106 protein-coding genes and 3 tRNA genes (2 of these 109 cut by a window edge) are annotated in these 110,266 nt (G+C 69.4%); 35 read left to right on the top strand and 74 right to left on the bottom strand.

Annotation, left to right across the window (positions count from 1 at the left end):
• Nucleotides 1-495: the 3' portion of an acetoacetate--CoA ligase gene (locus OMP39_RS05380; protein ID WP_425340670.1), read on the top strand. It extends 1,476 nt beyond the left edge of the window; the window shows 495 of its 1,971 coding nt (coding positions 1,477-1,971); its start codon lies off the left edge, out of view; it ends in the stop codon at nucleotides 493-495.
• Nucleotides 496-572: 77 nt separating this feature from the next.
• Here OMP39_RS05380 and OMP39_RS05375 read toward each other — a convergent pair whose 3' ends face one another.
• Together OMP39_RS05375 and OMP39_RS05370 are read right to left on the bottom strand one after the other, a co-directional pair.
• Nucleotides 573-2,909 (bottom strand): cytochrome P450/oxidoreductase, encoded by a 2,337-nt coding sequence (locus OMP39_RS05375; protein WP_264893777.1) that lies wholly within the window; start codon nucleotides 2,907-2,909, stop codon nucleotides 573-575.
• Between the two features lie 132 nt (nucleotides 2,910-3,041).
• Nucleotides 3,042-4,010, bottom strand: coding sequence for a Bug family tripartite tricarboxylate transporter substrate binding protein (locus OMP39_RS05370; RefSeq protein WP_264893776.1), 969 nt, complete (start codon nucleotides 4,008-4,010; stop codon nucleotides 3,042-3,044).
• Between the two features lie 153 nt (nucleotides 4,011-4,163).
• Between OMP39_RS05370 and OMP39_RS05365 the strand changes: the two genes are divergently transcribed.
• Nucleotides 4,164-4,985, top strand: coding sequence for an IclR family transcriptional regulator (locus OMP39_RS05365; RefSeq protein WP_264893775.1), 822 nt, complete (start codon nucleotides 4,164-4,166; stop codon nucleotides 4,983-4,985).
• Nucleotides 4,986-5,115: 130 nt separating this feature from the next.
• Here the strand turns inward: OMP39_RS05365 and OMP39_RS05360 are convergent, their stop codons facing one another.
• From OMP39_RS05360 to OMP39_RS05245, 24 genes are all read right to left on the bottom strand, one after another.
• A complete protein-coding gene (locus tag OMP39_RS05360; protein WP_264893774.1) occupies nucleotides 5,116-6,540 on the bottom strand; it encodes a NarK family nitrate/nitrite MFS transporter in 1,425 nt (474 codons plus the stop codon).
• Between the two features lie 11 nt (nucleotides 6,541-6,551).
• Entirely contained in the window at nucleotides 6,552-6,770 is a 219-nt protein-coding gene (locus OMP39_RS05355; protein WP_264893773.1) for a hypothetical protein, read from the bottom strand.
• Nucleotides 6,751-7,029, bottom strand: a complete 279-nt coding sequence (locus OMP39_RS05350; protein WP_264893771.1) for a hypothetical protein — start codon at nucleotides 7,027-7,029, stop codon at nucleotides 6,751-6,753. Before OMP39_RS05350 ends, OMP39_RS05355 begins: the two co-directional genes overlap by 20 nt.
• Nucleotides 7,029-7,967, bottom strand: coding sequence for a peptidylprolyl isomerase (locus OMP39_RS05345; protein ID WP_264893769.1), 939 nt, complete (start codon nucleotides 7,965-7,967; stop codon nucleotides 7,029-7,031). Before OMP39_RS05345 ends, OMP39_RS05350 begins: the two co-directional genes overlap by 1 nt.
• The gene (gene narI, locus OMP39_RS05340) at nucleotides 7,964-8,758 is read right to left on the bottom strand and encodes a respiratory nitrate reductase subunit gamma (protein ID WP_264893767.1); all 795 of its coding nucleotides are present in this window, start codon (nucleotides 8,756-8,758) and stop codon (nucleotides 7,964-7,966) included. Before narI ends, OMP39_RS05345 begins: the two co-directional genes overlap by 4 nt.
• 13 nt (nucleotides 8,759-8,771) lie before the next feature.
• Nucleotides 8,772-9,431: a nitrate reductase molybdenum cofactor assembly chaperone gene (gene narJ, locus OMP39_RS05335; RefSeq protein WP_264893765.1), complete on the bottom strand. Its 660-nt coding sequence runs from the start codon at nucleotides 9,429-9,431 to the stop codon at nucleotides 8,772-8,774.
• Nucleotides 9,428-10,957, bottom strand: coding sequence for a nitrate reductase subunit beta (gene narH / locus OMP39_RS05330; protein WP_264893763.1), 1,530 nt, complete (start codon nucleotides 10,955-10,957; stop codon nucleotides 9,428-9,430). The genes narJ and narH overlap by 4 nt, the downstream gene beginning before the upstream one ends.
• Entirely contained in the window at nucleotides 10,954-14,751 is a 3,798-nt protein-coding gene (locus tag OMP39_RS05325) for a nitrate reductase subunit alpha (RefSeq protein ID WP_264893761.1), read from the bottom strand. The genes narH and OMP39_RS05325 overlap by 4 nt, the downstream gene beginning before the upstream one ends.
• 114 nt (nucleotides 14,752-14,865) lie before the next feature.
• Nucleotides 14,866-15,180, bottom strand: coding sequence for a hypothetical protein (locus OMP39_RS05320; protein WP_264893760.1), 315 nt, complete (start codon nucleotides 15,178-15,180; stop codon nucleotides 14,866-14,868).
• Between the two features lie 139 nt (nucleotides 15,181-15,319).
• A tRNA-Lys gene (locus OMP39_RS05315) sits at nucleotides 15,320-15,395 on the bottom strand.
• Between the two features lie 57 nt (nucleotides 15,396-15,452).
• A tRNA-Lys gene (locus tag OMP39_RS05310) sits at nucleotides 15,453-15,528 on the bottom strand.
• Between the two features lie 39 nt (nucleotides 15,529-15,567).
• Nucleotides 15,568-16,359 (bottom strand): tRNA threonylcarbamoyladenosine dehydratase, encoded by a 792-nt coding sequence (locus OMP39_RS05305; RefSeq protein WP_264893757.1) that lies wholly within the window; start codon nucleotides 16,357-16,359, stop codon nucleotides 15,568-15,570.
• The gene (locus OMP39_RS05300) at nucleotides 16,356-17,471 is read right to left on the bottom strand and encodes a YeeE/YedE family protein (protein ID WP_264893756.1); all 1,116 of its coding nucleotides are present in this window, start codon (nucleotides 17,469-17,471) and stop codon (nucleotides 16,356-16,358) included. The genes OMP39_RS05305 and OMP39_RS05300 overlap by 4 nt, the downstream gene beginning before the upstream one ends.
• Nucleotides 17,472-17,605: 134 nt before the next feature.
• Complete coding sequence (gene ybgF, locus OMP39_RS05295) at nucleotides 17,606-18,400, bottom strand: tol-pal system protein YbgF (protein WP_264893753.1); 795 nt, start codon at nucleotides 18,398-18,400, stop codon at nucleotides 17,606-17,608.
• A 16-nt stretch (nucleotides 18,401-18,416) separates the two neighbouring features.
• The gene (gene pal / locus OMP39_RS05290; RefSeq protein ID WP_264893751.1) at nucleotides 18,417-18,962 is read right to left on the bottom strand and encodes a peptidoglycan-associated lipoprotein Pal; all 546 of its coding nucleotides are present in this window, start codon (nucleotides 18,960-18,962) and stop codon (nucleotides 18,417-18,419) included.
• 125 nt (nucleotides 18,963-19,087) lie between these two features.
• On the bottom strand, nucleotides 19,088-20,362 hold the full coding sequence (gene tolB, locus OMP39_RS05285; protein ID WP_264893749.1) for a Tol-Pal system beta propeller repeat protein TolB: 1,275 nt from the start codon (nucleotides 20,360-20,362) through the stop codon (nucleotides 19,088-19,090).
• A 226-nt stretch (nucleotides 20,363-20,588) separates the two neighbouring features.
• Nucleotides 20,589-22,046 carry a ribonuclease G gene (gene rng, locus OMP39_RS05280; protein WP_264893748.1) on the bottom strand — a complete coding sequence of 486 codons (1,458 nt, stop codon included), beginning with the start codon at nucleotides 22,044-22,046 and terminating at the stop codon, nucleotides 20,589-20,591.
• 8 nt (nucleotides 22,047-22,054) lie between these two features.
• Nucleotides 22,055-22,669 carry a Maf family protein gene (locus tag OMP39_RS05275; RefSeq protein WP_264893747.1) on the bottom strand — a complete coding sequence of 205 codons (615 nt, stop codon included), beginning with the start codon at nucleotides 22,667-22,669 and terminating at the stop codon, nucleotides 22,055-22,057.
• Entirely contained in the window at nucleotides 22,666-23,133 is a 468-nt protein-coding gene (gene rlmH, locus OMP39_RS05270) for a 23S rRNA (pseudouridine(1915)-N(3))-methyltransferase RlmH (protein ID WP_264893746.1), read from the bottom strand. Before rlmH ends, OMP39_RS05275 begins: the two co-directional genes overlap by 4 nt.
• Nucleotides 23,130-23,954, bottom strand: a complete 825-nt coding sequence (gene rsfS, locus OMP39_RS05265; RefSeq protein ID WP_264893745.1) for a ribosome silencing factor — start codon at nucleotides 23,952-23,954, stop codon at nucleotides 23,130-23,132. The genes rlmH and rsfS overlap by 4 nt, the downstream gene beginning before the upstream one ends.
• Nucleotides 23,941-24,588 (bottom strand): nicotinate (nicotinamide) nucleotide adenylyltransferase, encoded by a 648-nt coding sequence (gene nadD, locus OMP39_RS05260; RefSeq protein ID WP_264893744.1) that lies wholly within the window; start codon nucleotides 24,586-24,588, stop codon nucleotides 23,941-23,943. The genes rsfS and nadD overlap by 14 nt, the downstream gene beginning before the upstream one ends.
• Nucleotides 24,585-25,526, bottom strand: coding sequence for an oxygen-dependent coproporphyrinogen oxidase (hemF, locus tag OMP39_RS05255; RefSeq protein ID WP_264893743.1), 942 nt, complete (start codon nucleotides 25,524-25,526; stop codon nucleotides 24,585-24,587). The genes nadD and hemF overlap by 4 nt, the downstream gene beginning before the upstream one ends.
• 13 nt (nucleotides 25,527-25,539) lie before the next feature.
• A complete protein-coding gene (gene purD, locus OMP39_RS05250; protein WP_264893742.1) occupies nucleotides 25,540-26,820 on the bottom strand; it encodes a phosphoribosylamine--glycine ligase in 1,281 nt (426 codons plus the stop codon).
• A 63-nt stretch (nucleotides 26,821-26,883) separates the two neighbouring features.
• The gene (locus OMP39_RS05245) at nucleotides 26,884-27,609 is read right to left on the bottom strand and encodes a YebC/PmpR family DNA-binding transcriptional regulator (RefSeq protein WP_264893741.1); all 726 of its coding nucleotides are present in this window, start codon (nucleotides 27,607-27,609) and stop codon (nucleotides 26,884-26,886) included.
• A gap of 112 nt (nucleotides 27,610-27,721) precedes the next feature.
• Here OMP39_RS05245 and OMP39_RS05240 point away from each other — a divergent pair, with 112 nt between their 5' ends.
• The 3 genes from OMP39_RS05240 (at nucleotide 27,722) to OMP39_RS05230 (ending at nucleotide 31,078) form a co-directional block, all read left to right on the top strand.
• Nucleotides 27,722-29,266 (top strand): helicase HerA-like C-terminal domain-containing protein, encoded by a 1,545-nt coding sequence (locus OMP39_RS05240; RefSeq protein ID WP_264893740.1) that lies wholly within the window; start codon nucleotides 27,722-27,724, stop codon nucleotides 29,264-29,266.
• A 100-nt stretch (nucleotides 29,267-29,366) separates the two neighbouring features.
• Nucleotides 29,367-29,708, top strand: coding sequence for a DMT family transporter (locus tag OMP39_RS05235; RefSeq protein ID WP_264893739.1), 342 nt, complete (start codon nucleotides 29,367-29,369; stop codon nucleotides 29,706-29,708).
• A 230-nt stretch (nucleotides 29,709-29,938) separates the two neighbouring features.
• The gene (locus tag OMP39_RS05230) at nucleotides 29,939-31,078 is read left to right on the top strand and encodes a branched-chain amino acid ABC transporter substrate-binding protein (protein ID WP_264893738.1); all 1,140 of its coding nucleotides are present in this window, start codon (nucleotides 29,939-29,941) and stop codon (nucleotides 31,076-31,078) included.
• A 137-nt stretch (nucleotides 31,079-31,215) separates the two neighbouring features.
• Here the strand turns inward: OMP39_RS05230 and OMP39_RS05225 are convergent, their stop codons facing one another.
• On the bottom strand, nucleotides 31,216-31,584 hold the full coding sequence (locus OMP39_RS05225) for a hypothetical protein (RefSeq protein WP_264893737.1): 369 nt from the start codon (nucleotides 31,582-31,584) through the stop codon (nucleotides 31,216-31,218).
• A gap of 304 nt (nucleotides 31,585-31,888) precedes the next feature.
• Here OMP39_RS05225 and OMP39_RS05220 point away from each other — a divergent pair, with 304 nt between their 5' ends.
• Nucleotides 31,889-33,946 (top strand): glutamine--tRNA ligase, encoded by a 2,058-nt coding sequence (locus OMP39_RS05220; protein WP_264893736.1) that lies wholly within the window; start codon nucleotides 31,889-31,891, stop codon nucleotides 33,944-33,946.
• A gap of 16 nt (nucleotides 33,947-33,962) precedes the next feature.
• Here the strand turns inward: OMP39_RS05220 and OMP39_RS05215 are convergent, their stop codons facing one another.
• Nucleotides 33,963-34,631 carry a FadR/GntR family transcriptional regulator gene (locus OMP39_RS05215; protein ID WP_264893735.1) on the bottom strand — a complete coding sequence of 223 codons (669 nt, stop codon included), beginning with the start codon at nucleotides 34,629-34,631 and terminating at the stop codon, nucleotides 33,963-33,965.
• A 177-nt stretch (nucleotides 34,632-34,808) separates the two neighbouring features.
• On the opposite strand from OMP39_RS05215, the gene OMP39_RS05210 reads away from it, so the two are divergent.
• From OMP39_RS05210 to OMP39_RS05195, 4 genes are all read left to right on the top strand, one after another.
• Entirely contained in the window at nucleotides 34,809-35,681 is an 873-nt protein-coding gene (locus OMP39_RS05210) for a fumarylacetoacetate hydrolase family protein (protein ID WP_264893734.1), read from the top strand.
• 42 nt (nucleotides 35,682-35,723) lie between these two features.
• Entirely contained in the window at nucleotides 35,724-36,710 is a 987-nt protein-coding gene (locus OMP39_RS05205; protein ID WP_264893733.1) for a Bug family tripartite tricarboxylate transporter substrate binding protein, read from the top strand.
• 123 nt (nucleotides 36,711-36,833) lie between these two features.
• Nucleotides 36,834-38,549, top strand: a complete 1,716-nt coding sequence (locus OMP39_RS05200) for a carbamoyltransferase family protein (protein WP_264893732.1) — start codon at nucleotides 36,834-36,836, stop codon at nucleotides 38,547-38,549.
• Nucleotides 38,546-39,913 carry a N,N-dimethylformamidase beta subunit family domain-containing protein gene (locus OMP39_RS05195; protein ID WP_264893731.1) on the top strand — a complete coding sequence of 456 codons (1,368 nt, stop codon included), beginning with the start codon at nucleotides 38,546-38,548 and terminating at the stop codon, nucleotides 39,911-39,913. Before OMP39_RS05200 ends, OMP39_RS05195 begins: the two co-directional genes overlap by 4 nt.
• Nucleotides 39,914-39,954: 41 nt before the next feature.
• Here OMP39_RS05195 and OMP39_RS05190 read toward each other — a convergent pair whose 3' ends face one another.
• Both OMP39_RS05190 and OMP39_RS05185 read right to left on the bottom strand, forming a co-directional pair.
• Nucleotides 39,955-41,451 (bottom strand): MFS transporter, encoded by a 1,497-nt coding sequence (locus OMP39_RS05190; protein ID WP_264893730.1) that lies wholly within the window; start codon nucleotides 41,449-41,451, stop codon nucleotides 39,955-39,957.
• Nucleotides 41,452-41,576: 125 nt separating this feature from the next.
• A complete protein-coding gene (locus OMP39_RS05185) occupies nucleotides 41,577-41,927 on the bottom strand; it encodes a hypothetical protein (protein ID WP_264893729.1) in 351 nt (116 codons plus the stop codon).
• Nucleotides 41,928-42,137: 210 nt separating this feature from the next.
• Here OMP39_RS05185 and OMP39_RS05180 point away from each other — a divergent pair, with 210 nt between their 5' ends.
• From OMP39_RS05180 to OMP39_RS05165, 4 genes are all read left to right on the top strand, one after another.
• On the top strand, nucleotides 42,138-42,725 hold the full coding sequence (locus OMP39_RS05180; RefSeq protein WP_264894444.1) for an NAD(P)H-dependent oxidoreductase: 588 nt from the start codon (nucleotides 42,138-42,140) through the stop codon (nucleotides 42,723-42,725).
• A 191-nt stretch (nucleotides 42,726-42,916) separates the two neighbouring features.
• Entirely contained in the window at nucleotides 42,917-43,141 is a 225-nt protein-coding gene (locus OMP39_RS05175) for a glycine zipper 2TM domain-containing protein (protein ID WP_264893728.1), read from the top strand.
• Nucleotides 43,142-43,292: 151 nt separating this feature from the next.
• Nucleotides 43,293-45,713 carry a putative bifunctional diguanylate cyclase/phosphodiesterase gene (locus tag OMP39_RS05170; protein WP_264893727.1) on the top strand — a complete coding sequence of 807 codons (2,421 nt, stop codon included), beginning with the start codon at nucleotides 43,293-43,295 and terminating at the stop codon, nucleotides 45,711-45,713.
• Between the two features lie 95 nt (nucleotides 45,714-45,808).
• Complete coding sequence (locus OMP39_RS05165) at nucleotides 45,809-46,087, top strand: hypothetical protein (RefSeq protein WP_264893726.1); 279 nt, start codon at nucleotides 45,809-45,811, stop codon at nucleotides 46,085-46,087.
• 22 nt (nucleotides 46,088-46,109) lie between these two features.
• On the opposite strand, the gene OMP39_RS05160 is transcribed toward OMP39_RS05165, so the two are convergent.
• The gene (locus OMP39_RS05160) at nucleotides 46,110-46,475 is read right to left on the bottom strand and encodes a DUF1801 domain-containing protein (protein WP_264893725.1); all 366 of its coding nucleotides are present in this window, start codon (nucleotides 46,473-46,475) and stop codon (nucleotides 46,110-46,112) included.
• A 99-nt stretch (nucleotides 46,476-46,574) separates the two neighbouring features.
• On the bottom strand, nucleotides 46,575-47,450 hold the full coding sequence (ypfJ, locus tag OMP39_RS05155) for a KPN_02809 family neutral zinc metallopeptidase (RefSeq protein WP_264893724.1): 876 nt from the start codon (nucleotides 47,448-47,450) through the stop codon (nucleotides 46,575-46,577).
• Nucleotides 47,451-47,677: 227 nt separating this feature from the next.
• Between ypfJ and OMP39_RS05150 the strand changes: the two genes are divergently transcribed.
• A complete protein-coding gene (locus tag OMP39_RS05150) occupies nucleotides 47,678-48,847 on the top strand; it encodes a hypothetical protein (RefSeq protein ID WP_264893723.1) in 1,170 nt (389 codons plus the stop codon).
• Nucleotides 48,848-48,863: 16 nt separating this feature from the next.
• Nucleotides 48,864-49,586, top strand: a complete 723-nt coding sequence (locus OMP39_RS05145; protein WP_264893722.1) for a ferritin-like domain-containing protein — start codon at nucleotides 48,864-48,866, stop codon at nucleotides 49,584-49,586.
• A 382-nt stretch (nucleotides 49,587-49,968) separates the two neighbouring features.
• On the opposite strand, the gene dcd is transcribed toward OMP39_RS05145, so the two are convergent.
• The gene (gene dcd / locus OMP39_RS05140; RefSeq protein WP_264893721.1) at nucleotides 49,969-50,538 is read right to left on the bottom strand and encodes a dCTP deaminase; all 570 of its coding nucleotides are present in this window, start codon (nucleotides 50,536-50,538) and stop codon (nucleotides 49,969-49,971) included.
• 224 nt (nucleotides 50,539-50,762) lie between these two features.
• Between dcd and OMP39_RS05135 the strand changes: the two genes are divergently transcribed.
• Nucleotides 50,763-51,290 carry an Mpo1 family 2-hydroxy fatty acid dioxygenase gene (locus OMP39_RS05135; protein ID WP_264893720.1) on the top strand — a complete coding sequence of 176 codons (528 nt, stop codon included), beginning with the start codon at nucleotides 50,763-50,765 and terminating at the stop codon, nucleotides 51,288-51,290.
• 42 nt (nucleotides 51,291-51,332) lie between these two features.
• Here OMP39_RS05135 and OMP39_RS05130 read toward each other — a convergent pair whose 3' ends face one another.
• From OMP39_RS05130 to OMP39_RS05100, 7 genes are all read right to left on the bottom strand, one after another.
• Complete coding sequence (locus OMP39_RS05130; RefSeq protein ID WP_264893719.1) at nucleotides 51,333-52,190, bottom strand: formate dehydrogenase accessory sulfurtransferase FdhD; 858 nt, start codon at nucleotides 52,188-52,190, stop codon at nucleotides 51,333-51,335.
• 124 nt (nucleotides 52,191-52,314) lie between these two features.
• Nucleotides 52,315-52,680 carry a hypothetical protein gene (locus OMP39_RS05125; RefSeq protein ID WP_264893718.1) on the bottom strand — a complete coding sequence of 122 codons (366 nt, stop codon included), beginning with the start codon at nucleotides 52,678-52,680 and terminating at the stop codon, nucleotides 52,315-52,317.
• A 23-nt stretch (nucleotides 52,681-52,703) separates the two neighbouring features.
• Nucleotides 52,704-53,846: a formate dehydrogenase subunit gamma gene (locus tag OMP39_RS05120; protein ID WP_264893717.1), complete on the bottom strand. Its 1,143-nt coding sequence runs from the start codon at nucleotides 53,844-53,846 to the stop codon at nucleotides 52,704-52,706.
• Nucleotides 53,847-53,929: 83 nt separating this feature from the next.
• Entirely contained in the window at nucleotides 53,930-54,166 is a 237-nt protein-coding gene (locus OMP39_RS05115; protein WP_264893716.1) for a hypothetical protein, read from the bottom strand.
• Nucleotides 54,163-54,807, bottom strand: coding sequence for a formate dehydrogenase FDH3 subunit beta (gene fdh3B, locus OMP39_RS05110; RefSeq protein WP_264893715.1), 645 nt, complete (start codon nucleotides 54,805-54,807; stop codon nucleotides 54,163-54,165). The genes OMP39_RS05115 and fdh3B overlap by 4 nt, the downstream gene beginning before the upstream one ends.
• A 23-nt stretch (nucleotides 54,808-54,830) precedes the next feature.
• Nucleotides 54,831-57,800: a formate dehydrogenase subunit alpha gene (locus tag OMP39_RS05105; protein ID WP_264893714.1), complete on the bottom strand. Its 2,970-nt coding sequence runs from the start codon at nucleotides 57,798-57,800 to the stop codon at nucleotides 54,831-54,833.
• Between the two features lie 165 nt (nucleotides 57,801-57,965).
• Complete coding sequence (locus OMP39_RS05100; RefSeq protein WP_264893713.1) at nucleotides 57,966-58,172, bottom strand: formate dehydrogenase; 207 nt, start codon at nucleotides 58,170-58,172, stop codon at nucleotides 57,966-57,968.
• Nucleotides 58,173-58,610: 438 nt separating this feature from the next.
• On the opposite strand from OMP39_RS05100, the gene OMP39_RS05095 reads away from it, so the two are divergent.
• Nucleotides 58,611-60,005: a sigma-54-dependent transcriptional regulator gene (locus tag OMP39_RS05095; RefSeq protein WP_264893712.1), complete on the top strand. Its 1,395-nt coding sequence runs from the start codon at nucleotides 58,611-58,613 to the stop codon at nucleotides 60,003-60,005.
• Between the two features lie 44 nt (nucleotides 60,006-60,049).
• Nucleotides 60,050-62,032, top strand: coding sequence for a sensor histidine kinase (locus OMP39_RS05090; RefSeq protein ID WP_342454877.1), 1,983 nt, complete (start codon nucleotides 60,050-60,052; stop codon nucleotides 62,030-62,032).
• 32 nt (nucleotides 62,033-62,064) lie between these two features.
• On the opposite strand, the gene OMP39_RS05085 is transcribed toward OMP39_RS05090, so the two are convergent.
• Genes OMP39_RS05085 through apbC form a run of 5 tightly spaced genes read right to left on the bottom strand, consistent with a single transcriptional unit; the run spans nucleotide 62,065 to nucleotide 67,018 of the window.
• Nucleotides 62,065-62,697: a TorD/DmsD family molecular chaperone gene (locus OMP39_RS05085; RefSeq protein WP_264893710.1), complete on the bottom strand. Its 633-nt coding sequence runs from the start codon at nucleotides 62,695-62,697 to the stop codon at nucleotides 62,065-62,067.
• Complete coding sequence (locus OMP39_RS05080) at nucleotides 62,694-64,820, bottom strand: 4Fe-4S binding protein (protein ID WP_264893709.1); 2,127 nt, start codon at nucleotides 64,818-64,820, stop codon at nucleotides 62,694-62,696. The genes OMP39_RS05085 and OMP39_RS05080 overlap by 4 nt, the downstream gene beginning before the upstream one ends.
• Nucleotides 64,741-65,433, bottom strand: coding sequence for a DUF3306 domain-containing protein (locus OMP39_RS05075; RefSeq protein WP_264893708.1), 693 nt, complete (start codon nucleotides 65,431-65,433; stop codon nucleotides 64,741-64,743). The genes OMP39_RS05080 and OMP39_RS05075 overlap by 80 nt, the downstream gene beginning before the upstream one ends.
• Nucleotides 65,430-65,915, bottom strand: coding sequence for a DUF3305 domain-containing protein (locus OMP39_RS05070; RefSeq protein ID WP_264893707.1), 486 nt, complete (start codon nucleotides 65,913-65,915; stop codon nucleotides 65,430-65,432). The genes OMP39_RS05075 and OMP39_RS05070 overlap by 4 nt, the downstream gene beginning before the upstream one ends.
• A gap of 11 nt (nucleotides 65,916-65,926) precedes the next feature.
• A complete protein-coding gene (apbC, locus tag OMP39_RS05065) occupies nucleotides 65,927-67,018 on the bottom strand; it encodes an iron-sulfur cluster carrier protein ApbC (protein ID WP_264893706.1) in 1,092 nt (363 codons plus the stop codon).
• 276 nt (nucleotides 67,019-67,294) lie between these two features.
• Here apbC and metG point away from each other — a divergent pair, with 276 nt between their 5' ends.
• Nucleotides 67,295-69,358, top strand: a complete 2,064-nt coding sequence (gene metG / locus OMP39_RS05060) for a methionine--tRNA ligase (protein ID WP_264893705.1) — start codon at nucleotides 67,295-67,297, stop codon at nucleotides 69,356-69,358.
• A 33-nt stretch (nucleotides 69,359-69,391) separates the two neighbouring features.
• Here metG and lolA read toward each other — a convergent pair whose 3' ends face one another.
• The 3 genes from lolA to OMP39_RS05045 all read right to left on the bottom strand — a co-directional run bounded on the left by lolA (nucleotide 69,392) and on the right by OMP39_RS05045 (nucleotide 73,431).
• A complete protein-coding gene (lolA, locus tag OMP39_RS05055; RefSeq protein ID WP_425340662.1) occupies nucleotides 69,392-69,997 on the bottom strand; it encodes an outer membrane lipoprotein periplasmic chaperone LolA in 606 nt (201 codons plus the stop codon).
• Nucleotides 69,997-72,402 carry a DNA translocase FtsK gene (locus tag OMP39_RS05050; protein ID WP_425340661.1) on the bottom strand — a complete coding sequence of 802 codons (2,406 nt, stop codon included), beginning with the start codon at nucleotides 72,400-72,402 and terminating at the stop codon, nucleotides 69,997-69,999. Before OMP39_RS05050 ends, lolA begins: the two co-directional genes overlap by 1 nt.
• 336 nt (nucleotides 72,403-72,738) lie before the next feature.
• Nucleotides 72,739-73,431, bottom strand: coding sequence for a Crp/Fnr family transcriptional regulator (locus tag OMP39_RS05045; RefSeq protein ID WP_264893702.1), 693 nt, complete (start codon nucleotides 73,429-73,431; stop codon nucleotides 72,739-72,741).
• Nucleotides 73,432-73,652: 221 nt separating this feature from the next.
• Here OMP39_RS05045 and trxB point away from each other — a divergent pair, with 221 nt between their 5' ends.
• The 3 genes from trxB to rpmG all read left to right on the top strand — a co-directional run bounded on the left by trxB (nucleotide 73,653) and on the right by rpmG (nucleotide 75,333).
• Nucleotides 73,653-74,612: a thioredoxin-disulfide reductase gene (gene trxB / locus OMP39_RS05040; protein WP_264893701.1), complete on the top strand. Its 960-nt coding sequence runs from the start codon at nucleotides 73,653-73,655 to the stop codon at nucleotides 74,610-74,612.
• Nucleotides 74,613-74,908: 296 nt separating this feature from the next.
• Nucleotides 74,909-75,142: a 50S ribosomal protein L28 gene (rpmB, locus tag OMP39_RS05035; protein ID WP_264893700.1), complete on the top strand. Its 234-nt coding sequence runs from the start codon at nucleotides 74,909-74,911 to the stop codon at nucleotides 75,140-75,142.
• Between the two features lie 23 nt (nucleotides 75,143-75,165).
• Complete coding sequence (gene rpmG / locus OMP39_RS05030; RefSeq protein WP_264893699.1) at nucleotides 75,166-75,333, top strand: 50S ribosomal protein L33; 168 nt, start codon at nucleotides 75,166-75,168, stop codon at nucleotides 75,331-75,333.
• Nucleotides 75,334-75,779: 446 nt separating this feature from the next.
• Here the strand turns inward: rpmG and OMP39_RS05025 are convergent, their stop codons facing one another.
• The 3 genes from OMP39_RS05025 to purN form a co-directional block, all read right to left on the bottom strand.
• Complete coding sequence (locus OMP39_RS05025) at nucleotides 75,780-77,012, bottom strand: DesA family fatty acid desaturase (RefSeq protein ID WP_264893698.1); 1,233 nt, start codon at nucleotides 77,010-77,012, stop codon at nucleotides 75,780-75,782.
• Nucleotides 77,013-77,208: 196 nt separating this feature from the next.
• Entirely contained in the window at nucleotides 77,209-78,465 is a 1,257-nt protein-coding gene (locus tag OMP39_RS05020; RefSeq protein WP_264893697.1) for an RsmB/NOP family class I SAM-dependent RNA methyltransferase, read from the bottom strand.
• Between the two features lie 22 nt (nucleotides 78,466-78,487).
• On the bottom strand, nucleotides 78,488-79,114 hold the full coding sequence (gene purN / locus OMP39_RS05015; protein WP_264893696.1) for a phosphoribosylglycinamide formyltransferase: 627 nt from the start codon (nucleotides 79,112-79,114) through the stop codon (nucleotides 78,488-78,490).
• A 161-nt stretch (nucleotides 79,115-79,275) separates the two neighbouring features.
• Here purN and OMP39_RS05010 point away from each other — a divergent pair, with 161 nt between their 5' ends.
• Both OMP39_RS05010 and OMP39_RS05005 read left to right on the top strand, forming a co-directional pair.
• Nucleotides 79,276-80,595 carry a tryptophan--tRNA ligase gene (locus OMP39_RS05010; protein ID WP_264893695.1) on the top strand — a complete coding sequence of 440 codons (1,320 nt, stop codon included), beginning with the start codon at nucleotides 79,276-79,278 and terminating at the stop codon, nucleotides 80,593-80,595.
• An 18-nt stretch (nucleotides 80,596-80,613) separates the two neighbouring features.
• Nucleotides 80,614-81,087 carry a DUF3717 domain-containing protein gene (locus tag OMP39_RS05005; RefSeq protein ID WP_264893694.1) on the top strand — a complete coding sequence of 158 codons (474 nt, stop codon included), beginning with the start codon at nucleotides 80,614-80,616 and terminating at the stop codon, nucleotides 81,085-81,087.
• A 16-nt stretch (nucleotides 81,088-81,103) separates the two neighbouring features.
• On the opposite strand, the gene OMP39_RS05000 is transcribed toward OMP39_RS05005, so the two are convergent.
• The 3 genes from OMP39_RS05000 to OMP39_RS04990 form a co-directional block, all read right to left on the bottom strand.
• Nucleotides 81,104-82,432 (bottom strand): sensor histidine kinase, encoded by a 1,329-nt coding sequence (locus tag OMP39_RS05000; RefSeq protein WP_264893693.1) that lies wholly within the window; start codon nucleotides 82,430-82,432, stop codon nucleotides 81,104-81,106.
• Nucleotides 82,433-82,446: 14 nt separating this feature from the next.
• The gene (locus OMP39_RS04995; protein WP_264893692.1) at nucleotides 82,447-83,169 is read right to left on the bottom strand and encodes a winged helix-turn-helix domain-containing protein; all 723 of its coding nucleotides are present in this window, start codon (nucleotides 83,167-83,169) and stop codon (nucleotides 82,447-82,449) included.
• Nucleotides 83,170-83,290: 121 nt separating this feature from the next.
• Entirely contained in the window at nucleotides 83,291-83,833 is a 543-nt protein-coding gene (locus OMP39_RS04990) for a Spy/CpxP family protein refolding chaperone (RefSeq protein ID WP_264893691.1), read from the bottom strand.
• A gap of 200 nt (nucleotides 83,834-84,033) precedes the next feature.
• Between OMP39_RS04990 and OMP39_RS04985 the strand changes: the two genes are divergently transcribed.
• Nucleotides 84,034-84,255 carry a hypothetical protein gene (locus OMP39_RS04985; RefSeq protein ID WP_264893690.1) on the top strand — a complete coding sequence of 74 codons (222 nt, stop codon included), beginning with the start codon at nucleotides 84,034-84,036 and terminating at the stop codon, nucleotides 84,253-84,255.
• Here OMP39_RS04985 and OMP39_RS04980 read toward each other — a convergent pair.
• The 13 genes from OMP39_RS04980 to OMP39_RS04920 all read right to left on the bottom strand — a co-directional run bounded on the left by OMP39_RS04980 (nucleotide 84,210) and on the right by OMP39_RS04920 (nucleotide 96,826).
• On the bottom strand, nucleotides 84,210-86,054 hold the full coding sequence (locus tag OMP39_RS04980) for an AMP-dependent synthetase/ligase (protein ID WP_264893689.1): 1,845 nt from the start codon (nucleotides 86,052-86,054) through the stop codon (nucleotides 84,210-84,212). The genes OMP39_RS04985 and OMP39_RS04980 overlap by 46 nt on opposite strands.
• Nucleotides 86,055-86,068: 14 nt before the next feature.
• Nucleotides 86,069-86,878 (bottom strand): ABC transporter ATP-binding protein, encoded by an 810-nt coding sequence (locus OMP39_RS04975; protein WP_264893688.1) that lies wholly within the window; start codon nucleotides 86,876-86,878, stop codon nucleotides 86,069-86,071.
• Between the two features lie 70 nt (nucleotides 86,879-86,948).
• The gene (locus OMP39_RS04970; protein ID WP_264893687.1) at nucleotides 86,949-88,118 is read right to left on the bottom strand and encodes an ABC transporter substrate-binding protein; all 1,170 of its coding nucleotides are present in this window, start codon (nucleotides 88,116-88,118) and stop codon (nucleotides 86,949-86,951) included.
• Nucleotides 88,119-88,159: 41 nt separating this feature from the next.
• The gene (locus OMP39_RS04965) at nucleotides 88,160-89,194 is read right to left on the bottom strand and encodes a branched-chain amino acid ABC transporter permease (RefSeq protein WP_264893686.1); all 1,035 of its coding nucleotides are present in this window, start codon (nucleotides 89,192-89,194) and stop codon (nucleotides 88,160-88,162) included.
• Nucleotide 89,195: 1 nt separating this feature from the next.
• Entirely contained in the window at nucleotides 89,196-90,083 is an 888-nt protein-coding gene (locus tag OMP39_RS04960; RefSeq protein WP_264893685.1) for a branched-chain amino acid ABC transporter permease, read from the bottom strand.
• Nucleotides 90,080-90,913 carry an ABC transporter ATP-binding protein gene (locus OMP39_RS04955; protein WP_264893684.1) on the bottom strand — a complete coding sequence of 278 codons (834 nt, stop codon included), beginning with the start codon at nucleotides 90,911-90,913 and terminating at the stop codon, nucleotides 90,080-90,082. Before OMP39_RS04955 ends, OMP39_RS04960 begins: the two co-directional genes overlap by 4 nt.
• 20 nt (nucleotides 90,914-90,933) lie before the next feature.
• The gene (locus OMP39_RS04950; RefSeq protein WP_264893683.1) at nucleotides 90,934-92,109 is read right to left on the bottom strand and encodes a thiolase family protein; all 1,176 of its coding nucleotides are present in this window, start codon (nucleotides 92,107-92,109) and stop codon (nucleotides 90,934-90,936) included.
• Nucleotides 92,110-92,125: 16 nt separating this feature from the next.
• Complete coding sequence (locus OMP39_RS04945; protein WP_264893682.1) at nucleotides 92,126-92,950, bottom strand: enoyl-CoA hydratase/isomerase family protein; 825 nt, start codon at nucleotides 92,948-92,950, stop codon at nucleotides 92,126-92,128.
• On the bottom strand, nucleotides 92,947-93,633 hold the full coding sequence (locus tag OMP39_RS04940) for a TetR/AcrR family transcriptional regulator (RefSeq protein ID WP_264893681.1): 687 nt from the start codon (nucleotides 93,631-93,633) through the stop codon (nucleotides 92,947-92,949). The genes OMP39_RS04945 and OMP39_RS04940 overlap by 4 nt, the downstream gene beginning before the upstream one ends.
• A 263-nt stretch (nucleotides 93,634-93,896) precedes the next feature.
• Nucleotides 93,897-93,987 (bottom strand) — tRNA-Ser (locus OMP39_RS04935).
• Between the two features lie 57 nt (nucleotides 93,988-94,044).
• Nucleotides 94,045-95,370 carry a serine--tRNA ligase gene (gene serS, locus OMP39_RS04930; RefSeq protein ID WP_264893680.1) on the bottom strand — a complete coding sequence of 442 codons (1,326 nt, stop codon included), beginning with the start codon at nucleotides 95,368-95,370 and terminating at the stop codon, nucleotides 94,045-94,047.
• Nucleotides 95,371-95,408: 38 nt separating this feature from the next.
• Complete coding sequence (gene ispH / locus OMP39_RS04925) at nucleotides 95,409-96,383, bottom strand: 4-hydroxy-3-methylbut-2-enyl diphosphate reductase (RefSeq protein WP_264893679.1); 975 nt, start codon at nucleotides 96,381-96,383, stop codon at nucleotides 95,409-95,411.
• Nucleotides 96,383-96,826 carry an FKBP-type peptidyl-prolyl cis-trans isomerase gene (locus OMP39_RS04920; protein ID WP_264893678.1) on the bottom strand — a complete coding sequence of 148 codons (444 nt, stop codon included), beginning with the start codon at nucleotides 96,824-96,826 and terminating at the stop codon, nucleotides 96,383-96,385. Before OMP39_RS04920 ends, ispH begins: the two co-directional genes overlap by 1 nt.
• A 64-nt stretch (nucleotides 96,827-96,890) precedes the next feature.
• Here OMP39_RS04920 and radC point away from each other — a divergent pair, with 64 nt between their 5' ends.
• Both radC and OMP39_RS04910 read left to right on the top strand, forming a co-directional pair.
• Nucleotides 96,891-97,565, top strand: a complete 675-nt coding sequence (gene radC / locus OMP39_RS04915; RefSeq protein ID WP_264893677.1) for a RadC family protein — start codon at nucleotides 96,891-96,893, stop codon at nucleotides 97,563-97,565.
• Nucleotides 97,562-98,248: a Smr/MutS family protein gene (locus OMP39_RS04910; protein ID WP_264893676.1), complete on the top strand. Its 687-nt coding sequence runs from the start codon at nucleotides 97,562-97,564 to the stop codon at nucleotides 98,246-98,248. Before radC ends, OMP39_RS04910 begins: the two co-directional genes overlap by 4 nt.
• A 12-nt stretch (nucleotides 98,249-98,260) precedes the next feature.
• On the opposite strand, the gene OMP39_RS04905 is transcribed toward OMP39_RS04910, so the two are convergent.
• From OMP39_RS04905 to OMP39_RS04895, 3 genes are all read right to left on the bottom strand, one after another.
• Nucleotides 98,261-98,680: a group II truncated hemoglobin gene (locus tag OMP39_RS04905; protein ID WP_264893675.1), complete on the bottom strand. Its 420-nt coding sequence runs from the start codon at nucleotides 98,678-98,680 to the stop codon at nucleotides 98,261-98,263.
• Between the two features lie 432 nt (nucleotides 98,681-99,112).
• Complete coding sequence (locus OMP39_RS04900) at nucleotides 99,113-99,922, bottom strand: MinD/ParA family protein (protein ID WP_264893674.1); 810 nt, start codon at nucleotides 99,920-99,922, stop codon at nucleotides 99,113-99,115.
• Nucleotides 99,915-100,652 (bottom strand): GGDEF domain-containing protein, encoded by a 738-nt coding sequence (locus tag OMP39_RS04895; RefSeq protein ID WP_264893673.1) that lies wholly within the window; start codon nucleotides 100,650-100,652, stop codon nucleotides 99,915-99,917. The genes OMP39_RS04900 and OMP39_RS04895 overlap by 8 nt, the downstream gene beginning before the upstream one ends.
• Before the next feature lie 166 nt (nucleotides 100,653-100,818).
• On the opposite strand from OMP39_RS04895, the gene OMP39_RS04890 reads away from it, so the two are divergent.
• Together OMP39_RS04890 and OMP39_RS04885 are read left to right on the top strand one after the other, a co-directional pair.
• Complete coding sequence (locus tag OMP39_RS04890) at nucleotides 100,819-101,625, top strand: hypothetical protein (protein ID WP_264893672.1); 807 nt, start codon at nucleotides 100,819-100,821, stop codon at nucleotides 101,623-101,625.
• Between the two features lie 42 nt (nucleotides 101,626-101,667).
• Entirely contained in the window at nucleotides 101,668-102,129 is a 462-nt protein-coding gene (locus tag OMP39_RS04885; protein WP_264893671.1) for a hypothetical protein, read from the top strand.
• A 148-nt stretch (nucleotides 102,130-102,277) separates the two neighbouring features.
• On the opposite strand, the gene OMP39_RS04880 is transcribed toward OMP39_RS04885, so the two are convergent.
• The gene (locus OMP39_RS04880; RefSeq protein WP_264893670.1) at nucleotides 102,278-104,887 is read right to left on the bottom strand and encodes an ABC transporter permease; all 2,610 of its coding nucleotides are present in this window, start codon (nucleotides 104,885-104,887) and stop codon (nucleotides 102,278-102,280) included.
• 272 nt (nucleotides 104,888-105,159) lie between these two features.
• Here OMP39_RS04880 and OMP39_RS04875 point away from each other — a divergent pair, with 272 nt between their 5' ends.
• The 4 genes from OMP39_RS04875 to OMP39_RS04860 all read left to right on the top strand — a co-directional run bounded on the left by OMP39_RS04875 (nucleotide 105,160) and on the right by OMP39_RS04860 (nucleotide 108,642).
• Entirely contained in the window at nucleotides 105,160-105,990 is an 831-nt protein-coding gene (locus OMP39_RS04875; RefSeq protein ID WP_264893669.1) for a dioxygenase family protein, read from the top strand.
• A 76-nt stretch (nucleotides 105,991-106,066) separates the two neighbouring features.
• Complete coding sequence (locus tag OMP39_RS04870; RefSeq protein WP_264893668.1) at nucleotides 106,067-106,924, top strand: 3',5'-nucleoside bisphosphate phosphatase; 858 nt, start codon at nucleotides 106,067-106,069, stop codon at nucleotides 106,922-106,924.
• Nucleotides 106,925-106,997: 73 nt separating this feature from the next.
• Entirely contained in the window at nucleotides 106,998-107,999 is a 1,002-nt protein-coding gene (locus OMP39_RS04865; protein WP_264893667.1) for a DMT family transporter, read from the top strand.
• A gap of 13 nt (nucleotides 108,000-108,012) precedes the next feature.
• Nucleotides 108,013-108,642 (top strand): L-threonylcarbamoyladenylate synthase, encoded by a 630-nt coding sequence (locus OMP39_RS04860; protein ID WP_264893666.1) that lies wholly within the window; start codon nucleotides 108,013-108,015, stop codon nucleotides 108,640-108,642.
• Between the two features lie 24 nt (nucleotides 108,643-108,666).
• On the opposite strand, the gene OMP39_RS04855 is transcribed toward OMP39_RS04860, so the two are convergent.
• From OMP39_RS04855 to plsY, 3 genes are read right to left on the bottom strand one after another with little or no spacing between them, the layout of a single operon-like run.
• A complete protein-coding gene (locus tag OMP39_RS04855; RefSeq protein WP_264893665.1) occupies nucleotides 108,667-109,017 on the bottom strand; it encodes a glutaredoxin family protein in 351 nt (116 codons plus the stop codon).
• 17 nt (nucleotides 109,018-109,034) lie between these two features.
• Nucleotides 109,035-109,385, bottom strand: a complete 351-nt coding sequence (locus tag OMP39_RS04850; RefSeq protein WP_264893664.1) for a RidA family protein — start codon at nucleotides 109,383-109,385, stop codon at nucleotides 109,035-109,037.
• Between the two features lie 2 nt (nucleotides 109,386-109,387).
• Complete coding sequence (gene plsY, locus OMP39_RS04845) at nucleotides 109,388-110,029, bottom strand: glycerol-3-phosphate 1-O-acyltransferase PlsY (RefSeq protein ID WP_264893663.1); 642 nt, start codon at nucleotides 110,027-110,029, stop codon at nucleotides 109,388-109,390.
• Nucleotides 110,030-110,223: 194 nt separating this feature from the next.
• On the opposite strand from plsY, the gene OMP39_RS04840 reads away from it, so the two are divergent.
• A protein-coding gene (locus OMP39_RS04840; protein ID WP_264893662.1) for a hypothetical protein crosses the window boundary here: on the top strand, nucleotides 110,224-110,266 show its beginning. It continues 1,241 nt past the right edge of the window; only the first 43 of its 1,284 coding nucleotides appear in the window; its start codon is at nucleotides 110,224-110,226; its stop codon lies off the right edge, out of view.

Below are 110,266 nucleotides of genomic sequence, written 5' to 3'. Positions count from 1 at the left end.
TTCGACGTCTTTCCCGGCGTGTGGCGGCACGGCGATTGGCTGCGCATCTTCCCGGACGGCAGCTGCGTCATCTACGGCAGGAGCGACGCCACCATCAACCGGCACGGCCTGCGGCTGGGCACGAGCGAGATCTACGCGGCGGTCGAGGCGCTGCCCGAGGTGCTGGACTCGATGGTGATCGACCTCGAGTACCTGGGCCGGCCGAGCTGGATGGCGCTGTTCGTCGTGCTGCGGCCCGGGCACACGCTCGACGCGTCGCTCGAGGCGCGCATCGCCGACGCGATCAAGACGGCCGTGTCGCCGCGCTTCGTGCCGGACCAGATCTTCCAGGCCCCGGAGATTCCGCGCACGCTGTCGGGCAAGAAGCAGGAAGTGCCGATCAAGAAGCTCTTCCTCGGGCACCCGGTGGAGAAGGTGGTCAACCGGGACGCGATGGCCAACCCGCAGTGCCTGGCGTGGTACCAGGCGCTGGCGCGCAAGCGCCAGGCCGCCTGAGCCCCGGCTCGGCGGCCGACACCGGCCTGACCGGGCGTCGGCACGCGCGACAACGGGCGGCCGCGACCGCCGACGCGTCAGAGGTCGAGCACCAGCCGCGTGCAACGGGCGCGCGAGCAGCACGCCATCATGCGCTGGTGCGCTTCGCGCTCGGCTCGGCCGAGCACGCTGTCGCGGTGATCCACCTCGCCTTCGAGCACGCCGACCTCGCAGCTGCCGCACAGGCCTTCCTCGCAATCGCTCTGGACGTCGACGTTCGAGGCGCGCAGCACCTCCAGCAGCGTCTTGTCGGCCGGCACCTGCAGGCGCAGGCCCGAGTTGCGCAGCTCCACCTCGAACGGCCGCTCCTGCGAAGGGTCGAGCCGTCGCGCACCGCCCGAGAAGTGCTCGACGTGCAGGGCCTCTTCCGGCCATCGAGCGGCCAGCCGCTCGAGCTCGCCCAGCATGCGCTCGGGGCCGCAGGCGTAGATGCGGGTGCGCTCGTCGGGCACGGCCAGCAATCGCGACAGGTCGTTGCGCCGCCCCTCTTGGCTCACGTAGAGATGCAGGCGCCCGCCGTGCGCCTCGCGCAGCTCCTGCTCGAAGGCGGCCGCCGCACGGGAGCGGACGCTGTAGTGGATCTCGTAGTCGATGCCCAGCGCCTTGGCGCGGTCGGCCATCGCCATGATGGGTGTGATGCCGATGCCGCCGGCGATGAAGAGCAGTCGAGCGGCCGATTCGTCCAGACGGAAATGGTTGCGCGGCCCGCGCACGCGCAACACGCGGCCGGGTCGGACGTGCTCATGAATCCACGCCGAGCCGCCGCGGCTGGCCGCCTCGCGCTGTACCGCGACGACCCATTCGTCTGCGCGGGCCGCATCGCCGCACAGCGAGTACTGCCGCGACAGCCCCGTCTCGCCGCACTCGATGTCGATGTGCGCGCCGGGGCTCCAGCGCGGCAGGCTGCGCCCATCGGGCGAGGCAAGCCGCAGGCGCACGATGCCCTCGGCCACCGCCTCGACGGCGCGCACGACCAACGGCCGCACCATGTCGCGGGCCACCGGCGCCCCGATGCGCACCGGATGCCTGCTGCCCAGCACCGACGGGTCGCGCCGCTCGGGATTGCGTGCCGGGTCCCATTCCACCCACAGGTGCTGCGGCCCGCGGAACGACACGTTGTGCACGTACTCGAAGCGCTGCGGCGCGAGCCGCATGTGGGGCAGCCTTCGGCTCAGCTCCTCGATCATGATCTGCATCTCCATGCGGCCGATGTTCTTGCCGAGGCACTGGTGGGCACCGAAGCCGAACGTGAGGTGCTCCGCCGAGTTCTCGCGGCGGATGTCGAAGAGGTCCGGGTCGACGAAATGGTCGCCGTCGTGGTTGGCCGAGGCCACCACGAGCAGCAACTTCGACTCGGCGGGGATGGACACGCCGTCGAGCACCACGTCGCGCGTGGCGCGGCGGCGCCAGGAGGCGACCGAGCCGCTGTAGCGCAGGCACTCCTCGACGGCGGGCGAGATCAACGTCGGGTCCTCGCACAGGTCGCGCCAGGCGGTCGGGTGCTGCAGCAGCAGCTTGATCGCGTTGGCCGAGGCGAAGGCGGTCGTCTCGTGCGCGGCCACGATGATGGCCATCATCATCGAGTGCAGGTACGAGTCGGTGATGACGTCGGGATAGAGCTTCTGCTGGCGGATGGAGTAGCGCATCCAGCCGGGCCCGTCGGGCGTGCGGCGCATCTTTTCGAGCACCTCGCCGGCGAACTGCCAGAACTGCCCCACCGTGTGCGCCACCGACACCTGCTCCTCAGGTGAAGGCCGGCCGAAGGCGTTGACCGTGTGCGCGATGGAGAAGCGGCGCATCTTCTCGCGATCTTCCGCATCGACGCCGAGGAAGTGCAGCGCCACTGTGAAGGGCACCTCCCAGAGCAACTGGTCGACCAGGTCCGCGCGGCCGTCGTTCACGAAGCGGTCCACCGCCTTGCGCACCAGCTCGCGCACCATGGGCTCGTGCTCGGCCAGGTGCTCCGGGGTGAAGGGGGCCATCAGCACGCGGCGGCGCGCCATGTGCACCGGCTCGTCCTCGTTGACGAGCGTGCGGTTCATCGCGTAGCCGTACTGCTTGAGCACCTGCAGCGCTTCGTCGGAAGTGGGCGAGATGCGCTCGAGCACGATGGACGGGCTGAAGGTGATGGGATCGCGGAAGATGTCCTTGATCGTCTGGTAGCGCGTCACCACCCAGTAGCCGAGCTTGGGCGCGTAGAACACCGGCTCCTGCTCGCGCGCCCAGCGCACGAACTCGGCCGGGTCCTCCATGTAGGCGTCCTGGAAGGGATCGAACTCGGCCGCCCGGGCGCTGACGGGACAACCGTTGGGCGCGGAGTGACCCGCGTGCGCGACCGGGCACCGCGAAGCGGCGGCCGTGGTGGAGGAACTCATGGATTCCATCGAAGGCTCCTGCGGGAAGGCACTGCAAGCGGACAGCAGGCGCGATGAAGGCAGGCACGACCCGCCCACCAGCGCCAAGGCGGCGCGCCATGCGCCGCCTGACTCGAGGGGCGGTGCGCGGGGTCAGTCCAGCGTGATCTTGAGATCGTGGATGAGCTTGTGCCAGCGGGCGGTTTCCTTGCGCAGCAGCTCGGCGTACTGCGCCGGCGAGTTGCCGACGGGCTCGACGCCGAACTCGACCAAACGCTTGTTCACCTCGGGCTCCTTGATGGTCTCGACCACGCGCTTGTTGAGCGCGGCGACGATGTCGGCCGGCGTGGCCGCGGGCACCACCATGCCCACCAGCGCGGCGGCCTCGACGTTCTTGTAGCCCAGTTCGGCGAAGGTCGGCACGTCCGGCAGCTGCGCCAGTCGGGTCGGGTGGGCCACGGCCAGCGGCTTGAGCTTGCCGCTCTTGATGAAGGAAGCGCCGGCCGCGTAGTCGACCATCATCGCCGGCACCTGCCCGCCCACGACGTCGGCCAGCGCCGGCGCCGCGCCGCGATACGGCACATGCACCATGAACAGACCCGCCTCGACCTTGAGCAACTCCATCGCCAGATGGTGCGGGCTGCCGGCCCCGGCCGAGGCGTAGTTCAGCGAGCCCGGCTTGGCCTTGGCCTTCGCGATGAACTCCTTGGCCGATGCCACGCCGAACTCGGGGTTGACCACCAGGATCATCGGGAACCGACCCATCAGGGTGACCGGTGCGAAATCGCGCGTCGGGTTGTAGGTGAGGGACTTGTACAGCGCCGCGTTGAAGACGAGCGTGCCGTTGTCGGCCGAGAGGACCGTGTAGCCGTCCGCGGGCGAGCGGGCGACATCGGCCGCGGCGATGGCCGTGTTGCCGCCCGGCTTGTTCTCGATCAGCACCGGTTGGCCGATGCGCGCGGACAAGGCCGTGCCGATGGTGCGCGCGAGGAAGTCGGAGCCGCCGCCGGCGGCGTACGGCACCACCCAACGCAGCGGCTTGGACGGGTAGTTCTGCGCCAGTGCGGTGGCAGGCGCCACCAAAGGCAAGGCGAGCAGCAAGGCAGACAGGTACTTCTTCATGGGGCGCTCCTTCTTTGACCGCAGTCAATTACGCTTTGCGCAAGTATGATACGCATTGCGTAATTCCTTGATCCGGATTAACCCGGACCTGACCGCGGCACCCCCGGCGGCTGCGACTGGCTCTAACATTCGCGCCACGCTTCCTGGACTGCCATGCCTCGATCCCATGCCCTTCCCGTCCCGGCCGATGCGCCTCTGGTTCGCGCGCGGCGCCAGCGCGTGCAGGCCGCTGCCACCGGTGTCGCCGTTCTCAAGGGCCTGTCGCGCCTCGACGGCCGTGCGAGCCTCACGGCGCTGGCGGCCCAACTCGGCGAGAGCCCGGCCAAGGTGCACCGCTACCTCCAGAGCCTGGTCGAAGAAGGCCTCGTCGCGCAGGACCCGAGTTCCCAGCACTACTACCTGGGCCCGGAGGCGATCCAGATCGGCATCGCAGCCATGCGGCAGGCAGACCCCCTGCGCGCCGCCGAGCCCGCGCTGGCCCGCCTGCGCGAGCGGCTGGAAGTGACCTGCTTCATTGCCGTGATGGGCAACAAGGGGCCCACCATCGTCCGCTTCGAGGAGCCCGGCCTGCCGGTGACGGTGAACGTGCGCGTCGGCTCGGTCCTGTCGATGCTGTGGTCGGCCACCGGACGCGTCTTCCTCGCGCTGGCGGACGACTCGCGCGTGGAAGCGATGGCGCGCGAGGAACTGGCCTCTGCCACCCCCGAGCAACGCCAGCAACTCGACCCACACGACCCCCTCGGTCGCCTGCGCGAGGAAGTCCGCAGCCTGGGCATGGCCTGCATCCGCGACGTGTACCTTCAAGGGATCAGCGCCGTCGCTGCACCGCTTTACGACCACAGCGGGCGGGTGCGCGCCGTGCTCACCGCCCTCGGGGCCACCGGTGGTTTCGACGCCTCCCCGCAGGGCCCGATCGCGCAAGCCCTTGCCGTCGAGGCGCGCGCGGCGAGCGCCGTTCTCGGTCACCGGCCCTGAGGACCCGCCGGGCACGCGCCGTGGCCCGGTCGCCATCGGCAGGACCTTCCGATCCCTTTGCCCCTTCCGCACCCTCGTCCGTGGAGGCTGCGCGCCGCCGGAATGTTCCGTCGCGCGCCAGGCGCCGGTCTCAGCAAGGCATCTCCGCCCCGCGCCGGGCGTAGTACCACCACGTCAGCGCAATGCACAGCACGTAGAAGGCAAGGAAGAGCAGGAGCGCGGCCTGCGGCCCTCCTGTGGCCGCGATCGAGGTGCCGTAGCTCTTGGGAATGAAGAAGCCGCCATAGGCGCCGAGGGCACCGGCGAACCCGAGGGCCGCGGCCGCCTCGGTGTTGCCCTCCCTCGTGGCCTGCGCACGGGCGGCGGCGTCTGTCGCGCTCACTTCTCTCAGCTTCGAGCTGAGGAAGATCACCGGGATCATCCGGAAGGTCGACCCGTTGCCGATGCCCGTGGTGAAGAACAGCACCAGAAACATCGCGAAGAAGCCCTCGAACCGACCGCCCTCGCCCGGCGAGGACGGCAGGAAGTACAGCACGCCGAGCACCGCGGCGCCCATGAGCACGAAGTTCCACAAGGTGACCCGGGCACCGCCCCACTTGTCCGCCATCCAACCGCCCAGCGGGCGGATGAGCGCGCCGGCCAGGGGACCGAGCCACGCATAGTTGAGCGCGTCCACGGCGGGGAACTGACTGCGGATCAAGAGCGGAAACCCGGCCGCATAGCCGATGAACGAACCGAAGGTGCCGAGGTACAGCACGCACATCAGCCAGGTGTGCTTGTTGCGGAAGATCGCCGCCTGGGCGGCCACGGAGGCCTTCGCGGCTGCGATGTCGTTCATGCCGAACCAGGCGGCGACGGCAGCCAACGCGATGAAGGGCACCCACAGCAACGCCGCGTTCTGCGTCCACACCTGCACGAGCCGCCCGTCGCGCATCAGCTCCTGGGGCTCGCCGCCCAGCGCCCCGAACACGCTGGCCGAGACGACCAGGGGGCTGAGCAACTGCACGGCCGAGACGCCGAGATTCCCCAACCCGGCATTGATGCCCAGCGCGGCGCCCTTGCGCTCCTTCGGGAAGAAGAAGCTGATGTTGGCCATGCTGGAGCTGAAGTTGCCGCCGCCGAAGCCGCACAGCAACGCCAGCACGAGCATGACCGGATAGGGCGTCTGCGGGTACTGCACGGCCACGCCGATGCCGAGCGCAGGAATGAGGAGCGACGCGGTGGACAGGGCCGTCCATCGCCGGCCACCGACCAGCGGCACCATGAAGGAGTAGAAGATTCTGAGCGTGGCGCCCGACAGTGCCGGCGCCGCCGCCAACCAGAACAGCTGATTCGTCGTGTAGCGAAAGCCGAGTGCCGGCAAACTCACCGCGACCACGCTCCACAACTGCCAGACGGCGAAGGCGAGGAACAGCGCCGGCACCGAGATCCACAGATTGCGCCGCGCCACCGCCTGGCCGGTGCGCTGCCAGAAGGCCGGGTCGTCGGGCGTCCACTCCTGCAGCACACGCCCGGCGCGGGCGCTGGGCTGGCGTGCCGTCGTGGTCTTGGCCATGGCGCGCCCGCTCAGAACAACAGGATGTACACCGCGACGGCCAGGCAGATCAGGCCGACCACCGCCCAGATCCAGGGCCAGCTGCGGCCTTCGTTCGGGTCCTGCACCGAGACGGACTTCATCGGGTCGGTACCCTCGAAGTGCGTGCCGTGCGAAGTGTCGATCTCACGCTTGAGCGCGGGGTTCAGCGGGGCCTCGGGGCCGCGCGGATCATTCGACCGGGTGGCCATGGGACGTCCTTTCCTCGAAGGCGAGTTTCCAGCGCACCATGTACTCCAGGCAGGCGAGCGCCGGGTCCACGCTGCCCTGCAGGCGCGAGATGAGCGTGCTCCACGCCGCGTCGTCGGCCAGGCGGTCGAACTCGATCGCCGCCGCGCGGGCGAAGCCCCCGGGCGAGAGGCCCCGCTCGGCGAGACGCGCGGTCACGTCGGACGGCAACAGCGGCGCCAGGCGCTGCGTGTCGCGCAGGAGTTGGCCGAGCACCACCATCAGCCGAGCTCCGCTTCGATGGCCGCCGGGTCGATGCGCACGCCGCGGATGTCCGCTCCCGACACCAGGCCAGCGACGAACCTCACCGCGCTCACCGTCCACGCGCGGGCCGCGAGCATGTCGGCAATGCGCTCCTTCACCATCTCGAAGGGCAGCACGCGGCCCTCGATGCGGCGGTGCAGGCGCACCACGTGCCAGCCGAAACGCGAGCGCACGGGGCTCGGCGCCGTGGTGCCGGGGTGCAGGCGCTCCAGCGCCTCCTGCACCACGGGCAGCAGCTCGCCGCGTCGCACCTGCCCGAGCGAGCCTCCTTGCGCAGCCGTGGGGCACCGCGAGCAGCGTCGCGCCGCTTCTGCGAAGGCTTGAGCGTCGTCCCCCACTTGCGCGATCAACGCGCGGGCTTGCGCCTCGGCCGCCTGCCACGCCTTCTCGTCATGCCCCGCAGGCTCGATCAGGATGTGGGCAGCCTCGAACAGCTCCGGTGTGCGAAAGCGCTCGATGCGGCTGTCGTAGTACCGCCGGCACTCCGCCTCCTCCGGCTGCGGCGGGGCCGCGTACAGCGCGAGCAGTTCGCGGATGAGCGCCTCCTCCGGCACCTCGACGCGCCCTTGCTCGTCCACCTCCGCCGTCGCCGTGACACCCCGGCGCCGGGCCTCCTGCAACAGCAGTTCGCGGATGACGAGCGCCTGCGCGGCGGCCCGCCACGCCGCTCGGGGATCGGGCGCCGGGTGTTGCTGCATCTCGAGTGCGATCGCCTCGGCGTCGATCTCCACGCCGTTGACACTCACCGGGGCGCCCACCTCCATCGGCTCGGCGCCCGCCCGGGCCGGGGCCGGGGCCGGACCGCAGCCGCATCCGCCGCTGGCGCAGGCGCTGGGCAGCTCGGGCGCGCGCGAGGGCACGATCGGCCGGATCGGGATGGTGATGCCCGTGGTCATGTCGGTTGCCCGCTCTGGGCCTTCGCCCGGCCGATGGCATCGCTGTAGTAGGGCGCAGGCCCCAGGCTCCCCGGCGCGCTGCCCGTGGCGCGCGACGGCGGCAGCGGCGTGCGCGTGCGGGCGATCTGGTAGCCGGGGCGGAACAGGAACCAGATCGGCGCGCTCCAGATGTGCACGAGCCGCGTGAACGGCGTGATCAGGAACAGCAGCAAGCCGAGCACGATGTGCAGCTTGAAGATGAGCCCCACCTCGTCCAGCTGACCGGCCGCCTGCGGGTCGAAGGTCAGGATCGCGTGGGCCCAACCCATCAGCTGCACCATCTCGCGGCCGTCCAGGTGCTGCATGCTCCAGTAGATGGTGCCCACCCCCATCAGCAGCTGGAGCCAGATCAGCACGAGCACTGCGATGTCGCCGAACGACGAGCTGCGGCGGATGCGAGGGTCGAAGAGCCGGCGGTGCAGCAGCAAGGTGCAGCCGATCAGCGCGCTCAGGCCCGCGATGCCACCCACCAGCATCGCCATCATCTGCTTCGTCTGGTTGGTGATGCCGATCTTGTGGAACACGCCGATCGGCGTGAGCAGCCCGACGAAGTGCCCGACGAACAGCACGATGACGCCGAGGTGAAAGAGGTTCGAGCCGAGGATCATCTGCCGGCGCCGCAGGAACTGGCTCGACTGCGAGCGCCAGCTGTACTGGTCCTTGTCGAAGCGCAGGATGCTGCCCACCACCATCACCGTCACGGCGATGTAAGGAAACCATCCGAACGCCAGTTGGTTGAGGAAGTCTTCCATGGCTCGTCGCTCCTCATGGGGAAGTGGGACCACCCGGTGCCACACGGGAAAGCACCGGCGCGGGAGTGGAGAACGTGACCGGCCGCTCCTGCCAGAGATCGTCGAGAGCCTGTGCCTCCTGGGCCCCCAGCTGCGCCCGCACCGCCGCCACGAGTTCAGGGTCCCCTTGCGCCCCCGACAGGATCACGAGCGCGTCGAACACCGCCGCATACCGCGCATCGCGCGTCTTGAGACGCTCGCGCAGCGCCTCGAGCACGTGCACCGGCTGCGCCAGCCACTCGCGCGCCTGGCGCGGCGGCAGAAACGACAGGAACTCCAGGAAGAGCGGCAGGTAGTCGGGCAACTCTTGGGCGTCGATCATCAGCCCGTGCGCGGCGTACTGCTCGGCCAGGTCGATCAGCGCCTGGCCCCTGGCACGGCTCTCACCGTGCACATGCTCGAACAGATGCAGCGACAAGGCCCGAGAGCCGTCGAAGAGCTCGCTGTAGGCCGCCTGCAGCTCCAGCAGTTCACGCTGCTCGAGCTCGCGCAGCAAGGGCTCGAGGGCCTGTCGTACCGCCGGCGGCAGTGCCCTTTCGGCATCCAGCGCGCCCCGCAGGGCCGCCACCGACTCGCACAACACCTGCGACGGGTAGCCCAGCAAGAGGCTCAGACACTTCAGCGTGCGTTTCATGTCGGCGCATCCATGTGGGGGTGGCGCGGCGTGTGCTTGGGCCCGCCCCCGAAGAGGTTGACGCCCGTACGCCCTTCGGTCTGCTCGCGAAAGCCGAAGCCCGTCGAGCCACGCAGCCAGTAGGCGTCCTCCTCGAACTCCCGCCGCACCGTCGGGATGACGTAGCGGTCCTCGTAGTTGGCGATGGCCATGAGCTGATACATCTCCTCGATGACCTCGCCCGTCAAGCCCACGCGCTCGGCGATGCGCGGGTCGATGCGTCCTTCCACCCGCTTGCTGCGCATGTAGGCGCGCATCGCCAGCATGCGCTCCAGCGCGTTGACGATGGGCGTTTCGTCGCCTGCGGTGAGCAGGTTGGCTAGGTACTTCACCGGAATGCGCAGCGAGCGCACGTCGGGCATGCCGTCGCGCGCCGAGAGCTTGCCCGCATCGGCCGCGGCCTGAATGGGCGACAGCGGCGGGACGTACCACACCATCGGCAGCGTGCGGTACTCCGGATGCAGCGGGAAGGCCACCTTCCAGTCCTTGGCCATCTTGTAGACGGGCGAGCGGATCGCCGCCTCGATCCACTGGGCGGGCACGCCGTCGCGCAGCGCCTGCTGCTGCACCTGCGGGTCCTTGGGGTCGAGGAAGATGTCGAGCTGGGCCTGGTAGAGCCGGCGCGGGTCTTCGACGGCCGCGGCCTCGGCGATACGGTCGGCGTCGTACAGCACCACCCCCAGGTAGCGGATGCGGCCCACGCACGTCTCGGAGCACACCGTGGGCTGGCCCGTCTCGATGCGCGGGAAGCAGAAGATGCACTTCTCGCTCTTGCCGGTGGACCAGTTGTAGTAGATCTTCTTGTAGGGGCAGCCCGAGACGCACATGCGCCAGCCGCGGCATTTCTCCTGATCGATCAGGACGATGCCGTCCTCCACGCGCTTGTAGATCGCCCCCGACGGGCACGCCGCCAGGCACGAAGGATTGAGGCAGTGCTCGCACAGCCGGGGCAGGTACATGAGGAACGTCTGCTCGAACTGCCCGTAGATCTCCTTTTCGATGCCGGCGAAGTTCTGGTCGCGCGAACGCTTCTCGAACTCGCCGCCCAGCATGTCTTCCCAGTTGCCGCTCCACTCGATCTTGTCGAGCACCTCGCCCGTGACCAGCGATCGCGGCTTGGCCACCGGTTGCGCCTGCAGCTCGCCCGCGCCTTGCAGCCAGCCGTAGTCGTACGTGTACGGCTCGTAGAAGTCGTCGATCTCGGGCAGGTGCGGGTTGGCGAAGATCTTCGCCAGGATGCGCCACTTGGAGCCCAGGCGCGGCTCGATGCGGCCGTTGGACTTGCGCACCCAGCCGCCCTTCCAGCGCTCCTGGTTCTCCCAGTCCTTCGGATAGCCGATGCCCGGCTTGGACTCGACGTTGTTGTACCAGGCGTACTCCTGCCCCTCGCGGTTCGTCCAGACGTTCTTGCAGGTGATCGAGCAGGTGTGACAGCCGATGCACTTGTCGAGGTTCAGGACCATGGGGATCTGGGCCCGTACTTTCATTCGCGCACCTCCTTCGCCGTGTGGAGGGGGCGCCCGCCGGTGCCCCAGTCGGGCGAACCGGCGGACGCGGGCATCGCGTCGTCGGCCGCCTTGTCGAACCAGTTGATCTCGTTCATCTTGCGCACGATCACGAACTCGTCGCGGTTCGCGCCGACCGTGCCGTAATAGTTGAAGCCGTAGGCGAGCTGCGCATAGCCGCCGATCATGTGCGTCGGCTTCATGTTGATGCGCGTGACCGAGTTGTGGATGCCGCCGCGCTGACCCGTGATCTCCGAGCCGACCACGTTCACCAGCTTCTCCTGCGCGTGGTACATGAGCGCCGAGCCGGGCATGATGCGCTGCGAGACGATGGCGCGCGCCGTGAGCGCGCCGTTGATGTTGAAGACCTCGATCCAATCGTTGTCCTCGATGCCCGCGGCGCGGGCGTCCTGCTCGCTGATCCACACCGTCGGCCCGCCACGGCTGAGCGAGAGCATGATGAGCGACTCGGTGTAGGTGGAGTGGATGCCCCACTTCTGGTGGGGCGTGAGGATGTTGAGCTGGATCTCCTTGTTGCCGTTGGGCAGCTTGCCCATCACCTGCCGCACCGTGCGGGTGTCGATCGGCGGGCGCCAGGTGACCAGCGCCTCCCCGAAAGCGCGCATCCAGTGGTGGTCCTGATAGAGCGACTGCCGGCCGGTCAGCGTGCGCCAGGGGATCAGTTCGTGCACGTTGGTCCACCCCGCGTTGTACGAGATGTGCTCGTGCTCGATGCCCGACCAGATCGGCGACGAGATGATCTTGCGCGGCTGAGCCACCACGTCGCGGAAGCGGATCTTCTCGTCCGTCTTGCCTTCGGCCAGGTGCAGGTGGTTGCGGCCCGTCGCCTTGCCCAGCGACTCCCACGCCTTGACGGCCACCTCGCCGTTCGTCTCCGGCGCGAGCGAGAGTATCGTCTCGCACGCGTCGATGTCGGTCTCCATGCGCGGCCGCCCCGCCGCCGGGCCGCTCGCGACCACGCCGTTGAGCGAGCGCAGCGATTCGATCTCGTGCGTCGTGTCCCAGCTCAGGCCCTTGGCGCCGTTGCCCAGCTTCTCGAGCAGCGGCCCCACCGAGATGAAGCGCGCATACGTCTCGGGGTAATTGCGCTCGACCAAGTGCAGGCCGCCCATCGTCTTGCCCGGGATGGGCTCGCACTCCCCACGGCCCCAGTCGCGCGGCTCGAAGGGCTGCGCCAACTCGCTCTTGGTGTCGTGCAGCAGGGGTTGCAGCACCAGGTCGTGCTCCACGCCCAGCACCTCCGGGGCCACCTCGGAGAACTTCTGCGCGATGCCGCGGAAGATGTTCCAGTCCGTGCGGCTTTCCCAGGCCGGGTCCACCGCGGCGGTGAGCGGGTGGATGAACGGGTGCATGTCCGAGGTGTTGAGGTCGTGTTTCTCGTACCACGTCGCGGTGGGCAGCACGATGTCCGAGTAGATGCTCGTCGTGGACATGCGGAAGTCCACGTTCACCATGAGGTCGAGCTTGCCGATCGGCGCCTCTTCGCGCCACACCACCTCGCGCGGCTTCTGGATGCCGGCCCGCTCGTCGTCGGTGCCCACCACCCCGTGCATCGAGCCCACCAGGTGCTTGAGGAAGTACTCGTGCCCCTTGCCGCTCGCGCCCAGCACGTTCGAGCGCCAGAAGAACATGTTGCGCGGCCAGTTGAGCGGGTCGTCGGGGTCGGTGCTGGCGTACTTCAGTTCGCCGGACTTGAGCATCGCCGGCACCGCCACGTTCGGGTCGGCGCCCGCTTCGCGCAGGCGGCGGCCGAGGTCCAGCGGGTTGGCATTGAAGTGCGGCGCCGACGGCAGCCACCCCATGCGCTCGGCGCGCACGTTGAAGTCGATGATCGCGCCCGTCCAGTCACCGGGCGGCGCGGTGGGCGAGAGGATGTCGTCGATGCGCAGCGTCTCGTAGCGCCACTGGTCGGTGTGCGAGTAGAAGAAGCTCGTGCCGTTCATCTGCCGCGCCGGGCGCACCCAGTCCAGCGCGAAGGCGATCGGCAGCCAGCCGCTGGCCGGCCGCAGCTTCTCCTGCCCCACGTAGTGCGCCCAGCCGCCACCCGACTGGCCCACGCACCCGCACATCACGAGCAACGCGATGATCGCGCGGTAGCTCATGTCCATGTGGTACCAGTGGTTCAGGCCGGCACCCAGGATCACCATGGACTTGCCCTGCGTCTTCTCGGCGTTGTCGGCGAACTCGCGGGCCACCTGCACGATGTGCTCGCGCGGCACGCCGGTGATGCGCTCCGCCCAGGCCGGCGTGAACGGCACGTCCTCGTCGTAGTGGCGCGCCACGTGCTCGCCGCCGAAGCCCCGGTCCAGCCCGTAGTTGGCGCACAGCAGGTCGAACACGGTGGCCGCGAGCGCGCGCTTGCCGTCGGCCAGCTCCACCTCCCGCACCGGCACCTGCCGCAGCAGGATCTCGGGGTGCTGCGTCGCGACGAAGGTGTGCGGCGCCTGGCTGCCGAAGTACGGGAAAGCCACGGGCACGATGCGGTCGTGCGCGTCGGCCAGCGTCTTGCGCAGCCTCACCTCGCGGCCTTGGCTGTCGCGCTCCTCCAGGTTCCACTTGCCCTGCTCGCCCCAGCGGAAGCCCGCCGAGCCCCGCGGCACCACCACCTCGCCGCTCACCTCGTCGAGGGCCACCGGCTTCCACTCCGGGTTGTTGGCCTCGCCGAGCAGGCCCCCGAAGTCCGACGCTCGCAGCAGCCGGTCGGGCACCAGCCCGCGCTCGGACTCCACCAGGCGCACCAGCATCGGAAAGTCCGAGTACCGCCGCGTGTAGTCGTCGAAGTAGGCGGCCTTGCGGTCCAGGTGGAACTCGCGGAGCACCACGTGGCCGAAGGCCAGCGCGAGCGCCGCGTCGGTGCCCTGCTTCGGGTGCAGCCACATGTCCGAGAACTTCGCGGCCTCGTTGTAGTCCGGCGCGATCACCACGCTCTTGGTGCCCCGGTAGCGCGACTCCGCATAGAAGTGCGCATCCGGTGCCCGCGTCATCGGGATGTTGGAGCCCCACACGAGCAGGAAGCCCGCGTTGTACCAGTCGGCGCTTTCGGGCACGTCCGTCTGCTCGCCCCAGGTTTGCGGGCTCGAGGGCGGCAGGTCGCAATACCAGTCGTAGAAGCTCAGCAGGTTGCCGCCGATGAGCGACAGATAGCGGCTGCCCGCCGCATACGAGACCATCGACATCGCCGGAATGGGCGAGAACCCGGCGATGCGGTCCGGGCCGTACTTGCGGATCGTGTAGGCATTGGCGGCCGCGATGATCTCGTTGACCTCGTCCCACGACGCGCGCACGAAGCCGCCACGCCCCCGTCGCGACACCCAGTCGCGGCGTTTCCCGGCATCCTCGACGATGCTGGCCCAGGCAGCGACCGGCGTGCGGGTCGAGCGCGCCTCTCGCCAGTGCTTGAGCAGCCGCGCGCGTACCAGCGGGTACTTGATGCGTGTGCCGGAATACAGGTACCAGCTGTAGCTCGCCCCCCGGGGGCAGCCGCGCGGCTCGTGGTTCGGCAGATCGGGGCGCGTGCGAGGGTAGTCCGTCTGCTGCGTTTCCCACGTGACGATGCCGCCTTTGACGTAAATCTTCCAAGAGCACGAGCCGGTGCAGTTGACGCCATGGGTCGAGCGCACGATCTTGTCGGCCGCCCAGCGCTTGCGGTAGGCGTCTTCCCAGGCCCTGCTCTCGCTCGTCGTGATGCCGTGACCGTCGGCAAACGTTTCCCGCACATGGCGGAAGTAGGTGATGCGGTCCAGAAGATGGCTCACTGGCTGGCACTCCCCGAGGAGAACGTGGCTGTGAAGTCGGGCGAGGTCCCGCGGATGAGGAGAAGATCGACCCGGCGTGCTGCGAAGACAGCAATCGGCATTCCGTGCAGGTCGTTACACCCACCGGTCGATCTCGACGAAGACGATCAGCAAGGCCGCGTTGATGGCCCATGCGACGGTCAGAGCCCGCGCCATGCCGCCGTAGTAGGGGCGGCGCGCATTGGGGGCGCAGCGCCAGATCGACACCAGGATCCACGCGGTGTACGGCACGAAGGCGAGCACGAGGAATTGGCGCAGCGGGCTGCCCCCGTCCTCACGCAGCGCGAGCCAGACGTACAACAGCGTGACGAGCGTGCTGAGCAGTACGCCGTAGAGCCAGAACACCTTGCCCAAGGGGAGCCGGCCTTGCCATGCGGCGCTCAGTGCCATGACGATGCTCCTGCGACCCGGATCCCCGAGCCGGAGCAATTCTCCTGCCCACCCGGCATCCGCAGGTCCCAGCCCGAAAGCCAGCCGAAAAGCAAAAGGGGCGGGTCTTTCGACCAACCCCTTCGTGCCATGGATGTTCTGGTGGGCCCTGTAGGATTCGAACCTACGACCTACGGATTAAGAGTCCGCTGCTCTACCAACTGAGCTAAGAGCCCAAGCCTTGCCACGTGTGCCCGTGGGTGTCGCGACCTGCGTATCGCGAGAGCAAGGACTGGTGGGTTGTGCAGGATTCGAACCTGCGACCAACGGATTAAAAGTCCGCTGCTCTACCGACTGAGCTAACAACCCGGAAAAGACCACGATTATAGCGAGTAAATCTCGCGCGTTTCAAGCGGTGTCGGTGCGCCGGCCGGCGGCCAGCGCCTCCAGCACGTGCCCCGCCGCGACGAGCCCGAACGTGGCCGTGACCGACACCATCGAACCGTAGCCGTGGCAACTGAGGGAGCCGTCCAGCTCGCAAGACTCCGGGGGACGCGTGACCGGCTCACGCGAGAACACGCACGCCAGCCCCATGCGTCCTTGCCGGGGCGCCCCGTGCTCGCGCCGCAGCCGCTGACGCAGGCTCGCCAGCAAGGGGTCATGCGTGGTGTCGGCCAGGTCGGCCAGTTCCACCCGGTGCGCATGTCGCTTGCCTCCGGCCGCGCCGACCGTCACGAACGTCCTGCCCTGGCGCAGCGCCCACGCAGCCAGGGCCACCTTCGCGCGCACGTGGTCGCAGCAGTCGATCACCGCATCCACCTGCACCGGCAACACCTGGGGCCAGTTCTCGGGCGTGACGAACTCCTCGACGGCATGCACGGCGCAGCCGGGATGGATCTGGGCGATGCGCTCGCGCATGGCCTGCACCTTGGCCTGCCCGAGGGTGACGTCGAGCGCATGGATCTGGCGATTGATGTTGGACTCGGCCACGTGGTCCAGGTCGAGCAGCACCAGCCTGGCGATGCCGCTGCGCGCCAGCGCCTCTGCGGCCCAGGAGCCGACGCCGCCCACCCCCACCACGGCGACGCTGGCGCGGCGCACACGCGCGTAGGCTTCGCTCCCGTAGAGCCGGCGCAGCCCCCCGAAGCGGCGTTCCTCGTCGGGCGCGAACGCCGGGGACAGCCCCTGCTCGGCCGTCACACCTGCCGCTCCAGCCGCCAGATCTGGTACTTCAGGCCCGCGACCGCGCCGGCCAGGATCGAAGCCAGCGCCAGGAAGCTGCCGATCGAGAGCGTGGAAATGCCGGACAGCCCCTGTCCCACCGTGCAACCCAGCGCCGTGACGCCCCCCACCCCCATCAGGATGCCGGCCACCAGGTGGTTGGCGGTGTCCTCGGCGTCGCGAAAACCCTCCCAACGAAAGCTGCGCGTCGCAAATGCCACGACCGCCGAGCCCAGCACGACGCCGAACACCGCCACGATGCCCAGCGTCAGCACCCGGCTCTTGTCACTGAAGAAGATCAGCCAGTCGATGGTGTAGGCCACCGGCGCGACGAAGCTCAGGGACTCCATGCGCTGCGAGTTGGTGGCGACAAACGCCTCTTCCAGCGTGTTCGGGTCCTCCGGGACGTAGCCCAGGACACCCGAGACCCACCACACGCCCACGATCACCGCCCCGACCCCCAGACCGCCGAGCACCGCGTTGCCGCTGCGGCCCTCGGGCTTGGACAGCGCCCATCCGACCAAGGCCCCCCCGACGACGAGGCCCAACACCCAGGCGAGCGTCGCCTTGGACAGCCCCGTGACCGGCGCGAGCAGCGAGGGCAGGTCCTGCGGCTGGCTCAGCGTCAAGGCGGCAGCATCGACCGTGTTGACGCGCAACACCCCGGTGATGCCCCTCAGCGTCGCATAGGCCGACAGGCCGATCATCAGGAAGACGATCAGCGACTTCAGGTTGCCGCCGCCGACGCGGATCAGCGTCTTGCTGCCGCAACCCGAGCCCAGCACCATGCCGAAGCCGAACATGAAGCCGCCGACGATGGACGACAGCCACAGCAGGCGCGGCGTGGCGTAGATGGTCTTGGAGGCGTCGATCCAGCCGAGCCCCACCATCGCGTTGAAGCCGATGATCGCCACCCCCATCGCCAGCACCCACATGCGCATGCGGGTCCAGTCGCCCATGTGGACGATGTCGGAGACGGCCCCCATCGTGCAGAAGTGCGTGCGCTGGGCAATGGCCCCGAAGGCCACCGACAAAAAGAAAGCAGCCCAGAGAACCTGGGCTGCGATGGCTTGGAGATCGACGTCTTGCATGGGGCGAAATTGTAAGTCGCCCCCGCCCGGCACATCGGCCGAAGGGCTGCGGTGGCCGAGCGCCGGAAGCGCCCGCCGCGTCCGGCCGGCCTGCGGCCCTGGCCGTGCGACGGGGCGCTGATGGGGGGGCCTGGTCAGCGCAGAGCGGCCAGCCGCTCCTTGGCCTCGGCCGCCGCCTCGCTGCGCGGGTGGGCCTTGATGAGCTCCTCCAGCGTGCGCCGCGCCCCCGGGCGATCCTTCAGCTCGATCTGGCACATCGCGATGGACAGCATCGCCTCGGGCGTGCGCGGATGCGCCGGCGCGGAGCTCACGAGGCTGCGGAAGGAGGCCATCGCCTCGCGGTACTCCCGCTTGCCGTACTGCGCGTTGCCGAGCCAGTACAGCACGCTTTCGGCGTAGCCGCTGCCGGGATAACGGCGCTGGAACGCCTGCAAGGCCGCCGCGGCGCCGGCGAAATCGCCCTTGCGGAAGAGTTCGAGGGCCGCCTCGTAATCGCGCTTCTCGTCGGGGCGTGCGACGATCTCCTTGCCGTCGACGACGACCTTCTGGGGCTCGATCTGGCGGATGCGGTCCTCGACGCCTTGGGCGATGTCCTTCTGGCGGCGCTGCAACTCGGACACGTCCCGCGCCAAGCTCTCGTTGGCGCCGCGCAGGGTGGCGATCTCGCCGCGCAGCTGCTCGATCTGGGTGTTCAGGTCCAGCAGGCTGCGGCGCAGTTGCTCGAGCTGCTCCTGCAAGCGCGCCTGCTCCGCCCTGTGCTGGGTGTTGGCCTGATCGACCTTCTGCCGCAGGTCCAGGATCGCCTTGCGCGCCTCGTCGTCACTGAAAAGCGCGTGGGCCGAGGGCGCTGTCGCGGCGGCAGCGGCGAGCACGAGCGCACGCGCCCAGGGCGTGGCCCGCAGCGCGAGCATGGCGGAGTACTTGCTCATGATGTCCGCGACGGGTTCAGCGCAGGTTCAGTTCGGCGCGGCGGTTCTTCGCCCAGGCCTCCTCGCCCGAGCCGCTCACGGCGGGCCGCTCCTCGCCGAAGCTCACCGCCTCCATCTGGGTGTCCTTCACGCCCAGCAGCGACAGCGACTTGCGCACCGCCTCGGCGCGCTTCTGGCCCAGCGCCAGGTTGTACTCGCGGCTGCCGCGCTCGTCGGTGTGGCCCTCGATCGTCAGCCGCCGCTGCGGGCTGCCCGACAGCAGCTTGGCATAGGAGGACATCAGCGGCCCGTACTCGTCCCTCACGACATAGCTGTCGAAATCGAAGTACACCACCTTGGCGAGCTGGTTCGCTGCGCCCTGGTTCTGGCTCGCGTCCAGGTTGACCGAGGACACCTGGGACTTGGCGGTCTGCCCGCCCTGGGCACCGCCTGCGCCGCCCACTGGGGTGGCGGTGCGGCTTTCCACCGGCGTCTCGTCCAGTTTCACGCTGGACCCACACCCGGCCAGCACCAGGCCAAGACCCGCGGCAAGGAGGGTGGTGGACACAGAGTGAAGTTTCATCGTCATGCTCCTTGAGTGAATGCGCCGGTGCCCTCGCGGCCCGGCGCGGACATCGTGCTCGCGCGGGCGCCCGCGGCGCGGCGAGGAAATCCCGTCATGTTACCGCTTGGCCCGCTGCCGCCGCCTCATCGGGCGAACGGCCCCCAGGCCGGCTCGCGCACCTCGCCTCGGGTGCCGACGAGCGTGGCCTTGATCCGCCCATCCAGGGTCGTCGTCATCAGCACGCTGCCGCCTTGGGTGCGCGTCGCGTAGATGATGAGCTTGCTGTTGGGCGCGAAGCTCGGACTCTCGTCGTCGCTGGTCGTGGTCAGCGCCGTGACCTGTCCCGTGGCCAGCTCCATCACATGCAGCCGGAAACCGCCGTCGCGGCTGATGTAGGCGAGCCAACGCCCGTCGGGGCTCACGGCAGGGCTCACGTTGTAGCTGCCCTGGAACGTGACGCGCTCGGCGGCGCCGCCGCCGGCCGGCATCCGGTAGATCTGGGGGCTGCCGCCGCGGTCGCTCACGAAGTAGATCGTGCGCCCGTCGGCCGTGAACGTGGGCTCCGTGTCGATGCCGCTGCTGTGGGTCAGGCGGCGCGCGTTCTCGCCGTTGCGGTCCACCGCGTAGATCTGCGACAACCCGTCGCGCGTGAGCACCACCGCGAACTGCCGGCCGTCGGGCGACCAGGCGGGTGCGCTGTTGGAGCCCTTGAAGCTCGCGATCGGCCGGCGCCGGCCGGAGGCCACCTCCTGCGAATACACCACGGCCTTGCCCGTCTCGAACGAGACATAGGCGAGCTCAGAGCCGTCGGGCGACCAGACCGGCGAGATGATCGGCTGCGCGCTGGCCAGTGCCACCTGCGCACCCTCGCCGTCGGAATCCGCCACCCACAGGGTGTACCGTTGCGCGGCCTTCGTCACGTAGGCGATGCGGGTTTCGAAGACGCCGCGCTCGCCCGTCAGCTTCTGGTAGACCCAGTCCGCGATGCGGTGCGCCACCAGCCGCAGGTCGGCCTCCGGGGCGGCGTAGGCCTGGCCCCCCAGATCCTGCTGCCGCACCGTGTCCCACAGGCGAAAGCGCACGTCCACGCGGCCGTCGGCCAGCTTGGTCAGGCTGCCCGCGACGAGTGCGTCGGCCCCTCGCCCCTTCCAGTCGGCCATGGCCGGGCGGGCCGTCTCGTCGAGCACCGCAGCGCCCGCGTCCACCGGGCGGAACTGGCCGCTGCGTTCCAGGTCTGCACGCACGATGGCGGAGACCCTCTGCGTCCAGCCGGCTTCGCCCCGGAAGGCGGCGATGGCGATGGGGAACTGCGTCGCCCCCACCCCGGAGATGTCGACCCGGAACTGGGCCAGCGCCGGCGTGCAGGCCAGGGCGCCAGGCACCGCCAGAAACTCTCGTCGAGACCACGGCATGCTCATGCGTGCAATCCTTCTGTGTGTTGTCGTCGCGATGTGTCTTCGTCCCCCGGCGGCCGGGCGAGCCCCGGGGCGGCAAACCGCGAATCATCGCCCGGCGGCCTCGCCGAGCCGTCGCGCAGCTCGTATGCGGATGTAACGATCCCCGCACCCCGCAGCAATAGTGCCGCCAGGCGCGGCAAAGTTCCGCTGCGAGGGACAGGTGCACCTCGTGCGCCGCACCCGCCGCTCACATCAGCACGATGTCGTACTGCTCCGGCGACATCGTCGCTTCGGCCTGCAGCGAAATCGGCTTGCCGATGAAGTCCGAGAGCCCCGCGAGGTGCTGGCTTTCCTCGTCGAGCAGCATCTCGACCACGGCTGCACTGGCGATGACGCGGAACTCCTTCGGGTTGAACTGCCTCGCCTCGCGCAAGATCTCGCGCAGGATGTCGTAGCACACGCTGCGCGCGGTCTTGACCGATCCCTTGCCCCCGCAGGTGGGGCAGGGCTCGCACAACATGTGTGCCAGGGACTCGCGCGTGCGCTTGCGCGTCATCTCGACCAGCCCCAACTGCGTGAAGCCGCTCACCGTCATCTTCACGCGATCGCGCGCCAGCTGCTTGCGCAACTCCGCGAGCACCGCATCCTGATGCTCGGCGCGGTTCATGTCGATGAAGTCGATGATGATGATGCCGCCCAGGTTGCGCAGCCGCAGCTGCCTCGCGATGGCCTGGGCCGCCTCGAGGTTCGTTTTGAAGATCGTGTCGTCGAAATTGCGTGCACCGACGTAGCCGCCGGTGTTCACGTCGATCGTCGTCAGCGCCTCGGTCTGGTCGATGATGAGGTAGCCGCCGGACTTGAGGTCGACGCGCCGGGCGAGCGCCTTCTCGATCTCCTGGTCGACGTTGTAGAGGTCGAAGATCGGGCGCTCGCCGCGGTACAGCGAGAGCTTGCCTACCGCATCGGGCGTGAACTCGCGCCCGAAGGCCTGCAACGCCTCGAACTGGCTGGCCGAATCGATGCGTATGGACTGCGTGCGGTCCCCCGCCAGGTCGCGCAGCACACGTTGCGGGAGGTTCAGGTCCTGATAGAGGAGCGTGCCGGCCGGCGACTTGAAGCCCGCCTCCCGCACGGCGGCCCAGGTCTTGCGCAGGTAGGCGATGTCGGCGGCGAGTTCCTCGTCCGTCGCGTCCTCGGCATTGGTGCGCAGGATGAAGCCGCCCCCACCCTCGCCCGCGAGGCGCGTGACGCGGGACCGCAACTGCTCGCGCAGCTCCGGCGAGCCGATCTTCTGCGAGATGCCGATGTGGTCGTCCTGCGGCAAGAACACCAGCAGGCGGCCGGCGATGCTGATCTGCGTGGACAGCCGCGCCCCCTTGGTGCCGATCGGGTCCTTCACGACCTGCACCATCAGGGATTGGCCTTCGAACACGAGCTTTTCGATCGGCTTCGGCGGCGCCTGGCCGTTGTCCCCATTGCCGCGCTGCCACACATCGGCCACATGCAGGAACGCCGCGCGCTCCAACCCGATGTCGATGAAGGCCGATTGCATGCCCGGCAGCACCCGCACGACCTTGCCGGTGTAGATGTTGCCGACCAGACCGCGCTCGAGCGTGCGCTCCACGTGCAGTTCCTGAACGGCCCCGTTCTCGACGATGGCCACGCGGGTCTCCTGGGGAGACCAGTTGATCAGGATGTCTTGCATCGGGAGGTTCACAAGCGCACACCGAAGCGTCTGAGCAGCTCGGCCGTCTCGTACAAGGGCAAACCCATGATACCGGAGTAGCTGCCGCTGATGTGCTCCACCCAGGCCGCCGCCCGGCTCTGGATGGCATAAGCGCCGGCCTTGCCCATCGGCTCGCCGCTGGCGACGTAGTCGGCGATGCGTTGGCGCGAAAGCGGCGCAAAGCGCACGCGCGACACACTGACCCGCACCTCCGCGCGGCGGCCGCAGGCCACCGCCACGGCGGTGAGGACGCGGTGCTCCTGCCCCGACAGCGACTGCAGCATCGCGCTCGCCTGCCTCGCGTCGGCCGGCTTGCCGAGGATGCGCCGCCCCAGCGCCACGGTCGTGTCGGCGCACAGGATCGGGGCCGGTGCTGCGGCCCGCCGCCTCAGGCGCTCGCGGGCCGCCTCCAGCTTGGCCAGCGTCACCCGCTCCACGTAGGCGCGCGGCGACTCGCCGGGATGCACGGCTTCCAGCGCCTCCGTGTCCTCGCCTTCGTCGGGCAGCAGGAGCTCGTGGCGCACGCCGATCTGCTCGAGCAGCTGGCGGCGGCGCGGGCTTTGCGAGGCGAGGTAGACGAAATCGTGGCGTGCGGCGGTCATTCGCGGTGATAGGGATGGCCGACCATCAGCGACCAGGCGCGGTAGAGCTGCTCGGCCAGCAGCACTCGCACCATCGCGTGCGGCAGTGTCAAGTCCGACAGGCGCAGCCGCTCGTGCGCGCCCTCGCGCAGCGCCGGGTCCAGTCCGTCGGGCCCGCCGATCAGGAAGGCCACGTCGCGCCCGTCCTGCATCCAGGCGGCCAGGCGGGAGCTGAGCTGGGCCGTGGTCACGCGCTCGCCGCGCTCGTCCAGCGCGACGATGCGGCTGTCCTTGGGGCAGGCGGCCTCGATACGCGCGCGTTCGGCGGCCAGCAGCGCCTCGAGCCTCTTGGAGCCGCGCGGCTCGGTCTTGACGGCCTTGAGCTCCAGCCGCAGCTCGGGCGGAAACCGCTTGGCGTAGTCGTCGTAGGCGGCCTCGGCCCACGCGGGAACCCGCTGGCCGACGGCCACGACGACGAGCTTCATGCCCCGCGGCCGGACGCCTTGCGGGCGGGCGCCGCGGCAGTCTTCTTCGCGGCAGGTCGCGCAGTCGATGCGGCCTTCTTGGCCGGCGCCTTCTTCGCCGCCGGCCCGTTGACGACCACCTTCTTCACCGGCGCCGCGGTGGCCTTCTTGGCAGCCGCGGGCGCTTTCGTGGCCTTCACCGCGGTCGACTTCTTCGTCGCGGCAGTGGCGCCAGCCTTCTTCATGGCCGGCCCGCGCAGGGCGGCGGCCTTCGCGCTCTGCGTTGCCGCCGTCTTCTTCGGGGCGGCCTTCGTCGCGGCGGTCTTCCTGACAGCGGCCGTCGTCGACGGCGCGGGCGCGGGCGTCTTCTTCGGGGCCGTCTTCTTCGCGGCCGCCTTCTTCGCAGGGGCCTTCTTCGCGGCCGGCTGGCGCTGGGTGGCCTGCTCTTCGGCCTGCTCAGCGTCCATCGGCTCCGAGGCCTTGGGCAGCGGCCGCTCACCCGCGAGCTTCACCTTCACGGGCTTGTCGCCCCAGATCTCTTCCAGGTTGTAGTACTGGCGGATGCTGGGCTGCATGATGTGGGCCACGGCTGCACCGCAGTCCACGATGATCCATTCGCCGTTGTCCTCGCCCTCGGTGCGCAGCACGGGAAACCCCTCGGCCTTGACGCTGTCGCGCACGCTGGCCGCCAACGCCTTGGTCTGACGGTTGGAGGTGCCCGAGGCGATGATCACCCGCTCGAAGAGCGGCGACAGGTGCTCGGTGTTGAAGACGACGATGTCCTGAGCCTTGACGTCTTCCAGACCGTCGACGATGGCCCGCTGCAGTTTACGAATGTCCATTCAGCTCCGTAGGGTGTTGGGCGGTGCCGGCATAGAGCCGGTGCTGGTCAATATAGCGCGCGACGGCCTCGGGAACCAGCGTGGGCGCGAGATCCGTCGCCCGGCCGCCGCCGGCGATGTGCTGTCGAATCGCCGTCGACGACAGGTTGATCGGCGTCATCGGCAACACCTCGGCGCGATGCCACACGGCCGCGAGCTCGGGCGGCGGCACCAGTGAACCCTTGCCCCGCATGGCGATGGCCAAGGTCACCCGCGACAGCAGCTCGCGCCACTCGTGCCAGGTGGGCAGGCCGGCGTACTGGTCCTGCCCGATCAGCAGGAAAACCTGCGCCGACGCGAAATGCGATTGGAGTTCTCGCACGGTGTCGATGGTGTAGCTCGGGCCCTGGCGTTCGACCTCGCTCGTGTTGAGCACGAAGCGCTCCTCGCCGGCGATGGCCAGCTCGACCATCGCCACGCGGTGCTCGGCCGGCGCGAGCACCCGGGCATTGGGCCCTTGCGTCTTCTGCCAGGGCTGCCCGGCGGGCACCCAGTGCAGTTGGTCGAGCTTGAGGTGGTCGAGCGCCGCCCGGGCCAGCGCGAGGTGCGCGTTGTGAACGGGGTCGAAACTTCCGCCGAACAGACCGATCCTCATACGCTCTGCGCCTCGAACGGCGCCCCGGGTTCCGTCCAGCGCCGGGGCTTGAGGAATGCCTCGTACAAGCGCGCCTCCGGGGACCCGGGCGCCGGGTGCCAGTCGTAGCGCCACTTCACGACGGGAGGCAGCGACATCAGGATGGACTCGGTGCGGCCACCGGACTGCAGCCCGAACAGCGTCCCCCGATCCCACACGAGGTTGAACTCCACGTACCGGCCGCGCCGGTAGGCCTGGAAGTCGCGCTCCCGCTCGCCGTAGGGCAGGTTGCGCCGCCGGCGCACGATGGGCAGGTAGGCGTCGAGGAAGGCATCGCCGACGCGGCGCATCATCGCGAAACCGTTCTCGAAGCCGCCCTCCGAGAAGTCGTCGTAGAAGATGCCGCCCACACCGCGGGCCTCGTTGCGGTGCTTGAGGAAGAAGTACTCGTCGCACCAACGCTTGAAGCGCGGGTATTTGTCCTCGCCGAAGGGAGCGAGCGCGTCTCGGCAGACGGTGTGGAAGTGCGTGGCGTCCTCCTCGAACCCGTAGTAGGGCGTGAGGTCCATGCCGCCACCGAACCAGGTGACCGTCCCGCCTTGGGACGTGTGCGCGGCCAGCATGCGCACGTTCATGTGCACGGTGGGCACATAGGGGTTGCGCGGGTGGAACACCAGCGACACGCCCAGGGCCTCGAAGGGCGCGCCGGCGAGCTCCGGGCGGTGCTGCGTGGCCGAGGGGGGCAGCCCGCCCCCCTTGACGTGCGAGAAACCGCAGCCGCCGCGCTCGAGCAACGCCGCGTCCTCCACGATGCGGGTGATGCCGTCGCCCTCCAGCCGCCCGCCCGGCGGGCGCGACCAGGCGTCGCCCAGGAAGGCGCAGCCGTCCTCGGCCTCCAGCGTTTCGACGATGCGGGCTTGCAGCCCGAGCAGGTACGCGCGTACGTCGGCGATGTTCATGGGCGGGGCCGCTTCAACGCTTGATGGCGCGGTAGCCGATGTCCGAGCGCAACTGCATGCCCTCGAAGTGAATGCCTTGTGCGTACTGGTACGCGCGCTGCTGGGCCGTGCGCACCGAATCGCCGAGTGCGGTGACGCACAGCACACGACCGCCCGCAGTGCGCAGTTGCGCGCCGTCCAGCACCGTGCCGGCATGGAAGACCATCGCGTCGGGCGCCTCGGCCGGCAGCCCGGTGATCGCATCGCCCTTGCGCGGCTGCAGCGGGTAGCCGTGCGCGGCGAGCACGACGCCCAGGGCCACGCGGCGATCCCATTGCAGTTCCACTTGATCGAGCGTGCCGTCGGTCGCATGCAGCAGCACGTCGAGCAGGTCGGACTTCAGCCGCATCATGATGGGCTGGGTCTCCGGGTCGCCCATGCGGCAGTTGAACTCCAGCGTCTTGGGGTGGCCCTCGTGGTCGATCATCAGCCCGGCGTAGAGAAAGCCGGTGTACGGAATGCCATCCTTGGCCATGCCGGCGATGGTGGGCAGGATGATCTCCTGCATCACCCGTGCATGGACGTTGGGCGTGACCACCGGCGCGGGCGAATAGGCGCCCATGCCGCCGGTGTTGGGCCCCTGGTCGCCATCGAGCAGGCGCTTGTGGTCCTGGCTCGTGGCCAAGGGTACGACGTGCTTGCCGTCGCACAGCACGATGAAGCTGGCCTCCTCGCCTTGCAGGAACTCCTCGATCACCACGCGCGCGCCGCCTTCGTTGTGCTGCACGCCGAGCTTGTTGTCGAGCAGCATCCAGTCGACGGCCTCGTGGGCTTCCCGCAGGGTCATCGCCACGACGACGCCCTTGCCGGCCGCCAGCCCGTCGGCCTTGATGACGATGGGCGCGCCGAGCCGGTCGACATAGGCGTGCGCGGCCTGCGCGTCGCTGAAGGTCTCGTAGGCGGCCGTCGGGATGCCGTGCCGCCGCATGAAGTCCTTGGCGTAGGCTTTGGAGCTTTCGAGCTGAGCGGCGGCCTTCGTCGGGCCGAAGATGCGCAGGCCGCGGGCGCGGAACACGTCCACCACCCCGGCCGCCAGGGGCGCCTCGGGGCCCACCACCGTGAGGCCGACCTTCTCGGCCTCGGCGAAGTCGGCCAGGGCCTCGGGTTGCGAGAGGTTGACGTTCTGCAGGCGCGCATCCAGCGCTGTGCCCCCGTTGCCCGGGGCCACATAGACGCGCTGCACGCGCTCGGACTGCGCGAGCTTCCACGCCAGCGCGTGTTCACGGCCACCGCCGCCGATCACCAAGACTTTCAATTCGATCCCCAGTTCGATGCAGGAACGCCCGGCGCGCCCTGCGGCCCACGCCCGCGGCGTGTATCAGTCGGCAAACTCGGCGTTGTGATAGACCTCCTGGACGTCGTCCAGGTCTTCCAGCACGTCCAACAGCTTCTGCATGCGCTGTGCGTCCTCGCCCGAGAGCATGACCGTGTTCTCCGGCCGCATGGTCACCTCGGCCACCTCGGCCTTCAAACCCGCCGCCTCGAGCGCGTTCTTGACCTGCTCGAAGTCGCCCGGGGCGCACAGCACCTCGATCGAGCCGTCCTCGCCGGTCACCACGTCCTCGGCGCCGGCTTCCAGCGCCACTTCCATGACTTTGTCTTCCGGGGTGCCGGGCGCGAAGACGAACTGACCGCAGTGCTTGAACTGGAAGGCCACCGAGCCTTCGGTGCCCAGGTTGCCGCCGTGTTTGCTGAACGCATGGCGCACCTCGGCCACGGTGCGCACGCGGTTGTCCGTCATGCAGTCGACGATGATCGCCGCACCGCCGATGCCGTAGCCCTCGTAGCGGATCTCCTCGTACTGCACGCCTTCGAGGTTGCCGGTGGCCTTGTCGATGTTGCGCTTGATGTTGTCGGCCGGCATGTTGGCGGCCTTGGCCTTCTCGATCGCCAGGCGCAGGCGGGGGTTCATCGTCGGGTCGCCGCCGCCGTTGCGGGCGGCCACGATGATCTCGCGAGTCAGTCGCGTCCAGATGCGGCCGCGCTTCTCATCCTGGCGGCCCTTGCGGTGCTGGATGTTGGCCCATTTGGAGTGTCCAGCCATGGGAGGAGCTCCTTTTGTCCGGCGGCACACAGCCCCGGCGTCGTGTTGTCGTGTTGGATAGACTGCGATTTTATCCGGGGGGTCCACCCCCCTCCTCGTGACGGAGCCCCTCATGGCCGAGCCCCTCTTGATCGCCAAGCGCGGCGAGATCGAATGCCACCTGCTGCCCGGCCTTGCCAACCGGCATGGCCTCATCACCGGCGCGACCGGCACCGGCAAGACCATCACTTTGCAAACGCTGGCCGAGAACTTCTCTCGCATCGGCGTGCCGGTGTTCATGGCCGACGTCAAAGGCGACCTCACCGGCATCTCCCAACCGGGCAGCCTGCCGCCCAAGGTCGCCAAGATCCTGGAAGAACGCGGGCTGCCGGCACCGCAGCCGCTGGCCTGCCCGACGACGCTGTGGGATGTGTTCGGCGAGCAGGGCCATCCGGTGCGCGCCACCGTCTCGGACATGGGGCCGCTCCTGCTCGGGCGCATGCTCGCCCTCAACGAGACCCAGCAGGGCGTGCTGTCGCTCGTCTTCAAGATCGCCGACGACCAGGGGCTCGCGCTGCTCGACCTCAAGGACCTGCGCGCGATGCTGCAGTTCGCCGGCGACAACGCCAGCCAGTTCACCACCGAGTACGGCAACATCAGCCCGGCTTCCGTCGGCGCGATCCAGCGAGGCCTGCTGCAGATCGAGGCCCAAGGCGGCGACAAGTTCTTCGGCGAGCCGATGCTGGACATCGCCGATTTCATGCAGACGGTGGACGGCCGGGGGGTCGTGAACGTGCTGGCGGCCGACAAGCTGCTGAACTCGCCGCGCCTGTACGCCACGTTCCTGTTGTGGATGCTCTCGGAGCTGTTCGAAACGCTGCCCGAGGTGGGCGACCTGGACAAGCCCAAGCTCGTCTTCTTCTTCGACGAGGCGCACCTGCTGTTCGACGAGGCGCCCAAGGTGCTCATCGAGCGCATCGAACTGGTGGTGCGGCTGGTGCGATCCAAGGGCGTGGGGGTGTACTTCGTGACGCAGAACCCGCTGGACGTGCCCGACAGTGTGCTGGGTCAACTGGGCAATCGCGTGCAGCACGCGCTGCGCGCCTTCACGCCCCGCGACCAGAAGGCGGTCAAGGCCGCCGCCGAGACGATGCGCGCCAACCCGGGCCTGGACGTCGCGACCGCGATCACCGAGCTGGGCGTCGGCGAGGCGTTGGTCAGCTTCCTCGACGACAAGGGCCGACCGGGCATCACGCAACGCGTGTACGTGCTGCCACCGGGCAGCCAGATCGGCCCGATCACGCCCGAGCAGCGCCGCGCCCTCATCGCCGGCTCGCTGGTGGCGGGCGTGTACGAGAAGGCGGTGGACCGCGAATCGGCCTACGAGAAGCTCAAGAGCCGCGCGGTGGAGGCCAACGCCTCGGCGGACCGGCTGGCCCGCGAAGCGAGCGAGTCGATCAAGGACGGCATGAAAGGCGGCGCGGCAGGTGAGGCCGGCGGCGTGCTCGGGGGCCTGGGCGACGTGCTCTTCGGCTCCACCGGCCCTCGAGGCGGCAAGCGCGAAGGCGTGGTCGATGCGCTGGCCAAGTCGGCTGCTCGATCCATCGGCAGCGCGGTGGGCCGCGAGCTGATCCGCGGCGTGCTGGGCACCCTGCTGGGCGGCAGCCGCCGCCGCTGATCGGCCCCCACGGCGGCCGGCCGTCTCCTCGCCTCCCCGAGAGCCCACCCCCGGGCGACCTCGGGCGCCCCGCTCCACCTTCAACACCCTCGGAGAACCGATGTTCGAGAAGCTGTCTCCCGCCGCTGCCTGGGTGGTGCTCATCGTGGCCGGCCTGTTGGAAACCGTCTGGGCCGTCGGCATGAAGTACACCGAAGGCTTCAGCAAACCCCTGCCCACCGCCATCGTCATCGTCGTGGCGTGGGCGAGCTTCTACCTGCTCGGCATCGCGATGCGCCCCTTGCCCGCAGGCACCGCCTATGCGGTGTGGACCGGCATCGGCGCGGTGGGCACGGTGGCCCTGGGCATCGTGCTCTTCAACGAGCCCGCCACCTTCGCCCGGCTCGCGTGCGTGGCGATGATCGTGGGCGGCATCATCGGCCTCAAGCTGCTGCACGACTGAGTCACCGTCTTGAGAGTCAAGCGCCCCCGGTCGCGCCGCGCCCGCCCTCTAGGCCCCCCCGCATCCCGGGCGTGCGCCCGCCGACAGGACGGGCGGCTACGTTTCCTCACGATCTGCGTCGCGGCGTGAATTCTTCCGCGGAATGTGCGGTGCGGGCCTGGTCTTTCGGCCACACGGCAGCCCCGGACGTCCGCTAGATTGCGCGCACTTTCATCCTCGTGAGGAGACACATGACTTACAAGCTGCTGAGCCGGGCCGCACTGGCGGCCGCCGCCGGGCTGATCGCGGCCTGCAACCCGATCCCCGACACGATCAAGATCGGCGTTGCGCAACCGCTCTCCGGCCCGCTCGCTCCCTTGGGCCGCGACATGGTCAACGGCGTGCAACTGGCGGTGAACGATCTCAACAAGCGCGGCGTCGTCATCGACGGCAAGAAGGTCACCTTGGAGGTCGTGACGGCCGATGACAAGGCCCATCCGGAGGCGGGCAAGGCCGCGGCGCAGCAGCTCATCGAGGCCAAGGTCACCGCAGTGGTGGGGCACCTCAACTCGGGCGTGAGTATCGCGGCGGCGCCGCTGTATGCCGCGGCACACATCCCGCAACTGGCCATCTCGACGAAGCCCGAGTACACCCGACAGGGCCTGCCGACGACCTTCCGCCTGGTGGCCAACGACGCCTTGCAGGCCAAGGCGATGGGCTCCTATGCCGCGCGCTCGCTCAACGGCAGCTCCTATGCCGTCATCGACGACAGCACGCCCTACGGCAAGGGCCTGGCGGACGCCGCGGCCGCGCAGATCCAGCAGCTCAAGAAGGACGTGACGCTGCGCAAGTCGCTGGATGACAAGACCACCGACTTCGCGGCGCTCATCCCCGAACTGCAACAGGCCAAGGTGGACGTGATCGTCACGACGCTGGCGGACTTCCAGGTGCTCGCGCTGATCGACCAGCTTGCCCGCGCCGGCATGAAGCACGTGCAGATCCTCGGCGGCGACACCATCAAGACCGACAAGCTCCTGAAAGCGGAGCTGCCGATCAAGGGCGTGTATGCGACCTCGCCGATCATCGAGCCGCGCGAGTTCCTGCAGGGCAAGGTGTTCCTCGACCGCTACCGCGAGGCGTTCAAGTCCGACCCGGTGTACGGCTCGCACTATGCCTACGACGCGGTGTGGGTGCTGGTGGCCGCCATGCAGCGGGCCAAGACGGTGGACGGCGAAAAGCTCACTGCCGAGCTCAAGCGCATCGACGCCCTGGCCCCGGTGACCAACAACGTGCGCTTCCGCGAGGACGGCGAGCAGCACTACGGTGTGGTGAGCGTGTACACCGCCCGCGGTGGCGTGTGGGAGGCCCTCACCCGCTCCGACGCCTGGTAAGCCGCCGGACCCCGGCAGCCGAGCGCAAGAGGCTGCCTTTCCGAGAGTTCCCTCCGCACGGGCGCCGCTTCGTCGGCGCCCGGTTCGTTTCGTCGCCCCCGGGCGGGGCGAGTCCAACGCGTGGCGAGCCCCGGGCGTCAGTCGTCCCAGCCGCCGTGGCGGCCTCGCCAACCGTCGTGGCGGTGCTTGTACTTGTGCTTGTGCCAATGACCCGGGGCCGGGTACACGACCACCGGTGCGGGCTGTACGTACACGGGCCGCGGCGCGTACATCACGGGCGGGGGCCCGAACATCACCGGCGGCCCCGGGTACACCACGGTCGGGGCGGGATACACCACCGCGGGGGCCGGGTAGGTCACGATCGGCCGGGCGTTGGAGACCGTGGTGGACACGCCCGGGCTGTGCACGCCGATGGACCAGTAGATGTTGTCACCCGCCCAGGCAGGCATGGCGCTCAGGGCGCCCCAGGCCAGCGCAGCGCCGGCCAACCAGATACGTCGAATCATGGCGACTCCTCGCGGGCCCGAGTCGCGGGCCGTGCTGCTTTGCCCCCGCGCCAGCCATCGCTGGCCCTGGGCGCAAAGCGGTACCGCACCGCCGGCACTGCCGACGGCGCCTCCACCCGATCAACGCACCAGCGCCCGGGCGGATGACGCCAGCATGGGCTCTTTTACCTTTTCTCACGACTGCGCGTGGCGGCGCCGGGCGGGCGCGCGCGGCCGCAGGTGAACGTCGCCCGTCTTGGCGCCCCTCTTAGAATCGACCGATCGTCCGAATCCCTCCATCTCCCCTCAAAGAACACTCACCGCCATGTCGGCACCCGCCCCCAAAGACGAAGCCAAAGTCAGCAACTTCCTGCGGCAAGTGATCGAGCGCGACCTGGCCCAAGGCCGTTACGACGGCCGCCGCTGGGCCGGCAGCCCGGGCGACGGCACTCACCACGAGCACGGCGGGCCGGACCCGGCCAAGGTGCGCATGCGCTTTCCGCCCGAGCCCAACGGCTACCTGCACGTCGGCCATGCCAAGAGCATCTGGCTCAACTTCAGCCTGGCGCAAGAGTACGGCGGTGTGTGCCACATGCGCTTCGACGATACCAACCCCGAGAAGGAAGAGCAGGAGTACGTCGATGCCATCCTGGATGCCGTGAGGTGGCTGGGTTGGAGCTGGGAGGCGCACGGCACCCGCCACCTCTACTACGCCAGCGACTACTTCGACTTCATGTACCGGGCGGCCGAGTACTTGATCGAGACGGGCCACGCCTACGTCGACGAGCAGACGCCCGAGCAGATGCGCGCCCACCGGGGCACGCTGACCGAGCCCGGCATCGACAGCCCCTACCGCGACCGCCCCGCGGAGGAGAGCCTGGCGCGCTTTCGCGAGATGCGCGACGGCCGGCACGCGGACGGCGCGATGGTGCTGCGGGCCAAGATCGACATGGCCTCGCCCAACATCAACCTGCGCGACCCGGCCATCTACCGCATCAAGCACGCGACGCACCACAACACCGGCGACACCTGGTGCATCTACCCGATGTACACCTTCGCGCACCCGATCGAAGACGCGCTGGAGAACATCACCCACAGCATCTGCACCCTGGAATTCGAGGACCAGCGGCCCTTCTACGACTGGCTGCTCGAGCGCATCGTGCCCATCCTGCGCGCGCCGCAGTTCGAGCGTGCCAAACAACTGATCGAGCGCATCGAGCAACAGGGACTGGAGGCCGGCAAGGAGTTCGCGCTGCGCTGCCACAACCACGCGCACAAGCTCGGCCCCAACACCGAGCCCGAGCGGCAGATGCGCGCGCTCTTCATGAAATGGGAGCATGACCGCGAGGCGGTGCTACGGGACCTGCCGCAGTTCTTCAACCTGCTCAAGACGCAGACGCACCAGTTCACCCCGCTGCTGGCCTCGAGCCTCGAGGCGTACCGGATCGAGCCCTTCAACCTGCCGCACCAGTACGAGTTCGCACGGCTCAACCTCACTTACGTCGTCACCAGCAAGCGCAAGCTCAAGCAGCTGGTGGACGAAGGCATCGTCAGCGGCTGGGACGACCCGCGCATGCCCACCATCGTCGGCCTGCGCCGCCGCGGCTACACGCCCGAGGCCATTCGCCTGTTCTGTGAGCGCACGGGTGTCAGCAAGGCCGGCGGCTGGATCGACTACAGCAACCTCGAGATCGCCCTGCGCGACGACCTGGAAGGCAAGGCCCCGCGTGCGATGGCCGTGCTCGACCCGGTCAAGCTCAAGCTCACCAATTGGGCGCAGGTGTTCGGCAGCGCCGACCACCGCGAGCCCTGCACCGCCCCGGCCCACCCCCAACGACCCGAACTCGGCCAGCGCCACTTCAGCCTCGGCCCCGAGATCTGGATCGAGCGCGAGGACTTCGCCGAGACGCCGCCCAAGGGGTTCTTCCGCCTCTTCCCGGGCAACAAGGTGCGGCTCAGGTACGGCTACGTGATCGAGTGCACCGGCTGCGAGAAGGACGAGGCCGGCCACGTGACGTCCGTGCTCGCCACCGTGGTGCCGGACACCAAGAGCGGCACCCCGGGCGCCGACGCGGTCAAGGTCAAGGGCACCATCACCTGGGTCGGCGTGCACGACGCCGTGCCAGCCGAGGTGCGCCTGTACGAGCGCCTGTTCACCGACCCGCAACCCGACGCCGGCGGCAAGGACTTCAAGGCTGCGCTGAACCCCGACAGCCTGAAGGTCGTGGCAGCGTACGTCGAGCCGTCACTGGCCGAGGCCGAAGCCGAAGAGCGCTTCCAGTTCGAGCGGCACGGCTACTTCGGCACGGACCGCCACGATCACGCGGCGGGCAAACCGGTGTTCAACCGGATTGCGGGCTTGAAGGACAGTTGGAGCAAATAGGAGCGGCGGGGCCCGGTCAGTATCCGAGCAGGTTGCGCCGCACGTGCAGCAGGTGCTCGAGGGTCAATTGCCGGGCCAGCGCGGCGTCCCGGTCCTTGAGGGCCGCGACGAGGCGCCGATGCTCGGCCTGATACGCCGCGCGCCGCTCCGCCGTCAAGCTGCGCCGCTTGAGCTGGCCCCAGACGTCCTGGCTGCGCACTTCGTTCATGAGGTCGAACACCTCCCGCAGGAAGTTGTTGCGCGTGGCCTGGGCGATGGTCTCGTGCAGCTTCGCGTCCCAGACCTCGAATTCCTCCATCGTGGCGGCCGCCTCGGCGCACGCGCAGCATTCCTCCATGCGCTGGAAGTCCGCCGGCGTGGCGTGTCGAATGACCATCTCGACGATGGCCGGTTCGAGGGCGAGCCGCGCCTCCATCAGTTCCGCCGGGCTGGTAGTGGCCGCAGTGCCGGCGTCGCTCGAATCCGCTGCGCCGGCGCCCGGCCCCCTCACGTAGGTGCCGCTGCCGACCGTCTGTGTGATCAGCCCGCGCTCCTTCAGGCTGGCGAGAACCCTGCGCACGGTGGTGCGGCTCACTTGATACCGCTCGCTCAACTCGCGCTCCGTGGGCAGGCGCTGACCGGGCCGCCAAAGGCCTGACGCGAGATGGTGCAGGAGGTCTTGGCGCAGCTTGTGTCCGGTGTCCATCGCGGCGTGGCAAGAGAAGAATACCAAATCATACCAAAAGACGGCCCTCTGGCTTCAGCGCTGTAGGTCAAGTCTTCAGGTCTATGGGCCGATGGAGGGAAAACCCGCCTGTTGCCGACCCGCGGGTTGGACCACACTTTGGTCTTATTGGTTCTTTTGGTATCAAAAGGAGCGAGCTTGAAGATCGCCACATTCATGCACGCCGGGCGCGTGCAGGTGGGCCTCGTCGCAGGCGACGGCCGGCACGTCGCCCCCCTGGACGTGAAGCCCGAGGACACTCCCCGCGGAGCCCTTTCCCTCATCGAGCGGCTGAGTGCCGGCGCGCCGATGCCCGCCGCGGCCGGTGAACCGGTCGAGTTGGACCGGGTGCGTCTGCTCGCCCCGCTGCCGCTGCCGCGGCGCAACCTGTGGTGCGTCGGGCGCAGCTACAGGGCCCATGCCCAGGAGTTGCAGTCCTCGGTGTTCAAGGGCAACGATGGGGCCACCGAGACCTGGCCCATCGTGTTCACCAAGGTTCCCGAATGCGTGGTCGGCCCCTACGACGACGTGCGGCTGCCCACGTGCATCACCGAGCAGGTGGACTACGAGGCCGAACTGGCGGTGGTGATCGGCCGCGGCGGCAAGAACATCTCCCGCGCCGAGGCGATGGGCCACGTGTTCGGCTACACGGTGGTCAACGACGTGACGGCCCGGGACGTGCAGATGCGACACCAGCAATGGGACATGGGCAAGTCGTTCGACACCTTCTGCCCCATGGGGCCTTGGATCGTGACTGCCGACGAAATGGATGGCCGCCGCACGCGGGTGCGTTGCTGGGTCAATGGCGAGCTTCGGCAGGATGCCTCGACCGAGCAGATGATCTTCGACATCCCGACCTTGATCGAGACGGTGTCCCGGGGGATCACGCTCTACCCCGGCGACGTGATCGCCACCGGCACGCCGGCCGGGGTCGGGTTGGGGATGAACCCGCCGCGCTTTCTGCGCCCGGGGGACGTCGTGCGCATCGAGGTGGAGGGCGTCGGCGTGATCGAGAACCGATTCGTCGGCTGACGCTCACGCTCTGCCGCACAAAGAGGAAAGAGGAGACAAAGCATGAACCCCTGTCGTCGCAGCTTCGGCTGCATGCTCGGTGCAGCCCTGGTGGTCGCGGCCTCTGTGTGGCCCGCGCACGCCCAGGCGGCCTATCCGGACAAGCCTGTCACCTTGATCGTGCCCTTTCCACCCGGTGGCGTGGCCGACGCCGTGGCACGCCCGCTGGCCGAGGCGTTGGGGCGCGAGCTGAAGCAGTCCGTGGTGGTCGAGAACAAGGGCGGGGCCGGCGGCGCATTGGGCATCGGCGCCGCCGCCCGCGCGCCGGCCGACGGCTACACGCTGCTGCTCAGCCTGTCGTCGATCTCGATGCTGCCGGAGGCCGACCATCTCCTCGGCCGCAAGCCGAGTTTCCAGCCCGAGCAGTTCAAGCCCATCGCTCGCATCACTGCCGACCCCACGGTGCTGGTGATTCGCGCGGACGCCCCCTGGAAGACGCTGGAGGACTTCCTGGCGGACGCCAAGCGCCGGCCTGGACAGGTCAACTACGGCAGCTCGGGCAACTACGGCACCGTGCATGTGCCCATGGCCCAACTGGAGAAGGCCACCGGCATCAAGATGACGCACATCCCCTTCACCGGCGCGGGCCCCGCGGTGACGGCGTTGTTGGGGGGTCAGGTGGACGTGCTGGCCAGCGGCCCGGCCAGCGTGGTGCAGCACATCAAGGCCGGCAAGCTGCGGGCCCTGGCGCACTGGGGCGACAAGCCGCTCACCTCGCTGCCCGAGGTACCCAGCCTGCGGGACCGGGGCATCCCCGTGCAGTATGCACAGTGGTCGGGGCTCTTCGCACCCGCCGCTGCTCCGACAGAAGTGATCGAGACGCTGCGCGCGGCGATGCAGCGGCTGTCCAGGGACCCCGCCTTCCGACAGGCCATCCACAACACGGGCAGCCCGCTCGACTACCTCGATGCCGACGAGTTCTCGCGCTACTGGGCGCAGGACATCGTCAAGATGAAAGACCTCGCCAAGCACATCGGCCGGCTGGAGTGACGGCGCGGCTTTCCTCGGCGGGCACGGCGCGGGCCTGGGCGCAGGCGCGCAGGGCCGCGGCTCGTGGGCACTCGGCTTGCCTGGCACTGCCAGCCCAACGTCCTGTCCGAAGGAGGCCCTTCCATGAGCGATCCCGCCCCGCGCGGCGGCCCGGTGGTCGTCGGCATCAACCGCACGCAAGACGGCAGCATCTGCGTGATGCAAGGCTCACGGTTGCTCTGCGCCATCCAGAAGGAGCGCATCACCCGGCGCAAGCACCACTGGGGCAAGGTCGGCGATCTGCGTGACGTGTACCGCGACGTGGTGACGGGGCTGGATCAGCCCATCGACGCGCTGGTGGAGTGCTACTCCTCGGACGCCGAAGTGCAGCGCCTGGACGAGTACGAGCAGGAGATCGCCGAGGTGTTGCACCTGGCCCCCGGCTGCAAGCGCGCGCGCATCTCGCACCACCTGGCGCACCTGTACAGCGTGTTCCACCCCTCGCCCTTCGAGGAGGCGGCGGTGATGATCGTGGACGGGCAAGGCAGCGCCGTGTCCGACCTCACCGAGCCCTGGGACGGCGCGGGCGAAGTGCCGGGGCACTGGCGCGAGGTGTCGTCCTTCTACCGCGTGGACCGTCGGGGCCGCTTCGAGTGCCTGGGCAAGCAGCTCTACGAGGGCGAGGGCTCGACGCCCGTGGGCCTGGGCATGTTCTATTTCCTGTTGACGCAGGCGATGTTTCCCGGCGAGGGCAACGAGGGCAAGGTGATGGGCCTGGCCCCGCACGGGGACCCGGACGCGCTCGGGCTGCCGCCTTTGGAGGTGGACGGCTACAAGGTCGCCATCCCCCCGGCATGGCGCGACCTCATCGCGGTGCGGCCGCGCTTTCGCTACGACCCCAAGGACCGCTCCAAATTCCGAGACGTGGCCAACCTCGCGGCCGCCGGGCAGCGTGCGTTCGAGGAGGCATTGCTCGAGCTCGCGCACTGGCTGCACCGGCAGACGGGCCTGCCCCATCTGTGCTTTGCCGGGGGCACCGGGCTCAACTGCTCGGCCAATGACCTGCTGCTGCGCCGCACGCCCTTCGAGCGGGTGTTCATCCCCCCGGCCCCGAGCGATGCGGGCACCTCGATCGGCTGCGCGGTGTACGGGCTCACCGCGCTTCTGGGGCAGCGGTGCGAATGGCGTTGGCGCCAGGACTACCTCGGCCCCGAGCCGCGCATGGCAGACATCGAGGCCGCGTTGGAAGGCGCGGACGACCTGGTCGTTGAAAAGCCCGACGATCTGGCGGTGGCCATCGTGGACCTGCTCGTGCAGACGAAGGTGGTCGCGCTGTACCAGGGGCGCAGCGAATTCGGCCCGCGGGCGCTCGGGCATCGCACCATCCTCGCCGACCCCCGCCGCGACGAGGTTCGCGACTGGATCAACGCGCGCGTGAAGCAGCGCGAGTGGTTCCGCCCGCTCGCGCCGATCGTGCTGCTTGAGCATGCGGACAAGTTCTTCGACATGCGCCGGCCCTCGCCTTTCATGCAGTTCGCGGCCCCCGTGCACCGCGAGGCGGCCTCGCTGATTCCGGCCGTCACGCACGTGGACTGCACCGCTCGGCTGCAGACGGTGGGGCCGGACGACGACGCCTTCTTGCGCCGGGTGCTCGAGACCTTCCACGCCCGCACCGGCGTGCCGGTGCTGATGAACACCTCGTTCAACCGCAAGGAGGAGCCGATCGTCGAGACGCCCGCGCAGGCGGTGGAATCGTTCCGCCGAACGCCGATGCACGCGCTGGCGATGCCGCCCTATCTGGTGCGCAAGAAGGTCGAGCCCGAGGCGGTGGGGCCGGTCGCCGACGAGCACCGGGCGTGATCCGCGGCTACCCCGCGTGGCCCAGCGTGCACGCAGGCGGCACGCTGGTGTTGCACGTGTCCACCGACGCGCCGCGTTTTTGCGTGGCGTTCCACCGGTGGTGGCACGGTTTCGAGCACGTGCACACCAGCGGCTGGATGGACGGCCTCGCCGCCCCGGAAGGCCGCCCCGAGGCCGACTGGGGCTGGCCGGCATACGAGTTCGCCATCCGGCGCACCTGGCCGCCCGGTGTGTACGTCGCCCACCTGCAGGAGCCCGATCCTCAGCCCTTGGCTGCCGCGATGGACCGTGCCGCCGCGCTCTTCGTGGTGCGAGGGCCGGGCCGCAGCCCCCTCGTGTACAAGCTGCCGATCGCCACCTACCAGGCCTACAACTGGACGGGCGGCGGCTGCTTCTACGATCGCCCGCCCCGCTCGGCCGACCCGGCGCGCCCGGGGGCGCGTCTGAGCTTGCAGCGCCCAGGCGGCGGCATCGGAGGCATCACCTTCGGCGCCCCGGACCACTACGACCCCGGCTCGCCGCGGCAGACCTTCGCGCACTGGGACGCCCCCTTCATCCGGTGGCTGGCGGCCGAAGGCCACGAGGTGGAGTTCTGCACCGACCTGGACGTGCACCGCGAGCCCGACCTGCTGCCCCGCCACCGGCTGATGGTGAGCGTGGGGCACGACGAGTACTGGAGCGAGGCGATGCGCGACCATGTGGAGGTCTTCGTCGCGGCCGGTGGCCGTGCGGCCTTCTTCGCGGCCAACCTGTGCTGGTGGCGCATTCACCTGGTGGAGGGCGACCGCGCGATGGTGTGCCACCAAGGCGGGCCGAGGGGCGCCTTCGACCACTGGTGGCCCGCCTCGGGCGCGGGGCGGCCGGAGGACGGTCTGGCCGGGGTGAGCTACCGGCACGGCGGCGGCTGGTGGGACGGGCCCCGCGAGGCGCACGGCTACATCGTGCAGCAGCCCGGCCATTGGGTCTTCGAAGGGACGGGGCTGACGCTCGGCGCGCGCTTCGGCGAGGCGAGCACGCCGCCGCTCGTGGGCTACGAATGCGACGGCGCCGCGCTGGAATGGGCGGATGCCGGCTGCTCACGCGTGCGCCTGGCACCGTGGGCCGCGGAATGCGGCACGCCGCCGCAGCTGGAAGTGCTGGCCGCCGCCCCGCTTGGCCCCCGCTGGCAGGAGCTGCCTCATCGCGAGCGGCACGCCGCCTGGGAAGGGTTGCACACCGCCACCATGGGCCTGCACCGCAAGGGCAAGGGATGGGTGTTCACCGCAGGCACGACCGACTGGGCCCAGGTCCTCGCCAATGGCAGCGACCCCGTCGTGCCCGTCGTCACGCGCAACATCATTCGCCGGCTCGCGCACGCCCCCTGACGCGCCCCAGCGGCCCGCAAGGCAGGCCGTCACGCCGGGTGTCACGTCGGCCGTCCCGGCTGGTCGCGCCAGGCGGAGCGGGAATAGAGCCTGCGGTCGAACAGACGGCCGAACGTGAACAGATTGCCCAGCATGCCCCCGACGGTGGACAGGTGATTGACGCTGCGCATCGCCTCGAGCGCGAACTGCTGCACCACCACGCGCTCGCTGATGTCATGCCCCTCGGCCACCTTCGACAGACGGTGCAGCACATACAGCCCGAGCGCGGCCGAGATGGCGAACAGGAACTCCCAGTGCGTCAAGGTGAACACCGACACGTCACCCTCGGCATACGCCGAGGCCCAATGGAAAGCGAGCGAGAGCTGTGAGTGCTGCAGCCACTCGGCCACGGCCCCGGCCAGCAGCGGCGCCGTGCCGCCCACCAGCGAACCGACCAGGCTGATGGCCGCCAGATAGGCCGTGCCCTGCCCTTGCGGCGCCAGCTTGAGCCCGATGTTGCCGTTGGCCAGGCCGATCCCTCCGGAGGCCGTGCCCATGACGACGTGGATGAGATAGAGCATGGGCAGCGTGAAGCGGTGCGGCTGCGGCTCGGCGACGAACACGAGGGCCAGCACGCAGGTGAACCATGCAGGCAACGCCACCGAAAGGATGGCCTTGTTGCTGAGGCGGTCCGACAGCCGGCCCCAGAGATACAGCGTCAGCGCGTTGGCCACCTGGCTCGCCACCCACAGCGTGGTCACCGTTCCGAGGCTCAGTCCCAGGTGCTTCATCAAGTACACCGTGAGGAAGGGCCCGGCGAAGTTCGAAGCCACGTTCCACGACGCCATGAACACGAGGAAGTTGCGGAAGTTGGCATCGGTGAGCGGCTGCCCCAGGCGCGAGAACACCGTGCCGTGCGGATGGCTCACCATGCGCGGCTCCGGCACCCGGGCGAGCGCCCAGGAGCTCATGAAGCCCGCCAAGGCCGCGGCAGCGAAGGACGCCGAGTAGGCGTACAGCGCCGGCTCGAAGGGCCAACGATCGATCAACTGGCCGGCCGCCAGCGTGCCGACGCACGCGATGCTGGTGGACCAGAACAGGCGTTTGGCGAAGAAGGCGCCCAGCCCGTCGCGGGGCAGGAGCTGGTGCAGCCAGGAATTGAGCGCGCAGGCGCACACCGAGCCGAGCGCGGAGATGCAGAACTGCATCGCGATGAGCAGGTGCAGGCGGTTGGCGTGGTCGGCCACCCAGGGCAGGAGGGCCATCGACAAGATGAGCACGCGCGCCGCCGTGACGGCCACGACGGCGATCTTGCGGCGCTGCTGCAGCCGCTCGACGAGCGCGATGGCGGGCAGCTGCAGCGCCTGAGCCATCAATGGAATGGCGGCCAGCAGGCCGATCTGCATGGGCCCGGCGCCCAGCGCGAGGGCGAAGCCCACCAGAACGACCCCGCCTTGCAGCGAGCCGGCCAGGCTCGCCCACGCCGCATCACGAACGAGGAACCGTTTGCCGTGCTCCAGGGCGTCGGCCGTGACGTGCTCGTCGGGACTCAATCGCATGCCGCGCCCACAGCAAGCCCGGTTCCCGGCGCACTGGCCGTGGTGGTTGCGCAAGCGTCAGGGCTCAGGCACGCAGCGGCAACCCCGGCGATGGCGCGGGTCCGACCGCGCTCACCCGACCACGTTCACCCGGCGGCGGGCTCGCCGCCAGAGACGCGTTCGATCACCTGTCGCGCCGCCAGCTCGCTGCGCAGCGAGCGCTCCAGCGGACTGCGGCACAGGCCGGCATGTCGGTACTGCAGGTTCTCGTACACCTGCGCCGCCGACGGAAAGGCCTCGAGCACCGCGTGGAGGGCGTCGTCGGCGCGCGTGTCCTGCAACAACTGCTGCAAGCGCCGCACGACGGCCAGGTACTGGTCGGCGTCGACCGGCTCCTGGCTGTGATCCAGCCGCTCCAGCAGGCGGGCGAGCGTGGCCAGGGGCACCAAACGCCCCGGTACCCGAACGACTTGCGTGGTGGTGTGGGTGGCGTTCATGTTCCGAATACCGTCAATCGCCGGCCCGGGTGCCGGCTGCGTGGACACTTGCCCCGGAAATGGGGTCGAAGGCACGGCAATCAAGGCCCGCCGGCCGAGCGCGGGCTGCCAGCTCCTGCGCCGCGCGGGAGGCTGCCTGCTTGCGATTCCTCAATGGCGCTGGGCCGGCGGCCACCACCATCGAAGACCATCGCCCTTGCCCTCTTCCGACTGGCCGTGACCCGCATCCTCCTGATCCAGGGCCATCCCGACCCCGACCCGCACCGCCTCTGCCACAGCCTGGCCCATGCCTACGCGCAAGGCGCGGCGGACGCCGGGCACGAGGTGCGCCGGATCGACGTGGCCCGCCTCGACTTCCCGCTGCTGCGCACCAAGGCGGAGTGGGAGTCCGGGACCGCCCCGCCGGGCCTGCAGTCGGCCCAGCAGGACATCGCCTGGGCCGAGCACCTGGTGCTGTTCTTCCCGCTGTGGCTGGGCGACATGCCCGCCTTGCTGAAGGGCTTCCTGGAACAGGTGGCGCGGCCGGGCTTCGCCGTGGGGCGTGGCGAGGGCGGCCTGGGCGCCAAGCTGCTCAAGGGGCGCTCGGCGCGCGTCGTGGTCACGATGGGGATGCCGGCGCTCGTCTATCGCTGGTACTTCCGCGCACACAGCGTGCGGTCGCTGGAGCGCAACATCCTGGGCTTCGTCGGCATCGCGCCGGTGCACGAGACGCTGGTCGGCGAGGTCGAGCAGCTCGACGAGGCCGCGCGTCGCCGCTGGTTCTCCAAGCTGCGCAGCCTCGGCCGCGCGGCGATGTGAAGACCTGCCTGTGCCGTGCGGCGTGGGGCTCGGCCAGGGCGGCACGCCAGTGCGGCACTCCCGGGGCCTGTAGGCCCAGGCCGACACGCCCGGCGGCTTGCGGCCGACGGACGGGGCCGCCGCGACGCCCTACGCTTGCCGTCATGGAGCCGCAGCGTGCGGCCCCACCCCCTGACGGATGGAGTGAAGAGATGAGAAGCGTTCGTACCCTTGGCACCCTGGCCTCGGCGCTGGTGCTGGCAGCCGCCGTGAGCGGCTGTGCCAACATGTCGGAGCGCGACCGCAACACCGCCATTGGCGCGGCCGCCGGTGGCGTGGCCGGCTCGGTGCTCACCGGCGGCAGTACCGCGGGCACCATCGGCGGCGCGGCCGTGGGCGGCATCATCGGCAACCAGACGGGCAAGAAGGACCGCTGAGCACCGGCCGACCCCTATCACGCGCTGGCACGCAGGGGCGCCCGAACCGGCGCCCCTGCGTGTGTTTGTTGCCGATTTTCGACAGCGCAAGGCCCGTCGCTCGGCCTATCATGGGACAAAGAGCGCCTGCAAGGGCAGCGAGGGGTCGGCGATGGATGGGGGCCGCAAGCAGGCTGTCACACACACACAGCCCAACGAGACGGCATGGTGGGAAATGGTGCCCGGCTTGGTGGTGGCCGCCGGCACGGACGGGACCCCTGTCTACGTAAGCGATGCCTTCCGCGACGCCGCGGGCTGCCGCGAGGGTGATGGCGGCTGGCTCGACGGGCTGGAACCCGGCTCGCGCGACGAGCTTCTCGACCACCTGGCGCGCCGCCAGGACTTCAGCGTCTGCCTGCGATGGCAGTGGCCCGACGCCGGGGCGCGCTGGCTCGAATGTACGGGCTACTGGCACCCGGGCAGGGCGCATCACGTGTGCCTCTTCCACGATGTCACGAGCGGCAAGACCGCCGAGCTGGAGGCCCGGGCCCAGGCCGAGTTGCTGCGCATGACGGCCGACAACGTGCCCGCGCTGATCGCGTACTACTCGGCGCACGACTACACCTGCCTGTTCGCGAACAAGCAATACGCCCAGACCTTCGGCTGGGACGAGCGCAGCATCGTCGGACGCACCTTCGCCGAGGTGATCGGCGAGGACGCCGCGCAGGAGATCGATCCGCACGTGCAGAAGGTGGTGCGCGACCGCCAGCCGGTGTCCTACGTGCGCAAGCGCTCGCTGCCCGACGGCCGCACGCAGTGGATCGAGGTCTCGCTGCGTCCGCACTTCGATGCCCAAGGCCAAGCCATCGCGGCCTTCGTGCTGATCATCGACATCACCCGCCACCGCCTGGCCGAGCAGGCCGTGCGCGAGTCCGAGGAGCGGCTGGCGAAGTTCATGCAGGCCAGCGCAGAAGGGGTGGTGTTCCACCAGGACGGCTATATCACCGACGTCAATCCTCCGGTGTGTGAACTCGTCGGCTACTCGCGCGAGGAACTGCTCGGCCGCCATACGCTGGACTTCATCTCCCCCGAACACCGCGCGAAGGTGGCCCACCTCCAGGCCACCGGGCAGGACGCCACCTACGAGAGCGAGATCATCCACAGGAGCGGCGAGCGCATCCCGGTGGAGTTCATCGGCCGCACGATGGTGCGCAACGGCGAGCGCCTGCGCATGTCCATCGTGCGCGACATCCGCGACCGGCACGCCGCCCAGCGGCGCATCCGGCACCTGGCCCACCACGACGTGCTGACCGGCCTGCCGAACCGGCTGGCCTTCATGGAGGACCTCGAGCACCGGCTGGCCGTCGCACGCAACAACGACGAGCGACTGGCCCTGCTCTTCATCGACCTGGACAACTTCAAGCGGGTCAACGATTCGCTGGGCCACCTCGTGGGGGACAAGCTCCTGCAGTCGGTGGCGGGCCGCCTGGCCGGCAGCCTGCGCTCCAGCGACCGCGTCGCCCGCTTCGGCGGCGACGAGTTCCTGGCGCTGCTCAGCAACGCGCGCCGCCGCGACGACGTGGAGGACGTGGCCCGCAAGCTCCTCGCCGCTGTGGAGGTGCCGATCGAAGTCGAGCGACGGATGCTGTCGGTGACACCCTCCATCGGCATCGCCCTCTTTCCCGACGATGCCGAGACGCCCGGCGACCTGGTGCGCCACGCCGACCAGGCGTTGTACCTCGCCAAGGCCCGCGGTCGCGCCAACTTCCAGTTCTTCGACCCGGCGCGCGCCGACGCCGCCTACGAGGCGCTGCTGCTCGAAGGCGAGTTGTCCCAGGCCCTGGAGCGCGGCGAATTCGAGCTGATGTACCAGCCCCAGGTGCGGCTCACCGACGGCCGCCCCGTCGGCGCCGAGGCACTCCTGCGGTGGCGCCACCCCCAACGCGGGCTGATGCTGCCCGGCGAGTTCCTGCCCGCCATCGAGAACCAGCGGCTGATGCTGCCGCTCGGACAGTGGGTGCTGACCGAGGCCTTGCGACAGGCGCGGCGCTGGACGGCCCTGCTCGGCCGCCCCTTCCCCGTCGCGGTGAACCTCTCGAACGTCCAGTTCCACGCCAGCAACCTGCTCGCCACCATCGAGCGCAGCCTGCGGCAGGAAGACGTGCCGGGCCACCTGTTGGAGCTCGAGCTCAGCGAGCGCATGCTGATGGACGACCTCCCGGAAGTGCAGCGCAAGCTGCAGCGGCTCAAGCAATGGGGCGTGCAGCTGGCGGTCGACGACTTCGGCACCGGCTACTTCTCGCTGCGCCACCTCAAGGAACTGCCGATCGACAAGGTCAAGATCGATCGCTCCTTCGTGCTCGAACTGCCCGGCTCGGCGGGCTCCGCAGCAATCGCGCAATCGATCATCCAGGTGGCGCGCAGCATGGGGCACCGGGTGACCGCCGAGGGCGTCGAGAACGAGGCCCAGCGCGCCTTCCTGGAAGTCCACGGCTGCGACGAGTACCAGGGCTTCCTGGCCGCGGAGGCGCTGCCGGGCGATCGCTTCGTGGCCTGGATGCGAGAGCGCCTGACGGGCCCCGCGCTGGCGTGAGGACGCCCGCCGGCGCGGCCCTGCTCCGCTTGACAGAACTGACGCGAAGCTTACGATTTGCGCATCGTGGGCGTGGGGCCGGCCAGGGAGTCGCCATGAATCTGCACCAGATGCAAGCCCTCAAGCGGTGGCACGTCGTGCATCGGGACGACCACCCCGTCGAGTACCGGGTGTACGACGCCGTCTTGACCGCATGGGTACTGGGCTGGGTGGGGGTGCCGGCGGCCCTGCTGCTCGCCCCCTGGCACCTGATGCCGCTGTGTCTGCTGTGCTCGCTCGCGCCGGAGCTCTACGTGAGCTGGCGAGCGCGCATGCACGAGCGCCACCGCCTGCGCTGCGACTGGCTGGACGCCCTCGCGCGCGCCGACCGCTGAAGGGCCTCGGCCCGGCCGGCGCTCAAGCCGCGGCGTCTTCCACGGCCGCCCGCACCAGCGCCTTGATGAGCGGCTCGTCGATCGGCTGGCGATAGCGGCACTTCAGATGGCGCAACCCCTTGCCCCCGCCTTCCAACTGAGGGAAGCGCGCGGCCAGCCCAGCCCCTTGGAAGAACTGCAGATTGGCATGGCCCTTGTGCGTGACGATGGCCATGAGGTTCTGCCCGCGCAGACCGAACACCAGATTGCCCCACTTGACGGACTGCTCCAGCTCAGGCGCGGCCTCCAGCACGGCCCGCTGCAGAGACTGGGCGGTCAGCCGCTGCTCCGGCAGGAGGGCGTCGAAGTAGGCGGCCACCAGCGCGGCCGGTCTCACCGGGGATCTCATCGGTCGTGCGTTCCTTGCCCCGATTGTGACGCGGACCGGCCTCTCCTGCGAAGGGTTTGTCGAGGCCCGTCGATCGGCGTCCAGCCGTCGGACGTCGGCTCAGAGCTCCCGGGCCTCGAATGTGTTGCACGCTTGGACGCTGCCGCCTTCCCAGCCCCGGCGGAACCACCGGGCCCGCTGGGCACTGGTGCCGTGGGTGAAGCTCTCCGGCACCACCTGCCCTTGCGTTCGCCGCTGCAAGGTGTCGTCGCCGATCTGAGCGGCCGCACGCAGCGCCTCGTCCAGATCGCCGTGCTCCAGCACCTGCTTGCTGCGCTCGGCGTGGTGGGCCCACACGCCCGCGAAGCAGTCGGCCTGCAGCTCGAGCCGCACGGACAAGGCGTTGAACTGGGCCTCGCTCACACGCCCGCGCATGGACTCCACCTGGTCGGTGATGCCGAGCAGGCGCTGGACGTGGTGACCCACCTCGTGCGCAATCACATAAGCCTGCGCGAAGTCGCCCGGCGCGCCCAGGCGCTGCCGCAGGGTGTCGAAGAACTCCAGGTCGATGTACACCCGCTCGTCGGCCGGGCAATAGAACGGCCCCATGGCCGCCTGCCCCCGCCCGCAGGCCGTGGCAGTCGCCCCTCGAAAGAGCACGAGGCGCGGCTCCCGGTAGTCGGCCCCGGCGCGCGAGAAGAGCTGGTTCCACACGTCCTCGGTGTCGGCCAGCACGACGGCGACGAACCGCCCCATCGAGTCGTCGGCCGGCAGGCTTTGCGCCGGCACGGAGCGCGAATCGGGCGCCGGCCCCGTCGCCTCCATCATGCCGAGCAAGGTCAGCGGGTTGATGCCGAGCAGCCAGCTGAGCACCAGCGCCACCAGCACGCCGCCGATGCCCAGCCCGCCCCCGAGCCGCAGGCCCCCCAGGCCCGGTACGCCGGCGGATCGGCGGTCCTCCACGTTCTCGCTTTCGCGGCGGCCTTGCCAACGCATCGGGGCCTCCCAGTGGCACTCGTTCCCATGTCTGCGTAGCACGGCGAATGCCCGGCCCATGGAAGCAAGGGGCGGCCAGAGCGCCCCTCCCCGTCGCTGCGGAGCCCCTCATGCACAGCCCCTGATGCCGAGCCCCGCCCGAGCGGCGAGGGAATACCCCTTGCTGGCCTTTCGGGGAGCCCGCTCCCACCGGGGTGCGGGTGCAACCGTCCCACGAGGAAACCCCCATGGCCCGCATCAACTTCTTCGACTCGAAGGGCTGCCCTCTCGATCAGCAGCGCTTCACGTGGAAAGACCTCAATCCCAAGCCCATCAGCAAGCTCGACGACGACGCGTTCACCCGCGTGCGCGTCATCCTGCTCAACGGACTGGAGCTCGACGCCCTGCGCCTCAAGCACCTGATCGCTCGCTTCAACGGCGAGCTGCGCGTGCCGCTGGCCGAGGTGCGACGCGTCGAACAGCACCAGGCCACCGTCATCAACTGGCTGCTGGGCGCCGACCACTCGCCCATCGAGACGACCATCGCCTACGAGCAGGTCGCCATCGAGGTGACGGCGGCCGTCGCGCAGAACGAGCCCGATCCCTACCTCGCACAGGCCTACCGCTTCGGCCTGCTGGAGGACTTCGACCACCTCTATCGCTACTCGGCCCTGCTGGACCGGCTGGAGGGCAAGGATGCGAACAACATCCTGCAAGGCTATACCGACATCCTGCCGGGACGGCCGACGCTCCTCGAGCACCGCGCCCCCGTGGACGATGTCCGGACGCCCTACGACCGGACGACCGCGGCCTTGCTGAGCAAGATCCACGCAGCGCTCATCACCGCGGCCGAATACCAGACGCACGACTACTACATGAACATCGGGCCGCTCTTCGCCGACCCGGTCGCTCGCGAGCTCTACGCGGAGATCGCCTCCATCGAAGAGCAGCACGTCACCCAGTACGGCTCGCTGGAGGACCCCCACGAGAGCTTCCTCGAGAAATGGCTGATCCACGAGGCCACCGAGGTGTACGTCTATCACGCCTGCCTGGACCAGGAGAGCAACCCGCGCGTCAAGGCGCTGTGGGAGCGCTTCCTCGACTACGAGCTGGGCCACCTGCACCTGGTGGCGAGGCTCTTCGAGGACATCGAGCGCCGCGACGCCTCGCAGATCCTCACCGAAGTCGAGCCCATGATGCCGTTCAAGAGCCAGCGCGCCTTCGTGCGCGAGGTGCTGGAGCGCGAGGTGGGCTACCGGGCGATCGGCCCGCAGTTCACGACGGACGGTGCGGAGAGCGAAGCCACCCTCGCCTACCGGCAGCAGCTCAACTCGCAAGGCTCGCCCTCGCAGGCGGTCTCGGCGGGCTACCGCTGGACACCCGGCACCGAACTCGCCCGCAAGGTCGTCAACTACTGAACCCGGGAGACCCGCGATGCACAACACCACCCACATGGGGATGAACCGCACCGGCGCGAAGATGTCGCCGGTGGATGTGAGCCGCATGGCCGAGGCCGCCCTGGCCGCACCCGAGACCCTGCCCGAGGGCAAGAGCTTCGCCGCCATTCGCGGCGAGGCGATCACCGAGGCGGACCGCGTCGGCTCCGTCCCCCTGCCCGGCACCGTCAAGGGCGTGCTGACCACCGGCATGGCCAAGCTCAAGGGCGAGAAGCCCGAGGTGCTGATCGACAAGCTGGGCGAACGGCTCGCGTTCGAGAGAACCGGTGTGCGGCTCTACGAGGCGCTCATCACCAAGTGCCAGCTCGCCGCCGACGGTGCGTTCGTGCCGCCGCTGGAGGCCCTGCGCGAGATCCGCGAGGACGAGGCGCGCCACTTCCTGCTGCTGCAGACCACGCTGGAGAACCTGGGCGCCGATCCGACCGCGCAGACGCCCTGCGCGGACGTCTCGGCCGTGGCCAGCATGGGCCTCGTGCAGACGCTCACCGACCCGCGCACCACCGTGGCCCAGTGCCTCAACGCGATCCTGATGGCGGAACTGGCCGATCACGCGAGCTGGGAACTGCTCATCTCGCTGGCCGAGCAGACCGGCCATGACGAGATGGCCGAGACCTTCCGGGCGGCCCTCACGCAGGAGGAGGCGCACCTCGGGCAGGTGAAGACCTGGCTGCGGGAGGCGGTGGCCCGCGAGGCCACTTGAGGCGCGGCCCATGCGGCCCGTGCGGTGCGGGGGCGACCGCGGCGGCCGGGCGCCGGGCCTTATGTCTTCGCCCCCGGGGCATACGCCCCACCCCCCGCGGGGGTGACGGCCCGGCTTCGGGCGGCCGGGCGCCGGGCCTTATATCGTCGCCCCCGGGGCATACGCCCCACCCCCCGCGGGGGTGACGGCCCGGCTTCGGGCGGCCGGGCGCCGGGCCTTATATCGTCGCCCCCGGGGCGTGCGCCCCACCCCCCGCGGGGGTGACGGCCCGGCTTCGGGCGGCCGGGCGCCGGGCCTTATATCGTCGCCCCCGGGGCATACGCCCCACCCCCCGCGGGGGTGACGGCCCGGCTTCGGGCGGCCGGGCGCCGGGCGCCGGGCCTCAGGTCTTGGGCAGCGTCACGCCGCGCTGGCCTTGGTACTTGCCCCCGCGGTCGCGGTAGCTCGTCTCGCAGACCTCGTCGCTTTCGAAGAACAGCACCTGCGCGCAGCCCTCACCGGCGTAGATCTTGGCCGGCAGCGGCGTGGTGTTGCTGAACTCGAGGGTGACGTAGCCCTCCCACTCGGGCTCGAAGGGCGTCACGTTGACGATGATGCCGCAGCGTGCGTAGGTGCTCTTGCCCACGCAGATGGTGAGCACGTTGCGCGGGATGCGGAAGTACTCGACCGTGCGGGCGAGCGCGAAGCTGTTGGGCGGGATGATGCATACGTCGCCGACGAAGTCCACGAAGCTCTTCTCATCGAAGGCCTTGGGGTCGACGATGGTCGAGTTGATGTTGGTGAAGATCTTGAACTCGTTGGCGCAACGGATGTCGTAACCGTAGCTGCTGGTGCCGTAGCTCACGATCTTGTGGCCGTCGGCCGCATAGCGCACCTGCGACGGCTCGAAGGGCTCGATCATGCCGTGCTGCTCGGCCATGCGCCGGATCCATTTGTCGCTCTTGATGCTCATCGGGCCTGCCCCAGGAAAGGTCGTGCGATTGTAGGGGCCCCGCCGACCGCCCTCCCCCATGCCCACCGAGGCGCGGCAGCGCGATGCCGGCCGCTCCCCCGCCTAGGGAAAGTGCCGAGACAAACCGCACGACATTTCTGCGGATTCTTGCAGTCATCCGCGGGTCAAACGTCCTAGCATTGCAATGTGACGCGGCCGTGACCGGCCGTCCAGAGGAGAGTCTCATGCGCAAGGCCCTCGACCTGCTGACGCAGTACGCAGAGTACCACCGCGACCGTCGCAACATCGCGACGCATTTCGTCGGCGTCCCCTTGATCGTGTTCGCCGTGGGCGTCCTGCTCGGCCGGCCCCAGTTCCAGTTCGGCCCCTGGCTGCTCACGCCGGCGTGGCTGGTGTTCGCGGTCGCCGCGGTGTGGTATGTCACGCGCCACCTGGTGCTCGGGGTGGCGGTGAGCGTGGCGATCGGCGTCCTGATCGCGCTCGGCCAGCCCCTCGGCCAGCAAAGCACGTTCGTGTGGCTGGCGAGCGGCATCGGCGCCTTCGTGGTGGGCTGGGTGATCCAGTTCATCGGCCACTACTACGAAGGGCGCAAGCCCGCCTTCGTCGACGACCTGGTCGGCCTGCTGGTGGGCCCGATGTTCGTGGTGGCCGAGGCCATGTTCGCGCTCGGCTGGAACCGCGAGATGCTGCACGAGATCGAGAAGCGGGCCGGCCCGACGATGCTGCGCGACCTGGCGAACGCCCGTTCCTGAACCGCCCGCGCGGCACCGCCGGGCTCCCCTTGCGAGCCGCCTTCAAGCGCGGGCTTCAGCGGGCGGCGTGCCGGCCAGTTCCGGCTGGGCGTCGAAGCGCTCGCGGCCGCTGTAGAGCAGAAAGTGCCGGTTGGTGCACCGGGCAAAAAGCGCCATGCCGAGCCGCTCGGCCAGCCGGTGTCCCATCTCGGTGATGCCCGAGCGCGAGATCACCACGGCCACGCCCATCTGCGCGGCCTTGATCACCATCTCGCTGGTCAGGCGGCCCGTGGTGTAGAGGATCTTCCCCTCGCCTTCCACGCCCTCGAGCCACATCCAGCCGGCGATCGCGTCCAGCGCGTTGTGGCGGCCCACGTCTTCGGTGAAGATCAGCATCTGCTCCTGGTGGAACAGCGCGCAGCCGTGGACGGAGCCTGCGGACTTGTAGACCGTCTCATGGCGGCGGATCACGTCGAGCAGGGTGTAGAGCGCCGCCTGCGACAGGCGCGTGGCCGGCAGCCGCAATGACTCGACTTCGTCCATCACGCTACCGAACACCGTGCCTTGGCCGCAGCCGGTCGTCACGATCCGCCGGGCGGTGCGGGCTTCGAGGTCCGGCACGCCGCCTCGGGTGGTGATCGCACAGGCGTTGACGTCCCAGTCCACCTGGATCGAGGCGATGTGGCCGACGTCGGGCACCAGCCGCTGGTTGCGCAGATAGCCCAGGGCGAGCAGTTCCGGGTGGGCGCCCATCGTCATCAGCGTGACCAGTTCGCGCTTGTCGAGGTACAGGGTGAGGTCCCGTTCGGCCGGCATCTCGACCTGCCGCTCGTGGCCGAACTCGTCGAAGACGGCGGCGCGATGCGTGAAGCGGGTACTGGCGCTGCTGAGCAGCGGGCGTCGGGAATCAGGAGCGTTCATGGATCGGTGTGCAAGCGGCAGCGGCGGGCGCCGCCCCACACGATACCCTGGCGGGCCGGGCCGCTGCGAAGCGACTCCGGGGCGACCCTTGCGGCTGCGCGGGCGGCGCCTGCCGCCGTGCCGGTCACTGCTTGGGTGCAGCCGACTGCGGTTGGGGGGTGCTCGGCGGCTGGGTGGCCGTGGCCGCCGGGGCGTGGGCGCCCGACTGCTCGATGGGCGGCGGCGGTTGATAGGGGCCGGGGTCTGTGCACGCGGCGGTCTGGACGGGCGGCTTCGCCTCCTTGCCGGCCGCCTTCACCGAGGCGCGGTAGTGCGCGGCGACCTTGTCCTGCCACACGCAGAGCTTGTAGGCATCCACCTTGGCGGTGTGGTCGGCCTTGGCCTTGGCCTCGGCGGCCTTGGCCGCAGCCTCCGGGCTGGGCGGCGGCAGCTTGGCATGGGCAGCGGCCGTCACCACGGCGGCCGCACAGGCGATCAGGAGTCGTGTCATGCGTTCCTCTGCGCGGTGGTTCGTCAGGCCTGGCGGGGCGTCACGCGTGCCGGGGCCTCGGCCGGGCGGCTGCGCTGCGCCGGGATCTTCCCTGCGCGAATGTCCTCGTACCAGAGCTCATGGTGCTCCTTGGCCCAGGTCTCGTCCACGTAGCCGGTGCGCATCGCGCGATAGGCGCCCCTCACGCCCACCGTGCCCATGTAGATGTGGCCGATGAACATCGCCATCATGACGATCGCGGCGACCGCGTGGATCATGTGGGCCACCTGCATCGTGCCGCGCGTGTACTCCAGGCCCGGGAGGACCTTGTCCAGCACCAGGCCCGAGCCCACGGTCACCAGGCCGACCAGGAACACACCGCCCCAGAACAGGAGCTTCTCACCGGCGTTGAACCGATGCGAGGGCACGTGCCCCCCGGAGAACAGCCCCCCGCCCTTGGCCAGCCAGACCAGATCGGCCCGGCGGGGCAGGTTGTCGCGCACGAAGGTGAGGATCACCACGACCAGCGACACCGCGAACAGCGGCCCGGCGAAGTTGTGCAGGTTCTTGAGCAGGTAGGTCAGGCCGCCGAACAGCGTGCCGCCGATGACGGGCAGCAGGAAGAACTTGCCGAACGCCATCACGAGGCCCGAAACGGCCAGCACCGAGAAGGCGATGGCGTTGGTCCAGTGCGCGGCACGCTCGAAGTAGGTGAAGCGCTCGATCAGACGGCCGGTGTCCGGCTCGTGCGTCCCCATGGGGCCGCGACGCCAGTAGAACAACGCGACGGCCAGCAGCACGATCAGCAGCAGGGCTGCGCCATAGGGCACGATCCACTGGTTGCGCACTTGGCGCCACGCCTCTCCGGCCGTGGTGCGCAAGGAGCCCGGATACTGCACCATGCGCTGGATCAGCACACCCGCCTCGGGGGCGGGCAGGCTGGTGTAGCCGGCCTGCTCGCCCGACTCGCGCACCGCACGCCAGAACGGTGCGTTGTTGCCGGGCTGGCTCTTCGCGCGCTCGGCATTGGTTTCGTCGGGCCGCGGCTCGCCGGGGGCGGCGGGTGTGGCAGGCGCGGCGGCGGCCGGCGCGGCCGGGGCGGGGGCACCGGGCGTCTGCTGCGCCGGCACGCTCAGCGGCCAGGCGAGGCTGGCGGCCACGATCAGACGTGAAATCAGGGCGAGCATCTCGTCTCCTTACGCCGCGGGGGCTGCGGGCCGGCCGACGGGCTGCCGACTCCCGGCTGCGCGTCGTTCGCCTCGCTCCATCCTCAATTCGCCCGCGAGTAGTCGTTCTGTCCCTGCGCGCGGCGGCGCATGTGCTGCTCCCAGCTCGCGGCGTCGCCCGGCTTCCAGCCGCTGGCGACGTACGGATTGGAAGCCCCTTGCCAAGCCGGGGTGTCGCCCCGCTTCTGGGGCGCCTGCGCAGTCTGCGGGCGCTCCCCGCAGGCGCCGAGCAAGGCCGCCGCGGCCAGGGCGGCGCACGCGATCGAGGCTCTGACCTTCATGACTTGGCTCCTGTGGTGGCGGGCGGGACGGGCGCCGGCTGCGAGGCGCCGGCGCTCGGCTTGCCGTAGGCCGTGCCCCAGCCCCACACCTCGCTGCCCTTGCCCCGCTTGAGCACGCGCGTGCGGAAGATGTCCGCCACCACGTCGCCGTCGCCTCCGAGCAGGGCTTTGGTCGAGCACATCTCGGCGCAGGCCGGCAGCTTGCCCTCGGCCAGGCGGTTGCGGCCGTACTTTTCGTACTCCTCCTGCGAGCCGCTCTTTTCGGGGCCGCCGGCGCAGAAGGTGCACTTGTCCATCTTGCCGCGCAGTCCGAACGTGCCGTTGCTCGGGAACTGCGGGGCGCCGAACGGGCAGGCGTACGAGCAGTAGCCGCAGCCGATGCAGATGTCCTTGTTGTGCAGCACCACACCTTCTTCGGTGCGGTAGAAGCAGTCCACCGGGCACACGGCCATGCAAGGCGCATCGCTGCAATGCATGCACGCGACCGAGATGCTGCGCTCGCCCGGCACGCCGTCGTCGAGCGTGACCACCCTGCGGCGGTTCACGCCCCACGGGACGTCATGCTCGGCCTTGCACGCGGTGACGCAGCCGTTGCACTCGATGCAGCGCTCGGCGTCGCAAATGAACTTCATTCGAGCCATGGGGTTGTCTCCTCAGCGCCGGGTCAGGCCGTGGCTTTCTCGATCTGGCAGACCGTCGTCTTGGTCTCTTGCATCATGGTCACGCTGTCGTAGCCGTAGGTCGTCGCGGTGTTGACCGCCTCGCCTCGCACGACCGGCGCAGCACCTTCGGGGTAGTAGCGCAGCAGGTCGACGCCCTGCCAGTGGCCCGAGAAGTGGAATGGCAGGAACACCGTGTCGCGCGCCACGCGCTCGGTCACCAGCGCCCGGACGCGCAGCTGCGCCCCGGTGGGCGTCTTCACGATCACGGCGTCGCCGTTGCGGATGCCGCGGTCGTTGGCGGCGGCCGGGTGGATCTCGACGAACATCTCCTGCTGCAGCTCGGCCAGCCACGGGTTGGAGCGCGTCTCCTCGCCGCCGCCCTCGTACTCCACCAGGCGGCCCGAGGTCATGATGAGCGGGAAGGTCTTGCCGATGTCCTTGTTCTGCTGCTGCACCGTCTTGTACAGCGTGGGCAGACGCCAGAAGGCCATCTTGTCGTCGTGCGTCGGGTACTTCTCGATCAGATCGGCGCGCGGCGAGTAAAGCGGCTCACGGTGCTGCGGGATCGGGTCGGGGAAGTTCCACACCACCGCGCGCGCCCGGGCATTGCCGAAGGGATGGCAGCCGTGGTTCTTCATCGTGACGCGGATGATCCCGCCGGAGGGATCGGTCTTCCAGTTCTTGCCCTCGGCGGCCTTCTTCTCCTCGTCGGTGAGTTCGTCCCACCAGCCGAGTTTCTTGAGCAGGACGTGGTCGAACTCGGGGTAGCCGGTGGTGATGTCGGCCCCCTTGGAGTACGAGCCGTCGGCCGCCAACAGCGACACCCCATCGCGCTCCACGCCGAAGTTCGCGCGGAAGTTCCCGCCGCCGTCCATCACGTGCTTGGAGGTGTCGTACAGGTTGGGCGACCCCGGGTGCTTGAGCTCGGGCGTGCCATAGCACGGCCACGGCAGCCCGAAGTAGTCGCCGTCGAGCTGGTAGCCGGTTTCCTTGTCGACGCCACCGTTGGCCTTGAGCGTCTTGACGTCGAACACATGCATGTTGCGCATGTGCGCCTTCAGGCGCTCGGGGCTCTGGCCCGTGTAGCCGATGGTCCAGACGCTGCGGTTGATCTCACGCAGGATGGACTCCGTCTCGGGTTCGAGCATGCCGCCCTTGCCCTTGACCATCTTGTAGTTCTTGACCAGCTCCTTGCCGAAGCCGAGCTTCTCGGCGAGCTGGTACATGATCATGTGATCGGTGCGCGACTCCCACAGCGGCTCGATGACCTTCTCGCGCCACTGGAGCGAGCGGTTGGACGCCGTGCAGGAGCCCGACGTCTCGAACTGCGTGCAGGCCGGCAGCAGGTAGACCGACCGGTTCGGGTTGAGGTCCTCGGGCTTGCCCGGCATCGCGGCCATGGCGGCCGTGGCCGAGGGGAACGGATCGACCACCACCAGCAAGTCGAGCTTGTCCATCGCCCGCTTCATGTCCAGGCCGCGCGTCTGGGAGTTGGGCGCGTGGCCCCAGAAGAACAGCGCGCGCAGGTTGGAGTCCTGGTCGATCAGCTCGTTCTTCTCGAGCACGCCGTCCACCCAGCGGGAGACGGTCATGCCCGACTTGGTCATCATGCCGGGGGCGTACTGCTTCTTGATCCACTCGAAGTCCACGCCCCAGGCGGCGGCGAAGTGCTTCCAGGCCCCTTCGGCCAGACCGTAGTAGCCCGGCAGCGAGTCGGGGTTGGGGCCGACGTCGGTCGCGCCTTGCACGTTGTCGTGGCCGCGGAAGATGTTGGCGCCGCCGCCCGACACGCCGATGTTGCCGAGCGCCAGTTGCAGGATGCACGACGCACGCACCATCGCGTTGCCGATGGTGTGCTGCGTCTGGCCCATGCACCACACGACGGTGCTGGGACGGTTCTTGGCCATGATCTCGGCCACCTTGTAGCAGGTGGCTTCGTCCACACCGCAGACCTCCTGGACCTTGTCCGGCGTCCACTTGGCCAACACTTCCTCGCGGACCTTGTCCATGCCCCAGACGCGGTCCTCGATGTACTTCTTGTCCTCCCAGCCGTTCTTGAACACGTGGTACAGCACGCCGAACAGGAACGGGATGTCGGTGCCGGAGCGGATGCGCACGTACTCGTCGGCCTTGGCCGCGGTGCGAGTGAAGCGCGGATCGACCACGATCATCTTGCAGCCGTTCTCCTTGGCGTGCAGCATGTGCAGCATCGACACCGGGTGCGCCTCGGCGGCGTTGGAGCCGATGTACAGCGCCGCCTTGGAGTTCTGCATGTCGTTGTAGGAGTTCGTCATCGCGCCGTAGCCCCACGTGTTCGCAACGCCGGCGACGGTCGTGGAGTGGCAGATGCGGGCCTGGTGATCGCAGTTGTTGGTGCCCCATAGCGACACCCACTTGCGCAGCAGATAGGCCTGCTCGTTGTTGTGCTTGGACGAGCCGATGACGAACAGCGCGTCGGGGCCGCTTTGCTTGCGGATCTCCAGCAGCTTGGCGGAGATCTCGTTGAGGGCCTGGTCCCACGTGATGCGCTGGTACTTGCCGCCCACCAGCTTCATCGGGTATTTGAGCCGGTATTCGCCATGCCCGTGCTCCCGCACGGCCGCGCCCTTGGCGCAATGCGCGCCGAGATTGATCGGCGAATCGAACACGGGCTCCTGACGCACCCACACGCCGTTCTCGACCACCGCGTCGATGGCACACCCCACCGAGCAGTGGCCACACACCGTGCGCTTGACCTCCACCTTGGTCGAGCCGCCCTCGGCGGGCTTGGTGGCATCGGCGGCGTGGGCCTTGCGCACGAGGGTCAGTTGCGACGCGGCCAGACCGGCCCCGAGGCCGAGGCCGGAGCGGCGCAGGAAGGCCCGCCGGTCCATCGTGGGAACGGCGCGCGAGAGGCCGCGGGCGAGGCTGTGGACCAGCGTCGGGGACGCGCTCGTGGCAGCAGCGGAAGAGGTCTTGCGGGTGAGCAACATACGGGCTCCTGGCGTGGGCTGGGTGCCTGGCAAGCGTGAATGAGGAGGACGCGCGGGGCGGGGGTGCGTCGCAGGGGCAGTGGCGTCTGCGCAGTTGCAGCGGTGGGGGCCTTCAGAGCGCCCTGGCTGCGCAGCCCGACCAACGAACTGCCGGTGCGGGGGCGCTCAGACCCGCGCGGTCTGGTAGTAGCGCTGCACGTGCTCGGTCAGGCGGTAGCCTTCGCGGGCCTCGGCGGTGTTTTCAGCCTGAGGAGGCGTCTGCTCCTGGGCGGGCCGGCTGGGCAAGGCGGCCGCCACAGCGGCAAGGGCACCGGCCGCTCCAGCGCCTGCAAACAACCGCCGGCGCGTCAACTTCTCCTGAGCTTGGCTCATGGTCCTCTCCTCGGACTTCCGGCGCGCACCTGGGGACTGCTCGTGCCCGCCTCAGTGACGTATCGTATCCCCCGCGACGGGCTTTGACTCACTTTCCTATGCAGACTGGTGCATACCCTAGTCTCGCTGCGGCTCAGGGGCGATTGGTGCAGCGCCGCACGACGAGAGAGGGCGCGGCGCGATGCAGATCCCGTGCCAACCACGCGGCGGCGGGCGCCACGGTTTGCGGCCCGCTGAGGCACGCCCTGGCAAGAGCTCACGCAGGCGTCGCACCAGCGGCGTTTTCGGCCTGCCATTGCCGCGACAGATTGACGCCCGCCGCTGCGACAACTTGTCGCAGCGGCCGAGAAGGCGCTGCGCAAGCGCCAAGCCGCCGCAACGTGTCGCCGTCCGAGTACCCGAGCAGGACAGTCGATTTTTCGGTAGCCTTGGACCCCGGTGAACGCTCTTGCCTACCCCTCCTCCGCCGACCGGCTCGGTGACGGTTGGCGACACAGCTCGGTTCTGGTCGTCGACGACGAACCGGGCATGCGGCACTTTCTCGAAAAGACGCTGGCCAGCCGCTGCGCACAGGTGATGGGCGCGGAAAGCGCCGAGCAGGCCGAGGCGCTGGTGCGCAGCCATCGCTTCGACCTGGTGATCCTGGACATCACGCTGCCCGGCAAGAGCGGGCTCGCGTTCCTGCGCGAGTTGCGCGAGCACGGGTTCTCGGGCGAGGTGATCCTCATCACGGCCTTCGCCGATCTTGACACGGCGATCGAGGCGTTGCGCGCCGGCGCCTCCGACTTCATCCTCAAGCCGTTTCGAGTGACGCAGTTGCTCAACGCGGTCAAGCACTGCGTGGAGCGGGCGCGGCTCGCGCGTGAGAACTACGTGCTGCGTCGCGCCGAATCGCAGCGCCGGTCGGCCTCGCCCCACTTCGTCGGCCGCTCCGAGCGCATGCGCCGGCTGATGGACGCGCTGCAGCGGGTGGCCGCGGTGCAAAGCACGGTGTTGCTGACCGGCGAATCGGGCACGGGCAAGGAGTTGGCGGCCCTCTTCCTGCACCAGGCGAGCGCACGGGCCGAAGGTCCTTTCGTGCCGGTCAACTGCGCGATGATGTCGCCCGAGCTGATCGAAAGCGAGCTGTTCGGCCATGCGAAGGGCGCCTTCACCGGCGCCACGAAGAGCCGTGACGGGCTCTTCTACTATGCCCAGGGCGGCACCCTCTTCCTCGACGAGGTGGGCGATCTGCCGATGCCGCTCCAGACCGCTTTGCTGCGCGTGCTGGACGATCGCAAGATCCGCCCGGTCGGCAGCGAGCAGCAGATCCCGGTGGACGTGCGCATCGTCGCCGCCAGCAACCGCGACCTGGCCGCGGAAGTCGCCGCCGGACGGTTCCGCAAGGACCTGTACTACCGGCTGCAGGTGGTCGAGATCACGCTGCCGCCTCTGCGCGAGCACAAGGAAGACATCCCGGCCCTGGTGCAGCATTTCATCGAGCTGCTCGCACCTCAGCTCGGCGTGGAGCCCATCCGCGTCAGCGACGAAGAGCTCGCGTACTTGCGCCAGTACGACTGGCCCGGCAACGTGCGCGAGTTGCGCAACCTGATCGAGCGCTCGCTCATCCTCGGGTCGCTCAACGTCTCGGCGCTGTACCAGGGTCTGCCGGGAGGGGCCTCGCGCCCGGCGGTGTGGGAGTCGGGCACCACCGACCTGCAGACGCTGGAGAAGCGCCACATCCTCGCGGTGCTCGAGTCGGTGCACGGCGACAAGACCCGCGCAGCCCAGTTGCTCGGCATCTCCCGCCGCACGCTGCAGCGGCGCGTGGCGGAGTGGACGCAGCAGGGATGAGCGCCGGGGCATGGCCGCCACGAGCAGGCGCGAGGCTGCGCCGCTTGTCGATCCGTCAGAAGCTGCTGGCGCTGGTGCTGCTGCCGCTGGCCGGCGTGCTGCCGCTCCTGGGCCTGCTGCTGCTCCTGTGGGGCAACGAAGCGATCGACCGGCTGCTCATCATGAAAGTGCGCAGCGACCTCGCGGTCGCCCAGGGCTACTTCGAGCGCGTGCTCGCAGAGGTGGCCAGCGGCACCGAGGCGGTCGCGCAGTCCCACCGCCTGCACGTGGCGCTGCAACGCGGCGGCGGCCCCGAGCTCACGGCCCTGCTGGACGAAGGCAAACGTCGCGCCTCGCTCGAGTTCCTCAACCTCGTGGCCCCCGATGGCCGCTGGATCGCCGGCGACGGCAAGCCGGGCGTGCGGCCGGTCGCGGTGCCGTCCGGCACGCTCGGCCCGACGGCCAGCGTGGAGCGGCTCGACCGTGAGGCGCTCGCAGAGCTGGCCCCCTCGCTGTTGCCGCGCCTGGGCATCACCCTCGTGCCCACCCCCAACGCGGCGCCCACCGACCGCCGCGAGGAAGACCGCGCACTGGTGATCCTGGCCGTGGCCCCGGTCCACGGGGCCGACGGCCGCCGGGTGGGCTACCTGCGCGGCGGCGTGCTGCTCAACCGCAACCTCGCCTTCATCGACCACCTCAACGAGATCGTGTATCCCGAAGGCTCCTTGCCCTTCGGCAGCCAGGGCACGGCCACCCTCTTCCTCGACGACGTGCGCATCAGCACCAACGTGCGGCTCTTCGGGCGCGAACGCGCGATCGGCACCCGCGTCTCGCAGGCGGTGCGCGATGCGGTGCTGGGCCGCGGCAGCACCTGGCTCGATCGCGCCTTCGTCGTCAACGACTGGTACGTGTCGGCCTACCAGCCCTTGCTCGACCGCCACGGGCAACGCGTCGGGATGCTGTATGTGGGATACCTCGAGCGGCCGTTCACCTGGGTGAAGTACGGCGCGCTCGCCAGCATCGGCGCAATCTTCTTCACCGTGATGATCGCCGCCGCCTGGGTCTCGTTGCGCTGGGCCCGGGCGATCTTCCGGCCCATCGAGCGCATGGCTGCCACGATGCAGGCGGTCGAACACGGCCGCGCCGACGCGCGCGTGGGCCGGCTGGCGAACGAAGACGAACTCGCGCGGCTGGCTGGGCACCTGGACCATCTGCTCGACGTGGTGGACGAGAAGACCCGCGCCCTGCAGCGTTGGGCCGAGGAACTCGATGCCAAGGTGGCCGAGCGCACGCGCGACCTGGAGGAGAGCAATGCCTCTTTGCAGCATGCGCAGGAGCAGCTCGTGCGCAGCGAGAAGCTCGCGGCCATCGGCCAGCTCACGGCGAGCATCGCGCACGAGGTGAACAACCCGATCGCCGTGATCCAAGGCAACCTCGACCTGGTGCGCGAGCTGCTCGGCTCCGAGGCCTCGCGCGTGCACGCGGAGCTGCGGCTGATCGACGAACAGGTCGAACGCATGCGTCTCATCGTCACGCAGCTGTTGCAGTTCGCCCGGCCCGGCGAGTATGCGGGTTACGTCGAGCCGGTGGACGTGGAGCAGGCCCTCGAGGCGAGCCTGGTGCTGGTCAACCACCTGCTCGCCAAAACGCGCATCGAGGTGCACCGCGAGTTCGGCTCGCCGCGCCCGGTGGCGATCAACCGCCAGGAGTTGCAGCAGGTGCTGATCAACCTGCTCGTCAACGCCGTGCAGGCCATGCCCGAGGGTGGGCGTCTGACGCTGCGCACCCGTGCGTGGGACTCCCGAGGCGCCGCGATCGAGGTGGAGGACACCGGGCCCGGCCTGAGCGAGGAGTTGCGCGCCGAACTGTTCCAGCCTTTCGTCACCCGCAAGAAGGACGGCACGGGACTGGGCTTATGGATCAGCCGCAGCATCGTGGAGCGTTATGGCGGGGACATCCGCGCCGACAACGCGAGCCCGCACGGTGCGCGGTTCACGGTGCTGCTGCCCGGCGATGGAGCGCCGGGGGCACTCGCGCCCGCCGGGTGAGCTGCCCGCGGGGGCGGGGGCGCGCCCTGGCGTCACTCGATCATGTCGAAGGCCTGCGTCTCGACCTGCACGAAGGCCTGCGTGAAAAGCGCCACCGCCCGGTAAAGCCGGGCGGCCGGGTGCGCCGCGAGCGTTTCGCACATGCGCTCGACCCACGGCTGCACATGGGCACGGAAGAAACGGCGCTGCTGCTCGAGGTTGCACACCTCCACGTCGTCGCCGGCGATGAGGTAGCGCATCACCTCGAACACGCAGGCGACGTGGTCCTCGGTCTCCGAGGCCGCGGCATCGCGTTCCAGCCCGAGTCGGGCCAAGTCGCTGCGCAGCACCGCGAGCGGCCGCTCGTTCAGGAACCCCGCCAGGTAGTAGGAGCCGTACAACAGCACCTCGGGCTTGCCCAGCCCCTGAAAGAGCGCGTCGTACTCCTCGGCCGCGGCTTCGGGCGTCGTCTCACGCATCGCCGCCACCAGCGTCTCCCAGGGCCGCTCGAGGAAGGCCCCTTCCTGCGGCGCCTGCGTCACCGCGACCTCGAACTGGGCGAGCAGCGCTTCGTCGGGAGGCGCCAGGTACAGCCGAGCGAGCAGTCCGTACAACTCGGCGCGCGCCAGTTCCTCGCTGCCGTCCGAGGCGGAAAACGTGAGAGGTTGAACGGCGCCGGCGCTCATAGGTCGGTGATCCTGACTTCGTTCGGGTTGGTGTAGATGTCCACGACGCGGCAATCGCCGCACATCCTGAGCCGCTCCAGCGCCGCGCCCTGGAAGGCCGCGTGCCCCGCAAGCTTGCCGATCATGACCTCGACGGCCTTCAGCGTGCCGAAGGGCTTGCCGCAACGCACGCAGCGGTACGGTTCCACCTCGTGCAGCACGCGGGGCAGCTTGCGGGCCTTGCCCCCATCGGCGAGCCACAGGCGCGGCTGGAGCGTGATGGCCTGCTCGGGGCATGTGGCCTCGCACAGCCCGCACTGCACGCAGTTCTTCTCGATGAAGCGCAGCTGCGGCCGCTCGGGGTTGTCGGCCAAGGCCGACTCGGGGCACGCGCCCACGCAGCTCAGACACAGCGTGCACCGTTCGGTGTCCACCCGCACTGCACCGAAAGGCGTCCCGGCGGCCGGCAGCGCAATCGCTTCCGGCACACTCGCAGCGTGCGCCACCAGGTGATCGATGGCCAACTCCAGCGTCGAGCGCTTGTCGGACTGCGTTGCAAAACCCGCGGCCTGCCGCACCGCCGCGCGAGCGGGGCGGTGCAGCTCGGCGTCGAGGGCGGCCAAATCCCGCGCGTCGCGCGCCCGCAAGAGCCGCACGCGCTCCCCACCGTATCCCAGTCCTTCGAGGATGGCGTTCGCCACCGCCGCCTGCTGGGCCAGCGCCTCGTGGTACTCGGGCGCCTCCTCCTGCGTGAGCAGGACCCAAACGTCCGACGCGCCGTAGGCGATCGCCGCGAGCCAGAGGTCCAAACCAATGCTCGCCGTGTGCCACGCCGCCACCGGCAACACTCGAGCCGGCACGCCGCGGATGGCCGCGTCCGTTCGAGCTGCGCGCCCCAAGTCCTCGATGACGCGGGCACCGGACTTCTCGCTGTGGATCAGCAGCGCCGCAGGCGCCTGCGCCGCCCCGCCGGCCTTCGCATACGTGGAGAGCAAGGTGCGCAGCCGCCGGCCCTGGTCCACCGTGTTCGGGTAGGCATACCCCAGAGCGCCACTCGGGCACACCGTCGTGCACGCCCCGCAGCCCACGCACAAATGCGGCTCCACGCGTATGCCGCCGGTCGTCGCAGCCTGCGACTCAATGGCCCGAGCCGAGCACACCTCGATGCAGGCGTCGCATCCGACCTTCTCGTTGCGGCTGTGCGCGCAGAGCTTTTGCTTGTACTGGAAGAACTTCGGCTTCTCGAACTCGCCGATCAGCTCGCGCAGCTGCACCACCGCCTGCAACAGCTTGGAAGAGTCCCCGCCGACGTGGAAGTACCCCTGCGGCGGCTGGTGCATCGTGAACCGCGCCTGCGCGCCCAGGTCGAGCACGAGATCGAATGCCTCTGTGACGGTCTGAGCCTCGCGCTGGAAGTCGATCGCGCCGGCCGCCTCGCACACCCTCACGCAGTCCCGATGGGAGCGGCAGGCCTCGAGGTCGATCTGGTAGCTGAAGTCGATCGCGCCCTCCGGGCAAGCCTCGATGCAGGCGTTGCAACGCGTGCACAGGTCGAGGTCGATGGGGTTGCCGCTCTCCCACGTGGCCTCGAAGGCGCCCAGCCAGCCGGTCAAGCGCAGCAGCCGGCCCGCATGGACGGCGCGTTCGCGCCGCTGAGGCAAGCCGCCTCCACGGCCTTCGACCAGCAGGGTCACGTCCAGCTTGTCGGCCAGCAGATCGGCCGCCCCCTCGGCCGCCTCGGCGGGGCCGATCACCAGGCAGCGCCCCACGCTGCGATAGCTCACCGTGGGCACCGGCTCGGGGTCGGGCAGCTGGGCCGCAGCCAACAGCGCCGCGATCTTGGGTGTCGCAGCGGCAGCGTCCTTCGACCACCCACCCGTCTCGCGAATGTTCACGAAGCGGATGGGCCGCTCGGTGACGGGGGCGGCCCCTTCGGTGGCGTCGTTCAGTTCGAGAAAGAGGCGGCTTTCCTGCGTGCAGGCGACGAGCAGGTCGTCGCCCGAGCGGGCCGCGTGCTGGAAGGCCGGGGCCTCGCGACGGCACAGCGTCGTGTGGACGGTCGCCTCATCCGACCCCAGGGCCCGGCTCAGTGCCTGGCCGTCGAGCGGCATCGTCCGGTTGCAATTGCACAGCAGCGTCTTCATCGTGGGGTACTGCAAGGCCCGGGGCGTCACCGGGCAGTGTGGGAGACGCCACCCCGGACTGTGGCACGTCCTGCCCGACGGCGCCATCCGCGCTTCCCGCAGGGGGCAAGGGCTTTTCGGCGCCCGCGCCGGCCTGGCCCGTCCCGTCCTCGTCGCGGAACAGGCCGAGCAGCCGCGACTGCACCATCTTGCGCAGCATGGCGGGGGGAATGGGGTTGGGCTTGGAGTAGTCGTCGATGTACACGTCCAGCCCGTCCATCCGGTTGAAATGCGGATCGCTGAAGAGCTTGCGGAAGGCCGCCCGGCGCACGTCCTCGTCCACATCCTCGCGCGCGAAGCGCGAGTAGTCCGAGGTGGGCGTCAAGCGTTCGACGTCTTCCATCGTGGGAGGCGGCTCTTCGGCCGCCCCGGGCGCACAGACGGGTGCGCCCCCAGGCGTGGGCGCGGGCGTGGGCCCGGGTGCCGCCGGCGCCGTCGCGTCCGCCGGGGCGCTCGGCCCTTGCGGTGGGGGCCCGGCCTCGGCCGGAGCCTGCGGTTCGGGCGGCGCCTCGCCGCGCGCGACCTGCGCCTTGCGGCGGGCCCAGCGGCTGAAGAAGTTCTCCTCGGCCGTCACCGGCGTCCCCTCTCATCGGGCGACAGGAACGACGCCGGGCGCTGCCGGCGCTTGGGCTCGGGCTTGTAGTGCTGCGCCGTGTACGCCTCGAGCCAAGCCACGAGGTGCGGCTGGAGCGGCACGTTGTCCACCCGCTCCTGGGCGTCCAGCCAGCGTCCGGCCTCGTTGTACGACAGCGTGATCGCCTCGACGGCAGCGCGCGAGGGGTCTGCCTCATCGACGCGCCACATCACGAACCACACCGGCTGGCCCGAAGTGAGATTGAGGTAGTACCCCTCGCCCTCGTCGCGGAAAAGTTCCACCGTATGAGCCGGGAACATCCAGCGCGAGCACTTGTCGTCGTCGAACAACAACCTCGGTTCGGTGCCGAAGGCTTCCTGCTGCTCGACCACCTCGACGATGCGGAAGCGCCAGTCTTCCCAGGCGTTCGGCCGCGCCTCGCGCTCCAGCACCACGGCCACTTGGACGGACGGCCGCTCCATCGACGCCCCCTTCAGGTGCCTTTGGAAATGGTGATGGTCGGGAACTTGGCCGAGTAGTCCTTCGCCCGCTCCGCGACCTTCACTGCCACCTTGCGCGCGACCTCCTTGTAGAGGGCCGCGATCTCGCCGTCCGGCTCGCTCACGACCGTCGGACGCCCCGAGTCCGTCTGTTCACGGATCGAGAGGTTCAGCGGCAAAGCCCCGAGGTAGTCGACCCCGTACTCGGCGGCCATCCGCTTGCCGCCCTCGGCCCCGAAGATGTGCTCGGCATGACCGCACTTCGAGCACACGTGCACCGCCATGTTCTCCACCACGCCCAGGATGGGCACGCCCACCTTCTCGAACATCTTGAGGCCCTTGCGCGCGTCGAGCAGCGCGATGTCCTGCGGGGTGGTCACGATGACCGCCCCCGTGAGCGGCACGCGCTGGCTCAGCGTGAGCTGGATGTCGCCCGTGCCGGGGGGCATGTCGACGATGAGGTAGTCCACATCGCGCCAGTTGGTCTGCCGCAGCAGCTGGTCCAGCGCCTGCGTGGCCATCGGCCCGCGCCAGATCATCGGGTTGTCGGGCTCGATCAGGAAACCGATCGACATCACCTGGACCCCGTAGTTCTCCAGCGGCTCCATCGTCTGGCCGTCGGCGCTTTCCGGGCGTGCGTCGATCCCCATCATCATGGGCTGGCTCGGCCCGTAGATGTCGGCATCGAGAATCCCCACCCGGGCGCCCTCGGCGGCCAGCGCGAGCGCCAGGTTCACGGCGGTCGTGCTCTTGCCCACGCCGCCTTTGCCGGAGGCCACCGCGATGATGTTCTTCACGTTCGGCAGCAGCTGCACGCCCCGCTGCACCGCATGCGCGATGATGCGGGTGGCGATCTGCACGCTCACGTTCTCGACGCCTGGCACACTGCGCGCCGCCGCGATGAGGGCTTTGCGCAGCGCCGCGACCTGGCTCTTGGCGGGATAGCCGAGTTCCACGTCGAACGACACGTCACCGCCTTCGACGCGCAGGTTGCGCAAGGCCTTCGTCGAGACGTAGTCCTTGCTGGTGTTGGGGTCGACGACGCCGCGCAGCGCGTCGAGCAGGGCCTGTTCGGTCACAGCCATCGGGTCAGTGCTTGTTCGAATCGGACTTGACAGGCCAGTCTAGCAGGCTGCATCAAACCCTGTTGCCAGGTGCCAGCGCGCAGCGGCGCGGGCCTGCGGGCAGCGATATTCCCAGCAAGAGACGCGCACGCTGCGCTGGCGTCCCTAGAATCTGGGTTTTCCCTGACCGGCGCCCGGCAGGCGCCGGGGACGGGCCGCAGCGCCGCACCCCCTGTCCTCCCCGTCGAGGGCCTGCGACAGCCGAGGGCCCGGCGTTTCCTCGAGAGGTACCCGAACATGCCCCGCAAGCTCTTCGTCACGACCGCCCTGCCCTATGCCAACGGGCACTTCCACATCGGCCACATCATGGAGTACATCCAGGCCGACATCTGGGTGCGTTTCCAGCGCATGCAGGGCCACGAGGTGCACTTCGTCGGGGCCGACGACGCGCACGGCGCACCGATCATGATCGCCGCCGAGAAGGCGGGCAAGACGCCGCAGGAGTTCGTCGCCTCCATCGCCGCCGGGCGCAAGCAGTACCTCGAAGGCTTCCACATCAGCTTCGACAACTGGCACTCCACCGACAGCCCCGAGAACACCGAGCTGGCACGCAGCATCTACCTGGCGTTGCGCAAGAACGGGCTCATCTACACGCGCCACATCGAGCAGTTCTTCGACCCGGTCAAGCAGATGTTCCTGCCGGACCGCTACATCAAGGGCGAGTGCCCCAAGTGCGGTGCGAAGGACCAGTACGGCGACTCCTGCGAAGTCTGCGGTGCGGTGTACTCGCCCACCGAGTTGAAGAACCCCTACTCGACCCTCACCGGCGCCACGCCGGTGATGAAGTCGAGCGAGCACTACTTCTTCCAGCTTTCCTCGCAGCGCTGCCTGGACTTCCTGCAGCAATGGACGCAGGACGGCAAGCTACAGCCCGAGGTGGCCAACAAGATCAAGGAATGGTTCGCGATCGACGAGCACGGCCACGGCGGGCTGGCCGACTGGGACATCTCCCGCGATGCCCCGTACTTCGGCATCGAGATCCCGGACGCGCCCGGCAAGTACTTCTACGTCTGGCTGGACGCGCCCATCGGCTACCTGGCCTCGCTCAAGAACTACTTCGACAAGGGCGGCCCCAAGGCCAAGTACGGCGAGGTGCGCTCGTTCGAGGAGTTCATCGCCGACCCCGAGGTCGAGCAGTACCACTTCATCGGCAAGGACATCACCTACTTCCACACGCTGTTCTGGCCCGCGATGCTGCACTTCTCGGGCCGCAAGACACCCACCAACGTCTTCGTGCACGGGTTCATCACGGTGAGCGGCGAGAAGATGAGCAAGAGCCGCGGCACCGGCATCGACCCGCTCAAGTACCTCTCGCTCGGCATGAACGCCGAGTGGCTGCGCTACTACATCGCGGCCAAGCTCAACGCCAAGGTCGAGGACGTCGACTTCAACCCGGAGGATTTCGTCGCCCGCGTCAACAGCGACCTCGTGGGCAAGTACGTCAACATCGCCAGCCGCGCGGCCGGCTTCATCGCCAAGCGCTTCGGCGGCCGGCTGACGGAGCGGCTTGCCGGCGACGGCCGCCAACTGCTCGACGGCCTGCGCGCCGCGCGGCAGGAGGTGCAGCGGCTCTACGAGGAGCGCGAGTTCGGCAAAGTGCTGCGCGAGATCATGCTGCTGGCCGACCGCGTCAACGAGTACGTGGACCAGAACAAGCCGTGGGAGCTGGCCAAGCAGCAGGGCGAGGACGAGCGCCTGCACCAGGTCTGCTCGGTGTGCATCGAGGCGTTCCGCCTGCTCACCATCTACCTCAAGCCCGTGCTGCCGGCCGTCGCCGCCCGGGTCGAAGGCTTCCTGCAGATCGAGCCGCTGACCTTCGCGGACGTCGATCGCCCGCTGGGCGCCCACGCCATCGGCACCTACCAGCACCTGATGCAGCGAGTCGACCCCAAGCTGCTGGACGCGCTGTTCGAGCCTCCCGCGCCGGCCGCGCCCATGCCCGGCGGAGAGGAGATCGCCCCCACCATCGCAATCGAGGACTTCGCCAAGATCGACCTTCGCATCGCGAAGATCGTGGACTGCCAGCTGGTCGAAGGCTCCGAGAAGCTGCTGCGCCTCACGCTGGACGTCGGCGAGGGACGCCTGCGCAATGTCTTCAGCGGGATCAAGGCGGCCTACAAGCCGCAGGATCTGGTCGGCAAGCTCACCGTCATGGTGGCGAATCTCGCACCGCGCAAGATGAAGTTCGGGGTGAGCGAAGGCATGGTGCTGGCCGCCTCGCACGCCGACGAAAAGGCCAACCCCGGCATCTACGTGCTCCAGCCCTGGCCGGGTGCGGAGCCCGGCATGCGCGTGCGCTGAGCGCTGCGGCCGGCCGAGCCGGCCCCGCTACGGCTACTGCTCCAGCACGTCCGCCCCCTTGGGCGGCGTGAAGCGGAACTGCTCTGCGGGCGGATTCGCGTTCGCCTCCACGTTCGAGAAGGCCAGCAGCGATCGCTGCCCGAAGTTGTCGACGATCTCGAGAGCCGCCAACTCCTTGCCGCGAAAGCCGATCCGCACCGACTGGAACGGGCTGTCTTTCTGGCGAGGTTGCGCCTCGGCCCACTGCAACCCGTCGCGGTCCGGCAAGGGCTTGAGGGCAAAGTCCTTGTCCAGCGAGCCGCCCGCCAGCAGTGCGGCCGGCGTGGCCCCCAGGGCCTGGTTCATCGGCCGCACGGTGACCTGGTTGAGGTCGGTGTCGTACAGCCAGACCTTCTGCCCGTCGGCCACGATCACCTGCTCGAACGGCTTGGCGTACTCGAATCGGAAGCGATTGGGCCGCACGAACTCGAAGCGGCCGTGACTCGTGCGCTTCCGTGCGCCGTCCGGCGAAGTGACCGTCTGCGTGAAAGCAGCCCGGCCGCTCTTGACGTCCTGCACGAAGCTCTTGAGCGTGTCCACCGCGTCGGCCCACGCGGGAGCGGCCACGCCCCACAGCGCGGCGATCAGCAGTTTTCTCATCATTCGTCGCGGGCGGGAACGAGGATGTCCCGGTTTCCGTTGGAAGCCATGCCCGATACGAGCCCGGCTTTCTCCATTTGTTCCAGCAACCGGGCGGCGCGGTTGTAACCGATGCGCAGATGCCGCTGCACCAGCGAGATCGAGGCGCGCCGGTGCTGCAAGACGACTTGCACCGCCTGGTCGTAGAGCGGGTCGGCCTCGCCGTCGGCCCCGGCGGCACCCGGCTCGCCCCCCGGCCCGCCCTCGCCTTCGAGCGTGCCGCCCTCGAGGATGCCCTCGATGTAGTTCGGCTCGCCCTGGCTGCGCAGGTACTCCACCACCCGATGGACCTCGTCGTCCGAGACGAACGCCCCGTGCACGCGCACCGGCAGGCCCGTCCCCGGCGCAAGGTAGAGCATGTCGCCCTGCCCCAGCAGCGTCTCGGCACCCATCTGATCCAGGATGGTGCGGCTGTCGATCTTGCTCGACACCTGGAATGCGATGCGCGTCGGGATGTTGGCCTTGATGAGGCCGGTGATCACGTCCACGCTCGGCCGCTGCGTCGCGAGGATGAGGTGGATGCCCGCAGCCCGCGCCTTCTGGGCAAGCCGGGCAATGAGTTCCTCGATCTTCTTGCCGACCACCATCATCAAGTCGGCCAGCTCGTCGATCACGACGACGATGTACGGCAGCCGGTCCAGCGGTTCCGGCTCCTCGGGCGTGAGGCTGAAGGGGTTGGGGATCTTCTCGCCGCGCTCGGCGGCTTCGGCCATCTTCTTGTTGTAGCCGGCCAGGTTGCGCACGCCCAGCTTGCTCATCAGGCGGTAGCGGCGCTCCATCTCGCCCACGCACCAATTGAGCGCGTTGGCGGCCTGCTTCATGTCGGTGACGACCGGCGCGAGCAGGTGGGGGATGCCCTCGTACATCGCCATCTCGAGCATCTTGGGGTCGATGAGGATGAGCCTCACGTCCCGGGCCTCGGCCTTGTACAGCAGCGACAGGATCATCGCGTTGATCCCGACCGACTTGCCCGAACCGGTGGTGCCCGCCACCAGCAGGTGGGGCATCTTGGCCAGATCGGCCACCACCGGGGCGCCGACGATGTCCTTGCCGAGCCCGAGCGTGAGCATGGACTGCGCGTCGTTGTAGGCCTGGGAGCCCAGGATCTCCGCCAGCCGGATGGTCTGACGCTTCGCGTTGGGCAACTCCAGCGCCATGAGGTTCTTGCCCGGGATCGTCTCGACCACGCGAATGCTCACCAGGCTCAACGACCGCGCGAGGTCCTTGGCGAGATTGACGATCTGCGAACCCTTCACGCCGGTGGCCGGCTCGATCTCGTACCGGGTGATGACCGGGCCGGGCGAGGCCGCGACCACCCGCACCTCGACGCCGAAGTCCTTGAGCTTCTTCTCGATCAGCCGAGAGGTCATCTCCAGCGTCTCCGGCGTGACCGTCTCGAGCTTGCCCGGCGCGGCGTCCAGCAGGTCCACTTGCGGCAGCTTGGTGTCGGCCAGCTCGGTGAACAAGGGCTTCTGACGCTCCTTGATGACGCGCTCGGACTTGGGCACCTCCACCACCGGAGGCTCGATGACGATCGGCGCGTGGTCCTCGATGACCTGGCGCTCGACCTCGACGACCTGCTCGCGCTCCTTCATCGCCTTTTCGCCCAGGCGCAGGTCCTCGCGGAACTCGCGGCGCTCCTCGCGGCGCTGGCGCCAGCTCTCGATCCAGGCACCGAGCCGCTCCGCCACCCGCAGCCAGGAGAACTGAAGCGCCATCGCCATGCCGACCACCAGCAGCGAGATCCACCACACCCCCGAGCCGAGGAAGCCCAGCAGCTTGACGCTGAGCTGACCCAGGCCATGGCCCAGCACGCCGCCGGCATGTCCCGGCAGGTGCGACTCCCAACGATAGAGCCGGGTCCACTCCAGGCTGCAACTGGCAGCCATCAGCACGGCCAGCCCCACCCAGAAGAACCAGGCGGGATGATGGGGAGCGGCCTCCGCGCCCGGCGCCTCCTCGGCGCCGCGCAGCAGCCGAGCCAACGCGCCCAGCCATGCCCGAAGGGCCACCAGCACCAGCCACCAGGCCGAGAAGCCGAAGAAGAAGAACAGCAGGTCCGACGCCCAGGCCCCGAGCACACCGACCGCATTGCGCACCGGCGCGCCGTCGCCCGAGGTCGACCAGGCCGCGTCGCCCCCCGTGTGGGTCAGCATCGCGATGAACAGCAGCAACAAGCCGATCGCACCGAAGAAGACCTGCACCTGCAGCTTCCATCGCGGCACCGGCGCCGCTTCCGGGGCCGCGGTGGCCGCTTTGCGCCGGCGTGAAGCGCCCGCGGAGCTGCGGGCGGACGCGGCGGACGACGAAGACGCAGTGGCAGCGGAGGCGGAATCGCCCCCGAGGGATCCGAGAGGAAAAGCCATGGACGGATTGTGCGGCAAGCGCGGGCTCCACCCGGCCCGCCGGCTGCAACAAAAGTCTTTGCGACCGGGCCGAACGGCTCAGGCTCTTGCTGAATGCAGGGGCGAAACCGAGTCACGAAACGGCCCCCGGCCCTGCGCCGCAGGCGAACCGGGCCGCGCCCGGAGGGCCGGTGGGTGGGCCCGGTGCCCGGTGGCCCTATTCCTTTGCCCCAGGGCGTGCGCCCACCCCCACGGGGTCACGGCCCGGCTGGGGGCGGCCGGGCGCCCCGCCTCGAGTGCCCGGCGTACGCCGGCGGCGCGCTGCTGCTCGGCGCAGGCGCCGCGCCGCCCCTAGCCTCAGCTGGCGTGGCGCGAGGCGCGGCCGCCGCTTTGCAGCCGCTCTTTGATGATCACCGACCCGTCGGGCTGGGTCTCGACGTACTGCCGCTCTTCCAGGTCCTTCATCACGCGGCTGACCATCTCGCGCGAGGCGCCGACGATCTTGGCCAAGTCCTGCCGCGAGACCTTGTTGCGGATCATCAGGGTGCCGCCCGTATCCTCGGCCATGTCCAGCAGCGTGCGGGCCACGCGACCATACACGTCGAGCAGGGCGAGCGACTCGATCTGGCGATCGGCGGCCCGCAGCCGCGCCACGAGTCCGCGCATGATGGCGTAGGCGAGGCTGGAGTTCTCCGGCAGGCAGCGCGCGAACTCCGCGCGGCCGAGCACCAGCACGTCGGTCTGCACCTCGGCGCGGACGGTGGCCGAGTGCGGCTCGTTGTCGATCAGACTCATCTCGCCGACGTAGTCGCCAGGATGCAGCATGGCGAGGATGACCTCGCGTCCGCGGGAGTCGGAGGTGAGCACGCGCGCGCGGCCGGTGAGCAGGATGAACAGCGCGTTGGACTTCTGCCCCTGCTCGACGATGATCTCGCCCCGGCGGAAGCGTCGCTTGACGACCCCCTCAGCAATGGCTTCTGCCTGTGCATGGGTCAGCATCGAGAACAGCGGCACGCGCCGAATCAAGTCGAGGTTGGACAGCATCGCCATGACAGTTCACCTTCCCATGTTGTTCGTTCGCGCATCCTGCAAAGCCCGCAACGGCCGTCCGTCCGTGCCGCTTCCCTACAATCGGCGCCATACTGACGGGTCGACTCCCGCATGCCGCAGGCCGTGAGATATCTCACAAGCGGACTCTAACCGAAGACAGCGGCAGGAACGAGAGTGTCGACCCGGGTCCTTCGTCCACTTCGCGCCACGGCGCCCGTCCCATGAGCACACCCGTCAAGCACGCACAGGTCCTGATCCTCGGCTCCGGCCCCGCCGGTTATACCGCCGCCATCTACGCCGCCCGGGCAAATCTCAAGCCCGTGCTGGTCACCGGCTTGGCCCAGGGCGGTCAGTTGATGACGACCACCGAAGTCGACAACTGGCCGGCCGACGTGAATGGTGTGCTCGGGCCCGACCTGATGCTGCGCTTCCAGCAGCACGCCGAGCGCTTCGCGACCGAGATCGTCTTCGATCACATCAACGAAGCAGACCTCAGCAAGCGCCCGTTCACGCTCAAAGGGGATGCCGGGGTGTACACCTGCGACACGCTGATCATCGCCACCGGCGCGTCGGCCAAGTACCTCGGGCTGCCGTCCGAACAGGCCTTCATGGGCCGGGGTGTCAGCGGCTGCGCCACCTGCGACGGCTTCTTCTACCGCGACCAGGACGTGTGCGTCGTGGGGGGCGGCAACACCGCGGTCGAGGAAGCGCTGTACCTGTCCAACATCGCTCGCAAGGTCACCCTGATCCATCGGCGCGACAAGTTCCGCGCCGAGCCCATTCTGGTGGACAAGCTGATGGAGAAGGTGGCGGCGGGCAAGATCGAGCTCAAGCTCTTCTACGTCCTCGACGAGGTGCTCGGCGACGACTCCGGCGTGACCGGCGTGCGGATCAAGCACCTCAACGACGGCCGTACCGAGGAGATCCCGCTCAAGGGCTGCTTCATCGCCATCGGCCACCAACCCAACACCGAGATCTTCAAGGGCCAGCTCGAGATGAAGGACGGCTACATCCTCACGCGCTCGGGCCACGAAGGCTTGGCGACGATGACGAGCGTGCCGGGCGTCTTCGCCGCCGGCGACGTGCAGGACCATGTGTACCGCCAGGCGATCACCAGTGCCGGCACGGGCTGCATGGCGGCGCTCGACGCGCAGCGGTTCCTGGAGCAGTCCGCCGGCTGATTGCACCGGGCATCGCGGCCGGCGCGGAATACGGCTATAATCGCTGTCTTTGCCGTTGGTGGCAGGGGTTTTCGTTGGGTTCGCAGCGTCACGCCGCGGGCCCGAAGACTTCTGGCAGCACATCGAAAGGTCTTGCGCCGCGGCAGGCGTGGCAGGCAGGCGAAAGCCCCGGCCGCGCCGGCTCGGCGAGGCCCTTCAAGGGCTCCCATCAAGCGGGCGCCGGTAGCGCAGGAACACCGCCGCGACCGCCTGCTCTGGGCGTCGAATCTGAACCGAGATTGAAACGGAGAAGCGTCATGGCACGCGTCTGTCAAGTTACGGGCAAGCGCCCGATGGTGGGCAACCATGTGTCCCACGCCAACAACAAAACGAAGCGCCGCTTCCTGCCCAACCTGCAGTACCGTCGCTTCTGGCTCGAGAGCGAGAACCGCTGGGTGCGCCTGCGCGTGAGCAACGCCGCGCTGCGCCTGATCGACAAGGTCGGCATCGACCAGGTCGTCGCCGAGCTGCGCGCCAAGGGCGAACTCTGATCTCGCCGTAAGGAGCCCACACCATGGCCAAGACCGCTCGCGAAAAGATCAAGCTGGAGTCGACCGCCGGCACCGGTCACTTCTACACCACGACCAAGAACAAGAAGACGACGCCCGAGAAGATGGAACTGATGAAGTTCGATCCGAAGGCGCGCAAACACGTCCTCTACAAGGAAGTGAAGCTGAAGTAATTCGGCCCCTTTCCCCTCGAGAACCCGCCCGGCAGTCCGCCCGGCGGGTTTTTTGTCGTCCCGTCTTCCTCGGGGGCGAAGGAGCGGGTGCGCGAGAGCGGAGCCAAGGCCGGGCGTGGGCAGGCAGCCCCGGCAAAGCAGCCTTGGGAGAGCGCAGCCTTGGCAGAGCAGCTTTGGCAGAGCAGCTTTGGCAGAGCAGCTTTGGCAGAGCAGCTTTGGCAGAGCAGCTTTGGCAGAGCAGCTTTGGCAGAGCAGCTTTGGCAGAGCAGCCTTGGCAGAGCAGCCTTGGCAGAGCAGCCTTGGCAGAGCAGCTTTGGCAGAGCAGCGGCGGAGAGCGCTGCTGGGTGCGTAGGGCGTGGGGCCCGCCGTGGCATCAGACGGCAGGCACAAGAAAGAGGCGCCCGGGGGCGCCTCTGTGCTGTGAGCTGTCCGGCGCAGGGCCGGGCTCAGGCCCGTACCGGCTGCGCCGCCTTGATTTTGAGGGCGAAGTCCTGCAAGGCCGCGATGCCGCTTTCCTCGGCGCGCTTGCACCATGCTTGCAGGTCTGCCACCAGTTGCTCGGCCGAGACGTTCGTGCGCGTCCAGAGTTGGCGCAGCTCGGCCCGCATGGCCACGAGCTTGGCCAAGGCCGGCGAGTGGGCGCAGGCATGGGCGATCTGCTCTCGCAGGTGAGACGGGATGCGGTCCTCGTCGCGGTGCAGCCAGCGCTTGGCCAGTCGCAGTTGGCGCCACTTGGCGGTGTTCTCCGCGCCGGCGTCCTTGAGGGCGCGCAGCTCGTCGCGGCACGCCGCCTTGAGCGCCCGGCCGTAACGGGCCATCAGCTCGTAGCGGTGCGCGACGATGGCTTCCAGCGTGTGGGCGTCGGGCACCGGCCGCACCTCGCCCAGCTTGAGCATGGGCGGCACCTTGCGGACCTTGGCCAGCCCCAGCAGTTCCAGCGTGCGGATGTACAGCCACCCGATGTCGAACTCGTACTTCTTGACGGAGAGCTTGGCCGACGTCGGGTAGGTGTGGTGGTTGTTGTGCAGCTCTTCGCCGCCGATCACGATGCCCCAGGGGAAGATGTTGGTGCTGGCATCGGCCGCCTCGAAGTTGCGGTACCCCCAGTAGTGACCAATGCCGTTGATGATGCCGGCCGCCGTCACGGGGATCCACAGCATCTGCACCGCCCACACCGTCAGGCCCACCGCACCGAACAGCGCCAGGTTGATGATGAGCATGAGGCCGACACCCTGCCAGGTGTAGCGGCTGTACAGGTGGCGCTCGATCCAGTCGTCCGGCGTGTTGTGGCCGTACTTGGCGAGCGTTTCCTGGTTCTTGGCCTCGGTGCGATAGAGCTCGGAGCCTTCCAGCAGCACCTTGCGGATGCCGAAGACCTGGGGGCTGTGCGGGTCTTCCTCGCGCTCGCACTTGGCATGGTGCTTGCGGTGGATCGCGACCCATTCCTTGGTGACCATGCCGGTGGTCATCCACAGCCAGAAACGGAAGAAGTGCGCGACCGCGGGGTGCAAGTCGAGCGCACGGTGAGCCTGCGAACGGTGCAGGAAGATCGTGACGGAGGCAATGGTGATGTGGGTGAGTGCCAAGGTGTACAGGACGATCTGCCACCAGGCAGCGTCGGCCATGCCGTTGGCGAGCCAGTCGACCAGGCTGTCCCACACGATCGAGAATTCAGACATCTAACGAAACCCTACAGAGAAGTGCGCGGATTTTAAGTCAGCAGGCGCTCAGGGCCCCGCAGGAATACACCCGAGTTTCACCGGGTATCGCCCGGACAGGGCCTGTGCATTTGAGCTGTATCAAATAGCGCGCCTGCTCCCCGCACCGCGTAACGGGCGCGCGAGGCCCGGTCGCGCAGGGTTGGAGCCGCTGGCGCTAGCGGCGTTCCCACACGGCCGCAAAAAAACCGTCGGTGGCGTGACGGTGAGGCCACAATCGTAAGTAAGCATCGTCGACCAACGATTGCGCGTCCGGCACTTTCGCCTGCTCGAGGATCTCGGCCGCCGAAACCGGTACGAAATCACGGTGCTGGTCGGAGAAGGCGGCGGCCACGGCCTGGTTCTCCTCGGGCAGGATGCTGCAAGTGGCATACACCAGGCGCCCCCCTGGCTTGAGGAGTCGCGCGGCGCTGGCGAGGATCGCATCCTGCTTGGCGCGTAGCTCCTCGATCGCCTTCGGCGACTGCCTCCACTTGAGGTCGGGGTTGCGACGCAGCGTGCCCAGGCCCGAGCACGGTGCATCCACGAGCACGCGGTCGACCTTGCCCGCCAGGCGCTTCACACGCTCGTCGCGCTCGTGGGCGATCTGGGACGGATAGACGTTGGACAGGCCGCTGCGGGCCAGACGGGGCTTGAGCTGCTCCAGGCGGTGGGCGGAGACGTCGAGGGCGTACAGCCGGCCCGTGTTGCGCATGGCAGCGCCCAAGGCCAGCGTCTTGCCTCCCGCGCCCGCGCAGAAGTCCACCACCATCTCGCCGCGCTTGGGCCCCACGAGCAGGGCCAGCAACTGGCTGCCTTCGTCTTGCACCTCGACGTCGCCGCGCAGGTAGATCTCCATCTTCTGCAAGGCGGGCTTGCCTTGCACGCGCAGACCCCAGGGTGAGTACGGCGTGGGCGTGGCCTGGACGCCCGCGGCGGCCAGCTCGGCCATCACCGCCTCGCGTTTGGCCTTGAGCACGTTGACGCGCAGGTCCAGCGGCGCGGGTTCGTGCAGGCTCTCGGCCAGTGGCCAAAACTCCTCGCCCAGCGCCGACTTCAAGGCGCCGGCCAGCCAGTCCGGCAGGTTGTGGCGCAGCTTCTCGGGCAAGGTGGAGATGTCCACCGCCCGGGCCTGCTCCCACCACGTCTGCTCGTGCGAGGCCAAAGCGGCGCGCAGGAACGAGTCGTTGCCCTGCCAGCCGAGGATGGCCAGTCGCCGTTCCAGCGGCCCCGAGCCGGACTGAGCCAAGTGCTGGTAGAGCAACCGCCGCCGCAGCACCGCATAGATGGTTTCGGCCAGGGTATGCCGCTCGCGAGGGCCGAGCGTGCGGTGGCGACGGAAGAAGCTCGAGACGACGCCGTCGGCCGGCGCGTCGAACTCGAGGACCTGTTTGAGCAGTTCGGTGGCGAGATCGAGGAGTGCATTCGGATGCATTCCCGCGATTATCCCCGCCCCGCTACAGCACGAGCTGCGGCTCGCCCGTGCGGTGACGCACCTGCAGGCCGTCGACTTGCAGGGCGTCTTCCACGAACCATCGCACCGCGCGGGGGTAGATCACATGCTCCTTGGCGAGCACGCGCGCTGCCAGGGCGGCCTCGTCGTCGCCGGGGAGCACCGGCACCGCCGCCTGGATGACGATGGGGCCGTGGTCGAGTTCGGCCGTGACGAAGTGGACCGTCGCCCCGGCGATCTTGCAGCCGGCCTCGATGGCCCGGCGGTGCGTGTGCAGGCCCGGAAAGGCCGGCAACAGCGAGGGGTGGATGTTGAGCAACCGCCCCGCGTAGCGCGACACGAAGGCCGGTGTGAGGATGCGCATGAAGCCCGCAAGCACGACGAGGTCCGGGCGATGGCGGTCGATCTCCTGTGCCAGCGCCTCGTCGAAGGCCTCGCGGCTCGCATAGCGCGTGTGATCGACCACGCCGGTCGCGATGCCGTGCGAAGCGGCGAACTGCAGGCCCGCGGCCTGCGGCCGGTTGCTGATGACGGCGGCCACCTGCGCCGGCCATCCCTCGGCATGGCACGCGCGCACGACCGCTTCCATATTGGAGCCTCGGCCGGAAATCAGGATCACGATGCGCTTCATGGGCCGGCAGTGTAACGGGCGGCGCGCCAAGGCCCGCGTCCCTACAATGCGCCATTCCCGCCGCGTGGCGCCGGCCGCGCCTGCTGTCGTGCCCCTGCCTTTGGCGCCGTGGCAGCGCGCCGGCCGCGGGGCGGCTGCGCCCGTTTCACCTCCCGACCGACATGACCGAACGCGTACTGACCGGCATCACCACCACCGGCACCCCTCACCTCGGCAACTATGTGGGCGCCATCCGGCCGTCCATCGAGGCGAGCCGGGCCGAAGGGGTGGAGAGCTTCTTCTTCCTGGCCGACTTCCACGCACTCATCAAGTGCGACGACCCGGCGCGCATCGAACGCTCGCGCCTGGAGATCGCCGCCACGTGGCTGGCCGCCGGGCTGGACCCCGAGCGCGTGACCTTCTACCGCCAAAGCGACATTCCGGAGATCACGGAGCTCACGTGGCTGCTTACCTGCGTGACGGCCAAGGGCCAGATGAACCGCGCCCATGCCTACAAGGCGGCCACCGACGCCAACGTCGCAGCCGGCGAGGACCCGGACGCAGGAGTGACGATGGGGCTGTACTGCTACCCCATCCTGATGGCGGCCGACATCCTCATGTTCAAGGCGCACCGCGTGCCGGTCGGGCGCGACCAGGTGCAGCACATCGAGATGGCGCGCGACGTGGCGCAGCGCTTCAACCACCTCTACGGTCAGGGCCGCGAGCTCTTGGTGCTGCCGCAGGCGCAGATCGACGAGGAACTGGCCACCCTGCCGGGCCTGGACGGTCGCAAGATGTCCAAGAGCTATGACAACACCATCCCCCTCTTCGAGGGCGGCGCCAGGGGCTTGAAGGAGGCGGTGGCCCGCATCGTGACCGATTCGCGCCTGCCCGGCGAGCCGAAGGACCCGGACGCCTCGCACCTCGTCACCATCTGGGACGCGTTTGCCACCCCGCCGCAGCGGCAACAGTTCCGTGCCGACCTGCGCGCCGGCTTGGCCTGGGGCGAGGCCAAGCAGCGGCTGGTGGACCTGATCGAGGCGCACATCGGCCCGATGCGTCCGCGGTACGAGGAGCTGATGGCCCATCCGGAGCGCATCGAGGAGATCCTGCAGGAAGGCGCGCGCAAGGCCCGGGCGGTGGCGCGCCCGCTGCTGGCCGAACTGCGCGAGGCTGTGGGGCTGCGGCCCCTCAAGCCGCTGGCGCAACCCAAGACCGCCGCGGGCGGCCGTGCGGCGGGGGCCGCGCACGCGGCACTGCCTGTCTTCAAGCAATACCGGGAGGCCGACGGGCGCTTCTACTTCAAGCTCACGGCGCACGACGGCAGCGTGCTGCTGCAAAGTACCGGCTTTGCGGAAGGACGGGAGGCCGGGGCCTGGGTCAAGCGCCTCAAGACCGAGGGCTCGGCGGCCCTGGCCGGCGCCCCGGTCGAGCGGGGCGCCGAGGTCTCTCCCGAGCAGGTCGCGGCTGCCCTGGACGCCCTGGCGGCCGCCCAGGAGTGACGGCCCCGAAGGTGCAGCATGGCCGGCATCCACATCACCGACATCGAGGCAGCGATCAACTGGTGGCGCGAGCGCGAGCCCTCGCCCGACGGCATCACCGCCTGTGCGCCGGTGCGAGCCCTGGCCGAGGTGTATGCGCTGATGGTGTACTACCGCGAGCAGGAATGCGACGAGGACACCATGCCGCGCAAGGCCAAGGAGGCTTGGCTCGAGTGGTACCGCTCGACGCCCGACACGCCTTGCATCGCCATCTGCTCCACGAGCCAGGGCGACGAGATCTGCAAGGGCTGCGGCCGCAGCTTCGACGAAGTGCAGTTCTGGCCCGAGATGACGCCCGCGCAGAAGCGCTGCGTGTGGCGACGCATCACGATGCAAGGCACGGCCTGGCGCTTCAACCGTTATGCGGAGCGGGCCCGCGAGGCGGCGAACGATCACGGCCGGCCGGGCGACAGCACCGGGGCGGCCCGGGCGCAGGGATCGGGCGCCGCGTGAGACGGCGCTGAACGGCTCAGCCGAGCGGCAACGTCACGACGAAGCAGCTGCCCCCGCCCTCGCGCGCCTCGCAGCGAGCGTCGCCGCCGTGCCGCCTCGCGATCTGGCGCACGAGGCTCAGCCCCAGGCCCACGCCCCCGGCGTGCTCGGCATGGCCGCGCAGGCGATAGAACGGCTCGAAGATGCGCTCGCGCTGGTCGGCGGGCACCCCCGAACCGCGATCGCACACCCTCAGCTCGGCGCAGCCTGGGCCCCGGCGCACCTGGACCATCGGCGGCGTCTGCGGCGCATAGCGGCGGGCGTTCTCGAGCAGGTTGCGCAATACCCGCCGCACGAGCCGCTCGTCCGCGGCGACGACCAATGGCTCGCCTTCCAGCTCGGCGCCGAACCGCACGCCTTCCTCCGCAGCCAGCCCGAGCAGGTCGACCGGCCCGCGCTCCAGTGAGGGCATGGCGTCGAGCCGACTGGCGAAGAGCACTTCTTCGACCAGGGTGTCGAGTTCCCGGATGTTGTGCGCGATCTCCTGCTGCAAGCGGGCGCGTGCTTGCGGCTCGGCAGTCTCCAGCAGGGACAGGGCCATCTTCAAACGCGCCAGCGGCGAACGCAGCTCATGCGAGGCATTGGCCAGCAGCGACTGGTGAGACCTCACGAGCGCCTCGATGCGCTCGGCCGCCTGGTTGAAACTCGCCGCCACGGCGGCCACTTCGTCCCGGCCGGACACCGCCACGCGATGGCTCAGTTCGCCGGAGCCGAACGTCTCGACGCCGCGTTTGAGCGCCTCGAGCTGCCTCGTGAGCCGGCGCACCACCGGGTACGCTCCGGCCGATACGGCGATGAACAACACGACCAGCGCCGCAACCAGGCCGCCCCCGCGCAGGAACCACGGGGGCTCCACGAGGGCCGGCGGCGGATGGTGTCGTGCCTCGGGGCCGCGGCCCGGGGGCCCCTCGGCGAGCGGCCCGAGGCGCTGCGGCCGCAGCACCCACAGCACCCGGCCGTCGCCGAGCGGCAGCCGCAGCCGCCGTCTCGCGCCCTCGCGCTCGATGCGCTCGTACAGGGCGCTGCTCGCAATGCGCCGACCCGAGGCATCGTCGAGTGCGAGCGGCACGCGCAGCCGCTGCGACCACTCCTCCAGCGCGTCGGCCTGCTCCGCGCGGGGAGCGTCAGCGTCCGGCAATGCGTGCTGCGCGAGCTCGCCCCAAGCGGCGAGACGGTCTCCCCAGACCACCCGGTCCTGCTCGCGCGCGTGCTCGATGTTGCGCTGGAACAACCAGCCGGCCAGGAGCGCGAACAGCAGCAGCACCGCGACGACGGTGAGATAGATGCGCAGGTACAGGCTCTTCACGGTGAATGGGGGCTTCAGGCCGGGTCGGCATCCTGCTTGCGCGCGAAGACATAGCCGGTCCCGCGCACGGTGAGGATGCGCCGCGGGTTCTTGGGGTCGTCCTCGATCGCGGCACGGATGCGGGAGATGTGCACGTCGATGGAGCGATCGAACGCTTCCAACGCGTGGCCCTTCAGCGCATCCATGATCTGGTCGCGCGACATCACCCGCCCGGCATGGCGGGCGAGAACGACCAGCAGCTGGAACTGATAACCGGTGAGATCGCGCTCGCGGCCGTCGACCCGCGCCACGCGCGCACCGAGGTCGATGTCCAGGCGGCCGAAGCGCAGCACATCGCCGTCGTCAGGTGCCGGCGCGGCCACACTGCGGCGCAGCACCGCACGCAGCCGGGCGAGCAGTTCGCGGGGTTCGAACGGCTTGGGCAGGTAGTCGTCCGCGCCCAGCTCCAGCCCGACGACTCGGTCCATCGGCTCGCCGCGGGCCGTGAGCATCAGGATCGGCAGATGGCGGTGGCGGGCTTCGGCCCGCAGCTCCCGGCACAGCTCGAGGCCGTCGCCGTCGGGCAGCATGAGGTCCAGCACGAGCGCGTCGTACGCCGCGTCCCGGCGCCCGAGCGCCTCCCGGGCCGATTGCAGGGTGGGCGCCGTCTCGACGAAGAAGCCGGCCTGACGGAGATAGTCGCCGACCAGGCCTGTCAAACGCAGGTCATCGTCGGTGAGGAGGATGCGGGCAGACATGCAGGTGCTCCGGAACGCACGAAGCATACGCGCAGGCCGCTGCCCTTGCGGCGCGGGGCCGCTGCAGCGGCCCCGCCCCGGAGCCCGCGCGCCGTCACGCAGCCGACCGGCCCGTCGGACTTCAGCGGCCGGGCGAGCCCGGTTGGCCGCGGCGGTGTTCTTCCCAGCGCTGGGCACGTTGCTTCATGCGCTCGGCCAGTGTCTGCCGCTGCTCAGGGGTGAGGACGCGGCTCACCTCGAGCATCGCCTGGCTCATCCGTCGGGAGGTCTGGTCGTGCAAAGCGAGCTGACGTTGACGCAGGGACTCGACCGCGTTCGCATCGACCGTGGGCTGGGTGAAGAGCCGCAGCCCTTCTTCGCGCAGAGCCTTGCGAGAGTCGCGCAGCGCTCCCAGGTCCTTGGCGGCGCTCTCGGCGATCTGCACGATCTGCTGGCGCTGCTCGGGGGTGGCATTCAGATCGCGCAGCCAGTGATCGACCATGCGCTGGACGCGCTCGGGGCCGGCCATGAACATGCCCTGCGCGCCCATGCCGGGGTCACCGTGGCGCGGGCCGTGCGCCCAGGCGGGGCTGGCCGTCAGAGCGGCGAGGGAGACCGCCACGGCAGCGGCGAGCGAAAGGGTCCGGCGGGGGGACACCCGATGCAAAGCGGGGAAACGCGACATCTTCAACTCCTTGAGCAATGGGGGCGAAGCCCACGGTGCTGATGGTGAGCGCGAAGCGTGAAGGCCCCGTGGTGCGGGGGTAAAGAACTGTGAAGCGAACGGGCGGCGCGGGCCGGCTTACGGGCCGGCACTGTCAACCCTGCCAGAAGCAGAACACTCGGTTTCGCCTGAAGATGCCTGAAAGAACAGGGAGGTTGACCATGCAAAGTCCTTACGAAGACGCCTGGCGGCGCCTGCTGGAGATCGCCGCCCGGGTGCGCGCGGACAGCCGGGCCACGCCTTCGGCGCGCTCGTTCGCCGAGTCGGTGCTCGATGCCTACCCCTTCGATGCGCCGCACGCGGTGGCGCACGAGGAGCGGCAGCACGCCCGGTATGCTCAGGCCGCTGCGCGGTCGGCGGCTTCGGAGCGGCCCGAGGCGTAAAGCGACTCGATCTCGCGCGCGTAGGCGGCGTAGATGGCCTTGCGCCGCACCTTCATCGTGGCCGTGACCTCGCCGTCGTCGTGGTCGAGCTCCTTGGTGAGCAGGTGGAACTTGCGGATGCGAGCCACCTGCGCAAGCTGGCTGTTGCCGCGCTCGACCTCCCCCTCGATCAGCCGGCGCACCTCGTCATGCTCGACCAGCGAGCGGAAGTGCGTGAACGCGATGCGCCGGGACTCCGCCCACTTGCCGACGGTCTCCGCGTCGATCTGGATGAGCGCCGTCACGTACGGCCGCGCGTCGGCAATGACGATGCACTCCTTGATGTAGGGGCTCGCCTTCATCGTGTTCTCGATCTCGCTGGGCGTGAGGTTCTTGCCGCCCGCGGTGATCATGATGTCCTTCAGGCGGTCCACGATGCGCAGCTGACCGTCCTCCTCCCGCACGACATCGCCGGTATGCAGCCATCCGTCCCGGATGGCTTCTGCCGTCGCCTGCGGGTTCTTGTAGTACCCGGCGAAGACCATGCCGCCGCGCACCAGGAGTTCGCCCTGCTCGGACAACCGGTACTCGACGCCCAGGGTGGGCTCGCCCACCGTCCCGATGCGCACGCGGTCGGGACGCTGGCCGGTGATCATGCCGGTCGATTCGGTCAGGCCGTAGACCTCCACGAGGGGCACACCGAGGGTGCGGAAGAAGCGCACGATGGCTGGCGGTATGGGCGCCGCCCCGGTGAGCGCGCGCCGCACGCGGCGCAGCCCGATGAAGTTCTGCAGCGCGCGAAAGACCAGCAGGTAGCACAGCCCGAACAGCCACTGCTCCCGCACCGTGCGCTGGGCCGGTGCCTTCTCTGCGAAGGGTTCGCAAAGCCGCATCGCCCACTCGAACAGCCCGCGCCGCAGGCGGCCCGTCTCCTGCATCTTGATGTTGATCGAAGCGTGCAGCTTTTCCCAGATCCGCGGCACGCCGAGGAACACGTTCGGCGCCAGCTCCCGCAGGTCCTCCTGCACCGTGCGTATCGACTCGCCGAAGCTCACCGTCGAGCCGAGGTAGGCGGGACAGAACACGGTGAGCATCTGCTCGGCCACGTGGCACAGCGGCAGATACGACAAGTGCGAGGTGTGCTCGTCCAGCCCCACCCGCTCGACGATGCCGGGCACCACGGCGCGGATGTTGGCGTAGGTGATCATCGCGCCTTTCGGGCGGCCGGTCGATCCGGAGGTGTAGATCATCAGTGCCAGATCGCACAGCTGCTGGGCCCGCAGCACTTCGTCGATGAATCCGCCCTCACGGGCCTCGGCCTGCGCGCCCCGCTGCTCGAGTTCCTCGAACGAGAGCACACGGCCTCCTTGCGCGCGCAGCGTGTCGCGCAGACCCTTCTTCTCGATCACCACCACGTGGCGCAGGCGGGGCAGCTGCGGCAGGGCTTCGAGCACCTTGTCGCTTTGTTCCTGGTCCTCGCACACGACGATCTCGACGTCGGCATGCTCCAGGACATAGGCCACCTCCGGAGTGGGGCTGGTGGGATACACCCCGACGGTGACGCCGCCCACCAGGCCCGCGCCGAGCTGCGCGAGCACCCATTCGAGGCGGTTCTCGGAGACCACGCCGACATGGCCCCCGACATCGAGCCCCAGCGAGCGCAGGCCCAGGCCCACATGGCGGGCGCGACGGTAACACTCGCTCCAGGTCCAGGGGCGCCAGATGCCGTAGTCCTTCTGGCGCAGCGCCACGGCGTCGGGCCGGCGCTGGGCATGCTCGCGCCACATCTGCGGCACGGTCTTCACAGGCAGCTCGTCCATCGGTGCGCCTTCGCTCATGACAACCAGCGCTTGCGACGCTTGTAGTGCTTGAGGTCGCGGAAGCTCTTGTGCGTGCCCGCTCCCCCGATGCCCAGATAGAACTCCCGCACGTCGGCATCGGCCTTCAGGCGCTGGGAGGTGCCATCGATCACGACCTTGCCCATCTCCATGATGTAGCCATAGTGGGCCACGGAGAGCGCGACCGAGGCGTTCTGCTCGACCAGCAGCATGGACACCCCCTGCTCCGCGTTGATGCGCGCGATGATGTCGAAGATGCTGTCGACGAGGACGGGGGACAAGCCGAGCGACGGTTCGTCGAGCAGCATCAGCTTGGGCCGCGCCAGCAGCGCCCGGCCGATGGCCAGCATCTGCTGCTCGCCCCCCGAGAGGTAACCGGCCAAGCCCCGCCGGCGCTCGTGCAGCCGCGGAAAGTAGCCGTACACCAGGTCGAAGTCGGCCTTGACGGCCTTGCGCCCGGTGAGCGCGTAGGTGGCCGCGACGAGGTTTTCTTCCACCGTGAGGTCCTCGAACACGTGCCGGCCTTCCATCACGTGCGACAGCCCCGAGCGCACGAGCTCGTGCGCCGCGAGGTGCCGCACATCCCGTCCGTCGAACCGGACCTCGCCCTTGGGCATCTCGCCATCCTCGAGGTCCAGCAACCGCGAGACGGCCTTCAACGTCGTGGTCTTGCCGGCCCCATTGCTGCCCAGCAATGCCACGATGCGCCCGCGCGGCACCGCGAGCGACAGGCCGCGCAGCACCTGCACGGCCTTGTTGTAGATCACCTCGATGTTGTTGATCTGCAGGATCGGGCTCGCATCCATGGACGGCTCCGTACACCGGTGAGAGGGCGCGCCCCAAGGCCCCGGGCCGTGGGCGCCGGGCGCCGCGGGTTCAGGTCAGCGTGATCCAGTCGGACGCCGGGATCATCTTCTTCTGCTTCATGTCCGCGCGGTAGATGCGGCCCACGGGGATCGAATTGCCGGGAATGCTGATCGGCACGCCGATGATGCCGCCCGTGTCGAAGTTGCGGATCGAGTTGAGCGCGGCCTTCATGTTCTTGCCGGTCAGGGGCTGCCGGGCGTCGAGCGTGCGCTTGACGGCCTCGGTCATCAGCATCGCGGTGAGGAACCCCTGCATGTAGGCGTTGCTCTGGTACTCGGGCCGCATCTGGCGGATCTTTTCGAGCATCGGTGCGCGGCCTTCGGTGTCGTAGTAGTAGCGGAACGGCATCACCCCCAGGAAGCCGTCGGCCGCGTCGCCCATCTTCATCACCATGGAGTGGTCCATGGACCAGAAGGTGCCCATGAAGGCCGACTTCATGCCCATGTCGCGCGCCTGCGTGATGAACTCCGGGATCGGCGCCAGCACGTAGCCGTGGAAGATGGTGAAGTCCGGGTTGGCGCGCCGCAGCTTGATGACTTCGGTGGAGACATCCACGCTGCCCGGGGGCGTCATGATCTCACCGGCCACCGTGAGGCCCAGCCGCTGCGCCGCCGCACGGCTCTTTTCGATCGGATCGCGGCCGAACTCGGTGTCAGAGTAGACGAAGGCCACGCGGGCGCCCGGCTTGGTGCTCGCGATGTGACGCAGCAGGATGCCGAACATCTCGGTGTAGTCGGGGCCCACGAGGAACTGATACGGGTACTTCTGGGGATCGTTGATCTCGGAGGCGAACGACGCACCGGCCATCAAGATGTTGCCGTTGCGCTCCAGTTCAGGGTTGATCGTCTTGGCAAAACCGGTGGAGTCACCGTAGTAGAGGTTGACCTTGTTCTGGCTGGTGATCTTCTTGAACGCGGCGACGGAAGCGTCGACCTTGTAGCCGGTGTCCTCCGGCACGTAGCGCAGCTTGCGGCCGCGGATGCCGCCGGAGTCGTTGACGATCTTGACATAGTCCTCGATGCCGGCGTGGATGCCGATGCCGGCGAAGGCGAACACCCCCGTCATCGGGATCGATCCGCCCAGCACGATCTCCTCCTGCGCCTGCGCGCGGGCGGTGACGCCCAGCGTCCCCGTGGCGGCCAGCGTACCGGCCCATGTGACGAACTGCCTGCGTTTCATTGCGTGTCTCCTTCGTGGTGGTGCAGGGAAAGAAGGCGTGTTCAAGTCCTGAAGGGCCACAGGTGGAAGAAGCGGCGCGTGCGGCGCCACACCTCGGCCAACCCGTGAGGCTCGAAGAGGAGGAATCCGACGATCAGCGCCCCGAAGACGATCGTGCGCACCGGGGACAGCACCAGGGTCGCATTGGCCAGGGGCAGCCAGCCGACGACGAGCTTGAGCACCTCGGGCACCAGCGTCATGAACACCGCCCCGAGGATCGAGCCGAGGATGGTGCCCATGCCGCCGACGATGATCGCCGCGAGGAAGAAGATGCTCATGATGAGCGGGAAGCTCTCGGGCGTGACCACCCGGAAGAAGTACGCCCACATGCCGCCCGCGAGCCCCGCGTAGAACGACGAAACGGCAAACGACAGCAGCTTGTAGCGCAGCAGGGGAATCCCCAGCACCTCGGCCGAGATGTCGCGGTCGCGAATGGCGATGAAGGCGCGGCCGATGCGCGTGCGGAACAGGTTCGCCGCACCGATGAGCAGCAAGGCCGTCACCGGCACGATGAGCCAGTACAGCCGGAACGACGTGTCGAGCGCGACACCGAAGAACTCGGCCGGCGGCACGCTCAGGCCGGCCGCCCCGCCGGTGATCGTGAGATTGGCGAAGAGGAAGTGCGCGAGCACCGACGCCGCAATGGTGGCGATGGCCAGATACAGGCCCTTGACGCGCAACGAAGGCAGCCCCACCAGCACGCCGCCGAGCATGGCGACCCCGCCGCCCGCGAGCAGGTTCAGCAGGAAGGGCGTGCCGAGGCGGTTCTCCAGCACCGCCACGGTGTAGGCCCCCAGGCCCATGAACGCCGCCTGGCCCAGGCTCACGAGCCCGGTGTAGCCGGTCAGGATGTTCAGGCCGCAGGCGCTGGCGATGTTGATGGCCACCAGGCAGGCGAGATAGAGCCAGTAGTCGCCCGCGACGAAGGGAAACACCACCAGCGAGACCGTGAGCACGCCGACCCAGGCCCACTGGGTGCGGCTGTCGAAGAGCGCCTGGTCGGCGGCGTAGCTGTCCTTGGCCGATCCGATCCTCATCTCAGAGCCTCTCGATCTCGTGCGTGCCGAAAAGGCCGTAGGGCCGCACCAGCAGGATCAGCACCAGCACGCAGAAGGTGGCCAGCAGCTTGTACTCGCCACCGAGGTAGGCCGCGGCCCACGACTCGATGAGTCCGATCAAGAGGCCCCCCACCAGCGCGCCGACGATGCTGTCCAGGCCGCCCACGATCACCACCACCAGCACCGACAGCCCGAACACACCCATCGACGACGAGATGCCGCCGATGGCTCCCACCAGGATGCCCGCCACCGCCGCGATGGCCGCGGCCAGCGTCCACGACAACGAAAAGACCTTCGGCACGTCGATGCCCATGGAGTACGCGGCGGCCTGGTCGGAGGCCGTCGCGCGCAGAGCCACCCCGCCTCGCCAGAAGCGGAACACCCCGAGCACCAGCGCGATCAGCACCGCGGTGACGAGGAAGGCATAGAACACCTTCGGCGCGACGAAGGCCTGGCCGATCATCACCGCACCGCCGGGCATGAACTCCGGCAACCGGCGCGGGTCGGCCGTCCAGACGAGCTCGACCACACCGACGAGGATCGATGCCAGCCCCACCGTGACCATGAAGGTGGATATCGGGGACTCGCCCAGCATCGGGCGGATCAACAGGCGCTCGAAGCCCGCCCCGAGGAGCGCACTGGCCGCGACGGTCAGCGCGATCGCAGCCCACGCAGGCAGCTGCATGCCGGCCGTGAAGGCAAAGAAGATGTAGGCCGAGAGCATCAGCATCTCGCCGATGGCCAGGTTCACCACCCGGGTGGCCTTGTAGATGATGACGAAGGCGAGCCCCGTGAGCGCATACAGCCCACCGGCGCCGATGCCGGCCAGCGAAACCTCGAAGAAGTAGAGCCAGTCGAACCCGTTCATGCCGCGGCTCCCATGGCGGCGGGCGTGGCTCCCGGCGCCTCGGTCGCGCGGCTCGAACCGAGGTACGCGCGAATGACCTCGGGGTCGTTCTGCACGTCCTCAGGCCGGCCCTCGGCGATCTTCTGGCCGAAGTTGAGGACGACCACGTGGTCCGAGATGTCCATCACCATGCCCATGTCGTGCTCGACCATCAGCACCGTCACGCCCCACTCGGCCCGCACGTCGAGGATGAAGCGCGCCATGTCCTCCGTCTCTTCGCGGTTCATGCCCGCCACCGGCTCGTCGAGCATCAGGATCTTGGGCCGCATCGCCAGCGCGCGGGCCATCTCGACGCGTTTTTGCAGCCCGTAGGGCAAGGCCGCGACCGGCGCATGGCGGATGTGGTCGATCTCCAGCAGATCGATGATGCGCTCCTCGATCTCGGCGCGCAGCGCGACCTCTTCGCGCCGGGCGCGGCCGAAGTAGAGCAACGCGTCGAAGATGTTCGTGCGCAGGTGGCAGTGGCGGCCGAGCTTGATGTTGTCCAGCACCGTCATGCCGCGAAAGAGCGCGATGTTCTGGAAGCTGCGCGCCAGTCCGCGGCGCGCCCGCTCCGGGGCCGGCAGCCGCGTGATGTCCTCGCCGTCGAAGCGCAGCGACCCGCTTTGAGGGCGGTAGAAGCCGGAGATCGTGTTGAAGAGCGACGTCTTGCCCGCGCCGTTGGGGCCGATGACGGAAGTGATCGAGCCCGGGGCGACGCTCATCGTGATGCCGTTGAGGGCCTTGACGCCGCCGAAGGCGAGCGTCAGCCCTTCGATCTCGAGCAACGGGGCCTGTTCGACGTGCGGCACGGCTGCCCTCCTTGCCCGCCTCAGACGCGCTCGATCACGGTGGCCGTGGCCATGCCGTGGCCGATGCACATGACCTGCAAGCCGAGGGTGCCGCCTCGGGCCTCCAGACCCGCGAGCATCTTGGCCATCAGGGCTGCGCCGGTGGCGCCCAGCGGGTGTCCGTGGGCGATGGCGCCTCCCCACGGGTTGACGCGATCCATGTCGGCGTCGAACTCGCGCGCCCAGGCGAGCACCACGGTGGCGAAGGCCTCGTTGATCTCGATCCAGTCGAGGTCGCGGATCGACACCCCCGCGCGCCGCAACGCCTCGTGCGTGGCGGGAATCACGCCCGTGAGCTGCATCACCGGGTCGGAGCCCACCACCACGCGCGCACGGAACCGTGCCCGGGGGCGCAGGCCGTCGGCGCGGGCCGCCTGTGCGTCGCCGATCAACACCGCCGAGGCGCCGTCGGAGATCTGACTCGCGTTGCCCGCGGTCACGACGCCCTCGCCGGGCGGGCGGAATGCGAGGGCCAGCGAGGCCATGCGCGCATCGTCGATCGAAGCTCGCACCCCTTCGTCGCGGGCCAGCGTCAGCGGCTGCCCCTGTGCATCGACGCCCGGGGTGGGCAGGATCTCGCGGTGCCAGCCCGCCTCGGCCGCGGCATGGGCGCGGCGGTGGCTTTCCTTCGCGTAAGCGTCGCATTGCACGCGCGTGATGCCCCACTGCTCGGCGATGCGCTCGGCGCTTTCGCCTTGGTGCACCAGGGCATGGCGGGCCAGCAACTCCGGGTTCAGCACGTCGAAGCCCTTGAACTCGAAGCGCCCGAGGCTCACGTCGAGAAACATCGGCACGCGGCTCATGTTCTCGACGCCGCCGGCCACGACGTAGCGCGCGTCCCCGGCTGCGACGGCCTGCGCCGCGAAGTGCACGGCCTGCTGGCTCGAACCGCACATGCGGTTGAGCGAGACGCCGGGCACGCGTGTCGGCAGGCCGCCCACCAGCACGGCCAGGCGGCCGATGTTGGCGCCCTGCTCGCCCGCCTGGCTCACGCAGCCGGCGATCACGTCGTCGATCGCCTCCGGCGCCACGCGGCTGCGTTCCAGCAGCCCCTGCAGCGCAAACGCCAGGAGGCTGTCCGGGCGCGTCTCGCGCAAGGCGCCTTGCCGGCGCCCGAAGGCCGTGCGCACGGCTTCGAGGATCACGGGTTCGGCCATGGGTGTCTCCTCAGGGTCACCGGCCCACGAAGCGGGGCGCGCGTTTGTCGAAGAAGGCGGCCAGGCCTTCGACGAAGTCCTCGCCGGCGGCGCAATCCGCAAAGGCCTGCTGTTCGTCGTCGAGCTGCCGATCGAGCGGCTGGCCGGACGAGTTGCGCATCAGGCGCTTGATGTGTCCGTAGGCCCGCGTCGGCCCTTGTGCCAGGCGGCGGGTCAGCGCCTGCGCTTCTTCGACCAGTCGCTCGGCGGGCACCACGCGCGCCACCAGGCCCCAGGCTTCGGCCCGTTCCGCGTCGAGGTCCTCGCTCAAGAGCGCGATCTGCAAGGCGCGGCGCAGCCCGACGATCCGGGGCAACGACCAGGTCGCGCCCAGGTCGCAGCTCGTGCCGATGCGGGTGTAAGCGAGGTTGAAGCGAGCACCGGCGGCGGCGATCGCCACGTCGGCCGCGAGTGCCAGGCTCAGTCCCGCGCCCGCGACCGCCCCGTGCAGCGCCGCCACCACCGGCGCTCGCATCGAGGTGAGGAGCCGCAGCGCCTGATGCAGCGGCCCGATGAGCGCATGGGCCGTCTCCACCGGCGCCGCCCTCAGTTGTGCCAGATCGCCGCCGGCCATGAAGGCCCGCCCGGCCCCGCTCAGCAGCACGGCGCGCACGCCGTCGTCGTTCGCCAGCGACTCCACCACGCCAAGGAAGGCGCGCGCGGTGGCCACGTCCAAGGCGTTGAGCGCCTCGGGCCGGTTGAACCGCACGTGCACCCAACCCTCGTGCCGCTGAACGATCAGCGGCTCGCCCGCAGCTGCACCTTCGGGCGGCTGCCCTGCCATGTCTGGAGCAACGCTCATGTCACACTCCTGCGTCTGGACCTGCTCGCATCGCGGCGCGCCGGAGCTGCCGCTCGGCGAGGCACGGGCTCCTCGGGGCGCCTGAGCAACCCCGCGAGCAGCGTGCGGATGCACGGCTCGATGACCTCCTCGGGCGCGAGCGCCCCTTGGGGCTGATACCACCGGCCGATCCAGCTCAACGCGCCGGCCAACGTGAAGGCGGTGAGCTTCGGGTCGCACGGCGCGAGCGAACCCTCGGCCACCCCTTGCCTCACCAAGTCCCGGAACACGCGGTCGATGCGGGCCTTCAACGCACGCAATTTGCGTCGGCTGTCGGGTGGCAGCGGGTCTTCGCCGACGCGGATCACGCAGCGCCCGTAATCCATCGTCACCACGCGCCCATAGGCCCTCATGCATTCCACCAACTGGTCCACGGCGCTGCCACCGGAGGCGGTGGCCCGTGCGAGGCTGTCGGTCACCATTTCGAGGCCGATGCGCACGCACTCGAACAGGATCTCGTCCTTGCTCTTGATGTAGTAGTAGAGCGTGGGCTTGGTCACCTGGAGTTGCTCGGCCACCTCGTCGAGCGAGGTGGCATGGAAGCCCTGCTCGCTGAACAGGCGCGCCGCCGTTCGCAAGACGGCCTCGCGCTTGAGCTCGCGTTCCTCGTCCCGGTTTCGCGACTTGACCCACGGCGACCGCAAGAGACCCTCCGGTGCTTACTCGCCAGTAAGGCGACTTTCCCGGGAGTATGGTCGCTACCCTCCGGTTGGAGAAGGCGTCGGATGGGGGTATTTTCCCGCTTCGGGTTCCCACCGAGCGCCGCGCACGCCGGTGGATTCAGGCAGCAGGCGCGCCGGAAGACACCTCTCGCCCGCCGCAGGCGCGCGAGACAACCGGCGCGCAGCACGGCCAAAGAAAAACGGGCGATCACCGCAGCGCGTGGTGATCGCCCGTTGACAGGCACTGGCGGAAAGGGAGGGATTCGAACCCTCGATACGGGAAACCCGTATACCGGATTTCGAGTCCGGCGCATTCGACCACTCTGCCACCTTTCCTGAAACGCTGGCTTGACGGGTGGTCAGCCGCCAAGCGAAGCCTGCAATTATAGCGTGTCAGGCGCGCAGTTCGGCGAGCCCCCCGAGGTAAGGACGCAACGCCTCGGGCACGGTGATGCTGCCGTCGGCGTTCTGGTAGTTCTCGAGCACGGCGACCAGCGTGCGGCCCACCGCCAGGCCCGAGCCGTTGAGGGTGTGCACGAGCTCCGGCTTGCCCTGTGCGTTCTTGAAGCGCGCCTGCATGCGGCGCGCCTGGAAGGCTTCGCAGTTGGAGCAGGAGCTGATCTCGCGGTAGGTGTTCTGCGCGGGCAGCCACACCTCGAGGTCGTACGTCTTGGCGGCGCTGAAGCCCATGTCGCCGGTGCACAGGGTGATGACGCGGTACGGCAGGCCCAGGCGTTGGAGGATGGCCTCTGCATGACCGACCATCTCCTCCAGGGCTTCGTAGCTTCGGTCGGGATGGACGATCTGCACCATCTCGACTTTGTCGAACTGGTGCTGGCGGATCATGCCGCGGGTGTCCTTGCCGTAGCTGCCCGCTTCGGACCGAAAACAGGGGCTGTGCGCGGTGAGCTTGATCGGCAGCTGGTCGGCCGCCAGGATCTGCTCGCGCACCGAGTTCGTGAGCGAGATCTCCGAGGTGGAGATGAGGTACTGGACCGCGCCGGCTTCGTCGCCGCTGCCTGCACCGGCCTCGCCGGGGCCCCGGCCCCGGTAGACCCAGAACATGTCTTCCTTGAACTTGGGCAGCTGCCCGGTGCCCACGAGCACGTCGGCATTGACGATGTACGGGGTGTAGCACTCGATGTAGCCGTGCTCGCGGGTGTGGACGTCGAGCATGAACTGCGCGAGCGCGCGGTGCAGGCGAGCGATGGCGCCGCGCATGAACGTGAAGCGGGCGCCCGAGAGCTTGGCGCCGGTGTCGAAGTCCAGCCCCAGCGGTGCGCCCAGGTCCACGTGGTCCTTCACCGGAAAGTCGAACTGCCGCGGGGTGCCCCAGCGGCGCACCTCGACGTTGCCCCGCTCGTCGGCGCCCACCGGCACGCTCTCGTGCGGCAGGTTGGGCAGTTGCAGCAGCAGGTCCTGCAACTCGGCCTGAAGGCTTTCGAGCCGCTCGGCCGAGGCCTTGAGTTCGTCGCCGATGCCGCCCACTTCGGCCATCAGGTCGGCGGCGTCCTCGCCCTTGGCCTTGCGCTGGCCGATCTGCTTGGACAGGCTGTTGCGCCGGGCTTGCAGTTCCTCGGTGCGGGTCTGCAGCGTCTTGCGCTCGGCCTCGAGCGCCTGGAAACGCTCGACGTCCAGGAAGGGTTGGGGCGACTTGCGCGTGGCGAGGCGCTCGACGACGTGGCCGAGGTCCTTGCGCAGGAGGGTGATGTCTAGCATGTGCTTACCGGATGGCGTGACCGGGTGGGGGAGCGATTTTAGGGAGCGAAACGCCCTTCAGCGGCGGCTTCGTTCATGGACTTGTCGCCCAGCCCCTTGGGCAGCGGGAAGTGCACCGTCTCCTGCACCCCCTGCATGCGGCGCACGGCGACGGCACCCAACTCCTTGAGGCGCGCGATGACTTGCTGCACGAGCACGTCCGGCGCCGAGGCGCCGGCGGTGAGCCCGACGCGCTGGCGGCCGTCCAGCCATTCGGCGCGCAGGTCCTGCGGGCCGTCCACCATGTATGCGGGCGTGCCCAGGCGCGCGGCCACCTCGCGCAGCCGGTTGCTGTTGGAGCTGGTGGGGCTGCCGACGACGATGACCACGTCCACCTCGCGGGCCAAGAGCTTGACGGCGTCCTGGCGGTTCTGCGTGGCGTAGCAGATGTCCTGCTTCTTGGGCTCGCGCACCTGCGGAAAGCGCCGTTTCACCGCCGCCAGGATCTCGGCGGCGTCGTCCACGCTCAGCGTCGTCTGCGTGACGACCGCGACCTTCTCGGGGTTGCGCAGTCGCACGCGCTCGACGTCGGCCACGTCTTCCACCAGATAGATGCCGTCGGTGAGCTGGCCCATCGTGCCTTCGACCTCGGGGTGGCCCTTGTGGCCGATCATGATGAACTCGTAGCCTTCCTTGTGGAGCTTGGCCACCTCCACATGCACCTTGGTGACCAGCGGGCAGGTCGCGTCGAAGACCTGGAAGCCCCGCTGCGCGGCTTCGCGGCGCACGGCCTGGCTCACGCCGTGCGCGCTGAAGACGAGCGTCGCGCCGGGCGGCACGTCGGCCAGGTCCTCGATGAAGATCGCGCCCTTGGCCTTGAGGTCGTTGACGACGTAGGTGTTGTGGACGATCTCGTGGCGCACGTAGATGGGGGCGCCGAACTTGCGCAGCGCGCGCTCGACGATCTCGATGGCCCGGTCCACCCCGGCGCAGAAGCCGCGCGGCTCGGCGAGCAGGATCTCGCGGCCTTCCATCACAGCACCCCGATGACCTGGACCTCGAAGGTCACCGGCTGGCCGGCCAGCGGATGGTTGAAGTCGAACAGCACCCAGTCGTCGGCCACTTCGCGCACGACGCCGGCGTACTGCGCGGCGCCGTCCGGGGTCGGGAACTGCACCACGTCGCCCACGTGATAGGTTTCGTCCGGGTCGCCGAGCTGGTCGAGCAGGCTGCGCTTGACCCGCTGCAGCAGCTCCGGATTGCGCTCGCCGAAGGCCTCGCCGGCCGGGATCTCGAAGCGGGCATGCGCCCCCTCCTCCAGCCCGACGAGCCGACGCTCGATCGCGGGGGCGAGCTCGCCCGCCCCGAGCGACAAGGTGGCCGGCGTGCCTCCGAACGTGTTGATGATCTCGGCCCCATCGGGGCCGCTCAAGCGGTAGTGCAGGGTGAGGAAGGATCCCGACTGAACGGCAGCCATGGGCGGCCCTTTCGGTTGTGTAGACTCCCCCGGATTGTAGGAGCCGGCCCTGGGCCCCCATGCGATGCTGCTCAAAGACCTGCCCGTTGACGCGCGCCCGCGCGAGAAGTTGCTGAACTTGGGGCCGCAGGCCCTGGCCGATGCCGAGCTGCTGGCGCTGCTGCTGCGCACGGGGCTCAAGGGCCGCTCGGTGCTCGCTTGGGCGCAGGAACTGCTGGATCGCTTCAGCGGGATCGCGGGACTCCTGCGTGCGCCCGTGGAGGAGCTGGCCGGCGTGAAAGGACTGGGGCCGGCCAAGCGGGCCGAGCTGGCGGCAGTGCTGGAGCTGGCGCGCCGGGCGCTGGCCGCCGAGTTGCAGGCCCGCCCGGTGTTCGAGGCGCCCGCGCAGGTGAAGGATTACCTGCGGCTGCATCTGGCGAGCAAGCCGCACGAGGTATTTGCGGTGCTTTTTCTCGATGCGCAGAACCGACTGCTCGCCATGGAGGAACTGTTCCGCGGCACGCTGACCCAAACCAGCGTTTATCCGCGCGAGGTGGTCAAGCGGGCCTTGGCGCACAACTCGGCGGCCGTGATGCTCGCCCACAACCATCCGTCCGGTCTGGCCGAGCCTTCCAAGGCCGACGAGTACCTGACGCACACGCTCAAGTCGGCCCTGGCGCTGGTGGACGTACAGGTGCTGGATCACTTCGTGGTGGGCCACCGGGACGTGGTGTCGTTTGCCGAGCGGGGGTTGCTGTGAAGGTCAAGGGTCTCGACAAGAGCCGGGATCACGCCGAGGGGGTCGTCAAGGCGCGCAGTCTGGCCGAGCTGGGCGCCCTCAAGAAGGAGCTGCAAGCCCGCGCGCGGGAAGCGGCCCGACTGGAGGCGCAGCGACGCGAGGCGCAGCAGCGCGCCGCGCGGGAGCGGGAGCTTTTCGCGCGGGCCGTCGGCCCCGTGCAGCCGCTGAAGGACCGCAGACTCGCGCAGCTCGACAAGCCGCGCCCGCAACCGGTGCCCGCGCAGCGCCAACTGGACGAACGCCTCGTGTTGCGAGAGTCGATCTCCGACGAGTTCGATGTCGAAACGCTGCTGGACACCGACGAGTCGCTGTCATTTCGCCGCCCCGGGGTGGGCCCGGACGTCGTGCGCCGGCTGCGGCGGGGCGAGTGGGTCATCCAGCGGCAGATCGACCTGCACGGCCTGCGGCGCGACGAGGCGCGCGAGCAGCTGGCGGAGTTCTTGCGCGAGGCGGTCAAGGCCGGCCTGCGGTGCGTGCGCGTGGTCCACGGCAAGGGCAACGGATCGCCCGGCCGGGAGCCGGTGCTCAAGGCCAAGGTGAAGAGCTGGCTGGTGCAAAAGGACGAGGTGATCGCTTTCACGCAGGCGCGGCCCGCCGAGGGGGGAGCGGGCGCGCTGGTGGTGCTGCTGCGTCCCGCGGGCTGACGGCCCCCCGGCTCACGCACCCTTGTTGCGCATCCAGTCGGCGGTGCCGAAGAAGGACTCGCGCAGCCGCTCCACCAGTTCGGGCGGCAAGCCGATTTCCTGCATGGCCTGGTCCATGCAGGCGAGCCATTGGTCGCGCTCGCGGATGCCGATGGGAAACGGCAGGTGACGGGCGCGCAGCCGCGGATGGCCGAAGCGCTCGACGAAATACTGCGGCCCGCCGAGCCAGCCGCACAGGAACCAGAACAGCTTGTCGCGCGAGCCGTCCAGGTGCGTCGGATGCAAGGCCCGCAGCTCGCGGTAGGCCGGCTCCAGATCCATCAGATCGTAGAAGCGGTCCACGAGCTCGCGCACGCGGGCCTCGCCGCCGATCCATTCGAAGGCGGAAGCCGGGCGCTGGGCGGGGGTCGAAGATGAGGAGGTTTCGCTCACCGCAAATCCGTGGGAACGTTGGCGCAACGGGTCGACCGCATAGGATAGCGCCCCCGGGGCTTGCGCCCCACCCCCCGCGGGCGTGGCGGCCCGGCTTCGGGCGGCCGGGCGCCGGGCCTATCCGTTTGCCCCCGGGGCTTGCGCCCCACCCCCCGCGGGGGTGGCGGCCCGGCTTCGGGCGGCCGGGCGCCGGGCCTCTATCTTTGCCCCCCGGGGCTTGCGCCCCACCCCCCGCGGGGGTCACGGCCCGGCTTCGGGCGGCCGGGCGCCGGGCCCGATATCTTTGCCCCCGGGGCTTGCGCCCCACCCCCCGCGGGGGTGGCGGCCCGGCTTCGGGCGGCCGGGCGCCGGGCCTATCCGTTTGCCCCCGGGGCTTGCGCCCCACCCCCCGCGGGGGTGGCGGCCCGGCTTCGGGCGGCCGGGCGCCGGGCCTTAGGCCGGCGTGGAGACGCTCTCCTCGATGCGCGCGGCGATGCCGCGGATGCCCTGGGCGGCGGCGCTGCCCGGCAAGGCCTCGAGCAGCAGATGCCGTCGGCGCACCGCATCCTGCACGGCGGCATCGCTCGGCACGTCGCCCACGTGCACGAGCCGAACCGGCTCGCCCGCCTGGGGGACGACGAAGCGGTCGATCACCTGCTGCAGTTGCTGGGACACCAGCTTGCCGTCGCCGCTGCGGCGCACCTGATTGATCACCAGGTGCAAGAGGCGGCGCCGCTGCTGGGTGGCGAGCACTTTCATCGTCGCATAGGCGTCGGTGAGCGAGGTCGGCTCCGGAGTGGCCACGACGAGCACGTCGTCGGCCAGCGAGACGGCATACAGCACGACATCGGAGATGCCGGCGCCCGTGTCGAGCAGGACGTAGTCGTAGCGCGGCACGAGCGTGGCGACGACGGAGTGGAACTTCTCGCGCACCTCGGGCGTGAGCCGCGAGTACTCGACCAGGCCCGAGCCCGCCAGCACCACCGAGAAGCCGCCGGGCGCCTGCAGCACCGCCTCCTCCAGCGACGCCGTGCCGCTGAACACGTCGTGCAGCGTGATCTTCGGATAAAGATTCAAGACCACGTCGAGGTTGGCCAGCCCGAGGTCGGCGTCGAGCACGAGGACCCGGTGGCCGCGCTTGGCCAGAGCCGCTGCCAGATTGGCCGAGACGAAGGTCTTGCCGACACCGCCCTTGCCGCTGGTCACGGCGATCACCCACGCGCGATGCACGTGGTCGAACGGCGACAAGGCACGATCATTCATCGCCCAGCTCCCGCAGCTCCGCGAAGCTGCTGACGCCAAAGAGCATGCTTTTCTCCTCGGAGCTGACACTGCTCACGGGCGTGGGCTCCAGACAGACGCGGTTGCGTCCTTCGGTCTTTGCGCAGTAGAGCTGCAAGTCCGCCCGCTCCATCCACAGCGAGGCGGACGATCGCACCCATTGCGGCGCGTAAGCCCCTCCCACGCTGACCGTCACGCGGACCTCCTGCCCGTGGGCGAGCTGCACCGGCTCGCTCTCCACCGAACGACGCACCCGCTCGGCCACCAGCGGCCCGAAGGTCGGTTGGCAGTTCGGCAGCAAGATGGCGAACTCCTCCCCGCCATAACGCGCCACGACGTCCATCGGACGCACGCAATCGGTCAGCCGCTGCGCCACCGTCGTGATGACGCGGTCGCCCGCCTCGTGGCCGAGGGTGTCGTTCACACGCTTGAAGTGGTCGATGTCCAGCACCAGCAACAGCGCGGATTCGCCGGTGCGCGCCACGCGGTCGAGCTCGCGCTCGAGCGCCGCGCGGAAGTGCCGGCGGTTCGCCAGGCCCGTCAGGGCGTCGCGCAGCGACAGGTCGCACAATCCGTCGATGATGGCCTGCAGGGTTTCCAGCCCCAGCTCGCGCGTGGCCGGCAGGGGATAGCCTGCCTGTTTCAGCAGGGCCAGGGCCTGATCGAGCTTCAGGCGGCGCAGGGCGGGCGGGGATGCCGTGAGCGAGTCCACAACGGGGCCAGGGGTTGGACGGGGGGCAGTCTAGCAGCGGCGTGGCAGGGCCCGGTGCCGCGATAAGACCGGCCATCCGAGCGCTTACGAAGCCTTATCGGCACGTCGCGGCGCGACTGTAGGCCTTTTTTGTGACCGGGCGCGGCACTTGCTGGAAGCGCCTGCGATGAACGAGAAACGTCTCTTTCCCGGCCTGGTCCGGCGCCTTCCCGGCCAGCTCGCGGCCGCCCTGGCGGCGGCGAGCCTTGCCGGCTGCAGCTTCGTGGCGGCGCGGCCGCCGGCCGCCACCGCCTCGGCCCCACCCGCGGTGTCGCGGCCTGCTCTGGCGTCGGCCGCCCCTGCTGCCGCATCACCACCACGTGCGGGCACCCCGCTGCCTGCTGCCGCGCCGCCGCCGGCGGCTGCGGCGGTGCGCGAACTGGCCCGGTGGGCCGTGCGCACCGGCGATCACGAGCGCCTGCCGTTCGGCGTGCTCGACAAGAACCGGGCGGCCCTGTATCTCTTCGGCCCCGACGGCAAGCCGCGAGGCGCCACCGCGGTGCTGCTCGGCTCGGCCCGGGGCGACCACAGCGTGCCGGGGATCGGCGACCGTCCGATCGCCGAGATCCGACCCGAGGAGCGCACGACACCTGCGGGGCGCTTCCTGGTGGAGCCCGGGCGCAACCACAAGGGCGAGGACATCTACTGGTTGGACTACGATGCCGCCGTGTCGATCCACCGGGTGCGGGCCAACAACGTGCGGGAGCGTCGTCTGGAACGGCTCGCCTCCCCGGGCCCGGGCGACAACCGCATCTCCTACGGGTGCGTGAACCTGCCCGCCTCGTTCTACGATGGGGCGCTCAAGCCGCTGTTCGGGCGGCGCGCGGTGGTGTACGTGCTGCCGGAGACCCAGCCCTGGCAGCAGTTCTTCGGCGTGCGCTCCTCGCCGGCCAAGCACGCAGCACGGTCACAGGAGCAGCGCCCGGGTTCGTGAAAGGGTGCCGGGGCCCGAAGGCCCCGGCGGCGAGCGCACCCCATGCAGCGCGCCCGCTCCGGCGCGCTCCATCCAGGGGCTCAGTTGCGGTCGGCGCGCGGCGTGCGGGTGGTCCCCGGGTCCATGCCGGAGGTGCCGCCCATCGTCGAGGAGCTGGTCGATCCGCTCGTGCCCATCGAGCCGCTGGTGGTGCCCGAGGTCGCCCCCGACGTGCCGGTGGTCGAACCCGTGGTGCCCGAGGTCGCACCGCTCGTGCCCATCGTCGAGCTGCCGGTGCCGGCGCCGGTGCCCGGCTGGACGTCCGTGCTGCTGCCGCTCGCGCCCGTGGGGCCGCTGCTGCTGGTCGAGCCGGTGGTTCCGGCAGCACCGCCGGTGGTGCCGCCCGCGCCCGTGCCAGCCGACTGGGCCGCCGCAACGCCCACGGCCATCAGCGTCGCCACAGCCACCGCGATGCTCTTGAGGGAAGTGCTCATCTTGAATCTCCCGTTGCGAGTGAATGAATGAAAGACAGTTGCCCGCGACCGGGCGGGGGTCCGCATCCGGACTCGGCAACGGGAAGGACGGCAAGCCGTATGCCCATCGCTGCAACGGCGTGCAACCGATGGGGCCGGGGCGGTGCACCGGGCCCGCTGCTCGACGGGCCCTCGTGACATCACACGGCCGCTCGCCGCAGCGTCTCGACGACGGGGCGGCGCAGCACGCCGCGCAGGCCCCACCAGCCCGCGGCCCAGGCCAGCAGGGCGCCGAGCAGGGCGCCGGCGACCGGCACCCCCCAGGGAGCGCTCCACGCGAACTCGAAGACGAAGTGGGCCAAAGCCCAGCCGACGGCGAGCGCCGCCCACGAGGCGAGCATCCCCGCCAGCGCGCCCACGCCGAGCAACTCGGTGCGTTGCACCTTGGCGAGGAGCCCCGCTCCGGCCCCCATGGCGCGCATGATCGCGTACTCGCGTTCGCGCTGTTCGCGCGTGGCGACGACAGCCGCGAGCAGCACGACGAGCCCCGCCGCCAGCGTGAATCCGAACAGGAACTCGACGGCGCGCACCACTTGATCGAGGACCCGTTGCACCTGCGCGATGGACGCCGAGACGTCCACGTTGGTGATGTTCGGGAATTCGCGCGCCAGCGCGTTGTCGAAGCCCGGCGTGGCGGGCGCCCGAAAGGCCGCGATGTAGGTGGTGGGCAGCTCGCTCATCTGCTCGCGCTGGAACATCACGAAGAAGTTGACCCGCATCGAGGCCCAGTCCACCTTGCGCAGGTTGGCGATGCGGCCTTCCACGCGGGTGCCCGCGATGTCGAAGGCCAGGCGGTCTCCGAGGCGAAGGCCGAGCGTTTGCGCCAGCCCTTCCTCCACGCTCAGGGCTTCAGGGTCGTCCCGCTGCCATCGACCGGCGATCAATGCGTTGTGCGCCGGCGGGTGGGCGGCGTGGCTGAGGTTGAACTCCCGGTCCACGAGCCGGCGGGCGCGGTCGCTCGCGTAGTCGTCCAGATGGACCGGACGGCCGTTCACCTCCACCAGCCGCCCGCGGATCATGGGGTACCAGTCGTAGCGCACGACGCCCGCACGCTCCAGGTGGGCGCGGAAGGCCGTGCCCTGCTCGGGCTGGATGTTGATGACGAAGCGGTTCGGCGCATCGGGAGGTGTGGCGGCTCGCCAACTCGAGATCAGGTCGGTGCGCAGCAGCACGAGCAGCACCAGCGCAAGCAGGCCCACAGACAACGCCGACACCTGGAGCACCGCGTAGGCGGGCCTTGCGGCGACCTGCCGCGTGGCGAGCACCAGCCAGCGGGGCGCATGCGCCTCGGGCACGGCACGGCGCAGCACCACCACTGCGAGCCAGCCCATCAGCGCGAAGGCGAGCAAGGCACCCGCGAAACCGCCCACGGCGATCAGCCCCAGCGTGCGGTCGGACGCGGTGGCGAGCAGCAGCGCGACGAAGCCGCAGAGGCCGGCGGCCAAGGCGACGGCCGACGAGCCGCGCACCGGCCCGAGGTCGCGACGGATCACGCGCAAGGGCGGCACCCGGGCCAACTGCAGCACCGGCGGCAGCCCGAAGCCGGCGAGCAGGGTCAGCCCCACGCCCAAACCGAACACGGCGGGCCACGCGCCGGGCGGCGGCAAGCTCGCCTCCAGCAGACCGGCCAGCAGCCACACGAAGACGTGATGCACGGCGAAGCCGACGAGCAGCCCGGCACCGCTGGCCGCGAGCGCCACGAGCGAGAACTCGAGCGCGTAGCTCCACGCGATGGTCGATTGAGGCTGGCCGAGCACGCGCAGCATCGCGCAGTCGTCCAGATGCCGGTTGGCGAAGTCGCGCGCGGCGATGGCGACAGCGACCGCCGCGAGCAAGGCCGCAAGCAAGGCCACGAGGTTGAGAAAGCGCTCGGCGCGGTCCAGCGTCTGGCGCATCTCGGGGCGGCCCGATTCGAGCGACTCGACTCGCATGCCTCGCCACTGTTCCTGCTCGATGGAGGCTTCGGCCCAACGCACGTAGTGGGCCACCGCCCTGCGCGGGGCCCCTTCCGGCGCGGCCACCGCGAGCCGGTAAGTGACCCGGCTGGCCGGCTGGATGAGCCCGGTCGCCTCGAGGTCGGCCTCGTGTAACAGCACCCGCGGAGCGAAGTTCATGAACCCGGCCCCGCGATCCGGCTCCATCAGGATCACCGCGTCGATGCGCAGCGCCGCATCGCCCAGCAGCAAGCGGTCGCCCAGGTGCAGTTGCAAGGCTTCGAGCAAGGCGGCATCCACCCACACCGTGCCCGGTGAGGGGGGCGCCTGCACCGCACGCGGCGCGCCGTCGGGCCCGGCAACGCGCAACTCCCCGCGCAGGGGGTAGCCGTCGGACACGGCTTTCACCGACGCAAGCCGGGTGGCGCCACCCCGGTCGTCCGGGGCTCGGGCCATGCTCGGAAACGAGGCCGATCGCGCGGTGAGTAGTCCCCGGCGGCGCGCCTCCTCGTGCAAGGCGGTGGGCGCGGGCTGATCGCTGGCCACCACGGCGTCGCCGCCCAGCAGCTGGGCCGCATCGCGCGCAAGGCCCGCTTCCAGGCGGTCGGCAAAGAAAGCGACGGCGCTCAATGCGGTGACGGCCAGCATCACCGCGACCACGAGGAGCCGCAGCTCACCGCTGCGCAGGTCGCGCAAGGTCTGGCGCCACGCCAGGCCGAGAACCCGCAGCCCTGCGGCCCGGCCGCCCGCGGCGAGGGCTGGCCCGTCCCCCGGGCGCTCGCCCGCCGGACGTAGATCGGTCTGGTGAACTGTCATCGCATACCCACTGCGCACCTGCGCACGAAAGCGGGCTCTCGCCCGCGCTGCGACGGTAGCGCAAATGCCGCCGTTGCGGGACCCGAGGGGCATTCGCGCCGGTGCACGGGCGTGCCGAACGAAGGCTTGAACGATGCGTTCAACCGCGCTCAACCGCGCGTGCACGCGGCTCTGGTGCAATGACCCGCATGACTTCTTCCCGCGTTCCTTCCGAGCCTATGGCGGTCGAGCCGAGCTCGCCTGCGGCCCCCTGCGACCGACCGGCGCGGCCGATGCCGCCGCTGTTCGTGTCTCACGGTTCGCCGATGATGGCCCTCGAGCCGGGTGCCACGGGGGCCTTCTTCGCACGCCTGGCGCGTGCCATCGAGCGCCGCTTCGGTCGACCGCGGGCCGTGTTGGCGTGCTCTGCCCACACGCTGGCCGACCGCCCGGTGTTGCTCGCCGCCCAAAGGCACCAGGCCGTACACGACTTCTCGGGCTTTCCCGCGGCGCTGTACGAGTTGCGATACGACGCACCGGGCGAGCCGGCGGTGGCGCAGCGAGCAGCGTCTTTGCTGCGCGCCGCGGGGTGCGAGCCGAGGATCTCCGAGCGCGGCGGATTGGACCACGGCATCTGGACGGTGCTGATGCACATGTGGCCCGCGGCGGATGTGCCGGTGGTGCCGCTCGCCTTCCCGCCTGCCGAGCCTCCAGCGCGGCTGTGGGCGCTCGGCCGCGCCGTCGCGCCGCTCGCCGACGAGGGTGTGCTCATCCTCGGCACGGGCAGCCTCACCCACAACCTGCGACTGGCCTTTGCCCGGCCCTGGGGGGAGGACGCGCCGGAGGACCCGGCGTGCGCGGCCTTTCGGGGCTGGGTGCGGGAGCACGCCGAGTCGGGGGATTGGCCGGCCCTGCTCGACTACCGCCGCCGCGCGCCGCACGCCGCCTCCATGCACCCCACCGACGAGCATTGGCTGCCCTTCTACCCGCCGGCCGGCGCGGCGGGCGAGGCGAACCCCGCGCGTCGCCTCCACGAAGGGGTGCAGTACGGGGTCCTGGGCATGGATGCCTATGCCTTCGGCCCGCATGCGGGGGCGCTGGCCGATGAGCTGAAAAGCGTCTGAAAAGAGGCCTTCCGGGCCCGCAGGGGCTTCACGCGCACGCGCCCCGGGGGCGGCTGCGCCTCCCTACAATGGGCCGGTGCATACGCTCAACGCCGACCTCCACTGCCATTCCAGCATCTCCGACGGGACGCTCGCTCCCGAAGTGCTGGCTGCCCGCGCGAAAGCCAACGGAGTGGAGTTGTGGGCGCTGACCGACCATGACGAACTGCGGGGGCAGCATCGCGCGCGGGCCGCGGCTGCGGCCTTGGGCCTGCCCTACCTCACCGGCACCGAAGTGTCCGTGACCTTCGCCGGCGAGACGGTGCACATCGTCGGCCTCGGCTTCGATCCGGACGACACGCGCCTGGCCGAAGGGCTGGCACGCACCCGCGGCGGGCGGGAGCTGCGCGCCCGTGAAATGGCTGAGGACCTGGCGCGCGTCGGCATCAAGGGAGCTTTCGAAGGCGCACTCAAGTACGTGGGCAACCCGGACCTTATCTCGCGCACGCATTTCGCGCGGTACCTGGTGGAGATCGGCGCGTGCAGAGATACGCAGGAGGTGTTCCGGCGGTACCTCACCGAAGGCAAGCCGGGCTATGTGCCCCATCGGTGGGCCGCCCTGGGCGACGCGGTGCGATGGATCGTGGAGGCCGGCGGCATCGCTGTCATCGCACATCCCGGCCGCTACAAGCTCACGCCGAACCAGGAGTACGCGCTGTTCTCGGATTTCAAGGAGCACGGTGGCCGGGCGGTGGAAGTGGTCACCGGCAGCCACACTGCGCAGGACTACGTGAAGTACGCCTCGATGGCGCGCGAGTTCGGCTTGCTCGCCTCGCGGGGCTCCGACTTCCACTCGCCCGAGGAAAGCCACACCGACCTCGGCGCCCTGCCCTACCTGCCCGGCGAGGTCCAGCCGGTGTGGACAGCGCTGCAAGAGCGCGTGCTGCGGCCGTGAGCGGCGCGGCCCGGCCGCCCGCAGGCGGCGCTCACCCTTACCCGGGGAGGACGTCGCGCAGCGACAGGAGGGCATGGCCGTGAACGGGCGGCACCCGATGTGGGGGATCGCGCTGATCCTGCTGATGGCGGCGTGCTTCGCTACGCTCGACACGGCGGTCAAGTACCTGGGCGCCACGGTGCCGGTGTTGCTCATCCTGTGGGGGCGCTACGTCTTCCAGGCGGTGGCGATGACCCTGTGGCTTGCGGGCCGGGGGCTGCGCGGGGCGGGGCCCGGGGCGTTTTGTGCGGCTCGGCCGGGCTTCCAGGTGCTGCGCGGCGCGTTGCTCCTGTCCACCAGCGGGCTGTCGTTCTACGGCGTGCAGCACATGCCGGTGGCCGAGTTCACCGCAATCGCGATGCTCACGCCGGTGGTGGTGACGGTGCTGGCGGCCACCGTGCTCAAGGAGCATGTATCCGGGCTGCGCTGGGCGCTCGTGGCGCTCGGCCTGGCCGGGGCGCTGCTGGTGATCCGGCCCGGCACGGGCGTCGTCGGCTGGGCGGCCGTCTTTCCGCTCGCGCTCACGGTCGCCTATGGCGCCTTCCAGGTGCTCACCAGCCGGTACGCCGCGCTCGAAGACCCTTACATCACGCACTTCTATACCGGCCTGGTCGGGGCTGTGGCGCTCTCGGCCATCGTCGCGATCAGCCCGTTGCGCCTCGTCGATGCGCTCAGCGGCGCCTCGGCCCTCCAGTGGAGCGTGCTGCTGCTGGTGGGCGCCATGGGGACCGTCGGGCACCTCCTGCTCATCCTCGCCCTCGGCATGGCGCCTGCCTCCACGCTCATGCCCTTCACCTACAGCGCGCTCGTGTTCGCCACCCTCGCGGGGGCCTCGGTCTTCGGCCACGTGCCGGATGGGATCGCGATGGCGGGGATGGCGGTGATCGCCCTCGGCGGTGCGGCCTCGGTCTGGCTCAACGTGCGCGAGGCGCAGCAGCGGTCGCCCGCGCCCACCGCGGCTGCGGCCGGCGCGGCGCAAGCCCCTCATGAGCGGCCCGGGGTGTCACCCGTCGCGATGGACGTCCTCGGCGACTGACCTCCACTGCACCATGGCTCAGTACTTCGAAGTGCATCCCGACAACCCGCAACAGCGGCTGTTGAAGCAGGCGGCGCAGATCCTCGAGGCAGGCGGCATCGTGGCCGTCCCGACCGACTCGAGCTACGCGCTCGTCTGCCGCCTGGACGACAGGAACGCGGCCGATGCGCTGCGGCGCGTGCGTCAGGTCGACGACAAGCATCACCTCACGCTGCTGTGCCGCGACCTCTCGGAGCTCGCGAACTACGCCAAGGTCGACAACCGCCAGTATCGGCTGCTCAAGAACGCCACCCCCGGCCCCTACACCTTCATTCTGGAAGCGACGAAAGAGGTGCCGCGGCGCGTGTCGCACCCCTCCCGTCGCACCATCGGGCTGCGCGTGCCCGACCATCGCGTGACGCAGGAGCTGCTCGCGGTCTATGGCCAACCGCTGCTCGGCACCACGCTGATCCCGCCCGGCGAGTCCGACGCGATGAACGATCCGCAAGAGATTCGCGTGCGGTTCCAAAAGCAGATCCAGGCGGTCGTGGATGCCGGTGCCTGCCCCATGGAGCCGACCACCGTGGTGGACTTGGTCGGCGAGGAGCCGCGGCTGGTGCGCCGCGGACGGGGAGACCCCGCCCGCCTCGGCCTCTACGAGTGAAGGGCCTCGCAGCGCGGGGCGCCGTCAGCGCCCCAGTGCGCCTGCGATCCACGCCGGATCGAAGCCGCTGCGCACCTGCCCCTGCACGACGAAGGTGGGCACACCGCGCCCGCCCAGGCGCTCGAAGGCCTGACGGCACGCCTGGCTGACGCTCAGGTTGCATTCGGTGAAGTTCACCCGGTGCTCGTCCAGCCACACGCGGGCCTTCGCGCAGTAGGGGCACTCGGTCGTGGAGAACATGACGATGTCGCCCGGCTGGGCAGCCGCCATGCGCTGTGCCAGGCGTTGCTCATGGTAGTGGCTCGCGACGCTGGCGCCGCCCAGGACCACCGCCGCGATGAGCGCCAGCGACACCACCTCCCGCAGCCTCGGCATGGGGACGCTGCTCCCGCTCAGTCGGGCAAGGCGGCCGTGGCGACGACCTCGATGCGCCACTCGGGCCGGGCGAGCCGCGCCTGCACCGTGGCGCGCGCAGGGGCATGCCCCGCAGGCACCCATGCGTCCCAGACCTCGTTCATGCCGTCGAAGTCGGCCAGATCCGCGAGGAAGATCTGCACCATCAGCAGGTGGCGCTTGTCGGTGCCCGCGCGTTCGAGCAGCCGGTCGATCATGCCCAGCACCTGCGCCGTCTGGCCGCGGATGTCCTGGCTCGCATCGTCGGGCACCTGGCCCGCCAGGTACACCACTCCCTTGTGGATGGCCATCTCCGAGAGCCGAGGCCCCACATCGAAACGCTGAACCATCGTCACTTTCCTTTCTCGGCAGCGGCGCCGGGGGCCTTCTGCCCGATCTTGCTTTCCTTGCCTTCGATCAGTTTGCGGATGTTGCCCGCATGGCGCCAGATCAACAGAAGGCTCATGACCAGGATGAGGCCGGCCACCGGCCCGGGCCCCCAGATGAGCAACTGATAGAAGGGTGCGAACACCGCCGCGATGATGGACGCCAGCGACGAATAGCGAAAGAAGCCGGCAATGATGATCCAGGTGAGCAAGGTGGCCAGTCCCAGCCAGGGGTTGAGCGCCAGCAGCACGCCGGCGGCGGTCGCCACGCCCTTGCCGCCTTGGAAGCGGAAGAACACCGGAAACAGATGGCCGACGAAGGCCGCGAGCCCCACCAGGGCGGCGCTGGCCTCGCCCAGTCCGTAAGGCTCGCCGAAGAGCACCACCAGCAGCACCGGCACGTAACCCTTGAGCGCGTCCAGCGCGAGCGTCGATACCGCGGCGGCCTTGTTGCCCGAGCGCAGCACGTTGGTGGCGCCGGGATTCTTGGAGCCGTAGGTGCGTGGGTCGCTCAGCCCCATCAGGCGGCTGACGATGACGGCGAACGACAGGGAGCCGAGCAGATAGGCCGCCACGACGGCCAGCACGATCAGGACGGTTTGCGACATGGATGGAGTCTGCAACTGCAACGCACGCGATTGTGCTCCACCTCGGGCCCGACGGTCGCGCCAGGGGGGCGCGCTGGGTACAGGCGTTGCTCGCTTTTCAGCGGGCTGCCGAAGGGCCCAGTTGCACCGGGCCCGAGACGGTGCGGCAGTGCCGCCACGCAGCCGACAGCAGACGCACCACGAAAGGAACGACGATGTATCAGCGAAGCTATGGAGATCGATCGCGCGACGAAGGTC

This window comes from Schlegelella aquatica (assembly GCF_026013905.1).
GTDB classification, from domain to species: Bacteria; Pseudomonadota; Gammaproteobacteria; order Burkholderiales; family Burkholderiaceae_C; genus Caldimonas; species Caldimonas aquatica.
Note: the sequence above shows the minus strand (reverse complement) of the source record. Positions and strands in the feature narration are given on the sequence as shown.

What these genes read in the sequence shown, in the direction of transcription:
- OMP39_RS05375 (WP_264893777.1), bottom strand. Translation starts at nt 2,909, where the DNA reads ATGAGTTCCTCCACCACGGCCGCCGCTTCGCGGTGCCCGGTCGCGCAC.
- OMP39_RS05370 (WP_264893776.1), bottom strand. Translation starts at nt 4,010, where the DNA reads ATGAAGAAGTACCTGTCTGCCTTGCTGCTCGCCTTGCCTTTGGTGGCG.
- OMP39_RS05365 (WP_264893775.1), top strand. Translation starts at nt 4,164, where the DNA reads ATGCCTCGATCCCATGCCCTTCCCGTCCCGGCCGATGCGCCTCTGGTT.
- OMP39_RS05360 (WP_264893774.1), bottom strand. Translation starts at nt 6,540, where the DNA reads ATGGCCAAGACCACGACGGCACGCCAGCCCAGCGCCCGCGCCGGGCGT.
- OMP39_RS05355 (WP_264893773.1), bottom strand. Translation starts at nt 6,770, where the DNA reads ATGGCCACCCGGTCGAATGATCCGCGCGGCCCCGAGGCCCCGCTGAAC.
- OMP39_RS05350 (WP_264893771.1), bottom strand. Translation starts at nt 7,029, where the DNA reads ATGGTGGTGCTCGGCCAACTCCTGCGCGACACGCAGCGCCTGGCGCCG.
- OMP39_RS05345 (WP_264893769.1), bottom strand. Translation starts at nt 7,967, where the DNA reads ATGACCACGGGCATCACCATCCCGATCCGGCCGATCGTGCCCTCGCGC.
- narI (WP_264893767.1), bottom strand. Translation starts at nt 8,758, where the DNA reads ATGGAAGACTTCCTCAACCAACTGGCGTTCGGATGGTTTCCTTACATC.
- narJ (WP_264893765.1), bottom strand. Translation starts at nt 9,431, where the DNA reads ATGAAACGCACGCTGAAGTGTCTGAGCCTCTTGCTGGGCTACCCGTCG.
- narH (WP_264893763.1), bottom strand. Translation starts at nt 10,957, where the DNA reads ATGAAAGTACGGGCCCAGATCCCCATGGTCCTGAACCTCGACAAGTGC.
- OMP39_RS05320 (WP_264893760.1), bottom strand. Translation starts at nt 15,180, where the DNA reads ATGGCACTGAGCGCCGCATGGCAAGGCCGGCTCCCCTTGGGCAAGGTG.
- OMP39_RS05300 (WP_264893756.1), bottom strand. Translation starts at nt 17,471, where the DNA reads ATGCAAGACGTCGATCTCCAAGCCATCGCAGCCCAGGTTCTCTGGGCT.
- ybgF (WP_264893753.1), bottom strand. Translation starts at nt 18,400, where the DNA reads ATGAGCAAGTACTCCGCCATGCTCGCGCTGCGGGCCACGCCCTGGGCG.
- pal (WP_264893751.1), bottom strand. Translation starts at nt 18,962, where the DNA reads ATGAAACTTCACTCTGTGTCCACCACCCTCCTTGCCGCGGGTCTTGGC.
- tolB (WP_264893749.1), bottom strand. Translation starts at nt 20,362, where the DNA reads ATGAGCATGCCGTGGTCTCGACGAGAGTTTCTGGCGGTGCCTGGCGCC.
- rng (WP_264893748.1), bottom strand. Translation starts at nt 22,046, where the DNA reads ATGCAAGACATCCTGATCAACTGGTCTCCCCAGGAGACCCGCGTGGCC.
- OMP39_RS05275 (WP_264893747.1), bottom strand. Translation starts at nt 22,669, where the DNA reads ATGACCGCCGCACGCCACGATTTCGTCTACCTCGCCTCGCAAAGCCCG.
- rlmH (WP_264893746.1), bottom strand. Translation starts at nt 23,133, where the DNA reads ATGAAGCTCGTCGTCGTGGCCGTCGGCCAGCGGGTTCCCGCGTGGGCC.
- rsfS (WP_264893745.1), bottom strand. Translation starts at nt 23,954, where the DNA reads ATGGACATTCGTAAACTGCAGCGGGCCATCGTCGACGGTCTGGAAGAC.
- nadD (WP_264893744.1), bottom strand. Translation starts at nt 24,588, where the DNA reads ATGAGGATCGGTCTGTTCGGCGGAAGTTTCGACCCCGTTCACAACGCG.
- hemF (WP_264893743.1), bottom strand. Translation starts at nt 25,526, where the DNA reads ATGAACATCGCCGACGTACGCGCGTACCTGCTCGGGCTGCAAGCCCGC.
- OMP39_RS05245 (WP_264893741.1), bottom strand. Translation starts at nt 27,609, where the DNA reads ATGGCTGGACACTCCAAATGGGCCAACATCCAGCACCGCAAGGGCCGC.
- OMP39_RS05240 (WP_264893740.1), top strand. Translation starts at nt 27,722, where the DNA reads ATGGCCGAGCCCCTCTTGATCGCCAAGCGCGGCGAGATCGAATGCCAC.
- OMP39_RS05235 (WP_264893739.1), top strand. Translation starts at nt 29,367, where the DNA reads ATGTTCGAGAAGCTGTCTCCCGCCGCTGCCTGGGTGGTGCTCATCGTG.
- OMP39_RS05230 (WP_264893738.1), top strand. Translation starts at nt 29,939, where the DNA reads ATGACTTACAAGCTGCTGAGCCGGGCCGCACTGGCGGCCGCCGCCGGG.
- OMP39_RS05225 (WP_264893737.1), bottom strand. Translation starts at nt 31,584, where the DNA reads ATGATTCGACGTATCTGGTTGGCCGGCGCTGCGCTGGCCTGGGGCGCC.
- OMP39_RS05220 (WP_264893736.1), top strand. Translation starts at nt 31,889, where the DNA reads ATGTCGGCACCCGCCCCCAAAGACGAAGCCAAAGTCAGCAACTTCCTG.
- OMP39_RS05215 (WP_264893735.1), bottom strand. Translation starts at nt 34,631, where the DNA reads ATGGACACCGGACACAAGCTGCGCCAAGACCTCCTGCACCATCTCGCG.
- OMP39_RS05205 (WP_264893733.1), top strand. Translation starts at nt 35,724, where the DNA reads ATGAACCCCTGTCGTCGCAGCTTCGGCTGCATGCTCGGTGCAGCCCTG.
- OMP39_RS05200 (WP_264893732.1), top strand. Translation starts at nt 36,834, where the DNA reads ATGAGCGATCCCGCCCCGCGCGGCGGCCCGGTGGTCGTCGGCATCAAC.
- OMP39_RS05190 (WP_264893730.1), bottom strand. Translation starts at nt 41,451, where the DNA reads ATGCGATTGAGTCCCGACGAGCACGTCACGGCCGACGCCCTGGAGCAC.
- OMP39_RS05185 (WP_264893729.1), bottom strand. Translation starts at nt 41,927, where the DNA reads ATGAACGCCACCCACACCACCACGCAAGTCGTTCGGGTACCGGGGCGT.
- OMP39_RS05175 (WP_264893728.1), top strand. Translation starts at nt 42,917, where the DNA reads ATGAGAAGCGTTCGTACCCTTGGCACCCTGGCCTCGGCGCTGGTGCTG.
- OMP39_RS05170 (WP_264893727.1), top strand. Translation starts at nt 43,293, where the DNA reads ATGGATGGGGGCCGCAAGCAGGCTGTCACACACACACAGCCCAACGAG.
- OMP39_RS05165 (WP_264893726.1), top strand. Translation starts at nt 45,809, where the DNA reads ATGAATCTGCACCAGATGCAAGCCCTCAAGCGGTGGCACGTCGTGCAT.
- OMP39_RS05160 (WP_264893725.1), bottom strand. Translation starts at nt 46,475, where the DNA reads ATGAGATCCCCGGTGAGACCGGCCGCGCTGGTGGCCGCCTACTTCGAC.
- ypfJ (WP_264893724.1), bottom strand. Translation starts at nt 47,450, where the DNA reads ATGCGTTGGCAAGGCCGCCGCGAAAGCGAGAACGTGGAGGACCGCCGA.
- OMP39_RS05150 (WP_264893723.1), top strand. Translation starts at nt 47,678, where the DNA reads ATGGCCCGCATCAACTTCTTCGACTCGAAGGGCTGCCCTCTCGATCAG.
- OMP39_RS05145 (WP_264893722.1), top strand. Translation starts at nt 48,864, where the DNA reads ATGCACAACACCACCCACATGGGGATGAACCGCACCGGCGCGAAGATG.
- dcd (WP_264893721.1), bottom strand. Translation starts at nt 50,538, where the DNA reads ATGAGCATCAAGAGCGACAAATGGATCCGGCGCATGGCCGAGCAGCAC.
- OMP39_RS05135 (WP_264893720.1), top strand. Translation starts at nt 50,763, where the DNA reads ATGCGCAAGGCCCTCGACCTGCTGACGCAGTACGCAGAGTACCACCGC.
- OMP39_RS05130 (WP_264893719.1), bottom strand. Translation starts at nt 52,190, where the DNA reads ATGAACGCTCCTGATTCCCGACGCCCGCTGCTCAGCAGCGCCAGTACC.
- OMP39_RS05125 (WP_264893718.1), bottom strand. Translation starts at nt 52,680, where the DNA reads ATGACACGACTCCTGATCGCCTGTGCGGCCGCCGTGGTGACGGCCGCT.
- OMP39_RS05120 (WP_264893717.1), bottom strand. Translation starts at nt 53,846, where the DNA reads ATGCTCGCCCTGATTTCACGTCTGATCGTGGCCGCCAGCCTCGCCTGG.
- OMP39_RS05115 (WP_264893716.1), bottom strand. Translation starts at nt 54,166, where the DNA reads ATGAAGGTCAGAGCCTCGATCGCGTGCGCCGCCCTGGCCGCGGCGGCC.
- fdh3B (WP_264893715.1), bottom strand. Translation starts at nt 54,807, where the DNA reads ATGGCTCGAATGAAGTTCATTTGCGACGCCGAGCGCTGCATCGAGTGC.
- OMP39_RS05105 (WP_264893714.1), bottom strand. Translation starts at nt 57,800, where the DNA reads ATGTTGCTCACCCGCAAGACCTCTTCCGCTGCTGCCACGAGCGCGTCC.
- OMP39_RS05100 (WP_264893713.1), bottom strand. Translation starts at nt 58,172, where the DNA reads ATGAGCCAAGCTCAGGAGAAGTTGACGCGCCGGCGGTTGTTTGCAGGC.
- OMP39_RS05085 (WP_264893710.1), bottom strand. Translation starts at nt 62,697, where the DNA reads ATGAGCGCCGGCGCCGTTCAACCTCTCACGTTTTCCGCCTCGGACGGC.
- OMP39_RS05080 (WP_264893709.1), bottom strand. Translation starts at nt 64,820, where the DNA reads ATGAAGACGCTGCTGTGCAATTGCAACCGGACGATGCCGCTCGACGGC.
- OMP39_RS05070 (WP_264893707.1), bottom strand. Translation starts at nt 65,915, where the DNA reads ATGGAGCGGCCGTCCGTCCAAGTGGCCGTGGTGCTGGAGCGCGAGGCG.
- apbC (WP_264893706.1), bottom strand. Translation starts at nt 67,018, where the DNA reads ATGGCTGTGACCGAACAGGCCCTGCTCGACGCGCTGCGCGGCGTCGTC.
- metG (WP_264893705.1), top strand. Translation starts at nt 67,295, where the DNA reads ATGCCCCGCAAGCTCTTCGTCACGACCGCCCTGCCCTATGCCAACGGG.
- lolA (WP_425340662.1), bottom strand. Translation starts at nt 69,997, where the DNA reads ATGAGAAAACTGCTGATCGCCGCGCTGTGGGGCGTGGCCGCTCCCGCG.
- OMP39_RS05050 (WP_425340661.1), bottom strand. Translation starts at nt 72,402, where the DNA reads ATGGCTTTTCCTCTCGGATCCCTCGGGGGCGATTCCGCCTCCGCTGCC.
- OMP39_RS05045 (WP_264893702.1), bottom strand. Translation starts at nt 73,431, where the DNA reads ATGGCGATGCTGTCCAACCTCGACTTGATTCGGCGCGTGCCGCTGTTC.
- trxB (WP_264893701.1), top strand. Translation starts at nt 73,653, where the DNA reads ATGAGCACACCCGTCAAGCACGCACAGGTCCTGATCCTCGGCTCCGGC.
- rpmB (WP_264893700.1), top strand. Translation starts at nt 74,909, where the DNA reads ATGGCACGCGTCTGTCAAGTTACGGGCAAGCGCCCGATGGTGGGCAAC.
- rpmG (WP_264893699.1), top strand. Translation starts at nt 75,166, where the DNA reads ATGGCCAAGACCGCTCGCGAAAAGATCAAGCTGGAGTCGACCGCCGGC.
- OMP39_RS05025 (WP_264893698.1), bottom strand. Translation starts at nt 77,012, where the DNA reads ATGTCTGAATTCTCGATCGTGTGGGACAGCCTGGTCGACTGGCTCGCC.
- OMP39_RS05020 (WP_264893697.1), bottom strand. Translation starts at nt 78,465, where the DNA reads ATGCATCCGAATGCACTCCTCGATCTCGCCACCGAACTGCTCAAACAG.
- purN (WP_264893696.1), bottom strand. Translation starts at nt 79,114, where the DNA reads ATGAAGCGCATCGTGATCCTGATTTCCGGCCGAGGCTCCAATATGGAA.
- OMP39_RS05010 (WP_264893695.1), top strand. Translation starts at nt 79,276, where the DNA reads ATGACCGAACGCGTACTGACCGGCATCACCACCACCGGCACCCCTCAC.
- OMP39_RS05005 (WP_264893694.1), top strand. Translation starts at nt 80,614, where the DNA reads ATGGCCGGCATCCACATCACCGACATCGAGGCAGCGATCAACTGGTGG.
- OMP39_RS04995 (WP_264893692.1), bottom strand. Translation starts at nt 83,169, where the DNA reads ATGTCTGCCCGCATCCTCCTCACCGACGATGACCTGCGTTTGACAGGC.
- OMP39_RS04990 (WP_264893691.1), bottom strand. Translation starts at nt 83,833, where the DNA reads ATGTCGCGTTTCCCCGCTTTGCATCGGGTGTCCCCCCGCCGGACCCTT.
- OMP39_RS04985 (WP_264893690.1), top strand. Translation starts at nt 84,034, where the DNA reads ATGCAAAGTCCTTACGAAGACGCCTGGCGGCGCCTGCTGGAGATCGCC.
- OMP39_RS04980 (WP_264893689.1), bottom strand. Translation starts at nt 86,054, where the DNA reads ATGGACGAGCTGCCTGTGAAGACCGTGCCGCAGATGTGGCGCGAGCAT.
- OMP39_RS04975 (WP_264893688.1), bottom strand. Translation starts at nt 86,878, where the DNA reads ATGGATGCGAGCCCGATCCTGCAGATCAACAACATCGAGGTGATCTAC.
- OMP39_RS04970 (WP_264893687.1), bottom strand. Translation starts at nt 88,118, where the DNA reads ATGAAACGCAGGCAGTTCGTCACATGGGCCGGTACGCTGGCCGCCACG.
- OMP39_RS04965 (WP_264893686.1), bottom strand. Translation starts at nt 89,194, where the DNA reads ATGAGGATCGGATCGGCCAAGGACAGCTACGCCGCCGACCAGGCGCTC.
- OMP39_RS04960 (WP_264893685.1), bottom strand. Translation starts at nt 90,083, where the DNA reads ATGAACGGGTTCGACTGGCTCTACTTCTTCGAGGTTTCGCTGGCCGGC.
- OMP39_RS04950 (WP_264893683.1), bottom strand. Translation starts at nt 92,109, where the DNA reads ATGGCCGAACCCGTGATCCTCGAAGCCGTGCGCACGGCCTTCGGGCGC.
- OMP39_RS04945 (WP_264893682.1), bottom strand. Translation starts at nt 92,950, where the DNA reads ATGAGCGTTGCTCCAGACATGGCAGGGCAGCCGCCCGAAGGTGCAGCT.
- serS (WP_264893680.1), bottom strand. Translation starts at nt 95,370, where the DNA reads ATGCTAGACATCACCCTCCTGCGCAAGGACCTCGGCCACGTCGTCGAG.
- ispH (WP_264893679.1), bottom strand. Translation starts at nt 96,383, where the DNA reads ATGGAAGGCCGCGAGATCCTGCTCGCCGAGCCGCGCGGCTTCTGCGCC.
- OMP39_RS04920 (WP_264893678.1), bottom strand. Translation starts at nt 96,826, where the DNA reads ATGGCTGCCGTTCAGTCGGGATCCTTCCTCACCCTGCACTACCGCTTG.
- radC (WP_264893677.1), top strand. Translation starts at nt 96,891, where the DNA reads ATGCTGCTCAAAGACCTGCCCGTTGACGCGCGCCCGCGCGAGAAGTTG.
- OMP39_RS04900 (WP_264893674.1), bottom strand. Translation starts at nt 99,922, where the DNA reads ATGAATGATCGTGCCTTGTCGCCGTTCGACCACGTGCATCGCGCGTGG.
- OMP39_RS04890 (WP_264893672.1), top strand. Translation starts at nt 100,819, where the DNA reads ATGAACGAGAAACGTCTCTTTCCCGGCCTGGTCCGGCGCCTTCCCGGC.
- OMP39_RS04885 (WP_264893671.1), top strand. Translation starts at nt 101,668, where the DNA reads ATGCAGCGCGCCCGCTCCGGCGCGCTCCATCCAGGGGCTCAGTTGCGG.
- OMP39_RS04880 (WP_264893670.1), bottom strand. Translation starts at nt 104,887, where the DNA reads ATGACAGTTCACCAGACCGATCTACGTCCGGCGGGCGAGCGCCCGGGG.
- OMP39_RS04875 (WP_264893669.1), top strand. Translation starts at nt 105,160, where the DNA reads ATGCCGCCGCTGTTCGTGTCTCACGGTTCGCCGATGATGGCCCTCGAG.
- OMP39_RS04865 (WP_264893667.1), top strand. Translation starts at nt 106,998, where the DNA reads ATGGCCGTGAACGGGCGGCACCCGATGTGGGGGATCGCGCTGATCCTG.
- OMP39_RS04860 (WP_264893666.1), top strand. Translation starts at nt 108,013, where the DNA reads ATGGCTCAGTACTTCGAAGTGCATCCCGACAACCCGCAACAGCGGCTG.
- OMP39_RS04855 (WP_264893665.1), bottom strand. Translation starts at nt 109,017, where the DNA reads ATGCCGAGGCTGCGGGAGGTGGTGTCGCTGGCGCTCATCGCGGCGGTG.
- OMP39_RS04850 (WP_264893664.1), bottom strand. Translation starts at nt 109,385, where the DNA reads ATGGTTCAGCGTTTCGATGTGGGGCCTCGGCTCTCGGAGATGGCCATC.
- plsY (WP_264893663.1), bottom strand. Translation starts at nt 110,029, where the DNA reads ATGTCGCAAACCGTCCTGATCGTGCTGGCCGTCGTGGCGGCCTATCTG.